At 41.8% G+C, this 113728-nt stretch carries 102 protein-coding genes; 36 read left to right on the forward strand and 66 right to left on the reverse strand.

Annotated features, from left to right (window positions below; genetic code table 11):
* The first annotated feature begins 285 nt into the window (after positions 1–285).
* Together C900_RS28745 and C900_RS20465 are read left to right on the forward strand one after the other, a co-directional pair.
* Positions 286–3540: a T9SS type A sorting domain-containing protein gene (locus C900_RS28745; RefSeq protein WP_051052929.1), complete on the forward strand. Its 3255-nt coding sequence runs from the start codon at positions 286–288 to the stop codon at positions 3538–3540.
* Between the two features lie 8 nt (positions 3541–3548).
* Positions 3549–4277, forward strand: coding sequence for a PKD domain-containing protein (locus C900_RS20465; RefSeq protein WP_009582102.1), 729 nt, complete (start codon positions 3549–3551; stop codon positions 4275–4277).
* Positions 4278–4628: 351 nt separating this feature from the next.
* Here the strand turns inward: C900_RS20465 and C900_RS20470 are convergent, their stop codons facing one another.
* The 13 genes from C900_RS20470 to lepA all read right to left on the reverse strand — a co-directional run bounded on the left by C900_RS20470 (position 4629) and on the right by lepA (position 27685).
* Positions 4629–5336, reverse strand: coding sequence for a hypothetical protein (locus C900_RS20470; RefSeq protein WP_040497198.1), 708 nt, complete (start codon positions 5334–5336; stop codon positions 4629–4631).
* Between the two features lie 12 nt (positions 5337–5348).
* Entirely contained in the window at positions 5349–6374 is a 1026-nt protein-coding gene (locus tag C900_RS20475) for a DUF4249 domain-containing protein (RefSeq protein WP_009582104.1), read from the reverse strand.
* The gene (locus C900_RS20480) at positions 6374–8767 is read right to left on the reverse strand and encodes a TonB-dependent receptor (RefSeq protein ID WP_009582105.1); all 2394 of its coding nucleotides are present in this window, start codon (positions 8765–8767) and stop codon (positions 6374–6376) included. The genes C900_RS20475 and C900_RS20480 overlap by 1 nt, the downstream gene beginning before the upstream one ends.
* 15 nt (positions 8768–8782) lie before the next feature.
* On the reverse strand, positions 8783–10288 hold the full coding sequence (locus C900_RS20485) for an IPT/TIG domain-containing protein (protein ID WP_009582106.1): 1506 nt from the start codon (positions 10286–10288) through the stop codon (positions 8783–8785).
* Between the two features lie 85 nt (positions 10289–10373).
* On the reverse strand, positions 10374–11324 hold the full coding sequence (locus C900_RS20490) for a hypothetical protein (RefSeq protein ID WP_009582107.1): 951 nt from the start codon (positions 11322–11324) through the stop codon (positions 10374–10376).
* 13 nt (positions 11325–11337) lie between these two features.
* A complete protein-coding gene (locus C900_RS20495; protein WP_040497199.1) occupies positions 11338–12939 on the reverse strand; it encodes a SusD/RagB family nutrient-binding outer membrane lipoprotein in 1602 nt (533 codons plus the stop codon).
* Between the two features lie 20 nt (positions 12940–12959).
* Complete coding sequence (locus tag C900_RS20500; RefSeq protein ID WP_009582109.1) at positions 12960–16190, reverse strand: SusC/RagA family TonB-linked outer membrane protein; 3231 nt, start codon at positions 16188–16190, stop codon at positions 12960–12962.
* Between the two features lie 518 nt (positions 16191–16708).
* Complete coding sequence (locus C900_RS20505; protein ID WP_040497200.1) at positions 16709–17431, reverse strand: hypothetical protein; 723 nt, start codon at positions 17429–17431, stop codon at positions 16709–16711.
* A 17-nt stretch (positions 17432–17448) separates the two neighbouring features.
* Complete coding sequence (locus C900_RS20510) at positions 17449–18936, reverse strand: RagB/SusD family nutrient uptake outer membrane protein (RefSeq protein WP_009582112.1); 1488 nt, start codon at positions 18934–18936, stop codon at positions 17449–17451.
* Positions 18937–18955: 19 nt separating this feature from the next.
* Positions 18956–22195, reverse strand: a complete 3240-nt coding sequence (locus C900_RS20515; protein WP_009582113.1) for a SusC/RagA family TonB-linked outer membrane protein — start codon at positions 22193–22195, stop codon at positions 18956–18958.
* 146 nt (positions 22196–22341) lie between these two features.
* Entirely contained in the window at positions 22342–24258 is a 1917-nt protein-coding gene (locus tag C900_RS20520) for an OmpA family protein (protein ID WP_009582114.1), read from the reverse strand.
* 169 nt (positions 24259–24427) lie between these two features.
* Entirely contained in the window at positions 24428–25321 is an 894-nt protein-coding gene (locus tag C900_RS20525; RefSeq protein WP_009582115.1) for a bifunctional 5,10-methylenetetrahydrofolate dehydrogenase/5,10-methenyltetrahydrofolate cyclohydrolase, read from the reverse strand.
* A gap of 579 nt (positions 25322–25900) precedes the next feature.
* On the reverse strand, positions 25901–27685 hold the full coding sequence (gene lepA, locus C900_RS20530; RefSeq protein ID WP_009582117.1) for a translation elongation factor 4: 1785 nt from the start codon (positions 27683–27685) through the stop codon (positions 25901–25903).
* A 274-nt stretch (positions 27686–27959) separates the two neighbouring features.
* On the opposite strand from lepA, the gene C900_RS20535 reads away from it, so the two are divergent.
* Positions 27960–28481 carry a DUF4924 family protein gene (locus tag C900_RS20535; RefSeq protein WP_009582118.1) on the forward strand — a complete coding sequence of 174 codons (522 nt, stop codon included), beginning with the start codon at positions 27960–27962 and terminating at the stop codon, positions 28479–28481.
* 733 nt (positions 28482–29214) lie between these two features.
* Here C900_RS20535 and C900_RS20540 read toward each other — a convergent pair.
* From C900_RS20540 to C900_RS20550, 3 genes are read right to left on the reverse strand one after another with little or no spacing between them, the layout of a single operon-like run.
* The gene (locus tag C900_RS20540; RefSeq protein WP_009582119.1) at positions 29215–30498 is read right to left on the reverse strand and encodes an amidohydrolase family protein; all 1284 of its coding nucleotides are present in this window, start codon (positions 30496–30498) and stop codon (positions 29215–29217) included.
* A gap of 29 nt (positions 30499–30527) precedes the next feature.
* Positions 30528–31226 carry a class I SAM-dependent methyltransferase gene (locus tag C900_RS20545; RefSeq protein ID WP_009582120.1) on the reverse strand — a complete coding sequence of 233 codons (699 nt, stop codon included), beginning with the start codon at positions 31224–31226 and terminating at the stop codon, positions 30528–30530.
* 6 nt (positions 31227–31232) lie between these two features.
* Positions 31233–31640 carry a tellurite resistance TerB family protein gene (locus C900_RS20550; protein ID WP_009582121.1) on the reverse strand — a complete coding sequence of 136 codons (408 nt, stop codon included), beginning with the start codon at positions 31638–31640 and terminating at the stop codon, positions 31233–31235.
* 91 nt (positions 31641–31731) lie between these two features.
* Between C900_RS20550 and C900_RS20555 the strand changes: the two genes are divergently transcribed.
* Entirely contained in the window at positions 31732–32316 is a 585-nt protein-coding gene (locus C900_RS20555) for an acyl carrier protein phosphodiesterase (RefSeq protein ID WP_009582122.1), read from the forward strand.
* Positions 32317–32636: 320 nt separating this feature from the next.
* Here the strand turns inward: C900_RS20555 and C900_RS20560 are convergent, their stop codons facing one another.
* On the reverse strand, positions 32637–35441 hold the full coding sequence (locus C900_RS20560) for a VPS10 domain-containing protein (protein ID WP_009582123.1): 2805 nt from the start codon (positions 35439–35441) through the stop codon (positions 32637–32639).
* A gap of 118 nt (positions 35442–35559) precedes the next feature.
* Here C900_RS20560 and C900_RS20565 point away from each other — a divergent pair, with 118 nt between their 5' ends.
* Both C900_RS20565 and C900_RS20570 read left to right on the forward strand, forming a co-directional pair.
* Positions 35560–35928 (forward strand): hypothetical protein, encoded by a 369-nt coding sequence (locus tag C900_RS20565; protein WP_009582124.1) that lies wholly within the window; start codon positions 35560–35562, stop codon positions 35926–35928.
* Between the two features lie 10 nt (positions 35929–35938).
* On the forward strand, positions 35939–39091 hold the full coding sequence (locus C900_RS20570) for a ligand-binding sensor domain-containing protein (protein WP_009582125.1): 3153 nt from the start codon (positions 35939–35941) through the stop codon (positions 39089–39091).
* Between the two features lie 6 nt (positions 39092–39097).
* On the opposite strand, the gene thiL is transcribed toward C900_RS20570, so the two are convergent.
* Complete coding sequence (gene thiL / locus C900_RS20575) at positions 39098–40135, reverse strand: thiamine-phosphate kinase (protein ID WP_009582128.1); 1038 nt, start codon at positions 40133–40135, stop codon at positions 39098–39100.
* A gap of 359 nt (positions 40136–40494) precedes the next feature.
* Entirely contained in the window at positions 40495–40896 is a 402-nt protein-coding gene (gene mce / locus C900_RS20580; RefSeq protein ID WP_009582131.1) for a methylmalonyl-CoA epimerase, read from the reverse strand.
* Positions 40897–41011: 115 nt separating this feature from the next.
* Between mce and C900_RS20585 the strand changes: the two genes are divergently transcribed.
* Both C900_RS20585 and C900_RS20590 read left to right on the forward strand, forming a co-directional pair.
* Positions 41012–41422, forward strand: a complete 411-nt coding sequence (locus C900_RS20585) for a hypothetical protein (RefSeq protein ID WP_040497202.1) — start codon at positions 41012–41014, stop codon at positions 41420–41422.
* 10 nt (positions 41423–41432) lie between these two features.
* Entirely contained in the window at positions 41433–41759 is a 327-nt protein-coding gene (locus tag C900_RS20590; protein WP_009582135.1) for a HesB/IscA family protein, read from the forward strand.
* A gap of 89 nt (positions 41760–41848) precedes the next feature.
* On the opposite strand, the gene C900_RS20595 is transcribed toward C900_RS20590, so the two are convergent.
* On the reverse strand, positions 41849–42277 hold the full coding sequence (locus tag C900_RS20595) for a RidA family protein (RefSeq protein WP_040497203.1): 429 nt from the start codon (positions 42275–42277) through the stop codon (positions 41849–41851).
* A gap of 55 nt (positions 42278–42332) precedes the next feature.
* Between C900_RS20595 and C900_RS20600 the strand changes: the two genes are divergently transcribed.
* The gene (locus tag C900_RS20600) at positions 42333–42545 is read left to right on the forward strand and encodes a hypothetical protein (protein ID WP_040497204.1); all 213 of its coding nucleotides are present in this window, start codon (positions 42333–42335) and stop codon (positions 42543–42545) included.
* 348 nt (positions 42546–42893) lie between these two features.
* Here the strand turns inward: C900_RS20600 and C900_RS20605 are convergent, their stop codons facing one another.
* On the reverse strand, positions 42894–44186 hold the full coding sequence (locus C900_RS20605) for an aminopeptidase P family protein (protein WP_009582138.1): 1293 nt from the start codon (positions 44184–44186) through the stop codon (positions 42894–42896).
* A 321-nt stretch (positions 44187–44507) separates the two neighbouring features.
* Here C900_RS20605 and C900_RS20610 point away from each other — a divergent pair, with 321 nt between their 5' ends.
* The gene (locus C900_RS20610; protein ID WP_009582139.1) at positions 44508–45977 is read left to right on the forward strand and encodes a S8 family serine peptidase; all 1470 of its coding nucleotides are present in this window, start codon (positions 44508–44510) and stop codon (positions 45975–45977) included.
* Between the two features lie 201 nt (positions 45978–46178).
* Here C900_RS20610 and C900_RS20615 read toward each other — a convergent pair whose 3' ends face one another.
* On the reverse strand, positions 46179–48053 hold the full coding sequence (locus tag C900_RS20615) for an ABC-F family ATP-binding cassette domain-containing protein (RefSeq protein WP_009582140.1): 1875 nt from the start codon (positions 48051–48053) through the stop codon (positions 46179–46181).
* A 77-nt stretch (positions 48054–48130) separates the two neighbouring features.
* Positions 48131–48595, reverse strand: coding sequence for a DUF4199 domain-containing protein (locus C900_RS20620; RefSeq protein WP_040497205.1), 465 nt, complete (start codon positions 48593–48595; stop codon positions 48131–48133).
* Between the two features lie 126 nt (positions 48596–48721).
* Between C900_RS20620 and C900_RS28750 the strand changes: the two genes are divergently transcribed.
* The gene (locus C900_RS28750; RefSeq protein WP_051052931.1) at positions 48722–49747 is read left to right on the forward strand and encodes an SRPBCC family protein; all 1026 of its coding nucleotides are present in this window, start codon (positions 48722–48724) and stop codon (positions 49745–49747) included.
* Between the two features lie 17 nt (positions 49748–49764).
* On the opposite strand, the gene C900_RS20630 is transcribed toward C900_RS28750, so the two are convergent.
* Positions 49765–50679 carry a zinc dependent phospholipase C family protein gene (locus C900_RS20630; RefSeq protein WP_009582143.1) on the reverse strand — a complete coding sequence of 305 codons (915 nt, stop codon included), beginning with the start codon at positions 50677–50679 and terminating at the stop codon, positions 49765–49767.
* A gap of 200 nt (positions 50680–50879) precedes the next feature.
* On the opposite strand from C900_RS20630, the gene rpsT reads away from it, so the two are divergent.
* From rpsT to nadB, 11 genes are all read left to right on the forward strand, one after another.
* Positions 50880–51131 carry a 30S ribosomal protein S20 gene (gene rpsT, locus C900_RS20635; protein WP_009582145.1) on the forward strand — a complete coding sequence of 84 codons (252 nt, stop codon included), beginning with the start codon at positions 50880–50882 and terminating at the stop codon, positions 51129–51131.
* Between the two features lie 416 nt (positions 51132–51547).
* Positions 51548–52246, forward strand: a complete 699-nt coding sequence (gene radC / locus C900_RS20640; protein WP_009582146.1) for a RadC family protein — start codon at positions 51548–51550, stop codon at positions 52244–52246.
* 3 nt (positions 52247–52249) lie between these two features.
* Complete coding sequence (locus tag C900_RS20645; protein WP_009582147.1) at positions 52250–52852, forward strand: DUF1684 domain-containing protein; 603 nt, start codon at positions 52250–52252, stop codon at positions 52850–52852.
* A 190-nt stretch (positions 52853–53042) separates the two neighbouring features.
* Positions 53043–53687 (forward strand): dioxygenase family protein, encoded by a 645-nt coding sequence (locus C900_RS20650; protein ID WP_009582148.1) that lies wholly within the window; start codon positions 53043–53045, stop codon positions 53685–53687.
* Positions 53688–53990: 303 nt separating this feature from the next.
* Entirely contained in the window at positions 53991–56408 is a 2418-nt protein-coding gene (pheT, locus tag C900_RS20655; RefSeq protein ID WP_009582149.1) for a phenylalanine--tRNA ligase subunit beta, read from the forward strand.
* A gap of 54 nt (positions 56409–56462) precedes the next feature.
* Positions 56463–56759: a hypothetical protein gene (locus C900_RS20660; RefSeq protein ID WP_009582150.1), complete on the forward strand. Its 297-nt coding sequence runs from the start codon at positions 56463–56465 to the stop codon at positions 56757–56759.
* A gap of 11 nt (positions 56760–56770) precedes the next feature.
* A complete protein-coding gene (locus C900_RS20665; protein WP_009582151.1) occupies positions 56771–57055 on the forward strand; it encodes a cell division protein ZapA in 285 nt (94 codons plus the stop codon).
* Between the two features lie 193 nt (positions 57056–57248).
* Positions 57249–58814, forward strand: coding sequence for a ribonuclease Y (gene rny, locus C900_RS20670; RefSeq protein WP_009582153.1), 1566 nt, complete (start codon positions 57249–57251; stop codon positions 58812–58814).
* 545 nt (positions 58815–59359) lie between these two features.
* The gene (locus C900_RS20675) at positions 59360–61120 is read left to right on the forward strand and encodes a SpoIIE family protein phosphatase (RefSeq protein WP_009582154.1); all 1761 of its coding nucleotides are present in this window, start codon (positions 59360–59362) and stop codon (positions 61118–61120) included.
* 166 nt (positions 61121–61286) lie between these two features.
* Positions 61287–62291: a quinolinate synthase NadA gene (gene nadA, locus C900_RS20680; RefSeq protein ID WP_009582155.1), complete on the forward strand. Its 1005-nt coding sequence runs from the start codon at positions 61287–61289 to the stop codon at positions 62289–62291.
* 7 nt (positions 62292–62298) lie between these two features.
* Complete coding sequence (gene nadB / locus C900_RS20685) at positions 62299–63873, forward strand: L-aspartate oxidase (protein ID WP_009582156.1); 1575 nt, start codon at positions 62299–62301, stop codon at positions 63871–63873.
* On the opposite strand, the gene C900_RS31070 is transcribed toward nadB, so the two are convergent.
* Together C900_RS31070 and C900_RS20695 are read right to left on the reverse strand one after the other, a co-directional pair.
* The gene (locus C900_RS31070; RefSeq protein ID WP_009582157.1) at positions 63843–64109 is read right to left on the reverse strand and encodes a DUF5615 family PIN-like protein; all 267 of its coding nucleotides are present in this window, start codon (positions 64107–64109) and stop codon (positions 63843–63845) included. The genes nadB and C900_RS31070 overlap by 31 nt on opposite strands.
* Positions 64110–64340, reverse strand: a complete 231-nt coding sequence (locus tag C900_RS20695) for a DUF433 domain-containing protein (RefSeq protein WP_009582158.1) — start codon at positions 64338–64340, stop codon at positions 64110–64112. It abuts the gene before it with no gap.
* Between the two features lie 95 nt (positions 64341–64435).
* Between C900_RS20695 and C900_RS20700 the strand changes: the two genes are divergently transcribed.
* Positions 64436–65260, forward strand: coding sequence for an alpha/beta hydrolase (locus C900_RS20700; RefSeq protein WP_009582159.1), 825 nt, complete (start codon positions 64436–64438; stop codon positions 65258–65260).
* A gap of 4 nt (positions 65261–65264) precedes the next feature.
* Here the strand turns inward: C900_RS20700 and C900_RS20705 are convergent, their stop codons facing one another.
* The 5 genes from C900_RS20705 to C900_RS20725 are packed head-to-tail and all read right to left on the reverse strand — an operon-like array spanning position 65265 to position 68979.
* Positions 65265–65894: an NAD(P)H-dependent oxidoreductase gene (locus C900_RS20705; RefSeq protein WP_009582160.1), complete on the reverse strand. Its 630-nt coding sequence runs from the start codon at positions 65892–65894 to the stop codon at positions 65265–65267.
* A gap of 39 nt (positions 65895–65933) precedes the next feature.
* On the reverse strand, positions 65934–66680 hold the full coding sequence (locus C900_RS20710) for a GNAT family N-acetyltransferase (protein ID WP_157494101.1): 747 nt from the start codon (positions 66678–66680) through the stop codon (positions 65934–65936).
* A gap of 14 nt (positions 66681–66694) precedes the next feature.
* A complete protein-coding gene (locus C900_RS20715) occupies positions 66695–67141 on the reverse strand; it encodes a DMT family transporter (RefSeq protein ID WP_040497207.1) in 447 nt (148 codons plus the stop codon).
* Between the two features lie 54 nt (positions 67142–67195).
* Positions 67196–67798, reverse strand: coding sequence for a Crp/Fnr family transcriptional regulator (locus C900_RS20720; RefSeq protein ID WP_221408154.1), 603 nt, complete (start codon positions 67796–67798; stop codon positions 67196–67198).
* Positions 67799–67800: 2 nt separating this feature from the next.
* The gene (locus C900_RS20725; RefSeq protein WP_009582164.1) at positions 67801–68979 is read right to left on the reverse strand and encodes a winged helix-turn-helix domain-containing protein; all 1179 of its coding nucleotides are present in this window, start codon (positions 68977–68979) and stop codon (positions 67801–67803) included.
* A 137-nt stretch (positions 68980–69116) separates the two neighbouring features.
* Here C900_RS20725 and C900_RS20730 point away from each other — a divergent pair, with 137 nt between their 5' ends.
* Positions 69117–69698 carry a hypothetical protein gene (locus C900_RS20730; protein ID WP_009582165.1) on the forward strand — a complete coding sequence of 194 codons (582 nt, stop codon included), beginning with the start codon at positions 69117–69119 and terminating at the stop codon, positions 69696–69698.
* Positions 69699–69998: 300 nt separating this feature from the next.
* Positions 69999–70577, forward strand: a complete 579-nt coding sequence (locus C900_RS30885; protein WP_009582166.1) for a collagen-like triple helix repeat-containing protein — start codon at positions 69999–70001, stop codon at positions 70575–70577.
* Positions 70578–70783: 206 nt separating this feature from the next.
* Here the strand turns inward: C900_RS30885 and C900_RS20740 are convergent, their stop codons facing one another.
* Both C900_RS20740 and C900_RS28755 read right to left on the reverse strand, forming a co-directional pair.
* Entirely contained in the window at positions 70784–72400 is a 1617-nt protein-coding gene (locus C900_RS20740) for a T9SS type A sorting domain-containing protein (RefSeq protein ID WP_040497208.1), read from the reverse strand.
* A 110-nt stretch (positions 72401–72510) separates the two neighbouring features.
* A complete protein-coding gene (locus C900_RS28755; protein ID WP_009582168.1) occupies positions 72511–75387 on the reverse strand; it encodes a hybrid sensor histidine kinase/response regulator transcription factor in 2877 nt (958 codons plus the stop codon).
* A gap of 227 nt (positions 75388–75614) precedes the next feature.
* Between C900_RS28755 and C900_RS20750 the strand changes: the two genes are divergently transcribed.
* Complete coding sequence (locus C900_RS20750; RefSeq protein ID WP_009582169.1) at positions 75615–75848, forward strand: pinensin family lanthipeptide; 234 nt, start codon at positions 75615–75617, stop codon at positions 75846–75848.
* Between the two features lie 212 nt (positions 75849–76060).
* On the opposite strand, the gene C900_RS20755 is transcribed toward C900_RS20750, so the two are convergent.
* The 5 genes from C900_RS20755 to C900_RS20775 form a co-directional block, all read right to left on the reverse strand.
* Positions 76061–76576: a DinB family protein gene (locus tag C900_RS20755; RefSeq protein WP_009582170.1), complete on the reverse strand. Its 516-nt coding sequence runs from the start codon at positions 76574–76576 to the stop codon at positions 76061–76063.
* A gap of 188 nt (positions 76577–76764) precedes the next feature.
* Positions 76765–77526, reverse strand: coding sequence for a type I methionyl aminopeptidase (map, locus tag C900_RS20760; RefSeq protein WP_009582171.1), 762 nt, complete (start codon positions 77524–77526; stop codon positions 76765–76767).
* A gap of 76 nt (positions 77527–77602) precedes the next feature.
* On the reverse strand, positions 77603–78427 hold the full coding sequence (locus C900_RS20765) for a carcinine hydrolase/isopenicillin-N N-acyltransferase family protein (RefSeq protein ID WP_009582172.1): 825 nt from the start codon (positions 78425–78427) through the stop codon (positions 77603–77605).
* Between the two features lie 89 nt (positions 78428–78516).
* Complete coding sequence (locus C900_RS28760; RefSeq protein WP_051052934.1) at positions 78517–79050, reverse strand: hypothetical protein; 534 nt, start codon at positions 79048–79050, stop codon at positions 78517–78519.
* Positions 79051–79291: 241 nt separating this feature from the next.
* A complete protein-coding gene (locus C900_RS20775; RefSeq protein ID WP_009582174.1) occupies positions 79292–79927 on the reverse strand; it encodes a peroxiredoxin in 636 nt (211 codons plus the stop codon).
* 239 nt (positions 79928–80166) lie between these two features.
* On the opposite strand from C900_RS20775, the gene C900_RS20780 reads away from it, so the two are divergent.
* Positions 80167–81675, forward strand: coding sequence for a serine aminopeptidase domain-containing protein (locus tag C900_RS20780; RefSeq protein ID WP_009582175.1), 1509 nt, complete (start codon positions 80167–80169; stop codon positions 81673–81675).
* 61 nt (positions 81676–81736) lie between these two features.
* Here the strand turns inward: C900_RS20780 and C900_RS20785 are convergent, their stop codons facing one another.
* From C900_RS20785 to C900_RS20795, 3 genes are all read right to left on the reverse strand, one after another.
* Positions 81737–82552, reverse strand: coding sequence for an AraC family transcriptional regulator (locus tag C900_RS20785; protein ID WP_009582176.1), 816 nt, complete (start codon positions 82550–82552; stop codon positions 81737–81739).
* 173 nt (positions 82553–82725) lie between these two features.
* Entirely contained in the window at positions 82726–83142 is a 417-nt protein-coding gene (locus C900_RS20790) for a cupin domain-containing protein (RefSeq protein ID WP_009582177.1), read from the reverse strand.
* Between the two features lie 11 nt (positions 83143–83153).
* Positions 83154–83597 (reverse strand): DUF3237 family protein, encoded by a 444-nt coding sequence (locus tag C900_RS20795; protein ID WP_040497209.1) that lies wholly within the window; start codon positions 83595–83597, stop codon positions 83154–83156.
* A gap of 782 nt (positions 83598–84379) precedes the next feature.
* Between C900_RS20795 and C900_RS20800 the strand changes: the two genes are divergently transcribed.
* From C900_RS20800 to C900_RS20825, 6 genes are all read left to right on the forward strand, one after another.
* Complete coding sequence (locus C900_RS20800) at positions 84380–84700, forward strand: ArsR/SmtB family transcription factor (protein ID WP_009582179.1); 321 nt, start codon at positions 84380–84382, stop codon at positions 84698–84700.
* Positions 84697–85668 (forward strand): SRPBCC domain-containing protein, encoded by a 972-nt coding sequence (locus tag C900_RS20805; protein WP_040497210.1) that lies wholly within the window; start codon positions 84697–84699, stop codon positions 85666–85668. The genes C900_RS20800 and C900_RS20805 overlap by 4 nt, the downstream gene beginning before the upstream one ends.
* Before the next feature lie 179 nt (positions 85669–85847).
* Positions 85848–86033 (forward strand): pinensin family lanthipeptide, encoded by a 186-nt coding sequence (locus C900_RS20810; protein WP_040497211.1) that lies wholly within the window; start codon positions 85848–85850, stop codon positions 86031–86033.
* Positions 86034–86558: 525 nt separating this feature from the next.
* The gene (locus tag C900_RS20815; protein WP_009582182.1) at positions 86559–88910 is read left to right on the forward strand and encodes a TonB-dependent receptor; all 2352 of its coding nucleotides are present in this window, start codon (positions 86559–86561) and stop codon (positions 88908–88910) included.
* Between the two features lie 3 nt (positions 88911–88913).
* A complete protein-coding gene (locus C900_RS20820; protein WP_009582183.1) occupies positions 88914–90110 on the forward strand; it encodes a PepSY-associated TM helix domain-containing protein in 1197 nt (398 codons plus the stop codon).
* Positions 90111–90207: 97 nt separating this feature from the next.
* A complete protein-coding gene (locus tag C900_RS20825) occupies positions 90208–90618 on the forward strand; it encodes a cupin domain-containing protein (protein ID WP_009582184.1) in 411 nt (136 codons plus the stop codon).
* Positions 90619–90648: 30 nt separating this feature from the next.
* On the opposite strand, the gene vapC is transcribed toward C900_RS20825, so the two are convergent.
* Positions 90649–91038: a type II toxin-antitoxin system VapC family toxin gene (gene vapC, locus C900_RS20830; protein WP_009582185.1), complete on the reverse strand. Its 390-nt coding sequence runs from the start codon at positions 91036–91038 to the stop codon at positions 90649–90651.
* Positions 91035–91232 carry a type II toxin-antitoxin system VapB family antitoxin gene (locus tag C900_RS20835; RefSeq protein ID WP_040497223.1) on the reverse strand — a complete coding sequence of 66 codons (198 nt, stop codon included), beginning with the start codon at positions 91230–91232 and terminating at the stop codon, positions 91035–91037. Before C900_RS20835 ends, vapC begins: the two co-directional genes overlap by 4 nt.
* A 180-nt stretch (positions 91233–91412) precedes the next feature.
* Between C900_RS20835 and C900_RS20840 the strand changes: the two genes are divergently transcribed.
* Together C900_RS20840 and C900_RS20845 are read left to right on the forward strand one after the other, a co-directional pair.
* Positions 91413–92063 carry a 4'-phosphopantetheinyl transferase family protein gene (locus C900_RS20840; protein ID WP_009582187.1) on the forward strand — a complete coding sequence of 217 codons (651 nt, stop codon included), beginning with the start codon at positions 91413–91415 and terminating at the stop codon, positions 92061–92063.
* Between the two features lie 144 nt (positions 92064–92207).
* The gene (locus C900_RS20845) at positions 92208–92921 is read left to right on the forward strand and encodes an adenylate/guanylate cyclase domain-containing protein (protein ID WP_009582188.1); all 714 of its coding nucleotides are present in this window, start codon (positions 92208–92210) and stop codon (positions 92919–92921) included.
* On the opposite strand, the gene C900_RS20850 is transcribed toward C900_RS20845, so the two are convergent.
* The 14 genes from C900_RS20850 to C900_RS20915 all read right to left on the reverse strand — a co-directional run bounded on the left by C900_RS20850 (position 92916) and on the right by C900_RS20915 (position 105746).
* The gene (locus C900_RS20850; protein WP_083867547.1) at positions 92916–93491 is read right to left on the reverse strand and encodes a DUF998 domain-containing protein; all 576 of its coding nucleotides are present in this window, start codon (positions 93489–93491) and stop codon (positions 92916–92918) included. The two genes, C900_RS20845 and C900_RS20850, sit on opposite strands and share 6 nt — an antisense overlap.
* A 4-nt stretch (positions 93492–93495) precedes the next feature.
* Entirely contained in the window at positions 93496–93900 is a 405-nt protein-coding gene (locus C900_RS20855) for an ACT domain-containing protein (protein ID WP_009582190.1), read from the reverse strand.
* 2 nt (positions 93901–93902) lie between these two features.
* On the reverse strand, positions 93903–94142 hold the full coding sequence (locus C900_RS20860) for a CBU_0592 family membrane protein (protein WP_009582191.1): 240 nt from the start codon (positions 94140–94142) through the stop codon (positions 93903–93905).
* Positions 94143–94321: 179 nt separating this feature from the next.
* Positions 94322–94831 carry a GNAT family N-acetyltransferase gene (locus C900_RS20865; RefSeq protein WP_009582192.1) on the reverse strand — a complete coding sequence of 170 codons (510 nt, stop codon included), beginning with the start codon at positions 94829–94831 and terminating at the stop codon, positions 94322–94324.
* 28 nt (positions 94832–94859) lie between these two features.
* Complete coding sequence (locus tag C900_RS20870) at positions 94860–95315, reverse strand: GNAT family N-acetyltransferase (protein WP_009582193.1); 456 nt, start codon at positions 95313–95315, stop codon at positions 94860–94862.
* 14 nt (positions 95316–95329) lie between these two features.
* Positions 95330–95911 (reverse strand): PhnA domain-containing protein, encoded by a 582-nt coding sequence (locus tag C900_RS20875; protein ID WP_009582194.1) that lies wholly within the window; start codon positions 95909–95911, stop codon positions 95330–95332.
* 90 nt (positions 95912–96001) lie between these two features.
* On the reverse strand, positions 96002–96610 hold the full coding sequence (locus C900_RS20880; RefSeq protein ID WP_009582195.1) for a Crp/Fnr family transcriptional regulator: 609 nt from the start codon (positions 96608–96610) through the stop codon (positions 96002–96004).
* A gap of 9 nt (positions 96611–96619) precedes the next feature.
* Positions 96620–97474 (reverse strand): RNA polymerase sigma factor, encoded by an 855-nt coding sequence (locus C900_RS20885; protein WP_009582196.1) that lies wholly within the window; start codon positions 97472–97474, stop codon positions 96620–96622.
* A gap of 8 nt (positions 97475–97482) precedes the next feature.
* Positions 97483–98124: a hypothetical protein gene (locus tag C900_RS20890; RefSeq protein ID WP_009582197.1), complete on the reverse strand. Its 642-nt coding sequence runs from the start codon at positions 98122–98124 to the stop codon at positions 97483–97485.
* A gap of 82 nt (positions 98125–98206) precedes the next feature.
* Complete coding sequence (locus C900_RS20895) at positions 98207–99133, reverse strand: hypothetical protein (RefSeq protein WP_040497226.1); 927 nt, start codon at positions 99131–99133, stop codon at positions 98207–98209.
* A gap of 590 nt (positions 99134–99723) precedes the next feature.
* The gene (locus tag C900_RS20900) at positions 99724–100809 is read right to left on the reverse strand and encodes a zinc metalloprotease (protein ID WP_040497227.1); all 1086 of its coding nucleotides are present in this window, start codon (positions 100807–100809) and stop codon (positions 99724–99726) included.
* A gap of 397 nt (positions 100810–101206) precedes the next feature.
* The gene (locus C900_RS20905; protein ID WP_157494102.1) at positions 101207–102394 is read right to left on the reverse strand and encodes a hypothetical protein; all 1188 of its coding nucleotides are present in this window, start codon (positions 102392–102394) and stop codon (positions 101207–101209) included.
* Positions 102395–102488: 94 nt separating this feature from the next.
* Positions 102489–103274 carry an outer membrane lipoprotein-sorting protein gene (locus C900_RS20910; protein ID WP_157494103.1) on the reverse strand — a complete coding sequence of 262 codons (786 nt, stop codon included), beginning with the start codon at positions 103272–103274 and terminating at the stop codon, positions 102489–102491.
* Between the two features lie 84 nt (positions 103275–103358).
* The gene (locus C900_RS20915; protein ID WP_009582202.1) at positions 103359–105746 is read right to left on the reverse strand and encodes an efflux RND transporter permease subunit; all 2388 of its coding nucleotides are present in this window, start codon (positions 105744–105746) and stop codon (positions 103359–103361) included.
* Between the two features lie 186 nt (positions 105747–105932).
* On the opposite strand from C900_RS20915, the gene C900_RS20920 reads away from it, so the two are divergent.
* Positions 105933–106421: a MarR family winged helix-turn-helix transcriptional regulator gene (locus C900_RS20920; RefSeq protein WP_009582203.1), complete on the forward strand. Its 489-nt coding sequence runs from the start codon at positions 105933–105935 to the stop codon at positions 106419–106421.
* 76 nt (positions 106422–106497) lie between these two features.
* On the opposite strand, the gene C900_RS20925 is transcribed toward C900_RS20920, so the two are convergent.
* The 9 genes from C900_RS20925 to C900_RS20965 form a co-directional block, all read right to left on the reverse strand.
* Positions 106498–107124, reverse strand: coding sequence for an NAD(P)-dependent oxidoreductase (locus C900_RS20925; RefSeq protein WP_040497214.1), 627 nt, complete (start codon positions 107122–107124; stop codon positions 106498–106500).
* A 114-nt stretch (positions 107125–107238) separates the two neighbouring features.
* Entirely contained in the window at positions 107239–108018 is a 780-nt protein-coding gene (locus tag C900_RS20930; RefSeq protein ID WP_040497215.1) for an AraC family transcriptional regulator, read from the reverse strand.
* Between the two features lie 74 nt (positions 108019–108092).
* The gene (locus C900_RS20935; protein ID WP_009582206.1) at positions 108093–109412 is read right to left on the reverse strand and encodes an ABC transporter substrate-binding protein; all 1320 of its coding nucleotides are present in this window, start codon (positions 109410–109412) and stop codon (positions 108093–108095) included.
* Between the two features lie 254 nt (positions 109413–109666).
* Positions 109667–110104: an Hsp20/alpha crystallin family protein gene (locus tag C900_RS20940; RefSeq protein ID WP_245558465.1), complete on the reverse strand. Its 438-nt coding sequence runs from the start codon at positions 110102–110104 to the stop codon at positions 109667–109669.
* A gap of 32 nt (positions 110105–110136) precedes the next feature.
* Positions 110137–110643, reverse strand: coding sequence for a YciE/YciF ferroxidase family protein (locus C900_RS20945; protein WP_009582208.1), 507 nt, complete (start codon positions 110641–110643; stop codon positions 110137–110139).
* A gap of 157 nt (positions 110644–110800) precedes the next feature.
* Positions 110801–111886 (reverse strand): NAD(P)H-dependent flavin oxidoreductase, encoded by a 1086-nt coding sequence (locus C900_RS20950; RefSeq protein WP_009582209.1) that lies wholly within the window; start codon positions 111884–111886, stop codon positions 110801–110803.
* Positions 111861–112244 (reverse strand): nuclear transport factor 2 family protein, encoded by a 384-nt coding sequence (locus C900_RS20955; RefSeq protein ID WP_009582210.1) that lies wholly within the window; start codon positions 112242–112244, stop codon positions 111861–111863. Before C900_RS20955 ends, C900_RS20950 begins: the two co-directional genes overlap by 26 nt.
* Before the next feature lie 158 nt (positions 112245–112402).
* Positions 112403–113146: an SDR family NAD(P)-dependent oxidoreductase gene (locus C900_RS20960; protein ID WP_009582211.1), complete on the reverse strand. Its 744-nt coding sequence runs from the start codon at positions 113144–113146 to the stop codon at positions 112403–112405.
* 12 nt (positions 113147–113158) lie between these two features.
* Positions 113159–113362, reverse strand: coding sequence for a tautomerase family protein (locus tag C900_RS20965; protein ID WP_009582212.1), 204 nt, complete (start codon positions 113360–113362; stop codon positions 113159–113161).
* Positions 113363–113728 lie beyond the last annotated feature (366 nt).

Raw genomic sequence — 113728 nt, forward strand, 5'->3', positions numbered from 1 at the left:
CAGCAAAACGGGTTTGGTTATGTAACAGCGTTAACTCAACTGATACTCTTATTAAGTAGTGTCTCTAAGAAAACGTCAATGTCTGCGTTATGCTCGCCCCAAAAATGCTCTTCCCGACAACTGTAACAACTGTACGGGACTCCGCTTTTTGGCACTTCATCCCGCCCTTTGGCGGGAACGTTTTCTTAAAGCCACTTAGAGTTTTCTTACAAACAAGCATTAAAAAACGTTATAATTAATTGTTTTTTCTATTATATTGCATATTTATTCCTGTTTCCATCAAAAATGAGAAATCAAATTTTCAAAAAGTTTCTTTTATCACCGTTTATTGCTTGTTTTTACTGTAGTGTGGTGGCGCAACCTACTGCTTCTTTATCGGCTGATTTCGGTGGTCATAACAACAGTACAATAACAGTGTCTGCAACATTTTCCGAAGTGGTAACCGGACTTGAAAGTTCCGACTTTCAGGTCAACAACGGATCCGCTGATCATTTGGATTCCATTATTGCATTCAACCACCTGACAACTATAGGGGTACATGGAAATGAACAGGGAAACTTCTCAAACCCCAGGGGTCTTGATGTAGATCAGGATGGAAAGATCTATGTATCTGATCAGGAAAACGACCGGATACAAGTTTTCGATAGTAACTATGATTTTCTATTTGATTTTGGTGGATCAGGCGCAGGTGAAGGGCAATTCAACAGACCACAAGGCATTGATATCAGAAATGACAGCATATTTATCGCAGACACTCAAAATCACAGGGTACAGGTTTTTAATACTGCGGGTGAATATATTTACTCATTTGGAGAAGGGGATTTGATCTATCCTAAAAGCATCAGTGTTAATGAGTATTATATTTACGTAGCGGACTCCGATCACCGATTGCGAATTTTTTCTAAAAGCGGAGACCTGGTCAGAGCAGTTAGGCCAACCCTTTCAAGCTGGTATCCGGTATCAAATACATCAGCAGAAGTTAGTACGTGGAATGACATGGTAGCAGTCGTTTACAACTATACAATTACAAAATATGGGTGGTTAGATGTAAACATGCACTCGGTATATCTATATGATCAGCATGCTGATCTTCTTGAAATATTATACTCGGATAACTACGTGCCGCCAAAGTCAGGCATAGACTTTGATGACAGCGGCAATATTTACCTTGTGTTTAGCAATAAATTTCTAAAGCTTGATCTACAAGGAAGTGTTTTAAATAACAGAAATTTTAATGTTATAAGTAACGCCAGAGATATATCTATTGACAAAAATGGAAATGCTTATATTGCCGATTACGATGGGCATAATGTTGAGGTATTAGGAAAGCAAATTATATACATTGCAGAGATATCTCCTGTTCCTGATGCCACTGTCTCGATACAGGTCCCGCAGGATGTAGTTTTTAATTCAAGTATGGAAGGTAATTTGGCTTCCAATGAACTAGTATTTGAGTATGACGGAATAGCTCCAACAGTTAACCTGACTACAAGCGCCACCAACCCAACTGATCAATACCCAATCATTATAGATGTTGTATTTAGTGAAACTGTTCATAATTTCACAATAGAAGATGTTTCCGTTGAACCGGCCAGTTACCTTTTAAATATCTCCGGAAGTGGAGATACTTATCAGTTGGAGGTCTGGCCCAATGGAAATAATAGTTACGCTATAAGCATCCCGGAAAACACTGTTACAGATGACGCAACCAACGGAAATAGTGCGTCAAATACTATATATACCACCTTTGAAGCATCAATTCCTGTTGCTGTCGTATCAAATTTAGGTTATACTCCCGGTGGCGACTCCCTATTGGTAGATATTCAATTTAGCGAACCGGTGACAAATGTAAATAAAGGGTCATTTGAAGGAGAAAATTATTTTCCAGTTAGCCTTGAGAACACTCCGGCAGATACACTGGAGCACCTGCAATTAAAGCTTCGTCCCACAAGTGGAGAAACGGTAGTTAATTTTTACCTGAGGCGTAATGCCGCATACAGCCTGGCTCGTAACCCTATGCCCGAATCCAATCATATTGAAGTGGTTTATGATATTATACCGCCTTCAGTTAATTTAATTACGCAATCAGCATTCTTCAATAATGATACTATAACTGTAACCGCTCAATGGAGAGAAGTTGTTAGCGATTTTACTGAAGAAGATATCCTGATCTCAGGCGGGGCAGAGCTTGTCGGTTTTGAAACCACGGATGGGCAAGAATATCACCTGAGCTTAAAAGCGCTTTATGAAGGAGAAATCATAGTGTCTGTTCCCGAAAATGCCGCTATGGATATGGCAGGAACCCGTAATCCTGAAGCTGATTCAATTGTATTAGTCTACGATGTTACGCCACCTACAGCCGAACTTGTTTTTACCGATAAGCTCTACACCTCTCCTAATGTTAATGTAGATATTTTGTTAAGCGAACCGGTTGTTTTGAATTCGGGCAACATCAATTTAAACCTGGAAGGAGCATCGCTGGCGTCTTTAACAGGGAGAGGTACAATGTATTCCGCCATACTTAATATAACATTGGATGAAGGCATAGCATATGCTTCATTTCCTCAAAATAGTTTTTACGATGCGGCCGGAAATGGAAATATATCTTCAAATAAATTGAAGATCCGATTTGACCCAACACCTCTGACTGTCGATATTTCCTCTGAGCAAGAGCAATATATATACCTTGAAGAGGTTACAGAAATAGTTGCGTTGTTTTCATTCAGTGAGCCTGTTCAGAGCTTTTCAGAAAAACATGTACAGGTTTATGGCGCAGCAGGTCATTCAGTGACAAAGCTAAGTGAAACATCTTATGAATTGACTGTAGTATTGCCCTCTTACCCCGAAACCCTGGTGGAGCTATACCTTCTCGAAAATTCAGTTCTCAATGAAAGTGGATTAGGCAATCCGTATGCTGAATACTTTTTTCTTGTTGACAAATCACCACCTACCGTAGAACTTGTTTCTTCATCAGGCTCCGAGATCAATGGAGTCACCTCTATAAATATTTATCTGGATGATCCTGTATTTAATTTTCAGACTGATCCTATATCTTGCCTGGCCTTAGATGCTTTATGTTTTACCGAAACGGATATCGATATTGCTGGTGGTAAGGTGAGCAATTTTACGGGAAATTATGATCACTTCACCTTCGACCTTATACCCATCGAAAAAGATATAGTCTTACAGGTTCCGGCTGATGTTGCTTTCAATATTATGGATGTGGGAAATATAGCATCTAATGTATTACGACTTAAATATGCAAGCGGGGTGGTCATAGTTGGGAATGAAAAATCCAAAAAGCAAGAAAATATTATCTATTGGATTGACCAATCTAATTTTTTAAATGTCAATCTACTGCAACAAAAAAGTAAGTCTGAAATACGCATATTGGAGGTCAGTGGAAAACAAATATTAAAAACTTTAAGTAATAAGCAGGTCTGGCAAGAAGATATCAGCTATTTGAGTGACGGAATTTATTTGTTATTGGTACAGACCGATGATCAATTATTTAAATCGAGATTTATAATTTCAAAATAAGGTTTATCGTGAGAACGTTCAAATTAAAAGTTTTATATTTTTTAGCTACAGTCTCTATTTTTTCATGTGGCGATAAAGATCCTGGCCCGGCGATGCCGGAAGCTTATTTTGGCATAGGAGCTATACGGAAAGTTGAAGGAGGATACCCGGTTTTTGATTTCACAGATATAATCCACATGCGTAATGACAGCAAAAACGCTGTGCGGTATGAATGGGACTTTGGAGATGGTTCAACAAGTACAATTATCAGTCCTAATCATAAATATGAAAAGAAAGGCTATTATACAATAACACTTGTAGCCTATAACGAGCTCGGAGATAAATCCACCTATTCCAGAGAAATAAAGGTAGGCTACAGATTTATGACCCAATTATTGATAACATCGAGCGCAATAACACTTCCGGCCCAGAAATTTTTGTTTATAGGCGAATCTGACAACTTACAAAATGCTTTTGTATTTCAATTGCCGTCCGGACATACATTGCCTATGGGAGGGCCGGTAAATTTAGGCGAGTTTAATGGGTCTAACTGGTTTCTAATGTTAATAGAAGACAAACATCCTTATGGAATTTTTGACACGAATGATACTTTAGTGTTTGGGGCAGTATTTAATCCCGCTACAATCAACCCTCCTGATTATACGGCTGATGAGGGGCGAATTATAATTTCAGAAACTAAAAATCACCTTGGGGAGACCACTAACGATTTTAGCTTTCAAATTGACTTTAAGTTGTAGACCAGAGCCACCTGTTTCAAAATGACTTAATTCACATTTTCGGAGAATTAAGCCCTTGCTCTGACAAACGGCGACACAAAAACGAGCTTTACACTGTTACCTTCTTAAAGCCACATAAGGTTTTCTATTGAAATACGAAAGGAGCGAAAGGGTTAGTAACTTTTTAAAATCGCTGTGCAGAAGTGTGTTGACCTCAAAAAGCAGAACACTCGCTATTCTTGCATTGATAACAAAAATAAGGAACCCCTATTGAATGCTATTAAATTAAGAAAAGCGTTCCCTAAGAAAGACAGTTATAAAATCGGAATAGGATGACGGTCTTAACTTAGTAGCATTGAATTCCCTATTGTACTATTTTTTCAACTGATTCATTTTATATACCAAGTCCTGTATTCCGTCAGCGTCTATCCCCCCAACTTTTATTTTATCCCGTAGCCCTACTACATCGAGAAAATCCTTCATAGAGCGTTTGTTCTTAATCAAGTAACCTTTCCCTTCATATAAAACGTAAAACTCTTCCTTATTGAGTATTTTATCGTTTCTATTGCCCACCATCAATGCCTGGTCATAGTTTGCAGGCTTAATGTTGATAAAAGGCTTTCTTACCAAACTTATAGTATTATCCACTAAAACCTCGCAAAACCCGGCCTTTGGTATATTCTCGGCATCAATTTCAGTACAAGCCAAAAAAATATGAGATTCTGACATATGATCTGTTAACTCAAACTTATTGATCAATACCGCATCTACTCCGCGTGGCTGTTTGTCAACAAATATCTCAATGTAGTTAGTAAACAAGTTGTATTTAATTTGGTTGGAAACCACAGAATCACCTCCTTGTTTGAAAAATATCTTCCCCCTGTACCAATCTTCATAGAGGTAGGGGTTTCCTTCCAGCTCTTTAGGCTCAGGAATAGAGGTGTATAAATTTTCACCAATTTTAACTCCATTGCCCAATGAAGCCTGATTTTGATGCATTCGATTGGTGGTTACCTGTGAATTCTGTGCATTGGCAACTCCTGAAAGCATAACCACAATTAAAATAAATGTAATTTTCATCTTTACTATCGATTAATACCAAAATTCCGGCCGTTCCACTGTTCCGTTTTTATAGTTTCGGCAGTCGTTTCTTAGTACTGCCTCTTTCCTCTCATCCAGCATGTCCGGACGGATGAATATAGAATCCTGCACTACGGCCGCTGCCCTGAACAAACCTATTACATTTTCATCAGGGTTGTCTAAATTTACAATATTTCCTCGAATTATCACAGGTGGTGGGTCAAAAAGGTCTCCGTTAATGCTTAAGAGCTGATCTAAAACCTTGTAAAAATCAAACGCTTCTCTGGAAATTGCCATTTGACTAATCTTTACATAGTAGCCACCGCTGAACCTAATACCATCATCTTCGATAAATGCCACCTTTACCTCCTGCAACTGACCATTAGAATTGACATCGTTTAGCAGGCGTAGCGAGTTATCAGTAACCTCTGTTACCCAGCATTTTTCGCAGCAGGGCAACGGATCGGGCTGACCGAACTCATCCAAATGCAAATCTGGTCTGGCATTGACTTCATATACTCCCCTGCTTTCCCATAAATAAAAGTTATTGTCCATTGGGTCATTAAACTCAACGATCACGTCCATGCCCGTTATAAACTTGTTCGGATCAGCAGTGGCTATCTTCACAAATTCAGTTCGTATCTCCTCCATAGCAGGCACAGGAACTATTTCCTGAGGTATGGAATTATACCGGACTCCATCGGCTGTCTCTATCAAAAGCGTATAGCTTCTGCCAACTTCTGCCATATAGTTTTCGGGGCTTTGATAAACACCGTTATCCAGATTTTCAAACAGGACGGTATTGCCCGAATCATCTCTGACGGAAACAAGCGCGTTGTCCACTCTTTTATTGACACCGTCAAAGACATCACCATACCTGGTAGTCATGGTAAGCTCTACTAAGTGCCTCCCGGGAATATTGGTAATACCCCCTTCAACAACCAGGATCTCCACCGCCTCTTCAGGTTTCAGGTTGATAGGCTCTACACAAGCGGTAAGTATCAAAAACAACAAGAAGCTTTGAACTGTTTTTCTCATCAATTGAAGTTTAATGTGTAGCTAAGTGAAGGAAAGGGAGCATTGAGCACTGATAACTTATATGCCTGGGGAGGACTGCCTGGCCTGTCATCAAAGAACACAGAATAAGCATTTTGTCTTCCATACACGTTGTAAACAGTAAAATTCCATTCTCCGTTAAATACCTTTTTTGTTGATCTGCTTTTAAAAGTGATAGAAAGGTCTAACCTGTGATAGTCAGGTATTCTGCTACCATTCCGGGAGTCAAAGTATGCCAGTTGTTGGTCCATATACTCAAACTTCGCCGAGGGCAACGTCACCGGTCGGCCGGTACTATATGTGAATATGGTCGAGAGGGTCAGGAAGGGGTTAGGCATATAGTTGCAAACCGCGGTAAAGTCGTGAGGCTTGTCGAAATTTGAGGGAAACCACTTCCCATTGTTTATTCTGGTTTGCTCATATGCTCCTTCTACCTTTCTTAAGCTTCTCGAGTACGTATAGCTTACCCACCCCCGAACCTTTCCCTTATTCCTTTTCAGGTAAAACTCTATTCCATACGCCTCACCCTCACCAATGAGCAGCTCTGTTTCCAGGTTGTCATTGAGCAAAAGATCCGCTCCATCTTTATAGTCGATCACATTGTCTATGTCTTTATAATAAGCTTCTATTGATGTTTCGATGCTGTTATCGAACAGGTTTTTGAATAATCCCACGGAATACTGGCTTACTTCCTGAACTCCGGTAAACCCATCACTCAACTTCCATATGTTAACCGGGCTGATAGAAGCGGTATTGGTGATCACCTGGATGAACTGATTCATCTCACTATAGCCAAGTTTCAGAGAGGTGGTCTCATTAAACGATATTCTCAGGCCGAGCCTGGGTAAAAAATCATCATAGTCATAGATCACATCGCCTTTGTTAAAATACTCATTAGAAATGATACTCTCTTCAGACCGGGGTAAAAGCGGATCATACTCATTGACTGCTCTCTCGCCCAAATATTTGTAGACATTGTACCTGACACCGTAAGTAAGCCCCAAAAACCTTCCTATCTGGATATCGTGAGAAAAATGCACTGCTGCTTCAATGGCCTGTTCATCCATGATCTTTTTATAATTAATATTGGACTCCCCAACAGGACGTATCTCACCAGGATCAATGCTTCTGTATGTAGTCTGCGCCCCAATGTTCAACAAATTTGTATCTTCAATTTTATAGTCGAAATTAAGCTTTACCGACCTGTCAATTATTTCAGAAGACAAATCAAATTTACTGGCTCCTGTGTTATTATTTATCGAAAAGTTGTACCTGCTATCGAATACTACCATCTCCGACATCAGTTTATCGCTAAAACTATGACTCCAACTCAGGCTCTGCCCCATATTTATCCATTGGTTGACCGTGTCGCTGGCCAGATTGAACTCATCAAAGCTGCGGTAAAAAGCATATTTGATAACATCACTATTACCCGGACTATAAGTGAGACCTGCGTTCACATCATAAAAAGAAGTCGAACTATTGCGAAAATCAGCATTTTTAACTGTGTTTAACAGCCAGTTTACATACGAGACCCGTCCAGCAACCGATATCGACAGTTTCTCCGGCACAACAGGCCCGTCAACTTTAAGCTTTGAAGAAATAATGCCTGCCGTTGCAGTTCCCCTCCACTTTGTAAAGCTTCCCGGACTTTGATCGATCTTTACCACTGCCGAAGACCTACCTCCAAACTTAGCCGGTATGGTACCTTTATAGATAGTAAGGTCACTGATCACATCTGAATTGATCCCGGAAAAGAAACCAAACATGTGAGATGGATTATATAAGGGTATTTCTGCAAACAACACAAGGTTTTGATCGAAATTACCCCCTCTAACGTTTAACCCCGATGAGGCTTCTCCTACGGAACTCACCCCGGGCAGCAGAGTTATCGTCTTAAAAATGTCTGTTTCCCCTCCTATTTTAGGCAGTTCCTTTATCGTCTCCAGTGTCAGCACACTCCTTCCCAGGTCCGTGCTTTTAACATTTACATCAGCAGCTTCTCCAGAAACTACCACCTCATTTAACTCCAGAGAGGAGGACCTTAATTCCACTTTAATAGAGCCGTTGCCCTTGATCAAAACAGGAACAACACTTTTCTCATACCCTATGTAACTGATATGCAGACTGTATATTCTACCGAAATCCAGTTCCAGTTCGAACGAACCATTTATATCTGTAATAACACCCTTCTTAGTTTCGTCAACCACAATATTGACCCCCACCAATAACTCCCTGCTATCGACATCTACCACCTTGCCTTTGAGCGTATGAGTATCGCCGGTTTTACGATTACCAATAGTAATAATGTCCTGTGCAAAGATCAGGTTGGCAAATAAAAGTTGTGCAATAAAAAAAATATATGTAAATCTCATGATTGCATCTATATTTTAAAAGTCGGAGGGATCGAAGCTCCAGAGTTCCATGGGAAGTATTTCCTCGGAGCTGGAAAACTTTCTTCGCAACACATATATCTTGCTGCCATAGGTAAAACTGGCTATAGTGAGATCACCACCAGATGCAGGATATCTATTGAAAGGCCTGAGTTCCAAAGTTTCCATGTCTAATCTCCACAAGTGGGATTTTAAAGGAAATAAACCGAAGAACAGTTTGTCACCTACTACATGATATATACCATTCTTATCAACAGGAACAGGCATTTTTATCAGCCTGGACCATTTTCTCAAGGTATAATCGTACTCCCAAAGATCACCCGTGAAGTGATCAACGACATATATATTTGATTTATAAACAAAGTGACCATATGATACATCAGCTTCAAAAGGAATATCGGTCAATTGCTGCCATATATTATTATTAATATCGTAACTATACATTTTCCGGCTGGCCCCGGAAATATCCTGACCACCAAAAACATATAACTGATCATTAATTTTCACACCTATAGCGTTTCTGAGCTGAAAGGGTAGTTCTCCTACTTTTTGAAGAGCATCGTTCTGATATTGCCAAAAACTATTTCTAAAAACAGGAGTCAACCCTAGCGAAAATCCGCCTCCACCAAAAAAGTTGCCAACTGAAAAGGGGGCTCGTGTTGTTTCACTATTATCAAAAACCGCCAGCTCACTCCATATACCCATATCCAGGTTGTAAGACCATATGAAGGGATTATTTTCTTCATTTGCATTCTTACCCAAACCAAAAATAAACTGATTTTGATGGGTAATAGAAACAGCCTCAGTAATCACATTGGTATCTACAAAAGAACTCTCGTGGCTCCATTTTCCGACAACATATTCATATGGGGTTGTAAAAGTCATCGTAGTATCTCCCACGACAACTTTAATGAAAGGAGTCGGATCATTTGTAATAGGAGGGACTTTTAATTTGATCTGCGATTCAAATTTTATGTCTTCAATTTCCGTTTCAACACCTCCGAAAAAAACTTTAGTCTCTTTGGTAAAATTTGATCCGTTAATGATCAATTCTCCTCCTCCTTCTCCGAACAGGGGTGAGAAATTGAGGATAGAAGAGGTCAATGTTTTAACAAAAACCGTATTCCCTTCAAATGTTTGCCCTTTAACCAAAGCAAAGGCACGTGCGAAATAACCAGTTCTTGGTTTGAGATCATTCACTTCCCCTATAAAACGTCCTACGCCTTCCTTATTCCCCAGCGAGACAATCTGCTTATTGTTAAAAGTTTCAGATTCGCTGATAAAAAAGCCGTGGTCATCAATACTTCCACCACTAGAAACTACCCTACCAGAAAGCCTGGCAACCTCTGCGCTGAGGTAAAGCTTCTGCTCAGTAAGCACTACTGTATCCGGATATTCCTCTTCCTCACAGGAAACTAAAAATAAGGAAGCTAAAGTAAAAAGAAATAAATAGGTGAGCTCTGGGGAAGACCAACAGGAAAGCCCAAAAATTCTGATATGCATAATTTAAATGTGCTGGATCTAAAACAAAAAGAAAAGAGCCACTTCAGTTGAATATGAAATGGCTCTTTTTTAAAAGGATACGTGCCTATAACTTAGTTAATATAAACTCAACCTCTACAGGACCACCTCCACAAGCAGACCCGGTATTTTCCATGATACGCAAAGTGAACTCACTATCATCTGAAAAATCGAAGTCTCCGTTTGTATTAGGTGGACCAATCAGCAGGCTGTTACCGCCACACCCCAAACCTGTTGCCTGGTTGGCAGGAACAAGAACACTGCCGCAGACCAGGCTAAACCGGAGCGTCATCGGACCATTTCCTATGGCAAACTGCTCAAGATAAACAGCGTCTAGAGTTCTTGTTGTATTACCTGTGGCTACTAATTCCACCTCTTGATCCGCAAATACCTGTCCAAACAGACCTGCATTTTGCTGTTCAATGTAATAAGCCCCGGTAGCAAAACCATTTACCAACTGGCAAACCACATTAACATTGTAGATAAAAGGAGAGCTAAAGAAAGTTTCACCTTCTACTGAGTTACTACTGTTATGCCTGTTATAAGATCGACCGTCAGTCATGTTGAGTGTCCACTCGAACTGGAAAACGTCCTGACCTTCAACATCCGCCGCTGTCAATCCCAAAAGATCCATCATATCAACCGCATTATACGACTTAAAGATTCTGGGCAGCCCGGTGTCTGGATCTTTGCTGAACTGTGATGCCGGTATAGTCTCTACGTCCTCAAAATCAGTAGACGAATTACCATTGGCTGGTGTATTATCAATAAATCTTACTGTCATATCAACTGACTGTAGTAATCCACCTTTTTGCACATCAAACGCCTCAAACTCTATCTCAAATTCGGAATCAGCCAAATTAAAGAAGTCGTAGGTTCCTGAAGGAATGTCAATGACCCTTAGAAATGCGCCATTCGTATTTTGTATTGTTTCTTCATCGTAAGGCAGATCGGGATCACCACATGAAGCAAATGACAACACAAATAGTCCTATCAAAAGTTTATTTATATGTTTCATCGTATTTTTCAATTTAGTCTAAAGAAATTGTACCTGGATCCCAAAATACCTGAACCTTATGATTAGGTTTCTGGCTTACCTGATTGTTTCTATCAACAAACGCTTGTGGATAGATCAAGCTTCTATAGAAATCACCGGGACTAGGCAACAAGGTAGGCTGAAGATCAGTAGGGTATCCTGTCCTCCTATAAGAATTGTAGGCTTCGTAACCATTTCCCCAGGCTGATATATAAAATTCCTTAATGATAATAGCCAATTTCCCATTGTTATCCGCGGCATCATAATCCGACAATACCTCGGCTACATAAGAATCGATAGTAGCCTGAGACGGAATATTTGTAGTGGCAATGGATGCACCAAAGTCCATTACGTAATCGATAGATGCCCGAATACCATTTTCTAAAAGGTCACGATGATTGCCGCCTACTCCGGGTATAGTAAGGGCAGCTTCTGCCAACATAAAATCTGTAAAGAAATGCATATAAATAGGTAAGATGCCGGCCCCGGCCAAACCACTCGAGGCCTGACCTAAAGTACCCTGGTCAGCATCATACTGTCCGCCAGCAGGATATACCCCAAAAATAGTCCTTAACTCCGTATCCGGGGGAATACCATCATCATCTAAGTGATCACGCCCCCAGTACCCATTGCCAACGGCACAAAATGTTGTACCGAAAGGATAATGCGGAGGTGCACTTCTATTAATACACGGTAATATCTGCGGGCTGGTCGGCGTAGTGGTTGACTGTCGATAAAAATAATACCTCATTCTTGGATCTTCCACTGCCTTCTCAGTATATAATACCCCCATAAAATAGTTAGACATATAGTCAGAAGCTCCCCCAACATAATTGCCGCTGAAATCGGGATGTCTGGAATCAGGATTTTGATCCGTAGTGCTGTATTGGAACAAAAACGCCTGGGAGGCATCAAATATCAAATCTCCATCATTGATCAGTGCCTGTATTTCACTTGCTACATCATCCACCAGGCGTGTCTGTAAATACATCTTCAATTTGAGTGTCTTCGCCAGAGATATCCAGTTATCCTCATCTCCACCAAAGTAGAGGTCAGTCTTTGGAACCGCCAAAGGGGTCTTTTTCAGGTTAGCAATACCACGATCCAACATGGCCAGCGCCTCAGCGTATATCTCCTCATCATCATCTACCTTTGGATTAAAGTTTGTAGCATCCAACGCCTCAGAATAGGGAACATCCCCAAAATTATCCACCAGTATTACTAAAGTATATGCCTGAAGTACCTGGGCTATCCCGGCATGATGATACAACTCCCTTTCCTCAGCAAGGGGAATTAACACCTTTGCGTCTACTAGTAAGTTAGCATATGCATTTGTCCATGGTCCGTTAAAAGTAGTAGGGAAATATGCATTGCCATAAGTAGAGCCAAACATATTCTGCATCCGTGTCAGCTCCTGACCTCTTGTTTGCAAATTATACACGACATCGCGAAAAGTGATCTGCAAACCATTCAGCATGAAATCAACATTCGCTTGTTCCGGTGAAAGCGCATTTGGGCTATCCTGCTTGTCTAACTCACAAGATGTTACCACGAATACACTCGCACACAATATAAATATTTTAAATAATTTCTTCATTTCTATATAATTTTATATGCCTAGAAAGTGACTTTCAAAGAAACTCCATACCTTTTAGCACTAGGACCGGTAAGGAAATCCAATCCCAAACCGTTGCCCACACCTGTCCCCATAACTTCAGGATCAAAATTCAAATCCTTAGGGAAATTATATGCTAAAAACCACAAGTTGTTACCACTAAAGGTCACATTAACACCATTTAGGGGAGTCTTATCAAGAATGGTTTTAGGCAGGTCATAACCTAACGATATCTCGCGTAAACGTATCGTTGACCCATCAAACACACGAAGTTCCCCAGGACCAAAACCTATATTATTGAAATAAGCATCTGTAGCTGTGATCTGGATATCATTAGGAACATAAACCGGGTTACCATCACCATCTACCCCATCCTGTCTGACACCTGGCAATATTACTGTTTGCTCTCTGTCAAATTCAGTCGACTTAGCCAAACCACGTCCAACAACGGCTCCCGCAGTAATGGAGAAGATATCTCCCCCTTTGCGATAATCCCACTGCATAGAGAAATTAATCCCCTTCCAGGACATATTACTGATCAAAGAGGCTGTCCAGTCTGGGTTAGGATCGCCTGTAATGGCTACATCATTAGCAACTTCATAGTCTCCATTAGCATTTACTATCATATTTCCATTAGGATCTCTTTCTGCTACTGTGGTTCTGATCACGTTATATGGTTCTCCCTTAATAGCAGAGTTGAGTGCAAATCCTGAAAAACCAGCTATATCAATCACATCCAGTCCATCCGCAAGTTCGGTCACTTCGCTTTTATAGGCAAAGAAATTACCTATTAAGTCCCATCGGAATGCCCCTATCTGAAGTGGTGTTCCGGTCAACGCAAGTTCAATACCTTTATTTTCGATAGACCCGATATTGGCCAGTGTAGTAGTATAGCCGGTTGCGGGGTCCAAAGGAACATCGGTGATCAAATCCTCGGTAGTTCTATTATATAGAGTAACATCAATACCCAGTCTGTTTCTCAAAAATTTAGCTTCAAGACCAAACTCTACCTCTTTAAGAAGTTCGGGACCCAACTTAGGATTACCCAGTCTGTTAGAAGTACCATTAGTAGCTACCGGACTACTACCAAGATCGACAAAAGCCCTGGAGTTAGCAGACAGCAAACTTCTGGTGTTATACGGATTGGGGAAACCAGCAGCAGTTGCAAAACTACCACGTACCTTAATAAAGTTAACCATATCAGATTGTAAGCCTGAAAACGCTGAGGTTGGGATGAACGACAGCGATGCACTGGGATAGAATTTAGATTGATTTTCCTCTTCAACAGTAGAAGACCAGTCATTTCTTCCCTGAAGGTTCAGGTAAAGGAAATTTCTGAAATCGAGTGTAACATCTGCATAAGCACCGTAAATATTCTCCTCAATCACGTATTGTAAATCCCCGCCTGTAAAGCTGTTTGTTGAGGAAGCGTTTACGAAATTTCCATGTTCAACAAACCCAAATGCATTTTGCTCAGTACTCTCAATACCATCTTGTGAATATCTATCAAGACGCGCTGTAACACCTGCCAAAGCCGATAGTCCGAGATCTTCAGTAATATCCTTTGAATAAGCCAGTAGGAAATCGTGGTTCCAGATAGTGTTGGTGACGCTTGTTGTTCGATAAAGACCAAGGTTCAGGTTTGAGTTGGCTGGGCCTGGGCCTATACCTTTGTTAATAAGGTATTCCTGAGCCTCATTGTAGTTATCAATACCTACTCTATAGGTAGCGCTAAGCTCATCCGTGATTTCATAGCTTAGTGCAGTTCGACCAAAAAAGCGCTGTACATCGGAGCTGGATCTTGTATATTTAACCAACCAATTGGGGTTAGGAATATCATTACCTCCTCTATAATAAACACTTCTATTATCAATAGGACTTTCAAAAGGCAGTCCCATCAAATCAACTGATCTTGGGGTATACAAAACATTCGCAAAAAGTGCAGATCCGTCACCCACCGCACTGCTACCTGTAGAAGCTCCAAGTGGTGGCGCAGAAGTCTCTGTTAATGCTACGTTCATTGTTGTATTCACATTGAACCGTTCGGTCAACTGAGTATTTACACCAAAACCAAAGTTAATACGCTCCAGGTCATTGTTTGGAACGAATCCCTCTTCTTTATTGTAACCGATAGTGGCATTATAGGTCGCCTTTTCAGTATTTGCTGAAAAATTCAGCGAAGTATTATAGATGGATCCTTTTCTGAAAAAGTCCTCAGGACCTGAGTAAGCTTTGTAGGCGTATCGCTTGCCCTGAAATTCAGGAAAAGCCGCCAATAAATCAGGGTTAGAAAATGCAGAATACGGGTGATTTACACTGTCGATATCATCGAAGTGTGCTCCCCAGTTACTGAAGAAAAATCCGGCACTCTGATGGAAACCGGCTCCATAACTGTTTTGGTACTCAGGTAAAGAAGCTATCTCATTTCTGAAGTAGCTCTGTGTTACGGATACTTCAAATGGTCGCTTATTAAATCCGGCCCTGCCTCCTTTTGTGGTAATAAGGATAACCCCGTTTCTACCCTGTTCTCCGTATTTAACAGTTGCACTTAACCCTTTTAATACCTCAACGCTGGCAATGTTATTAGGATCTATATCAAGAAATCTTGACGAAGCATTCAATGATCCTCCTGTAAAGCCTCCTTGTGTATTTGTGTTGGTATTAAAAGGAACACCGTCAACTACAAACAACGGTTGATTGTCAAGGTTTACTGATGAGTAACCGCGGATAATAATGTTTGTACCTGTACCTGAGACACCCGTTGCCGGTGTAATATTAACTCCGGGAATCTTTCCATTCAGGATCCTTCCTATATCAGGCTCTGATCTTCTCTCAACAGCTTGGGCATCTACCGATGTAATAGCATAACCCAACGAGCGTTTTTCTCTCTCTATACCCACCGCTGTTACAACAACTTCAGAAAGTTGTTGTACATCCGGAGACATCTGAACATCAATTACCGACCTTGTGCCCACAGCAACCTCTTCTGTGGCGAGGCCAATAAAAGAAAATACAATAGTTCCTCCTTCCGAAGGCACTGATAGCGAATAATTCCCGTCAACATCGGTGACGGTACCCATGGTAGTACCCTTAAGTACTACGTTCACACCCGGTAAGGCCGATCCATCCTCGATGGAGGTTACCTTACCGGATACGGTACGTTCTTGAGCCCATGTCTCCCCCAAAGAGAACACGAACGTCAACATGAAACTAAGCAGTAAAAACTTCTTCATATTGTTTTGTTTAGGTTAAAAGATATTTATTTAGGTTGCCGACAAGATAATACTTTGGTTATGACATAACCAAATTTTTCAGAATATTATAACGCAAAAAGAGGGATGGCGGAATTTTATTTGAAATAAAGCAATAAAACAGAATAATGTATTGAATTGATTATTTTAGATAAAAAAAATGAATAAAATAGATAAAAAATAACTTTATTTATATCAAGTATCAATAAAAAATAGGCAGGGCGTTCCCCAATTACATAGTCCCTCCAAAAAAAAAAAACGCATCAAAATTATCTTTTGAGGCGGTTTCATTCTTAAAAAAACAGGCTCTCTTTCCAGTCCAATCTTTGGTATAAATTAGGGTAAGGTAAAACTCTCCACCAGATGTAGCTTCAAAGGCACCGCCCCAGGGCACTAATACAGCATACATGGCGCACAAAGAAAAGCCGCCTCTGATTTAGAGGCGGCATTCTTCTTGAAATACACAGGACGTTAGCCGTCCCTATCAATTCAATATAACCTTAAGGCAAAGTAAATTCTCCACTAGTAGAAGTTCCGAATTCGCCTCCACCAGACGCCAATACAGATCCATCTGAAACATTCCTCAAGTTGAATGTGCCACCAGGTATACCATCACCATATGAATCATAAATTACCAAAGTGTACGAGCCATCTGGAAGACAAATACGCTCGCGAGTTTGAGTTAGTCCTGCATATTCTCCATAAGCAGCATTGCCTGCTACCCAATTACCTTCTGCATCAAAGATGCCATAAGCTGTTTCCTCTGGATAATCATCAAAAAGAAAATCAAGGAAAAGGAGGTTTTCATTGCATTCTTCGAATACATTAATGCGCATCACAGAGCCAACAATTGTCGATTCATTTGGTGCAAATTTCAGAACAATGCTTTTTCCAATATTTGTAGCGCCTGATTCAACACTAAAAGTTCCAACATTACTGCCACCAGGCACTGTTACTGTTGAAGGCACAGTATAGTCAGCAGCATCTGCTGTTGTAGCATCTTTGTCCACCTGAATAGAAAAAGTTCTATCAGAACCAGCAACTACAGTGGTATATACTTTATATTCAGTGGCCCCAGAACCATCCAAGGGGGTTTCCAATTCAACAGCTTTCCCTTCAAAGGCAATGTAATCAGCCCTCTCAACATCTTCCTCAGAACAAGCCATAATAACCGATGCGGCTACCATTGCTAATGATATATTTCTAATATAGTTAAGTCTCATAATAAACTTATTTAAGATCAATGATTATTGTCATTAAGAAGCGGATTATTTTGGATCTCACTTTGGGGTATCTCAAACATCAACCTTGTATCGTTATAGTCAATGATTACATTCGGAGAAAAAGCCCAGTTAGATCCACGAACAACATTATATTTATTACGCTTCATGGCTAAATAGGCCTTCCCTTCTCCCCAAAGTTCAATTCTGATCTGCTTGTAAATTTCATTCATTAAGGCGTCTCCTGAAAGGCCATCGATATAAGACACATCAGGCAACCGGTTCTCAAGCATCTCCTTCAGGCGTGTTCTTGCCATCGCTTCGTCACCACTTCTGGCAGCAGCCTCCGCACATAGCAGATATGCTTCTTCAATCCTCATATAAACGTAATCCGTAGTTATGTTACGTTGCCCACTCACCTTCCTGTCCGGGTCGTAAAATTTATTATACGGAGTTAAATAAAAAGTACCAGCATCAGGGTTAAATTGTGCTTTTCTTACATCATCGTTGGATATTAAACTATATAAAGCTGCGTCTATTGCTTTTACATCACCTGCAGCCGCGTAACTATAAGTATAAATATCGATCTGTCCCCACCAGGAAACCAGATCAAGGTCTTGATCTGATGTCAGATCGACTCCCCACATCCAGCTTGGCGTGTTTACATCGTTAAATCCTCCGGTGAGCGCTACTGTAGAAGTAAGCGGATATCCACCAGAATTAATTACCTCATTAGTCAGATCTTTTGCCCTGGTCATATCATTTCCTTCATTGCGATAAGCAAGGGCATATGCAAGTATAACTTTTGCAATATTGGCATCAACTTCGGTTTTAGTTGGTCGCATATAACCATCCAACAAACTTATACCTTCTTCCAAATCCTTCACGATCAAATCAAAAACATCACTAGTAATGCTTTTTGCCTGATTTTCCTGCGAAGTACTTGTATAGATAGGAAGTATGGCTTTTCCGGCATTGTATTCTCTTGTATAAAGTTGCGAAAGATAAAAATATGAGTGTGCTCTCATTACCCTTGCTTGTCCCATTGTCCATTGGTTTTCCTGAAGTTCAGGTACAATATCCTGACCTCCCAAACCATCAATAACAGTATTAGCAGAACGAATAATTCTATAGTAATAGCGCCACGGCATATAATGAAGATTACCTGTATAATCATCCATTAATGTAAGCTGGGTCAAGTCTCTGTACCAGCCATAGGTATTGACACTGAGTGACATGTTACCACTTAGCATATCGAGTTGAATATCCCATGATTTCTGACCAAAATCTCTGTGATCCAAATTTGTTCCACCTGTCCCAGTCTGATACATCAAACTATAAATGCCTGCCATACTGCCTGCTATCACCTCGGGATTTAATCGAGCGGCTTCAGTCACCTGCTCCTGAGTGAGGTACTGTGTAGGCCTTTCCTCCAGAAAATCATCCGAACAAGCTACCATCAACAAAGTTATGACAGATATTAGTGTATATTTTGCGATTTTTTTCATGATATTCTAATTTATACGATTAAAATGATGCTCTTACACCTACTGATAATGTGGTTAAAGGCGTGTACCTATAAGTGCTTGAACTACCCGTTTCGCTGGTAGATGGATTGAACCCATTTCTATGTGTTTTGAGCATCAGATTGTCTCCTGACAACCAAACATTTAGGCCTGTCATAAACAATTTATTGACAATTCTATCAGGAAGTTGATAGCCGATTTTAACATTATTTAATGCTAAATAATCTGATTTTGTAAGGAAACGGGTGGATCTTGACGCAACGTTAGTATCAAATCCTTCGGATAATCTTGGAACATCTGTAACATCACCGGGCTTTTGCCATCTTGAATAAATATCTTTGTGCCAGTTATTATTACCCGCTGTTGGGTTATTCATTAACTGCGCATACGCATTATCATAGGCGTATCCACCAATACTATATAAAAATTGCGCAGTTAAACTAATCCCCTTATAAGATGCAGCCAATCTAAATCCACCTCTTAGTTTAGGGATGGCAGATTTCCCAACAAATTTGTTTGTTGCATTAGCGTAGGTTTTAGTGGTGGTTCTTTTCAGATTTAACTCAGTATTTTCATCTAAGGAACCTACATATTGTTCCATATCTAAAATACCTTCATCACTATCTACCTCTCCATTATTGTTTATATCGTTATAATACTGATACCACATACCAACACCATCAGAAGGATCTACTCCTGCCCATTCGATCATGTAAAAATCGAAGATCGAGTGTCCCTCAGCCATTCCATATGGGCTATTTGATGTATCTATAAGCTTAGGCTCACCGGTAGCGGGTTCAATAGGCATTGTTTTTATTTCATTAGAAATAATTTCTCCGTTTATACCCAGATCTAATGTTAAACTTCCATTATTAATAATATGCCCTGTTAGGTCATACTCAAGTCCTTTGTTTAACAATACACCATCGTTTACCGTGACAATTGCTATGCCTTGAGATGGCCCCACCCTTCTGTCAAATAACAAATTGTCCGTGTTCTTTTGATAATAGTCAATACTACCTTCAATTTTTCCGGCTAACAATTCAAATTCCAAACCGGCCTGAAACATTTTAGAGGTTTCCCAAGTCAGATCAGGATTACCATTATCTCTGGGTGTAAGTGATATGTTATCATTGAGATTTCCTATATCGAAAGTGTTGTAGCCAGGATAATAACCCACTCCAGCTTGCTCACCCATAATACCATAGCTGGCTTTCAGTTTCAGAAAGTCAATTACACTCACCTGCTTCAAAAAAGACTCTTCGCTAAGAACCCAGGCAGCGCCAACAGAACCAAACGTACCCCATTTATCATTTACAAATCGGGAAGAACCATCTCTTCTTACTGATCCTGAAAGAAAGTAACGTCCATCATAATTATAGTTCAATTGTCCAAAGTAGCTTTCCAGAGCAACTCCCAATGTATATCCAACAGGCTGACCTGTTACTATAACATAATTATTAAAATCATCTATAGAAGGATGAACGGCTTTCCTTTTAGATGCTATGTTATACTTCCGTTCCCATCCGTTAGACTCATGCGCTACCAATGCATCAATGCTGCTAGCTCCAAAGGTCTTATTAAAACGAAGCATTTGTAGAAAATTCTGTGTAAGATCATCTCTAAGTTCTCTATATAAAGACCCGCCAGATGTTGCAGACGAACCGTAGAATGGACTACCCATGTTGGTATAATTACGGCTTTCTAACTGAACACCGTAACGGGTTTCAAACGACAGGTAATCCGTAAAATCAATGTTAAAAGCAATATTTCCAAGTAACTGATTGGTTTTATAGTTGATTTTGTCATAATGAGCATCGCCAATAGAATTGGTCAGTGCTCCAAATGCTCTACCAATTCCATAGTCGTATTCATAACCTCCATAATAAGGGTCTTCGATCTTATTACCTTCAGAGTCTCTTAAAAAGAGGGGATATATTGGAGGAAGGTTATCAACAAACCAAAAAATACTTCCTGAATCGTTAGACTGCCCATTTCTATTTTGATCGGATACTGTATAGCCTATATTAGCAGTAGCCGTCAGCCATTTAGTTATATTCTGATTTAGGTTAGACCTGACAGAATAACGCGTAAAATCAGAGTTAATGATGTACCCATTGTCGTTCAAGTACCCTAAGGATATATAGTGGGAGCTCTTATCACTTCCTCCTGAAAAACGAATGTTTCCTTCATGTCGCTGGGCTGATTGGAAGCCATGATCTTCCCAATCTTCGGGATTATACTTTCGCGTAACATCCGAACGAACTTTCCCCGTATTTGGATCAATCAATTCCGCTCCATTGGTCACATTCCACATGTTATATGACTGAGGTATACCGTTAGTAAACAAACGATCGTTGGCGTATGCAACGGGGTTTAGCTCGCCTAAAGAAGCACCTCTGTTTTTCATACCTTCCCATGTGAGGGCAATGTATTCCTCAGGCGATTCAATGACGTCATATCGCGGCAAATAACTCATATTAACACCTCTTTTATATTCCACATCAATAGCAGACCTATCTTTTCTACCTCCTTTAGTTGTGATCACAATAACGCCATTTGCCCCACGAGAACCGTAAATGGCTGTTGCAGTAGCATCTTTTAATACAGTATATGAAGCGATATCTGCAGGGTTAATTGCGTTCAACCCTGTTACACCATCATCATCGTTTGTTAATGGAACACCATCTACAACATAAAGTGGATTCCTATTTCCATTAACGGAACCAAAGCCTCGGATACGTACTGTTGAAACATTACCTGGCTGACCGGAGGTGTTGATTACGGATACACCTGCTACCTCTCCGGCCATAGCCTGGGCTACATTTGTAAAGGATTTTGTTTCTATTTTAGATGCATCAACACTTTTGGCGGTACCAACAAAAGATTGCTTTGTGGTTGTACCATAGCCAACAACAACTACTTCAGATAACTGAGTAACATCCTCAGACATTTGAATATCAATCACTGACTGAGAACCAATTGCGATCTCTTCACTGGCTAATCCAATGAAAGAAAAAACCAATGTTCCTCCCGTAGATGGAACTGATAATGTGTAGTTCCCTTCAATATCCGTAACGGTACCTGTAGTAGTACCCTTAAGGATCACATTAACACCCGGCAAAGCAGTTCCATCCTCGACAGAAGTAACTTTACCTGAAATCGTACGCTCTTGGGCCCACAGATCACCCGCAGTAATTATAAATCCCAAAATCGTGCTGAAAAGTAAAAACTTTCTCATATAGATTGTTTAGGTTAGAAAAAAATGAAAAAATGTTTAAACATTAAACATAAGGGAACAAATAATTATAAGAAAGTAAATGATTGGTCTTTTACCGTAAATTACGGGACCGGTGAAATATTAATTTCAGTGGCTAACTGACTGAATTAATCCAGAACCCTAAACTCAATCCTCCTATTAAATTTCTTATGGAGATCCGAATCATTAGGGTAAGCGGGGGTGGTTTGGCCATAGCCTTTGTAGGTGAGTTGTGATTTTGATATTCCCTCCGCTATCAGATAGTCATAAACGGCCTTGGCTCTTTTTAAAGAGAGGTCCATGTTATATGCTTCACTGCCGGTATTGTCTGTATGGCCGCCTATTTCCATTTTTACAGAAGTGTTCTGCTTTAGAAATCTAACCAACTTATTTAGCTCTGTCTTCGACTTTTGCTGAAGTTCAAAACTGTCAAACTCAAAGAAAATATTATTCAGAACAGCTCTTGCTCCTGATTTGATGGGTTTGAGGTAGATATCAATATTTACGGGCTCCAAATCAGCGTTGAGCTCATACTCAAAAGAAAGGCTCTCAAAAAGGTATCCTTCCTTGTTTACGTACAGTGCATACTCCGAGCCTTCTGTCAATACCATCAGGTAGCTGCCTGTAACAGAATCTGAACTTACCAGCCCCTCTCTTTGCGCTTCCTTCAGATCGAATAGCTCAATATCAGCTTTGAGCGGTTCTTTAGTTTCTGCATGGAATACTTTTCCACTAACATAGGAGGTACTATACTTTACCCGGACACTTTCCGGTACATTGAATTCGTATATTCTTCCTTTCTGTTTAGGGTTATTATTTACCTCATGGGAGTAATAGCCCTTTTTGCCGTCTGAGGTAATAAAAAGAGAAACCTGGTCCTCACTTGTATTAATGGGGTACCCCAGGTTTTTCGGAGTGCTCCATTCATCATTTTCCCTTTCCGAATAAAAAATATCAAAGCCTCCGAATCCGGTCAGTCCATTGGAAGCAAAGTAAAGTGTAACGTTATTTGGATGAATAAACGGAGATACTTCATCACCTTGTGTGTTGACGCCTCTGCCTAAATTTTCGGGGGTCGTCCACTGATTGTTTTCGTCTAACCTGCTCACATAAATATCACGGCCACCAATGCCCCCTCCCCTGTTGGAAATGAAATATAATGTTCTTCCATCCGAAGACAGGCTAGGTTGCGATTCCCAGGCCGATGAGTTTACCTTTGCCCCTAAATTGACGGGTTTTGACCATTCATCTCCGGTTTTTTTACTAATATACAGGTCACAGCTACCATAACCCGGTCTGCCATAGCATGAAGTGAATATAAGTGTACGTCCATCGGCAGAGATGGTGCAGGTGCCTTCATTGCCCTCAGAATTAATATTTTCGGACAATGATACGGGTTTTCCCCATCGTCCCTCTTCATTTTTACTGCTGATAACCAGGTCTTCATCATCCGCCATCGAGGTGCCCAAACGTCTTGTGAAGATCATGGACTGCTGGTCCACTGTAACCACAGGAAAATATTGCATTACAAATGCATTAACAGTATCACTTAGCGGCTGGGGGTTTAGCTCTGCAGCCAGATCCATATTCTCCAGGGCAAAGTTAGCGTCCGCTTTAATCTTCTTTGCCTCTTCTATTCTGCGTGAATTTTTGGGTCCGAATGACAAATACCGGTCTATATAAGTTATTGCTTTTTCATATTCACCCTTTAGCAAATACAATTCGCCCTGCTCAAAAGACACCCCTGCATTTTGCCCTTGGGTCAGCTCCTCGGCATGTAGTAATAGTTTCTCTGCTTCGTTCAGTTCTCCCTTTGCTTTATAGATCGTTGCCAATCGAAAATAGGCTTCATGAAATTTGTCGTCTTTCTCTATAGCCTTTTCCAGGAGTTCCGCAGCCATAGTATACTGCCCTCTAACCCTGAAGTTATCCGCCTGATAATAGTACTCGGCTGCTTTTTTTGACTTTGTGCTGAGCTGTGATTGTGCAAAGGATAAAACCGGCAGTAGTACAAACAATAGTATTATAACAGCAGAAACTCTCATGTATATTCTTACCCTTGTAGCAGAAGCAATTATCCGCTTTTATGGGAATTAAGTTGGTTTATTAATTCACTTTCAACCTCCGAACCAAATTCATGATATCGTAAGACGTATAAACATATGAATCTATAACGAAAAATGCCAGAAGGAAATTTCAGTGTCGCACCTGTTGTTAGGATTTCCTTTTCAAAGCTCTCTTTTTTGAGGCCTTAAGTGTATTTAGCAACAATGATGCAATGGTCATAGGACCAACTCCACCTGGCACCGGTGTAATATGGCTGGCTTTTGCCGCCACCTCATCAAATTCAACGTCCCCTTTCAGGTAGTATCCTCTTTCATTCTGATCAGTGTCAATTCTGGTGATACCCACATCAACCACCACAGCACCCTCTTTTACCATGTCTCCTTTGATGAGCCCCGGTTTTCCAGTGGCAACAATAAGTATGTCGGCCTGTTGGGTGTGTTTTTCAAGATGCTGAGTATGGATATGGCAGGTAGTAACAGTAGCATACTCGTGATACGACATAATGATGCTCATGGGCGCTCCTACAGTCCGGCTATTGCCCACCATAACGCAGTGCTTACCTTTAATTTCTATGTCATATCGCTTCAGCAGCTCAAGTATACCATAAGGAGTGGCAGGCATCAAACCCGGATTTTTCGAAGTGATCTTGCCGTAGTTAAGATTAGTGAAACCATCTACATCTTTATCAGGGCGGATTCTCTCAGTAACCTCTGCCGATGAAATATGCTGGGGCAGTGGAAGCTGTACAATCAGTCCATCTATGTCGTCATCGGCATTGATGCGCTCGATCTCTGCCATTAGTTTTGATTCGCTAATGGTTTCAGGAAAGTTGAGCAAAGTATACTCAAAGCCCACTCTTTTACACGCCTTGATCTTATTGCTCACATAAGTCTGACTTGCTCCATCATCACCTACTAAAATCGCTGCCAGATGCGGTGTTTTCCCTCCGCTGGCTACCAGCTTTTTTACTTCTTCTGATATTTCATCTTTTATTTGATCAGCTATTTTCTTTCCGTCAAGGATTGTAGGAGAGTGAGACATGTGCTTTGCTTTTTTATCTTCTGGGTTCATGGAATAATGGAAAACTGGAATGATGGAGTGATGGATAATTGGAGTGGTGGCTTCCTATGAGCTTTAATCCAAGAACGAATCATTCCATTCCCCTTTATTCATTTTAGCTTGTAAAGATTTTATTAATTGAATCAATTGATTTTCAACTTTATAGTGAAGTTCATCCAGTTGTTCATGGTTATCTTCTGTCAGTTGACCTGCTTTATAAAAGCTGAGTGATATTCACCACTCGACCCCAATGCCATGTTCAAAAAATTAAGATACTCTTTTATACTTTTCTTGAGTACCCCTAAGCTATATTCCTGCTTATGCTATTAGAACAATCAATGCAGTTTCCAGCGGTTTTCTTAAGTTCAAAAGGAAATACCAGTAACAGCTTACAAGTAAGCACGTACAGTTCTACTGCATCATTCCAAACTCTTAGCTGTCTAAATCCTCTGTTGATGTTCTTCCTTTCCCTCACTTAAGTTTTAATTCTCAATATTCCACCATTCCATTATTCCACTATTCCATCATTCCAATTTTCCCCTCTTCCACCATTCCTCTACATCAATCCAGCTTGAGTACTGCCATAAACGCTTCCTGAGGAATCTCCACATTTCCCACCTGCCTCATTCTCTTCTTTCCTTTCTTTTGCTTTTCGAGCAACTTTCTCTTTCTCGTAATATCACCTCCATAACACTTCGCCAACACGTTTTTACGCATGGCCTTTACCGTCTCTCTGGCTATGATCTTGGTACCTATAGAGGCCTGTATAGCTATTTCAAACATCTGACGCGGGATCAGCTCTCTCAATTTTTCGCACAACCTCTTACCCCACTCATATGCCTTATCTCTATGCACAATCGCCGACAAGGCATCCACCCTGTCACCATTAAGCATAATATCCAGTTTCACCATATTGGATTGTCTGAAGCCAATCAGCTCATAATCCAGTGAGGCATAGCCTCGTGACAATGTCTTAAGTTTATCAAAGAAATCGAATACTATTTCTGCCAGAGGGAGTTCAAAGCTTAGCTCCACCCTATCAGCAGTTAGGTAAACCTGATTTTTTATCACCCCCCGTTTCTCCATACAAAGGCCTATTACATTGCCTATAAATTCAGATTTAGTAATGATCTGTGCTCTTATATAGGGTTCTTCGATATGCGAAATGGTGTTGGGTTCCGGCATTTCTGAAGGAGCATTGATCTTTCTGACGGATCCATCAGTGCCTATGGCATGAAATTGCACAGAGGGGACTGTGGTGATCACGGTCATGTCAAATTCCCGTTCAAGCCGCTCCTGAACGATTTCCATATGCAACATACCCAGAAATCCACACCTAAAGCCAAAACCAAGAGCTGCCGATGTCTCAGGTTCCCATACTAATGATGCATCATTCAGTTGCAGCTTTTCCATGGAAGCCCGCAGCTCTTCAAATTCTGTGGTATCAACAGGATAAATACCGGCAAATACCATAGGTTTAACATTCTCAAAACCTTTAACTGCCTCACAAGGCCTGTTAAGGTGGGTAATAGTATCCCCTACTTTTACCTCTTTCGCTACCTTTATGCCAGATATGATGTACCCCACATTTCCTGCACTGATGGTTTCCTTAGGCTGTTGCTTAAGTTTCAAAACACCTATTTCATCAGCCTCATAAGTCTTGCCGGTATGAACAAATTTTACTTTATCTCCTTTTTTGATCGTACCGTCAAAAACCCGGAAGTAAACTTCAATTCCCCTAAAGGGATTGAAAACCGAGTCAAATATCATGGCTTTCAGCGGCTTGTTCACATCCCCTTCGGGAGCTGGTATTCTTTTAATAACTGCCTCTAAAATATCATCAATACCGATACCTTCTTTAGCGCTTGCGCGAATAACATCTGCAGGATCGCAGCCAATCAGGTTCACTATTTCATCCGTCACTTCCTCAGGCATGGCGCTGGGAAGGTCTATTTTATTCAAAACAGGTATGATCTCCAGGTCGTGTTCCAAAGCCAGGTACAGGTTAGAGATAGTTTGTGCTTCTATGCCTTGTGCGGCATCAACTATGAGCAGTGCTCCTTCACAGGCGGCTATTGACCTGGAAACCTCGTAAGAAAAATCCACATGACCCGGAGTGTCGATCAGGTTAAGGATATAATCCTTGCCCTCGTATTTGTAGTCCATCTGGATAGCATGGCTTTTGATGGTGATACCACGCTCCCGCTCCAAATCCATATCATCGAGCAGTTGCTCCTGCATCTCCCGATCTGTCACTGTACCCGTTGCCTGTAAAAGCCTGTCTGCCAGGGTACTCTTCCCGTGGTCGATATGGGCTATAATGCAAAAATTGCGAATATTCTCCATGTGGTTCTCCTTCAAAAAAACGATTCTGCGCGTAGAATTTAAAAGTGCAAAATTAGATAATTATTCGTACTTAAGTAACATTGCAGAAAAGTAATTATTTACAGCGATGCCAGCCGAAACTTATCATGAGGCTAGGCCATACCGATACTAATCGGACAAGCCAGATGAATAGTTGGCAATCGGCAAAAGCAATAGGCAAAAAGACAGTGAGTACTACGATGATCGCTAAGTCTCAATACTCACATCTCGTGTCCCAATACTAAATACATTATACATGAACATAGCTGAAAATAAAAAAAGAAATAACATTTCCGAATATATCATCCACATGTATCAGACTGAAGACCTTATCCGGGTCTATAATTTCAATATGGATGATGTCCGACAGTATGTCATCAGCCATATACCCGTTGAAAAAGAGGAGAAAGAGGAGCTGGCGAAATGGTATGAAATGGTGATGGAGAACATGAAGGAAGAAGGCATAGAAGAGCGAGGACACCTCAGCTATGTGCAAGCGTATGTTCAGGAGTTGTCAGCTCTCTCGGCAGCATTAAAAACCTCTGACGAGGAATTCAAAAAGATCTATAATACAGCAAAGCCTCATATTGAGGAGAGCCTCAAGTTCGCACAAGGCGCTGTTAAAGGTGAAGTGCAGGTGTGCCTGAATGGAGTATACGGTCTGCTTCTCGCTCGAATGAATGGCCGTGATGTGCCGCAGGAGCTGATGGAAGGGATCAATGCGTTTGGTTCGGTGCTTTCATATTTAAGTTATAAGTACAAAGAGGCGAGGAAATAGGAAGCTTAAGAGTGGCAGTTGGCAGTGGCGGCTTTTTATGTGGTTTGGTAGGGTATGGAATTTCATAGGAAGACCTGACACATTTTCAAAAACCTGTCAGGTCTCTTTAATCGAAAATTCATTTGAAGATAAAACAAACCCACAATAGCAAGGCTTCTCATCGGATGAATATCGCCCCAAAGCACGTTTCATCCGATGAATATTCAAGGTATATGCCACATTTCCAACTCTTCCCATCTGAAAAGCGGCTTTGCTAAACTTTCAAAGTTTGGTAAAGCTAGCTGTTCATACATTTTAGCTTAACATGAGTTCGATATAGTAGAACCGATTTAATTGTATTCGTATCCAAAAATAACCTAAAACCCTCTTTTAAGGTCCCCGAACTTGCTTAACTTGCTTCGGGGAGGCACGAAGAATCTTACTAAGTTCAATGATACTACCAACAACTTAGGAAGACCCTTCTCCCGAAAGCCTTAAAGCCTTCGGGATAGGATGACTGCCTTTTTTAAGCATTTTATATCGAACTCACGTTAGCTTTACCATCTGTGATTGGATAAGGTCTTCAAAACCAGGATAATCTTCGATGCTAGAAGTCTGAAGACTTCAATATAACTGAGGTCCAAGTCACCGCTTTGCTCAAGACTTGAACCAGTATGAGTGGTTTGGTAGGGTATGGAATTTCATAGGAAGACCTGACAGGTTTTGGAAACCTGTCAGGCCTGAGCTTGTACTATTATTCAGATTTATAAACCACCCCGTCTTTCATCACAAAGGTTACATTCTCCATAGTAGAAATATTTGTCAGCGGATTATCATTTACAGCCACAATATCTGCTTTCTTTCCTACTTCAATCGAGCCGAGTACATCATCAGCTTTAAGCATTTGAGCTGTCACGATGGTAGCTGATCTGATAGCCTCCATTGGTGACATTCCCGCCTCCACCATATAACCAAACTCCTTACCGTTCTGACCGTGAGGGAATACACCTGCATCCGTTCCGAAGGCTATTTTTACACCTTTTTTATATGCCTCGGCAAATGTATTCTGGATCTGCGGGCCTATGGCCAAGGCTTTGGGCACCACTACTGCCGGGTAGTAACCCTCTATTTTTGCCTGATCAGCAACAAATCGTCCAGCAGAAATAGTGGGGACATAATACGTTCCTTTCTGTTTCATCAGGTCCATGATCTCGGGAGTCATCATTGTACCGTGTTCTATTGAGGTAATCCCGGCCATAACCGCTCTTTTCATACCTTCGGGGCCATGGGCATGTGCCGCTGTGATCATACCGTACTCATTAGCAGTTTCTATTATAGCCTCCAGTTCATCCAACTTAAATTGAGGCCCCGAACCATCTTTGGCTAAGCTTAACACTCCCCCGGTGGCAGTGATCTTGATCACATCAGCGCCATTCTTATATTGCTGCCTTACGGCCTTTCTGGCTTCATGGGCACCATTGATCACGCCTTCCTTTGGTCCAGGGTCACCCATTAAATCGTGCCTGAAACCATTAGTAGGGTCTGCATGTCCACCGGTAGTAGCAATAGACTTACCCGCAGAGAAGATTCTTGGCCCCTTTACCTTCCCGGCATTGATAGCATTCCGCAAGGCAGTATTCACGCCACTGCCTCCCAGGTCGCGCACTGTGGTAAACCCTGCCATCAGTGTGCGTTCGGCATATACAGTTGAATTGAACGCCACATCGGCCTCATTCAGGGTAAATCGCTTGATATAGTTGTCTTTACTGGTTTCTCCTTCAATATGTACATGCATATCCATCAGTCCGGGTAAGACTGTCTTGCTTTTCAGGTCAATTATCTTATCTCCCTCGCCAGGCTGGCTATAGCCCTTTTCTACTTTAATGATCTTATCACCCTCTACAACTATGGTCACCTCCTTTTGAAGTTTGTCGCTTTTAGCGTCTATCAACTGACCACAATGGAGCAAGCTGCGTTGAGCCTGTACTTGTACAAAATAAAGAAGCAGTACAGCAATTAATACGGTTATTTTCTTCATGATATTAGGTTAGATTTTATCGTAAACATCTATAGTTGAGGTTTTAATACAGCCAGATACTGATCATTTTCGTCTTCAAAAACTATATTTGAACTAAATCCGGCTTCTTCAGCCAACTTTTGCAATTCTACTTTATCAACATACAGCCAGGGAAACCAATCGCTATACTGTCCTTTGTATTCATACTGGTAAGCCACCTCTCCCTTTTGGGCTGCTATCTCATCATCTTCATATAAATACGAAATATCACTTGAGTCAATAATAATCTGCCCATCAGGTTTCAAAAGGTTCCTTAAATGCTGAAGAGACAAAATAAAATTACTAAAAGCACCGAAAACACCGGTACCGTTCATCAAAATCAACAGGTTATCAAATTTACCCTGAGGGTTATACTTAAAAACGCTTCGATTAACAACATTCAGCACTCCTCTTTCACGCATTACTTTGCAAGCTCCCTCTGACGTTTCAATTGCTATCACTTCTTCTACCCTGTCTTGCAAAATAAGGCTATGCGCCCCTGCGCCTGCGCCAACATCCAGCACCCTGCCATAGCAAAGGTGCAAGGCTGACTCCTCGAGGGTAGTTAAATCCTTTTCCGATCGAAAGAAAACCTCCACTGGCATATCTTCAATACCTCCATAGGAAGTATGAAGAAGTAAGGGTGGCTGAAAAACCGCTCTGTGGTAATCATACAGCGCCTGACCATAGGTGTCTTTACTCTGAGGCACCTTCTATTACTTTTTAAGATATTTTTTTGCCCGCTCTTTTATGTCTTCCTTGCTTATCTCCTGTTGTGGGTCGATAAAGGTGGTAGAAACGAGGTCGAACAATGCATCTTCATCATAGCCCAGTTTCTTGAGTACTTTCATGCAAAATTTCATCTCTTCTTTATGAATTCGCCCATCGATCTTCATTACTAGTACGAGATTGCTCATCAGTTCCACTTTCTCTCCTGCAGATAAATGTTCAAGAGAGGGAATACTGTCTTCAGCCGCTGTGGTAGCTATAATCTCATCGATGTCTTCAGGACTCACATTGGAAGATGCACCAATTTGCCTGATAAGTTCCAGCTCTGCGCTGTCGGTTTCACCGTCAATTTTAGCCAGTTGAACCAAAATATTAAGATGTGGATTATCCTTCATAAGAGATAAATTTGAAGAAAAACAAAGTTAAATATATTCTATTTTTTGGTAATGTAGGTGAAGTAAACTTTAGTTTTAGGAAAAAATTGTTATGAATTTTCTCGCTCATGTATATCTGTCCGGCAGCAACGAGCAAGTGCTTGTAGGTAACTTTATGGGTGATTTTGTGAAAGGAAAGCAGTTTAAAGAGTATCCTGATGATATAAAACGTGGCATTCTTTTGCACAGACACATAGATGAGTTTACCGACCAACACAATGCTGTGCACCAAAGTAAGAAAAGGCTATGGGATAAATACCACCACTATGCCGGTGTAATCGTTGACATGTTCTATGATCACTTTTTGGCTGCAAATTGGTCTGCCCACCACCACATACCACTGGAACATTTTAGCCAATACGTCTACGATACCGTTTTACTACATGAAAACATCTTGCCTAAAGGAGTAAAGTATATGATGCCCTTTATGATCGAGTATGACTGGTTGAAAAATTATGCTCATTACGAAGGAATTCAAAGAGCGCTTAGTGGAATGGCCAAAAGAACGACTTTTCAATCGAACATGGAACTGGCTGTGGCAGACCTTAAGCTTCAGTATAATGATTTTAAGAACGACTTCGAGGCCTTTTTCCCCGATATAAAGGCTTTTGCCGAAGAGTGGCTTAAAAGGAATTGATGACCCATAGTTCTCAGTTCTCAGTTCTCAGTTCTCAGTTCTCAGTTCTCAGTTCTTAGTTCTCAGTTTTCCAGTTTTCCAGTTTTCCAGTTGTCAGTTTACCGCTAATTGTTGTTTTGTAGACTTGTTTGACGATTGACTATTTGCTTACAGTTTGAAGCCCAAAGCTTGCGGCTATACTTGCCTACTGCTTCTGCCTACTGCCGACTATTAAAACTTTCGAGATAAGATGACCGAGCGTTTTATATCGAACTCAACTTAATATAAAGAGCTCGCCAGTCCGAACCAGCGAGCTTTCTACAATTCAATATGACTGCATTCTACTTTATCTCCAGCGAAGTCTGATCACTGCTGGCCGCATTAATCACTTTAATACTATACTTGCCCTTGGCCGCATATTGCATTTCAGGCTCTTCTTTCTTCTTCTTTTTCTTGTCTGCTTGCTGAACCTTTACATCCCATTTGACTGTGTGAAAACCTTTTGCACCCTTTCCCTCGAGCCTTCTCACCAGTTCACCACCAGCATTATAGATCTCTATTACCGCAGCGGGTGTTGCCTGACCAATATAGTATCCAATAGCAATCTCCGGTTCGAATGCTTTCAGGTATGGATAACGCTTCTCACCCCAACGCTCGGAATGCCGAATGTTACCAGGTTCGAAAACTTTTACTGCTACATCCACATGGCCTGCAATAGCTTGAAATGGCTTTACATCCACAATGTAGATACTACGGCCATGCGTACCTACTACCAGCTCATTATCACGAGGGTGTACCATCAGGTCATATGATGCTACATTGGGTATTTGATCGAGTATTTCCCATGTCGTGCCTTTGTTAAAGCTAACATAGGTTCCATGATCCGTTCCTACATATAATAAATCAGGATTAACAGGGTCCTGTAGCAGGTCATTTACTACTACCTCAGGCAAGTTACCTTTCAATGATCTCCATGTCTTCCCATAGTTATCACTCATGAATACATAAGTCTTAAATTCATCTTCACGGTAGCCATTGAGAGATACGTAAACCTCAGCTTCCTCATGTGGCGAAGCAAAAACACTGCTCACCCACTTGTCACGGGGCAAACCTTCTGTAATTAATGCCCATTCATCTCCCCTGGTTACGTGCACATTACCATCATCAGTACCCACATAGATCAGCCCAAACCTAAGGGGCGATTCAGAAATAGCGGAAATAGTAGAAAAGGGCACGTTATTCTGGGGTTTGTCTTTGGTGAGATCAGGGCTAATTGCTTGCCAATCGTCACCGCGATTTAAGCTTCTGTAAACTCTTTGCGCCCCAATATAAACGATGTCAGGGTTATGGCTACTTAGAATTAAAGGCGTGCGCCAGTTAAACCGAAGGACCGGCTCGCCTATATCATGCTGCGGAGTTACTTTCGTAAAGTCATTTTTACTTCTGTCAACACGGTAGTAGTTGCCGAATTGAAATCCTGTGTACACAATATCCTTATTTCTGGGGTCAGGAGAAACAAACATACCATCCCCACCAAAAAGTTGTTCCCAATGTTTGGTTCTGTTGGGTACCGACTTGGATGACCCAATCAGTGTACCGTTATCCTGCAAGCCACCATAGACGTTGTATGGCTTTTCCATATCAACATTCACCGTATAAAACTGCCCCACAGGCATATTGTTAATGTGCCTCCAGTTGGCGCCTTCATCGTAGCTTTCGTATAGTCCCCCATCGTTACCCAACAGCAAATGTTTCGAGTCATTGGGGTTGATCCAAAGCGCCTGATGATCAACATGTACGTCTCCTATCGAGTCAATACGAGCATAGGTAACGCCACCATCTGTTGATTTTAAGAGGGGAACACCAAAAACATAAACGAGATCCGGATTATCAGGGGCCACGCGAACTTCACCAAAATAATAACCATAGGTGAAGTAAACACCTTCCAGGTCGTAGCTATTCATCCTCTTCCAGGTTTCCCCTGAATCATCAGAGCGATATAGTTCTGCTCCTACTACAGAAGTATTAAATAAGGCCGCATTGGCATCACCAAAGTATTCCGAGATGGCTATTGGCTGGTATTTTCCTTGTCGTATTTCCTTTTTTATTCGTTGAGCATTATATTTTTCAGGAAATGAGTTGTCTTTTAAAAAGCCGTTCAGCTTTTCGTCATCCAGGTTTAGTAAATGCTGAGGTGTCATATCCCGAAAATCTGTAAGCTTCAGCTTATCCTTATCTTCATCAGCTTTCTTCTCCTTTTTAGCTTCTGCCTGATTATCAAGAAATGCATAAACAATATTTGGGGAAGAGGCACTGATATTCAGTCCTATCCGGCCTACCATTTCGCCATCCGGGAAACCGTCCATTATCCTTGTCCAGGAGTCACCACCATCGTTGGAACGATATATACCCGATCCAGGACCACTTCCTTTGAAGCTCCATGCCTTTCTGGTTCTCTCCCAGGCGCTGGCAAAAAGTTGGTTAGGATTTTGCGGGTTTATTACCAAATCTATTATGCCAGTACTGTCATTAATAAAAAGTGTTTTTTTCCAGGTTTGACCTCCATCAGTACTTTTATACACACCACGATCAACATTATGCGTATATAAAGCGCCTATTGAAGCCACCCATACCTGATCCGGGTCGTTAGGGTGCACTACAATTTTCCCAATGTGCTGTGTGCTGGCGAATCCGAGGTGGCGCCATGTTTGTCCGCCATCAACTGATTTATAAACGCCCGAACCTGCATAACTTGATCTGCTACTGTTATTTTCCCCGGTACCCACATATATTGTTTTATTATCGGATGGCGCCAGGGCCATCGCTCCAATGCCCATAGCACCCTGGTCATCAAATACAGGCTCAAAAGTGATCCCGTTGTTCCGGGTTTTAAAAATACCCCCGGAAGCATAGGCCACATAATATTCTTTGGTGTTAGAAGTATTAACAGCAATATCAACAATACGCCCGCCTTGTACTACCGGGCCTATATTCCGGGCTTTATATCCCGCAACCAATGAATTCCCGGCAAGCTTTTTGCGCTCGGCAAATGACGTTGCAATATCCGGTTGACCTGCCGTTTCAGTTTGCCCGTAGCATAAAACCGATAAGGTAAAAGCAGCCAATGCAATTAGTATTTTTTTCATTATTTATGCGTTAATATTTAATATAAGAAATAATATCAGTTGTTTTTTAATGCTTGAAAGCAGCAGAAAAAAGTTTGTATTTTTGTATAAAGTGTTAAATTAAAAAAAAGATTTTTCTATGAACAACGATCCTGAATTGAACGGTAAATATTTGGGACAGATCTCCGAGGATTTTGTTGTAGTGGCAGACACGCTCAAAGAGGCATCCTATCAGATAAGAAAAAGAAAGTTTTCTGATTATCCGATATTTCCCATTTCAAAAATAGAGCTACCCATCGGCCAACTACTTATAGGAAAGGAAGAGCTGGCTGTTAACTGGAACTACAATGCTTCCTTTCTTGATGAGTTTATTCAGCGCGAAATCGTTAGTGAAGATAATATGGAGGACTTTAAAGCGTCATACAAAGACCCTGACGAATTCTGTTGTTTGTTTGTAGTGGATGATAACTTTACCAGATTTGTTTTTATTCCTTATCCAGAAGATTAGATTTTTTAATTTGGCCTTACGAATTGTTTTATTAGCCCTTTTGCACGTCATTTCCGTTGGACCAACCGGTGCACAATACAATAATGATGTATTTTTCGACTACATCAAAGCCCCTGGAACACTCCTTAACAATTCTGTGAATGATATCGTACAGGACCAAACCGGACTGATATGGTTCTGTAGCAATGACGGACTACACAGGTATGATGGATATGAAATAATCACCTATCACTATAAGAGAAAAGAAAAAGACTACGCCCTTAATAATCAGATCAATGGCCTTTATATCACCAATGACAGCACTATATTTCTTGCTACTGAGCATTCAGGGCTACTCAAATTCAACCCGCTAACGCAGGAGTTTGTAAGTATACCGTTTGAAGGTGAGCCCATATCCAGGATCAGGGAAGTAATATCTGATGGCAAAGATGTGTTATGGTTGAATTGCGGCTTTAAAGGGTTATATTTTTTAGACAAGAAGCAAAACAAGGTCGTAAAAAAAACAGACTTACCAGTCAACAAACTTACCCTTGACGATGCCAAAAAGCTCTATATAAGTACCAACTACCTCATCGGACAAGTGACCGGCAACACCTTTCTTCCTCATACGGAGCTGCCACGAACAGCCGGCAACATCATCACGGCTTTGGAATATATTGATGGTGAGGTTTGGATCGGCACTAGCAATAACGGGGTGTATGTACGAAAGAACCAGCAGCTTGTAAATTTGGACTTCGATCGCCCCAACACAGCAGCCATAACAGGATTTCTGAAAGATAAGTCCGGAAATATCTGGATAACAACACGTGGGGGACTATACCTCAAATCAGGCAACCAGATCAGGGGCTTCTATAAAGAATATTATGTAGAGAAAACATTGTCCAATGATCATTGTCTCACCTCAATGATGGATAAGTCGGGCATGATTTGGATAGGCACAGCAACCGGGATCAGCACCTATGATAAATATAAAAGTCAGTTTAAGCATTTTATACACAAACCCTACGATGGAAATTCCCTCTCCGATAATATGATCAGGGGGTTGTATGAAGATTCTGATCAAAATATCTGGATATGCACTAATGACGAATATCTTAATCTGCTTGACAGCTCCAGAACTAAGATCAAACACATCAAGGTGAAAATAGATCAACAGCAACCGGTAATACCTTATAGTGTTTACCAGATCAACAAGCACCGCTTCCTCATTGGTACAAGCGCTGGCCTTTTAAACTATAATGCTGCAACGAATGAATTTTCAATGAACAGACACCTGACCCCGGAGATATTGGAAGGTGGGGCGGTAAGGCAGATAGTTCCTTTAAACAAGGAGAATCAGGTGCTGTGTATGGCGGGAGATAAGGTATTTGTACTTGACTTTAGAAGCGGGTATGTCGCCAGTATCACCAATTTAATTTTGGATAAGCGAACACCTATTGAAGGGTATATGCATAATAAGTTTAAGTCCATATATGTTTCAGAAGATGGAGAGGCATGGTTAGGGACCTATGGTGTTGTAGCGAGGTTATCCGACAATTTTGAAAAGATAGAATACTTTCCTTTTGAGAAATGGCAGGGCCACATGATCCTTTCTATGATCAAGCACAACGAATACCTATGGATCGGCACATACGATGGAGGACTGGTAAGGCTGGATCCGAAGACCGGTAATGTTAAGAAGTATATGACTGACGATGGGCTTGAAAATAATGTTGTCTATGCCACGATACCTGATGAACTGGGCAATTTATGGATCAGCTCCAACAATGGTGTATCGCAGTTTAACATTGCCAATGAGACCTTTATCAATTTCACCAAAGAAGATGGTTTACAAAACCAGGAGTTTAACAGATTGGCATTTTTAAAAACCGCCCGGGGAGAAATTGTATTCGGAGGGATCAATGGAGTTAATATCATTGATCCTGAAAGGATCAGTCAACATCCGTCAGTCGCAGATGCTAACCTCCTGGAGCTTGCGATCCTTAATGAACTGAATGCCGAAACAAAGATGCACCCAACGGTCAGCTTATTGGGTAAGGAAGAAATTACCCTGCCGTATGACCATAATTTCCTGCAGTTCAGGTATTTTGCTACTCACTTTGCCACTCCATCGAAAAACCAGTTTTATTATCAACTGGAAAACTATGACAAGAACTGGATCAATTCCGGCTACCAAAATACCGCAACGTATACCGGTTTAAAACCTGGCCGGTACGTATTTAAAGTAAAGGGGATAAATCCTGACGGCCTTGAAAGCCCAGAACATGCGTCTATCATTGTAAATATACGGGCTCCGTTTTGGATGACCTGGTGGTTTTATGTTACCATCATTCTCTTAGGCCTGGGGACTACGTTTGCGTTGATAAAGCGCAAAATGGAAAAAGATGCTAAACTCCAAAAGCACCTTGAAGGAGAAATCGCCAGACGAACGGACGAGCTGAAGAAATCAAAAGAAGAACTCAGCCAGCTCAACTCCAAAAAGGATTTTATTTTTAGTATTCTTTCGCACGACCTGCGCTCCCCGTTAACAACACTGGAAGGTTTTCTCGGGGTATTGATCAACAACTATGATTTTATGAATAGCGAGGAGATCAAGAAGCATGCTATCACTATCAAGAGTTCAGTGGCCAACTCCCTCGATCTCATTGATAACACGCTCTATTGGTCGCTGTCTCAGATGGGCAATATCACGCATGATCCTGTCAGTCTCAATCTCTCGGGCCTTTCCAAAACGGTTTTCAATCTGTACCAACTCACTGCCGAACGCAAAGGGATCTGTTTTCAACTAGAGGTGGAAAATGATATTTATATCGAAGCTGACGAAAACATGATCTACATAGTCATCAGGAACCTTGTTTCGAATGCCATCAAATTTACCGCCCCTTCAAAAAAGGTAGTGCTAAAGGTTTGGAAAAATACAGAACATGCCTTGGTATCAGTAATTGATGAAGGGGAAGGCATCCGTTCGGAAGATATGGAAAAGCTATTTGATCAAAGCCATACCCATCGGTCGAAGGGGACCTCGAACGAAAAGGGTACGGGATTGGGGTTAGTCCTATGTAAGAGATTTACAGAAATTAACGGAGGAAAACTCACTTTGAAAAGTAAGCACCGCAAAGGATCTACATTTACAGTGCAATTCCCACTTCAAGCCTCACTTTAGCAGCTACTACTTTCGGGCAAAGTGATTCCATCCCTGAGCGGTTATCTGAACTTCATTTTCACCCTTTGTAACCATTATATTTCCCTTTGACAGCTCCTGAACATAGCCGATAAAGTGAATATCCGGATGCTTTTTAAGTTTCTCCATATCATCCATTGATACTGTAAAAAGCAACTCATAATCTTCTCCACCATTCAGAGCGGCTGTGGTAGCATCTATGTGCAGTTCAAATGCTGTATCATACGTCTGCTTATCGATAGGCAGTTTATCTTCATATATCTTCATACCAACCCCTGAGTTGCTGCTTAGGTGCAACAGCTCAGATGCCAGGCCATCGGAAATATCGATCATTGAGGTAGGTACCACCTTCATTTCCGCCAGTTCATAAACCATTTCGGTCCTGGCCTCCGGCTTCAACTGTCGCTGAACGATATAGTCATATTTGTCGAGTTGTGGCTGCATATCCGGGTTGGCCAGGTATACCTGCTTCTCCCTCTCTAAAACCTGAAGGCCGATATAGGCCGCACCTAAGTCACCGGTAACACAAATTACATCCTTTACTTTGGCTCCCGAGCGCTTCACTACACGATCCTCACTGACCACACCTATGGCCGTTACTGAAATAACAAAGCCGCTGGCAGAGGACGTAGTATCTCCACCGATCAGGTCTATTTTATAATTATCACATGCAGCTTTCACTCCTTTATAAAACTCATCTATTGCCTCCACAGAAAATCTATTGCTCAGCCCAATGTTGACAGTGATTTGTTTGGGAATGGCATTCATGGCCGCCAGGTCAGAGATATTTACTGCTACAGCCTTATAGCCAAGGTGCTGTAGAGGCATGAAAGCCAGGTCAAAATGGATGCCTTCAAGAAGCATATCGGAGGTAATTACTGTTTGAAGGCCTCCATTGTCAATCACAGCAGCATCATCACCAATCCCCAGTTTTGTTTCTGTATTGAGAGGCACAAAATCCTTAGCAATCCTGTTTATCAGTCCAAACTCTCCAAGGGTACTGATCTCTGTTCTTTTCTTTTCCATAGTTAATTTTATGCAATTCATCGGTCATAAATGCAACTCACCTTACAAAGATGCACCTAAACCTATTGTTAGTGATACAGCAGGTTACAAAGATAGGTAAACCATGTATGAATATATGTATACAACATAACCAAGAGGCATGAAGGTAATTTTGAAATTTGTGAGTTTGTTGATTGTTGGCGTTTTACTTTTAACGGCATGTGGCCCAAGACCACAATATAAAACCAGGGTAGGCAAAAAGAAACTTAAGCACTATAACTCGATCCAGTACGGACAAACAGAGCCTAAAACATTTAAAAGTTTCAAGCGCCAGAAGTAATACCATCAAGGCTTAAATAGTGCATAGCGAATTGAAGTTCCTACCGTATCTCCTGGCACAATTCGATCAACACTCCGTTGGTTGTTTTAGGATGCAGAAAACAAATCAGTTTGTTATCAGCGCCTTTTTTAGGCTCTTTGTTTAACAAGGTAAAGCCCTCTTCCTCCAAGCGTCTCATTTCTGCATGAATATCCGCCACTTCATAGGCTATGTGATGTAGGCCCTCACCTTTCTTCTCAATAAATTTAGCAATAGGCGAATCAGGATGGGTGGCCTGTAGCAGTTCTATTTTAGTTTCCCCGATAGAGAAAAAAGAGGTATTGACATGCTCAGATGCCACTTCTTCTATTTTATAATGAACTCGTCCAAACAACTTTTCAAAAAGACCGTTAGACTGTTCTAAGTCCTTTACGGCAATACCAATATGTTCAACTTTAAGCATGGGTTCATATTTTAGTTATTGTCGGTCAATTGACTAACTTTGCTCCAAAAATTGAAACTTTTTAATTTTGGAGAAAGTTTTAAGTTAAATTTATTCTCAGACTGAATTGTTTTTAATGGATACTTCGAGCGACATTCATGTGACTGCAGCACGGGTTCAGGAAGAAATCAAAGATCATCTAGGCTTAAGGAGTAATGATCTCGTGTTTGAATATAGAAATATAGAAGGAAAAATAAAGTTGGACCTGATCACCATTAATCCAAGGCACAACCAATCTTTTCTTTTTCACTCTGTAATTGGCTCCGATAAGGTGGATGCGCTCAATAAAATGCTGGATTATGTTGAGCATTATAAAGAAAAAGAAAGCTCATATACCATCCAATGGATAGCTAAGGGCAATAATAAGGAGCTGCACACTTCTTATTTTCGGGCCAGCAGCATATATGATGCTTTAGATAAATTATATTATGGTCGTGATTCGAACACGATCACCGTATTTAGTGTAGTATTAAATCCGGTAGCTTAAATTTGCAACTATGATCAGTGTAACAGAAAAAGCAAAAAACAGAATAGTAGAGTTACGTTCGAAAGAAGGTAAAGCAGACGATCACAATATCAGAGTACTTGTTCAGGGCGGAGGTTGCTCAGGATTGATGTATGATCTTAAGTTTGATTCTACAATTGAAGATTCTGATGAGATCTTTGAAGATAAAGGCATAAAAATATTAGTTGATAAAAAGAGCCTCCTTTATTTATTAGGCACTACGCTTGATTTTTCAGACGGGCTCAACGGAAAAGGCTTTCAATTTATCAACCCTAATGCCACAAGAACATGTGGATGTGGGGAGAGCTTTGCTGTTTAAAAAAGACTGGATCAATTCAAGAAACAGAGACCACAGGGAGATAATCTCTGTGGTCTTTGTATTAACTAAGAAGGGAGAATGGAAAACAGCTAACCATCTACCACTGCTATACATTTCAACTCAATGGCGATAGGGGTGGGCAGGGCATTTACTTCCACTGTTGTTCTACATGGCTGGTTATCTTTAAAATACCGGGCATATACCTCATTATAAGTCTTGAAATCGTCCTGCATATTCGTCAGGAATACGGTAACGTCCACCAACTTATCCCAGCTTGACCCCGAAGCCTCCAGCACATGTCTTACATTTTCGAATACCGAATGGCACTGAGCTTCAATATCATAGGCGGCAATATTACCCAGATGGTCCAGCGTGACACCCGGTATTTCCTTGCTTCCCCGCTTCCTGGGACCTACACCGGATAAAAACAAAAGGTTGCCAACCCTGCGGGCATGTGGATATAAGCCTACCGGTTCAGGCGCTTTATCAGAATTAAGTATCTCTTTTTTATCACTCATTTTCACTTGGTACTTTGTTTGAATATTTGATAATACGACTAAATTAAGAAAAACAATGTTTGTAACTATTTTAACTATTATATATTCAGCAATAGCCTTATTTATCATGGTAAGGTTCGCCAGAGAAAAGGCCCCAAAACTGGCAAAATGGATAAATACAAAAATATTCAGACCCTGTCAGAGCGTATATTTATCGAGCCGCAACTGGAAAAAAGATGATACGGAAGAAGAGCAGATAGCTGAGCTCCGAACAGAGATCAAAGCGTAAAACTTCTCCGTGACCGGGGAAAATTATCCTCAAATTTCTGGTTGCTGGTTGTGGGCTTCGGTCAGCTTGAAGCTTGCTGCTCAAAGCTTGATGTTTGATGTTTGATGTTTTTCTAGTTTCTCAGTTCACAGTTTCTGGTTCCTTGTTTCTTGAGGCTGGAGGCTTGTTGCTGCTTTGACTTGATGATTGATATTTTGCTTGAAGCTCAAAGCTTGCGGCTATCCGTGCTTCTTACTTCCGGCTTCTTTTTGCCTACTAATATGTGTTTGACGTTTAGAGTTTCAGCTTTGACTTAAGGTTCCACTTGTCTACTGCCGACTTCGATATTTTTCCACCGTCCCAACGGGTTTAACCCCGGGCCATCAGGTCCTCTATCTCATCAGCCTCAATAGGGATGTTTTGCATCAGGTCAAATAAGCCATCATCAGTGATCACAACATTATTTTCAAGTCGAATACCCAGGTTTTCTTCCCGAATATAAATACCGGGCTCAACAGTAAACACCATACCCGGCTGCATTTTTTCGTAAATATTTCCCACATCATGCACATCCAACCCCAGATGGTGGGAAGTGCCATGCATAAAATACTTACGATAGGCCGGATTATCGGAATTTTGATTCTTGATGTCTGTTTTATCAAGTAACTTGAGTCCCAGCAGTTCACTCTCCATCACCTTGCCTACTTCTTTATGATATTCGGGAATGGTGTTTCCCGGGGTCAGCATCTTCATAGCCTCACGCTGCACGCGTAAGACTGCGTTATACACATCTTTCTGCCTTTTGGCAAACTTACCACCGACAGGGATGGAGCGGGTCATGTCTGCATTGTAGTTGGCGTATTCGGCTCCTACGTCCATCAATAATATTTCTCCGTCTTTGCATGCACGGCTATTTTCTATATAGTGAAGCACACAAGCGTTAAACCCTGAAGCTACAATTGGGGTATAGGCAAAGCCCCTGGATCGGTTTCTGATAAACTCATGGATGTACTCGGCTTCAACTTCATATTCCATTACGCCCGGTTTCACAAACTCGAGCACCCTTCGAAAGCCCTTTTCAGTAATATCACAAGCTATTTGCAATGCCTCCACTTCCTGAGCCGACTTTATAGCCCGTAAACCATGCATCACGGGAGCAATACGTTCATATTTATGTAACGGATACTTCTCCCTGCACCATTTAATGAATCGCATATCTCTTGTCTCTACCTCTGCGTCCGCCCTGATATGTTCATTTGTATTCAGGTAAACATGCTCGGCCTCGGCCATCAGTATATTAAAAGTGCTGTTAAACTGAGACAACCAGTAAATACTACCGATCCCTGAGATTTGGAAAGCTTCCTCTTTAGTATACTTATGCCCCTCCCAAATGGCTATATTTTCATTGGTTCCTTTGAGAAAGAGTACTTCACGGAGCTTTTTATCATGAAAATCAGGATAGACCACCAATATGCTCTCCTCCTGATCAATACCGGAAAGATAATACAAGTCGTTGTTCTGCCTGAAAGGCATGGTACCATCAGCATTTGTAGGAAGTATATCATTGGAATTAAATAATACCAACGAATTAGGTTTCAACTCCTTGACTAATCGCCTTCTGTTTTCAATATAGAGTTCCTTTCCTAATGGACTGTATTTCATGTGCATGCAATTTAATTTCAACGATCACATGGAATAGTCAAAGTTCAGGCGTTTGGTCCTGTTCAACCGTACTTTCTTTGTTTATTCATTTATGTCGGTTGGTTCCTCATGACTATTTCATCTGTATATATTTAGTATTGAGATATTAGTATTGAGTATTGAGATAATCTGAAGACCAAAGTACATCACTGAAGACTCTCGACTATTACTCACCCCGTTTTTGCTACTTCTTATCATTCATCCCGACCTGCTATGACTTTGCTTTATGGTCATTTCATAGCAGGTAAAACTTTTGACGTTTAAAATGTGTAGTTTTAATAGATGAAGAAATTCTTACTCAATATAGCGCTTATTCTGCTTTTTTGCACCACTTCCGTTGCGCAACAAAAATACTGGATATATTTTAACGACAAAACAAAAACAGATTACACGGCTGAAGGAGATTATTATGACCGGGCGATAAATCAGGTTTTCCTGGATAGCCTGCAGCAATTAAACCTGCATGTAATACAGAAGTCAAAATGGCTTAATGCTGTAACGGCATTGCTAACCGAAGAGCAACAACTTGCACTCAATCATCTGGGGTTTGTCAAAAAAATATCTCCGGTCAGGCGAGAGATCAGGGTTCTTTCTGTTTATAAGAAGACGTATGATACTAATCTGGCTCTAAAGCAGATCAATGCGGATACACTTATTAACCTTGGACTCTCTGGAAAAGGTATTAAGATAGGTCTGATAGATGGTGGCTTTTTAAGGGCCGATGAGGATGACCGGCTAAAGCCAATTATTGATAGCGGCAGGTTACTGGCCTATAGAAACTTCATAGAAAAAGACATTCAGGATCCTTTTACGGGCACAAAGAAACACGATGATGATCACGGCACTGCTGTGTGGGCATTAACAGGCGGGTACGACAGGAGTTCCAATAAATACCATGGTCTAGCGTCTCAATCCGATTATTACCTGGCGCGAACGGACCAGGGAGACAAAGAATACCGAGGAGAAGAAGACCATTGGATAGCAGCACTGGAATGGATGCATGATCAGGGAGTAAAGCTGGTAAACTCTTCACTTGGCTACTCCAATGGTTATGATGATCCCCTGGAAAACTATACCCCACAGGATGTCGATGGTCAGACTTCGGCAATAACACAAGCTGCTACCATTGCTGCCCTGAAGAAGGACATGATCCTGGTTATTTCAGCAGGAAATGACGGGATTAATGATTTTGAGATCATCTCGATACCGGCTGATGCGGAAGGTATTCTTTCTGTGGGAGCTACCGGTTTTTCAACGTGGAGGAAACAGCATTATAGCTCCACAGGCCCGGAAGGCCTTCCTTATATTAAACCAGAGATTTCCTGTTATTCGTCATATGGTACTTCTTTTTCCGCCCCGATCATCACCGGGCTTATAGCCGGCATCTTACAAGCTGCGCCTGATCTTTCAGGCCGGGAAGTTGTGGATCTGATCAAACAATCGGGACATTTATACAGATACCCCAACAACTATGTTGGTTATGGCGTACCTGATGCCAGGCGAGTGCTTGGGTTATTAGGAGGGCACAAAAGCCATGTGCCAACCGAACAAGTTCTCGCCATATCTCACAAAGTAACGCTACCTCTAACGGGTAATAATATTGTCGCTTTTCACAAAAAAGACCAGCACCACGTTATTGCTCAGCAAACCATTAAGACAGGCAAAAACAATATTGAGGTCACTCGCCCGGCAAATGCTGTGTATACCACAGTAGCCAGCCCGGAAAAAGTGTATGAGATAATATGGCCGTGAGTTTTCAGTTCTGAGTTTTCAGTTCTGAGTTCCCAGTTCCCAGTTTACAGTTTCTGGTTTCTGGTTTCCTGTTTCTGGTTTCTGGTTTGTCGTTTAGTTTTCGGTGCTCAGTTTCTCAGTTATTCGTACCTCCACTCTTGCCATTGAGGTGATTGTGGTGACACCAATCCATAAGGATGATCTGAAGAACTGAGAACTAAACTAGCCTAGTTCAGACAATTCAAGCCACCTCATTTCCCTTTCATCAATTGCTTCTTCTGTCTTTTTTAGAGCTCCGGCCCATTCACTCAGCTTCGTATGGTCCTGTTCACCGGAATTGAGATGTTCAAGCAATTCCGCTTTTTTCTTTGCCAGCTCGTCCAGTTCTACTTCCAGAGACTCAAATTCCCGCTTTTCCTTATATGACATCTTGCGCTGACCTTCTACCTTCACCTTCTCTACCTTTGGCTGAACAGTTTTTGATTGCTCAACTTTTTGTGCATCCTGTGCCCGTATATGCTCACGATATACAGAGTAGTTACCCGTGAAGTCCTGCACTGCTTTTCCTTCGTCAAATACAAAAAGGTGATCGACCAGGCGGTCCATAAAGTACCTGTCGTGAGATACTATGATCAGACACCCCTGAAATTGGCTTAAGAAATCTTCCAGTGTTCTTAAAGTGATCAGGTCAAGATCATTAGTAGGCTCATCCAGAATGAGGAAATTCGGATTCTGCACCAGCACACACAGCAGTTGAAGCCTCCTTTTTTCACCCCCACTCAGGTTATCGACATAATCGTACTGAGCCGGAGGGGAAAAATTGAACATGCTAAGAAATTTTGATGCTGTTATAGTCTTACCATCCGACAGGGTGATTACTTCAGCTATACTTTGAACTACATCTATTACTTTCTGCCCCGCTTTAAACTCCGGCTCTCTTTGGCGGTAGTATCCCATCACTATGGTATCGCCTTTTACCACCTCACCGGTATCAGGTTTTATCTGACCTGTCAGTACGTTTAGAAAGGTAGATTTCCCTGTCCCGTTTTTCCCTACTATCCCCAGCCGCTCCCCTTTTTTGAAAGTGTATGAAAAATTCTCGAACAGCACCTTGTCACCATATGATTTGGAGATAGCCTCCACCTCAAGTATCTTGCCTCCCTGCCGCCTGGTTTTGATGTCTAATTCAAGTGACTGCTTCTCAAAATTCTGGTGTGCCTTTTCTTTTACTTCCTGAAACGCATCAATACGGTATTTTGCTTTAGTACCGCGAGCTTTGGGCTGCCTGCGGATCCATTCAAGCTCTTTATTGTAAAGGTTTTTGGCTTTCTCTTTTTCAGCAAGTTGTTGCTGTTCCCGTTCCGCTTTCTTTTCCAAAAAATAAGAGTAATTACCTGAGTATTTGAAGATCTGAAACTGATCCAGCTCGATGATCTCGTTGGTGACACTTTCTAAAAAAAAGCGGTCGTGCGTTACCATTATTATTGCCATCTGGCTTTGAGACAGGTAATCTTCCAGCCACTCAATAGCATCCAGGTCCAGGTGGTTGGTAGGTTCATCAAGTATGACAAGATCTGGTTTTTCTATCAGCGTCTTTGCCAGGCCAACTCGTTTTTTTTGCCCCCCTGAAAGCTCTGCTATCGGTTGTTGGTGATCATCAATCCCAAGCTTCCCGAGTATCTCCTTTACCTGCCCTTCGTAATTCCAGGCATCTAACTCATCCATTCGGGAGATCAGGGTGGTCATCTTTTCAGCCACCTTTGCATCCTTTTGTGCTTCCGCAAGGCATTTTTCGTATGCTTTAACCAATACCGGCACCTCATCATCACTGTCAAGCACGGCTTCCAATACACTTTGGCCAGGGGCGAAATCAGGTTGCTGCCCGAGGTATGTCAGCTTGATATCATTCGCCACCACCACTTCTCCGGAATCCGGGGTGTCTAGTCCGGCCAGTATTTTCAGCAATGTAGATTTACCACTGCCATTTACACCTACCAACGCTATCTTTTGTCCCTGATCAATACCAAAGGAAATGTCTTTAAAAAGCACCCGTGCCCCATATGCCTTAGACACTCTGTCTACCGATAAATAGTTCATAGCACAAAGCTAATGAAATTGCTTTGCCTTTAGATGAGGTCCTCAAAAGTTTTGATCTCGCTCGGGCTTGCCGGATATCAATGCATCTTAGTGGGGTCCAGATAGTTCATGAGCACAAAAGTAACGAGCAGAGCCGAGGCTATTCCTTCCACAACAATAATGACAGATACAATATAGGGGTTCATAAATCGCCCCATAGGCTCGTTTTCAATAATACTCTGCATAAGACCTGTATCGAGAAAAGATACATAAAAGAAGATGAACAAGCCAAAGAGGACAGAACCGACTATACCGGTAAGTATGCCTGTACCCATTCCTTTGAAATAAGTGAATTCTTCCGGGCTCATCCTGCGCAAAGCTTTTATGGCTGTAAGTATCCCTGCTATCATAATAAAAATATTCATCACCCTGAGCTCCACAACATATAACAACCCGGATATTCTCATAATAAAGAAAAACGCGATCAGCCCCAACGCAATAAAAAGACCATACCTCTCTGAGATGTAGGTCTTTGTCTCAATTTTAGATGCATTTGTAACCATAGTATGGGTGAGTAGATGGTGTATTTCAATTTAGCAAAAATCCGGCTCATTTGAAAGGTAATGGCCCATTGTTTCAGTTTGCGATTTTTCATAAATTGGACACGATCAACCCAAACAAATAAAACCATGAGGATTCTAAAAATTATTATTTATGTGATATTGACCATTGTTTTATTGGCAGTGGTAATATCTCTTTTCCTACCTGCCAAGACTGAGTTAGAGCGATCTATAGTGATAAATGCTCCTGTGGAGAGCATTTTCGCTGAGGTCAATGACCTTAAAAAATGGCCGAACTGGTCACCCTGGAATGAGATGGACCCTACCATGGCAATGACCTATGCAGATAAAACAGCAGGAGAGGGCGCATCGTACTCCTGGGAAGGAGACCCTAACATCACCGGCACAGGGAAGCTAACTATAACCGAAAGCAGAGAGAATGAATATATCGCAACTGACTTAGACTTCGGACAGCAGGACACAGCCATTGGATACTACACTTTTGAAAATACTGGTGAAGGCACAAAAGTTACGTGGGGCTTTGAGACTGACCATGGGTGGAACCCTTTGAGCCGCTGGATAGGCGCTGTGTTTATTGAACCTATGCTGGGGCCAACCTTTGAAGACGGTTTGGAAAACCTAAAGACCCATGTAGAGTCCCTGCCATCCTTACCGAGCGATGATGAAGTGTCTATTGTGGAGGTGCAACCCATCACATACATTGGCCTGGGGGCTAAGTTGGATGCATCTAATTCTGAGGTAATATCATCCACCATGGCCGACTTGTATGGCCGGCTTATGCAGTACAGCGAGGAGTCAGGCGCTGAAATAACAGGGGCTCCTATTGCGGTTTATAAATCACTTGGCGAAGAAGATATAGAGGTAGTGTGTGGGCTACCTGTTAGCAGCGGAACAACCATTATGCATCAGGATATTAAAGTTGACTCGACTTTGGGAGGAGAAGCTGTGAAAGCAGTACATAAAGGAAGCTATGAAAAACTTCCTGCTACATACGATAAAATGAATATATTCATAGACAAAAACAGACGACAGGCAATAGGCCAACCATATGAGCTATATATTACTGATCCGGAAGAAGTGACGGACACTACGCAATGGATCACAGAGGTATATTTTCCCATTGGAAGGGAATAGCGAATTACCATCTGCTGCTAATCAGACTCATGCCTACGAGAGTGGTGGTTTTTTTCCTTCCATTCTCGTAGTTCCAGCCTACGTTGTTGCAGCTCCTCTTCAGTGAACTCAAAATCAATTAGCTTATCCAGGTCCGGCTGGCCTGCATCTATCCAGCAGGTGTACCAGAAATCGCCAACCATCTTTACAGACCTCAGCATTTGTCGCTCCACCATTCCACCCAAAGCTTCGTGGTACTTCTGCGAAAACTCGCGGGAATAGACCTTTACAGTTACGTTCCCCCTTGTTTCGAAGGAATATTTTTTATCTATGCCTAACTTCTCTGTTATGGCAACCTCAAATGCCAACACAGAATCCAATGCCTCATGAGCATGCACCACTGCATCCCATATTGCCAATTGAGGGTTTTCAATGTAGCTGGCCCGGCCAATGAAAAAATCATAATCTTCTGAAAATAATTCCGGAAGGCGAGATTCCCACAACCCGTGAATGCCTCGCTGCCCCGTCAACTGCCCGTCATAATTTTCAGTGGTGTGCAACGGTACGTTGGCATCGGCAATGTAATGCCCAAGGTCAGCAGACAAACGGAGGATATTTCTAACATCGCCTACTCTCATGGCATCGGTGAGCTGATATTTAACCCTGTTTACGTGCCAGGGCACAATACCGTACGCGAGCAACGTATCTTCCGAATATTGCTCGACTGCATCGTTCCAATACCTGGGGAGTTTATATGCAGCGCTGTCTCCATATACATCCAGATCTATGTAATGGCACGGGGCCTCTCCTTCTACAGCATATCTGCGCCTGTCAGGATTCACAGCGTTTTCTGTCAGGTACTGTATATTATGCTTATAAAACCCGATCATCTCTACCGGCAGTGTAAAAACCGCCATTCTGTTGATCTTCTGATGTCCGAAAAAGCCCCACATGGTAGCTGAGGCTGATGAGGTTAAAATAAGAAAAAGGGAAACTAATAATTTCTTCAAAACAAGTAAAACCAGCTATTCGGGTAAAGTTAACCATATTTATTATAAAAAATATTCGCAACATACTTTTTGCAAATAACAGAATTAGCATTACCTTTGCACACTCAAAATTTTATAGAAGAGAAGTCGAATAAATATCAGATATGGCAAATCACAAATCAGCATTAAAGAGAATCAGATCTAATAATGCCAAAAGATTAAGAAACAAGTACCAGCATAAAACAACCAGAACATTTGTTAAAAGGTTGAGAACGACTACTGATAAATCGGAAGCCCAGGAACTATTGAAGACGGTAATTTCGATGTTGGATAAATTAGCCAAGAAGAACATTATTCATAGAAATAAGGCTGCCAACAACAAGTCTAAACTTACTAAGCTGGTAAACAGCCTGTAATAATTCTTTATAGATAGATATAGATGAAAAGCTGTCTCAAGGGACAGTTTTTTTTGTTTCCACCAGTTTCTGCACCACTTTCTTTGGATCAGGCAGAAAAATTGGGGACCCAAGAGAAAGTTTAGCCTGCCTGACACCTCACCTCACCCATTACAGGCTGAAATACTTGCTCAGCAATCAGCCCTCACCTCAAAAGCAGAACTACAGGATTTTGGTGGGTGAGGTGTTGCAAGCATTAAAATATTGAGAGTCTGCAATATGCTTGTTGATCACGTCAAATCTGCATGAAATTTCAAAGAAACTTGTGTTATCAGTAATACTTACGCACCTCCCCAGAAATATTACTCGATCCATTTCTTTCCTGTCTTTTTTCTCAACTTTAAAACAAACTTCACAAATTTTATTAATTTGCCGAGATGAAAGAGGTAAAAGAATATTTAACCATTAAAAGTTGGGCTGAGGAGGACCGTCCAAGAGAAAAGTTACTCCTTAAAGGCAAGTCCGCCCTATCCGATGCAGAACTCATTGGCATTCTGATCAGCTCAGGCACAGCCTCGATGAGCGCCATTGATGTTGCAAAACAGATCCTCAATCACACACATAATGACCTCAACCAGTTGGCAAAACTGTCGGTAAAGGACCTGATAAAATTCAGGGGTATTGGTGAAGCCAAGGCCATCGCCATAGTCAGCGCTATGGAGCTAGGCAGGAGAAGAAAAGAGACTGCATCGGCTAAAAAACCCAAGATCACCTGCTCGGAAGACGCCTATCAGGCCATAAAACCGGAGCTCTTAGATATTGGGCATGAGGAATTTTGGGCTCTTCTTCTTAACAGAAGTAACACTGTAATGAAAAAACAACTCGTAAGCAGTGGTGGTGTTAGTGGCACTGTTGCCGACCCAAAGATCATCTTCAAATCCGCTCTGGAAGAGTTGGCATGCGGTATTATTCTCGTACACAACCACCCGTCCGGCAATCTAAGACCCAGTGAGGCAGACATCAACCTCACCCGGAAAATGAAAGAAGCAGGCAGGCTACTCGAAATCCCTGTGCTTGACCATATTATTTTCACTGACAATAGCTATTTTAGCTTTGCAGACGAAAATATGTTATAGATTATGACCAGAAACAGGATTATCTACACCAGCGTTTTTTTGATTATTGTTGTTATAATTATTTATTCGCTCAATGGCGAGTCGCCCGAGGCATATCAAAAGACCATCATCAAAGCTCGTGAAAAGCAGGATTCCTTTATGAGAAATTCGGAGGAATCTCCTTTTGTACAACACAATGTGCAATATCACGGCCTGCACTATTTTGAGCCGGACCTAAAGTATAAGATCAACGCCCGCTTTGAGTCCATTGCTGACAAAAAGATCCGTAAACTCCCTACCAGTGATAACCTGGAGAAGGAATACCTGGAATATGGTTACGCCCATTTCGAGCTAGGCGGACGCAAGGAAAAGCTACTTATACTGGAAAATGTAAAAGAGAAGTTACTTTTTCTGGCATTTGGAGATGCAACCAGCGCTAATGAAACATATGGAGGAGGCAGGTACCTGGAAGTGACCCATGATGGAAGCAATAGTATTCTTCTGGACTTCAATAAGGCATATAATCCCTACTGTGCATACACTGAAGGGTATAGCTGTCCTTTGCCCCCCAGAGAAAACCTGTTGGAGGTAGCCATAAAAGCCGGAGAAAAGAACTATGATCATTAACAAATCCCGTATCATCCACCTGCACAACCTGCAGAGCCTGAAGTATTATTGAAGCTTTAGGGTTTCAGAACACTCCACGACAACCGGCGCTATCATACTTCCGTACGGAACAATCCGTTGTATGGCGATAACGCAGCAGTAGCGTGCAAATATTCGTTAATTTTATATTCAAGGTCAAAAGCTCAAAATAATGGATAGATTGGTCACTATATTTTTATTCCTTTTCGGCATGGCATGCCAGTCACAGGGGTATCAACAGGAGGAGATAGCTTCAACACCCGCTTCGAAACATGTGGGTGGCCGTTGCGAAGGTTGTGAGGCGGTCTATGAGTATGGAAACAAAATATTGACCTCTACTGACACCTTACCTGGTTTTCATGAAGAAGGCCCAAAACTTAAAGTCACCGGAACCATATTTGAGAAGGATGGTCAGACACCTGCCGAAAATGTAATCTTGTACATCTACCACACCGATCAGCAAGGCATCTACGCCACCAGGGGGGACGAAAAAGGGTGGGCCAAACGGCATGGCTATATTCGCGGATGGATCAAAACCGGCAAAGATGGAAAGTATACATTTTACACGCTCAGACCTGGCGCTTACCCAAGCAGGGCTCAGGCCGCTCACATTCACCCGGTAGTGAAGGAGCCTGGCATCAACGAATACTATATTAGCAGCTATTTTTTCAATGATGATCCGCTTTTATCTAAAAATGAGCGAAATGATCCTTCACCACGAGGTGGGTCCGGGATCCTCTCCTTAACTAAGGAAGATGATCTTTGGGTCGCCAAAAGAGATATTATTCTCGGGCTGAATATTCCTGGTTACCAATAGCAAAAGCCCCTTAAAAGCCGGATCAGTCCGTACTTCCGGGTTTGCGGGCGTCTTTACGCTGACTGCCGCACAGTGCTCAGTGTCTTACACCACACATTTTCCTCCCCATTAAACCAACCCTGGAAGACCTGGTTGGTCTATAATTTTGCAGGTATTCCTTCGGGATATTATACTACGCATAGCCCTTTGCACCTTGCATTTTCCTTGTTTACTTAAAAAGTTGTGTTTCACCATCCTTAAAAGCCGGAAATGTTTAATTTTGCCACCGCATAACAATTACCATTTTTATACCGTAGTGCTATTATGAAGATATCTTTAAACTGGCTTAAGGATTATATAAATATCAACCAATCACCTGAAGAAATCGGGAAATTACTAACTGATACAGGACTTGAGGTGGAAGGGTTGGAAAATTTTGAGCAGGTTCCCGGAGGGCTGAAAGGTCTTGTGATCGGGGAAGTGCTCACCTGCGAGAAACATCCTAATGCAGATAAACTATCCGTCACTACGGTAGATATTGGAACGGACGCACCCTCTCCCATCGTTTGTGGGGCTCCCAACGTAGCCAAAGGACAAAAGGTGGTGGTAGCCACTGTTGGCGCTACCTTATATCCTGCCGGGCACGAACCATTTCAGATCAAAAAAGCCAAGATCAGGGGCGAAGTATCAGAGGGAATGATCTGTGCGGAAGATGAAATTGGACTGGGAACAAGTCATGAAGGGATTATGGTGCTGGATACTGATTTACCAAACGGCACCCCTGCCGCTGAATATTTTAACCTGAAAGATGATGTAATTATCGAGATCGGTCTTACCCCTAACAGGGCTGATGCGGCTTCTCATATAGGCGTAGCCAGGGACCTGAAGGCCGTATTAAAGCAGGATGTACAATGGCCTGATGTAGACAATTTTGAAGTTAACTCTACAGATCACCCTATAGAGGTAGTGGTTGAAAACCTCGAAGCGTGCCCACGATTTTCCGGTGTCACCATCACAGATGTAAGTGTTGGGGAATCTCCTGATTGGCTAAAACAGCGGCTATCCGCGATAGGGTTGACTCCGATTAACAATGTTGTTGACGCTACTAATTACGTACTTCATGAACTAGGACAACCCCTGCACGCCTACGATGCCAGTGCCGTGACCGGCAACAAAGTGATCGTAAAAACGCTGCCGAAAGGAACCAAATTCGTCACCCTGGATGAAAAAGAAAGGACCCTTACTGACCATGACCTGATGATCTGCAATGGCAATGAGGAAGGCATGTGTATTGGGGGTGTATTTGGAGGAATAGGATCGGGAGTAAATGAATCTACAAAAACCATCTTCCTGGAGTCTGCGTATTTTTCACCTGATTATATCCGCAAAACCGCTCAGCACCATCAACTAAAAACAGATGCCTCGTTTCGTTATGAACGGGGTACTGATCCGCATATTACTATTTATGCTCTCAAAAGAGCCGCATTATTAATCCAGTCGCTCACAGGGGGCAAAATCAGTTCTGGTATTGTTGATATCTATCCTGAGAAAATTGTAAGTTCTGAGGTGAAGGTTAAATTCAAAAACATAGATCGCCTGATCGGCAAGCAAATTGACAAGGAACAGATCTTCGAAATACTCAATCTGCTGGACATTGAAGTGAGCCATGAAACAGAAGAAGGCTTTACAGCTTCAGTTCCCCCATATCGTGTCGATGTACAGCGGGAAGCGGACGTTATAGAAGAAATATTACGGATCTACGGTTTTAATAATGTAGAGCTTCCTGAGCATGTACAAAGCGACTTCCTTGCGGAATTTCCCACAAGAGATAAGGACAAAATCCAGAAAACCGCTACAGAGCTGCTGGTCAGCAACGGATATTATGAGATCTTAACCAACTCGCTCACCAAACCAGGGTACGCGGAGCTGGCTGAAGATCTTGACGCCAAACATAGTGTAGAGATACTAAACAAGTTAAGCGAAGATCTGGGTGTACTCCGGCAAAGTATGCTGTACTCCGGCCTGGAAGTAGCCTTGCACAATATCAACAGGAGGCAGGTCAACCTCAGGTTTTTTGAATTTGGTAAAATATATCACCAGAAAGAAGGAGATTATCAGGAACACACAAGACTGGCCATTTTCATAACAGGTGATATTGAAGGGGAAAACTGGATCAATAAGAGTAGAAAAGTACGTTTCCATAACCTTTCTCACATGGTAAATCTTATATTATCTCGCCTCCTCAATAAAACATTTGCCAATGAAGTGATCCACGAATACCCGTTTGATTATGGCTTGCATACGCTTTTAAATGAAAAAATCCTTGTGCGAATGGGTAAGATAAAGCCTGCTATAACCAAAAAAATGGGGCTAAAGCAAGAAATATTTTACGCAGACATTGACTGGGACTTGCTTTTAAAGAAGACAAATAATAATATAGTATTCGAAGAAGTGCCTAAATTTCCCGAAGTCAGGCGAGACCTTTCTTTGGTTATCGACAGAAGCGTTAGTTTCGAAGACATCAAAAAAATAGCGCTCAACAACGAACAAAGGCTATTGAGGTCTATGAATGTTTTTGACGTATATGAGGGTGAAAACATTGGCAGTGATAAGAAGGCTTATGCCATCAGTTTTATCCTCCAGGATAAAGAAAAAACGCTGACTGACAAGGTTATCGACAAAACTATGACTAAATTGATGACTTCTTTTGAAAGTAACCTGGGTGCCCTCATCCGAAAATAACCCTAAAAGCAAAGGATTATTGGCGGACTTGCAATTGAAAACAACATTATAAAAATGAATAAAGACCAGCTTAAAGCTAACTTGTCATCGTTGGAAAGAAAAATTAACTTGCTTATTGGCGATTATAAGAACCTAAAGCTGGAGCTTAACCAGCTCAAAAACGAAAATGACGAGCTTAAATCTTTGGTAAGAGATAAAGAGCAGCAAATAAGTAGCTTTCAAAATAAGATTAAAATTAGTAAGATTGTAAACGAAATAGATACAGGAGAAGGGAATACTTCTGAACTGAAGAGGAAAATTGACGATTATATAAAGGAGATTGATAAGTGTATTGCACACTTAAGTAAATAACACGGCTCCATATGGACGAACTTTCAATAAAAATTAAAATTGCCGACAGAGAATACCCGATGAAGGTAAAAGCTGAAGATGAGGCAAGGGTAAGGAATGCCGGCAAGCAGATTAATGAAAGAATAAGATCTTACAGGGAACGCTTTGGGATAGACGACAAACAGGATCTTTTAGCTATGGTTGCATTTGACTGTCTGGTTGACAAACTGGAGACGGATGAAAAACAATACGACATGGATGAAGGTGTGCTGGAAAAAGTCAATCATTTAAATAATATTATCAATCAAGCTTTATAAGTAACAATTACTCTTCCGGTTCTGATGAACCTTTTGCTGCATCTTTAAATTGTGAGTATTTGCTCAGAAATTAAGGAATGAGAGGCTTTAAGCCCGGTGTATATATTGGCAAAAGGAGATTTCGTCCATACCGTATGCCCTCAACCCCCGCATTTCTGCCTGATCCTCACTTCATATTTTTAAATATAAAACAATGGCAGATTCAATCTTTTTAATACTAGCAGGTGTTGTTGGCCTCGGTATTGGTATTGTCATAGGAAGGGCCTTAATGAAAAAGGTCAATGAGGGTAAGGAAAAGGAGCTCGAGGAAAAAGCCAAGAGCATCATAAGGGAAGCTGAACTTTCGGCAGAGAATATTAAGAAGGACAAGATACTTGAGGCAAAAGAGAAATTTTTAAAGCTCAAATCGGAATTCGAAGAGGATGCTTCCAGAAAGAAGAACCAGATCATTTCTAACGAAAATAAGCTAAAGCAAAAGGAGCAGCACCTGTCCAAAGAATTTGAACAGGTAAAGCGAAAAGAAGCCGAGATCAATGAACTAAGGGAAAACCTGACCACTCAATTGGAGGTGGTGAACAAGAAAAAATCAGAGTTGGACAAGTTCAATCAGCAGAAGGTTAGTATACTGGAGAAAATAAGTAATCTTACTGCAGATGAGGCTAAAGAACAGTTGATCGAATCGCTGAAAGACGAAGCTCAAACCAAGGCCTCTTCCTTTGTGAAGGATATTCTTGAAGAAGCAAAACTGTCGGCTACCAAGCAAGCCAAGAAAATAGTACTGGAAACAATTCAAAGGACTGCTACCGAGCATGCTATTGAAAACTGTGTCTCTATATTTAACATAGAGAGTGATGACATTAAAGGAAAGATCATCGGACGCGAGGGGCGCAATATCCGTGCCCTTGAAGCCGCTACAGGCGTAGAGATCATTGTAGACGATACTCCCGAGGCCATCATTATTTCAGGCTTTGACCCCGTTAGAAGAGAGATCGCCAGGTTATCGCTACACAGGCTGGTAGTAGATGGCCGGATACACCCCGCCCGTATTGAAGAGATCGTATCCAAAACAAAGAAAAACATCGAAGAAGAGATCATTGAGATCGGCGAACGTACGGTAATAGATCTGGGCATCCATGGCCTGCACCCTGAGCTCATCAAAATGGTGGGCAGGATGCGTTTCAGGTCATCATATGGACAAAATCTACTGCAACACTCTCGGGAAGTGGCCAATCTTTGTGCTACTATGGCATCTGAGCTGGGGCTGAACCCCAAACATGCAAAGAGGGCCGGACTGTTGCACGATATTGGTAAGGTATGGCCCGATGAGCCGGAAAAACCCCATGCAATAATAGGTATGGAGCTGGCTCAAAAGTACAAGGAACACCCTGTGGTATGCAATGCCATTGGCGCTCACCATGATGAAATAGAAATGACCTCCATGATCTCTCCTATTATTCAGGCATGTGATGCCGTATCAGGAGCCAGACCAGGCGCGAGGCGAGAGGTAATGGAAAGCTACATCAAGAGACTGAAAGAGCTGGAGCAACTTGCCCTGAGTTTTGAAGGTGTGCATAAATGCTATGCCATACAAGCCGGCCGTGAGCTACGTGTGATGGTAGATGCCGAAAATGTATCTGACGAACGCGCCAGCCAGTTGTCATTTGATATCTCACAGAAAATAGAAAAGGATATGCAGTACCCCGGGCAAATAAAGATAACGGTGATTCGGGAGATGAGATCTGTGGCTTACGCTAAGTAGTGTCTTTAAGAAAACGTTCCCGCAAAAGGGCGGGACAAGTCCCAAAAAGTGATAGTCCCGTACAGTTGTTACAGTTGTCGGGAAGAGCGTTTTTGGAACAAGCATAACGTAGACATTGGCGTTTTCTTAGAGACACAAAGTAACCTTCGGTTCTCTGTTCTCTGTTGGTTTTCGGTTCACTTTTATTTAAAGAGTGAACTAAAAACTGACCAAACAGCATAATCCATCCGGCAGTAATCAAAAGCAGTTGGCTTTCAATAACTCAACCAATTGACCAATAACAACACATCAGCCTTAGGACTTACGCCCGTCTTTCACCGGATGTGACGTGCTTTACGGAAACACTCATCCAATCCGGCATATTGTTCCAAATTCCAAAGTGCCCTCCGGTATTTCGGCCTTACCTGTCTCCATTGCCCGCAATATATTGTCTTCAGATACTGGTATTTGGAAAATTTTATATAACTTTTCAGCTTATTTTTAAGCTATTTGTTTTTGAGTTACAGGTTTTTAGATCTATTTTTTACTTGTTCATATAGCATTTGATGAAGCTCATTTATTCCATTCTATTTTTTCTCACCACGCTTTCCCTTTCCTTTTATTCGACCGCTCAAAATAGTACACAGGAAGGCATAGAGAGCTATAAAGAAAAGCTTCACGAGGCGATTCAGACAAATGATCTGCAAAAGGCTGCCGCTTACTCTTACGAGATCGCTCGCTTATATTTTAAATCCGGAGAATTAAAGGAGGCTGCTAAAGAACTGATGGTTACATTATCCTATAGCGAAAAAATAAATAACTCCGGTATTAGCCAATCGGCTTATTATACATTAGGATTGATCCATCATGATCTGAGGGAGTACAACGATGCCATAAAGCAATTCAGAAAGAGTTATAAACTTGCTGAAAAGCAAAAAGACGAACTGGCAATGGCCGATAACTCAATAGGTATTGCCCAATGCTATGCCGCCCTGCAGCGCCATAAGCGTGCGATAGAGCCACTTGAAGAAGCTTTAAGCATTTATATCCGGCATAGCCAAAGGGAATCACGGCAATATTGCTATAACCTGCTTGCCGAGTATCATAAACAACTGGGTAACGGTGCTAAATCAAATGAATATTTCAGCCACTATTCCTTAATGGAAAGTGAGAGCAATCGTGAAAGACAACTCAGCAAAATGGAGGAGCGTATCGGTGTTGTGGAAGCCGAAAAAATAGCAACCGAGCGTGCCCTCGGTATCAAAGAGTCTGAATTGCTGGAACAGTCACAAGAACTTCAAAAGGTAGAGGACTCTCTCAAGGAAGCGCAAGAGCTAAGTGAAAAGCAGCAACTACAGATCAACCTGCTTAACACGGAAAAAGAATTGAGCGACATGACGGTGAAAGAGCAAAATGCCAGGATCCAAAATGAGAGGTTGTTGAGAAATTCGCTTATCGGAGGCGTTGCACTCGCGGGTGCTTTGATTTTTGTGATATTTATTGATTATAGAAGGAAAATAAAGACGAATAAAAAGATCCATCAGCAAAATCTGAATATCACCAGCAGTATTAACTATGCCCAGCGTATACAACAAGCTATGCTGCCTCACCTTGAAAATATCGGAGAATTATTGCCGGATCATTTCGTGCTGTTCAAACCCCGTGATATTGTAAGTGGCGACTTCTACTGGTTTTCCGAGCTCCCGGGTGACCAGCCCGGTGAAGTCAGTAACTTTGGTATTGCCGCGGTTGACTGTACGGGCCATGGCGTGCCAGGAGCATTTATGTCGATGATAGGAATGAATGCCCTAAATGGTATAGTAAACAGGGGGATCAATAAAACTGATCAGATATTGGAAAACCTTCATCATGATATTACCTCAGCGCTCAGACAGGAAGAAACCGGCAATAGAGATGGTATGGATATGGCCCTTTGCCTGATAAAACGTAACGAAAAAATACTGGAATTTTCGGGAGCAAAAAACCCCTTGGTGTACATACAAAATAACGAACTGCATCACATTAAAGGCGATGTTCATAGCATCGGTGGCGGCAAAAAGGGAAAAGAAACTCGCTTTACTCAACATAAAATAAAAATTGATCAGCCCACAACAGTATATATTTTTTCTGATGGTTATGTGGATCAGTTCGGAGGTCTAGATAATATGAAATTTATGTCTAAGCGCTTCAAACAACTCCTATATGATATCCATCAGTTGCCACTGGAAGAGCAAAAAGCTCGCCTGGATAAATCATTTTATGAATGGAAAGGAGATGGCAGGCAAATTGACGATATATTGGTAATCGGCTTTAGGATCGATATTTAGAGCTGTCTACCTTTTATTTATTCTTGTTAGTGGCCGGTTGATAATGAACTAAAAAGATCAAATCCGCATTTTTCACCAGAAACAGGCATGTTATAGCTATTAGTTTATAGAAAAATAACAAAAGATTAATAACTTTCCACCGCAAATTCACTAACAGCCAATAAGAATGGTCACTACTGAGGAGAAAGAGAAAGCAAGACGACAATTAGGCAGCAAGGGATTCCTGGATTTACCGGTGAGTCCTGGTACTGATCTGATAGCAGAGATCAATAAGTTACGAAAGGAAAAAAATGCCGTAATTCTGGCCCACTATTATCAGTTTCCTGAGATACAGGATATTGCCGACTATGTAGGCGACAGCCTTGGTCTTGCACAACAAGCTGCCGATACAAATGCTGATATTATAGTATTCGCGGGTGTTCATTTCATGGGGGAAACAGCCAAAGTATTGAGCCCTGATAAGAAGGTGATCCTACCTGACCTTAATGCAGGTTGTTCTTTAGCAGACTCTTGTCCTCCGGATAAATTTGGAGAATTTATTAAACAACATCCTGACCATGTGGTGGTGACCTATGTCAACTGTTCCGCCGAGATAAAAACAATGAGTGATATAGTCTGCACCAGTTCCAATGCAGTGAAGATCATCAACTCCATACCGGCTGATAAACCCATCATATTTGCTCCGGATGCTAACCTGGGAAAATACCTGATGAAAGTTACCGGCAGAGATATGCTGCTATGGGATGGCGCGTGCATGGTACATGAAGCATTCAGTATTGACAAGCTATTGGCCGCTCACAAAGAGCATCCTACAGCAAAAATAATTGCTCATCCTGAATCAGAAAGTCATATTTTAAAGGTAGCCAGTTTTATTGGCTCTACCTCTAAGCTCATCGATTTTGTAAAGAACGATCCTGCAGAAGAGTTCATAGTAGCCACAGAAGCGGGGATACTGCACCAGATGAGCAGAGAGGTACCTCATAAAAAGATCATTGCCGCTCCAGCCTATGCAGAAAATAAATGCTCTTGCAGTGAATGCGGTTACATGAAGATGAACACCTTGCAAAAGCTATATCTGTGTATGAAATACGAAGAGCCGGAGATCACTCTCCCTGAAGATATTATCAAAAATGCATTAAAACCAATCCAGAGAATGCTGGAGCTATCATAGGTCAGCTATGCAAAAAACTGACTTTCTGGTTATAGGTTCAGGCCTGGCGGGCCTGAGCTTTGCAGTGAAGATGGCCCGTCATTTCCCGGATCAGCAGATCACTGTTATCACCAAAGATAGTGTAAATGAAAGCAATACCCGTTATGCCCAAGGTGGCATAGCTGTGGTTACTGATCTGCTCAATGACGATTTTGATAAGCACAAAAAGGACACGCTCATAGCCGGTGATGGATTGTGTGATGAATATATCGTTGACCTGGTAGTGAAGGAAGGCCCGTTCCGGCTACAGGAAATCATAGATCTTGGTGCTGAATTTGACAGAAGCCCCGATGGCAGCTACCATTTGGGTATGGAGGGCGCCCACTCCGCCCGCAGGATACTCCACTATAAAGATGTGACCGGATTTAAGATACAAAGCACGCTGCTGGATGAAGCGCATAGGTTGTCCAACGTACATATTCTGGAGCACCATTTTGCTGTAGATCTGATCACACAACACCACCTGGGTGAAGTTGTGACTAAGAAAAGCACAGATATCAAATGTTTTGGGGCTTATTCCCTGGACCTGAAAACTCACAAAATTGAAACATACATTGCCAAAACCACTATTTTGGCATCGGGAGGTATCGGGCAGGTGTACCAACTCACCACCAACCCAGCCGTGGCTACCGGTGACGGTATAGCAATGGCCTATCGTGCTAAAGCGCTGCTTGAAAATATGCAATTTGTGCAGTTTCACCCCACAGCGCTATACGGCAATCCCGGGGAAACAGCCTTTCTCATTTCAGAAGCCGTTCGTGGGTTTGGCGCCATCTTAAAAACAAGAAATGGCAAAACCTTCATGGAAAAGTATGACGAACGGGGGTCGCTGGCATCGCGCGACATTGTGGCCCGTGCCATCGACTCTGAAATGAAGGCCAGTGGCGACCCGTGTGTCTTTTTGGATTGCAGGCATCTGGATATCGAGGAGTTTAAAGAGCATTTCCCAAATATTTATCAAAAATGCCTGTCGTTGGATATTGACGTAGCAAAAGATATGATACCTGTAGCTCCGGCTGCACACTACGTTTGTGGTGGAGTGAAAACAGATGAATGGGGTCGTACTAATATCGATAACCTATATTGCTGTGGCGAAATAGCCTGCACCGGATTACATGGTGCGAACCGCCTGGCGTCTAATTCACTGCTGGAGGCATTGATATTTGCACATCGTTGTTATCTTGATGTGATTCAAAAGGCTTCTACATTATCTCACATGGAGAACATCCCGGAGTGGCAGGCTGCGGGTACCACACAGCCCCGCGAGTGGGTGCTGATCAATCACAACCGTACAGAGGTGAAAAATATTATGAGCGACTATGTGAGCATTGTTCGCTCCAATGAACGGCTGCAGCGTGCACTAAACCGGCTAGAGATCATACATCAGGAAACAGAAAGGCTATACAAAACCACTACCCTGTCTCCTCAACTTTGTGAATTGCGCAATCTCATTAATGTTGCTTACCTGATCGTGAAGCAGTCAATTGAACAGAAAGAGAACAGAGGGACTTTTTATAATGTTGATATAGGGGCTGAGAGGTGAGGGCTGAGGGGTGAGAGCTGAGGTTTTCTGGGCTTATGATTGAGTAAAAAACTATTTCTAAAATCCTGATCTTTAGTGATCAAAATTAAATCATTAGCATCTGCATATTCAGAAATCCGTGAATCTTTGGTGTACCACTTATCCAAAATATCATTAACATGCTGCGATAAAAAACCTAGTTCATTGAGTCGTTTGGAAAGCTTCTTGGGGATATGAACATCACACAGAAAATTCATTTACTGTGCAATATTATATGTTTGCCCAGACACTGAAAGTCGGGCATAATTTAAACATGCCATTATATCATCTTTTTCCAACTCCGGATGATCCTCTAGGATTTCTTCAATAGCCATACCTGAACTCAGCATATCCGGAATAACCTCAACAGGCCATCTCATACCTCTAACCACAGGCTTTCCATGGCAAACAGAGGGGTCAATCGTGATTCTGCTGATATTTGAATTCATACTGTAAATATACAAATTAATTAAAAGAAGCGATATAGCACTAACTGTTAATAACCTTCATTTCAAACAACAATTCTGTTACCTTTATCACTAATATGTCTGAACTATTTGAATTATATACAACCGATGGCCTCCGGCTTAAAGGGACAATATGGCTACCTGACAATCAACCAGAGTCGATCACCTGCCTGGTGCATGGCTTTGGTGAGCATATTGGCCGGTATGAGCATGTAGCTGTGGCTTTCAACAAGGTAAATATGGCATTGACAGCCATTGACTTGAGAGGGCATGGCAAGTCGCAGGGAAAACGGGGACACACCCCTTCGTACGATCACTTGCTACAAGATCTGCGGTTGTTTATTAAGTACATCAGTGGCAGGTTTCCCAACATACCGATCCACTTGTACGGACACAGCATGGGCGGCAACATTGTCAGCAATTATCTGCTAATCGATCGCCCTACCGCAGTACGTTCTGCAGTAGTTACTTCTGCATGGTTCAAACTTCGTTTCGATCCTCCACAGTTGAAAGTGGCTGTGGGAAAGGCAATGCGGAAAATATACCCGAAATATTCGGAATCCAACGGACTGAACCCTGATCATCTGTCTACCGATAAATCAGTAGGCAAGGCTTATAATAATGATCCTTTGGTGAATGACAAAATAACAACGGAGATGTACTTTGCCATTACCGAAGCGGGCCAATGGGCGTTAGATCATGCCACAACTGTAGAAATACCGCTGCTTGTCATGCACGGCTCTGCAGACTCCATTACCTCCCCGGAAGCCTCCGCGCGGTTTGCTGACAGGGCAAGTGCTCAGTATAAGCCCTGGGATGGCATGTATCATGAAACACACAACGAGATTGATAAAGAAAAAGTGATACACACCATTATAGACTGGCTAAAGCAGCATAGTTGAACTATCACTTTACTTCAAATAATAATTCACTAGGCTTTCTGACTTTTCTCTCTCGCTGCGCATGATCATCTTCAGAACGATACCCTATGGCAGCCGCGACCACTGCATTCAGGTTCCTTTCAGAAAGCTGCAGAATTTTATTATACTCATTAGCATCAAACCCTTCCATAGGACATGCATCTATTTTTAATTCAGCACAAATTGCCAGCAGATTGCCCAGCGCCAAATAAGTTTGCTTTGCAGCCCATTCCTGCCTCTCTTCATCTGTTTTTTCAGCCAGCTTTCCTTTTATGAAGTCTCCATACCTACGAATATTGTCAGGGGACTGGCCGCGTACCTGTGCTGTTATTCGTATGAAGTCTTCGATGATTTCATTGGTGATATCACTATAACCGCAAAAAACGATCAAATGAGACGCATCTGTCACCTGTGCCTGACCCCATGAGGCGTTTTTAAGTATTTTCCGTGTCTCATGATCCTCCACTATCAGTACCTTATAAGGCTGAAGGCCATAGGAAGAGGCAGAAAGGCGTATCGCCTCCTTGATTTTCTCAAGTTGTTCCTGCTCCACTTTCTTATGAGGATCGAATTTCTTTGTGGCATATCGCCATCTCAAGTTTTTGATGAGTTCCATTTTATTAAACCTTATGAATATAAAAATCTACAATAAAAATTACCGATGAGCATGCAATACATAGTTCTTCATCATGAACTGTTCCTCAAAGCCCAACTTCAAATATAGATCCTTGCCCATATTTGATGCCTGAAGCGTTGCCAACTCAAAGCCACTGTCAATGGATAGGTTAAGGACCCTTCTCATCATTTGCTCTGCAAATCCTTTTCTTCTCATTTCAGGAATAACACCCATAGCATGTATGCCCATCACATTTTCCATATGATGTAGAATGACGGTGCCCACAGCCGCACTTTTATAAAAAGCCACATAAAAGTCAGTACTTTCGTATGCAGGTAGCAATAGCCGGTGACTTATGGTGTACCCAAAAGCCTCCAAAAAAAGTTGCTCCCATTGGATAGCTTCTTCTTCAGTTTGCACTTTCTTGATCGTCAACGCCCCGGTTTCATCATGGCGTTTTCCTAATTGCAAAGACATTCCCACCTGTTCAAACTGCTTTTCAAATCCATGGGCCTCTAACCACTTGTAGGATTGACTTTGGCAGATATCCCAGTAAGGAACCACAAGCCGGAACGGTGTGGTCAGTAGCCTGTCCTTTGCTGCTATTGCGGTCTTTTCATCAGCATTGTGGTGAAACCACAAGCGATTTGGCCACTCGGAATAATCAACGGCACAAAACTCAAAACTTTCTTCCCGGGTGTGCGCCTGCGCCCGTTTTCCTACCACTCGCCATAAGGACGTAAGGTTTTCTATATTTTTACTAACACGATCTGATACTGTTCTCATTGTTTTCATTGTTTTCATCTGTTAATTAAAATGATGCCCGTGATCATCGCCACGATGCCAAGTATTCCTTTATGATCAATTGGTTCTGCGGGTAGTCCAAACCATCCAAAATGACCTGCTACTACCGAGAATACCAGTTGGCCACAAAGCCCCAGAGAGATCATTGTAGACACACCCAGTCTGGGAATGGTGTAATAATATAAACTCACACCAATCACACTAAATAATGCACCTGTAAACCACAGATAATAAGGTACTTCCTTTAATTGCTGTACAGTTGGGATATTTTTTACACTCAAGCCCACCAAGAGCATGGCAAAGAAGGCGCTACAAAAGAAGGCTACCAACGATGCCAGCAACGGATTTTTTAACAAGACCCCGAGTTGTGCATTCAGGCCTCCCTGAATGGCCAGAAATACGCCTCCTATAAAGGCTAAAATAGTTACCATTAGCTGATTCATATGGCGAAAGTAAAGGAGGCATTTCACTATCGCATTTACATATGTTGATGCAGCTTATTTTTTTAAATCTTTTCTGATGCGACTGAGTTGCGTGGGCGTAATACCCAGGTATGAAGCGATATGCCGCTGCGGTACGCGACTTTCAAGATCCGTATAGTTTTTAAGAAAGGTCAAATATCTTTCCATAGCAGTTTGAGTGGCAAATGAGATCTGTCTTTTCTCATTTTCAATCACCCATTTTTGTTCCAGATAACCTGTATAGAAGTTTTTCAGGTCATCATTCTCATTGATGAGTTGTTTATACTTTTTAAAATTCAAGCTGAGGATTATGCCATCTTCCAGGCATTCAAGAGCAAAAGATGAAGGACAAGACAGCAAAAGAGAAACCGTAGAGGCAGCAAAATTTCCTTCCAAAAAGAAATTTTTAATATGCGTATTTCCATCTTGTGTAACAAACAGTGAGGTGATTATTCCTTCGCAGACGAAGTATAAACTCTTTGCCACCTGGTTGAGTTGTAAGAGGTAATGGCCCTTTTCAATCGAGGTGAATTTGGCTATGGAAAGCAATTTTGAAAGGGACTCCTCGCTGACCGGGGCGTACCTGTTCAATGCTTCCCGAAATTGACCGATGCATTTCTCCTGATCAATAATCATCATGTTTATTGAAGATCGTTCACAAATTGTTGAACCGTTTGTGGTACGGGTGAGGTTATTGATGTATCAACTTCCAACTTGTAGCACCCACAAAAGGCCATAAAATTTTTAAGACTGATCGCCAGCTCATTCAGAAAAATATCGTCAGGAGTAAAATCCGGCTCGAGCCAAAATGTTCTTATGGTAAATATCCCAGTTGCCCGATCTGCTTTAGGATCGAATTTACCTATAAGTCGGTCTTTATACAACAAAGGCAGGCAATAGTAGCCGAATTTTCGTTTTTTCTCCGGAAGGTAGCACTCGAGCTGGTAGTCAAAATCAAATAATTCCAAAGTTCGCTTTCGCTGAATAACAAGGTTATCAAATGGCGAGAGTATATGAACCTTCTTATTGCATTTTGGTTCGGGTGTATTGGTTAAAGTATAATACATTTGATCCTGTCCCTCCACCTTCACCGGCAGCACCTCTCCCTCTCTGACAAGTTTTTTGATAGCTTTTTGCAAACCTTCTCTTATACCCTTCCTCAGGTAAGAGATTTCAGCAAGTGAAGCCAGCCCATGCGCTGACAATGCTTTTCTAATAAGATACTCATAAAACTCACGGGCGGTTGGCATGGAAGTATTAATTCCGGGAGGAAGTACTCGCTCGGTAAGGTCGTATACTTTCTGAAAATTCACCCGTTCTGCTACCATCAGCTTGCCTTCCATAAACAGTTGCTCCAAGGCTATTTTTGCTGGTTTCCAGTCATACCATGCTCCCGAAACATTGCGCGGATCCTTAAAGTCTTTTGACTGAAGCGGTCCCTCCTCTTTTATCCTCTTCACCACATACCGGGTCATCTTTTTGTCGTGCTTAAACCAATGGGATTTTCCCTTTGCATATTCCCTTTTTCGGATTAAGCTGTACCTGTAGTCATCCATCGGAAGATATGAAGCCGCATGGCTCCAATATTCAAAAACCTGTCTGTTCTTAAGCATTGTTGCTAACTCATCTTTTGAATAGTCAGTGTTGCGAGCATGGAATACGTGATGATGAGCCCGTTCAGCAACCGCCAGTGTGTCGATCTGCACATAACCCAACTGGCGAATGATGTCCCGTGACTGCTGCTTTTCGTCAGACAGCAATTGGGAATGAATAATAATATTTCTAGCTTCAGCTTTGGAGAAAGTCCTTTTAGGTTTCATATCCTAAAATACGAGAAATAGATTGACGTGTTGTCTCAGCGACCACCAAACCTATGAAACATCCGCTAAACAATAAATATTTGCCCACATCATTTTAGAATTATAATTTATTCTATGATAGAATAAATTGACTACTCATGATCCGCCAACTATTCCTGATCTCTGTTATTTGTACCCTGGGTGTCGCTGTAAAGGCACAGAACACCAATAAGTCCCTTCCCTATGCTGAAATTCCTGCATACCCCGAAGTCTATAATGCAGGCACCGTAGCCGCCCGCATGGTGGATGGCCTTGGATTTCGTTTCTATTGGGCCACTGAAGGACTGCGTGATGAAGATCTAAAGTACCGGCCGAATACTGAGGCCAGAAGTTCCGAAGAAACGATTGACCATATTTATGAAATGTCGATCATGATTGCCAATGCAGTGAAAAAGGAAGCCAATGGCCGCACAGAAGGGCTAACCTTTCAGCAAAAAAGAGCTGCTACACTAAACAACCTTAAAGTGGTGGCCGACATACTCAGAAACAGCTCTGATCAGGACATGGAAAATTATCAAATAAAATTTGGTAACGGAACTTCATTTCCATTTTGGAATCTCATTAACGGTCCCATAGCGGATTGTTTATGGCATTGCGGGCAGATTGTTTCGTTCAGAAGGGCTTCAGGTAATCCTTTCAATTCAAATGTTAGTGTTTTTAATGGCAAATTAAGGGAGTAAAGAACAGCATAGCAGCCGTTATTCAATACTTTCTTTAGTAAGTTAATGTCAAAGATCCCTACCAAGCGTCTGGACCCCCGGGTAACTGCACAAAAGTATATGCCGTCTATGAAATCATACATATTATCGTATTGATCCTTAATACCGGATTTAATGAAGGCGAACTGTGAATAGCCAGAATTACCATATCAATCCAAACCTGAGATTGATCAATTGGAATTCCACATCAATAAATTCATCATAATTTAATTATCTGTTAGTTATAATTTGGCAACAGTTAAACAAAATTAATAACCAATTATGAAACAGTATTTAATGAAGTTTGGTGTTGTCATGTTTGTTGCTTCCACGATGTTATTTGCCTGTGCTGAAGATGGTGATCCGGGGCCTCAAGGGCCCCAGGGTGAACAAGGTCTTCAGGGTGCACAGGGTGAACAGGGTGCGCAGGGTGAAAAAGGTGAACAAGGTGAAAAAGGAGACACAGGTGTGGCCAACGCTACACTCTATATTTTTGATGGAAATGACTTTTCTGTGTCACCCAATATCTACAGAGATGTGGCTCTTGCCAGTCAGGACGAAATGACACAGAGTGCATGGCTTGTATACCTTAAACTGGGAGGAACCACCTATCACATTCCAGGACTGGGAACAAACGGGGCCAGTAATTATAGGGTGTATCGCAGTTGGATTACTGATAAAGCTCGAGTCCGCATTTTGTTAGAAAGCGGTCCGGGAGAAACTTATGATGAGATTCATATCTTCAGGATACAGGCCAGCAATACGGAAGACAACACCAGCAGAACCAGTCAATCACTTCTGCCAGAGGACTTAAATGTTTATGACTACGAAGCGGTAAAGGCTTATTTCAATATTCTGTAGCTGTTTATTTGAGATTTCTTTCAAAGGGAAGTTATGGGTAAGAATTAACTGCAGGAGCACCGGACTTCTAATGGAATTGTCAAAAGCAAATCGCCATTGCGAACCCGGTGAAGCATCCCTTTGATTGAGATCCCAAGGTAAAATAGGGAATCGCTTCGTGCCCTCGCGATGCGATTCCCTATTATTTTGACAGCTCCTGCTTGTTGTTATTCTTTCACTAACACCAATCTCTCAGATCCGTTTCTACTCTTACGAATAATAACGATATACATACCCTTTCCAAGACTTGAAATATCATAGCTTTTATTCCTGGAAGGCTGAAACATTTTCTGCAGTTCTCCCGACATATCTCTGACCTCGACACTAACTACATCGTCCTGAGTGTCTATGGTTATCTGATCCTGTGCGGGTACAGGATAAAGCTTTAAAGACTGACTTTCCAAATTCATATTTGCAGCAGACGCATCACATCTCGACTCATCAAGTATGATGTCTGTCTGTATTGGCACCACACTTAGCTGGCGCATATGCGTGATATTGGTTAGTGCCAGTTTTTCTTCACAAAAAGAAGCTTCTACCTTTTCAAGTTTAAATTCATACTGACAGCTTTTGACCGAGCTGCCGTTTTCATCCATCTCAACAATATCTATGTCATAGCTACCCGAGAAAGTTCTACCCGTGAATGCATACCCGGGGGACACCCGGTTATGGGTCATGCGCTCAGCCTTTGAGGTTTCGGGGTCATATAACCCGGACCAGATGATATCTCCCTTTGAGTCTACTTTAAAAACACCTGCTTTCAAAGGGGTGCTTACCCACCCTGATATGGTATTTTCTATTGTTCCATCAGGAGCTGTTCTGTTCAGCAGAGTACGTACTTCCATTGCCTGGTATTGGTGCTCATAAACATATAAGTATTTAACGTCTCCATATTTGTTCAACTGCGCTACAAACGCATGGCGGGGATACGGAGAAATGGTGCCTTTTACAACTCCTGTAAGATAATATTCACCATGATCGCCTTCCTTAATGGCATATCCAATATCATTGGATGATGAGTTTCCATACTTAATGTCAATTACCTTATTCCACTCAACGTTCAGCTTGCTCCCCAGCTTTATTATAAACACATTTTCAACCGTACCATCACATGACTTATTTAACTCTGTGGTCCCGGTAATAATAAATCCACCGTCACTAGTGCTTTCTACAGCGTATGGCGTCTGATCCCCCGGGTAGTGTAGCACAATGCCTTTCTGTAGATTGCCCTGGTCATCCGTTATACTCACATTGATATCCAGATCATTATCCGACAGACTGTGAACAGTCCTGCCCACTACCACGAAGCCAGAGCCCACGCTGTTGCTATACTCCTCTACGTACATCCCGAATTCTCCTTCCGGGGTACCTATCCTGGATGCTTTTACTGCATTTCCTACGTCATCAATAAGCACAAAGTAAATATCAAAGCTGCCCATAGACCCCTGGTGTCCATCTGCCTGGCCCGTAGCTACAAACAATGCTCCGGCATTTTTCGATGATTTCAGATGATTAAAAGTTTCGTCTATCCCCGGTGCGAGATGATACGTCCTGGACCACATGATTTGCCCCTTTTCATCCATTCGTAACATAAACGGATGCCAGGTTGTATTTAGTTGACTGCCGCCAATTACATATCCCCCACTGTTCACACCGTCAATAGCAGTAGGCCAATCATATAAGGGTGAAGAAAATGTTTTTTGATATTGCCCAAAAGCTACATCAAAGCTGCCTGACAAGATTAAGCAAACAAGCAGGCACAAGTAGTAGTATTTATTATTCATAGTCATAATATTTGAAATTAAGCAAAGATCGGCAAGGCGGCAGGGCAATGATATAACAGGGGTAACATTTGCTATTTGAAATGTAACGCCACTGCTATTTCTGTGAGCGATCAGCCTGCAACAGACACTTTCTTTTCTGCATATTCTTTGGGAGTGACGCCATATACTTCTTTAAAGCATTTTGTAAAATATGAGGGACTACTAAAGCCTGTTTCATAGGCAATTTGTGAAACCTGGTCATAATCTTTTTGAAGCAAGAGGGCTGCCTTTTTAAGACGGACCAGTCTGATAAACTCTGTAGCTGACTGTCCCGTGATGGCTTTTATTTTACGGTGAAGTTGCATCCGGCTATAACCCATTTCTTTATTAAAAGCCTCCACATTAAAATCAGTGTTGGAAATATTTACATGAATAACCTCCATTGCCTTTTTAATAAACTTATCATTGGCATTAAGCTTCGGAGCAGGAAAGAAGAGTTGCCCTTTTACATATTCACGCATACGATCTCTTTGTATGAGTGTATTGCGGACCTTGACCTTTAGTTCCTTCACGTCAAAAGGTTTTGCCAGGTAATCGTCAGCGCCCGTTTCCAGTCCCCGGAGCTTGCTTTCATGATCAGCCCTGGCTGTAAGCATTATGACGGGTATGTGGCTCGTCTTTTCATGGTGTTTAATTTTTTCGCACATCCCTAATCCATCCAGTTTTGGCATCATCAGGTCACTTATGATCAAATCGGGAATATGCTCCATGGCCAGCTCATACCCACGCTGTCCGTCACTAGCCTGAATAATTGTATAGTGATCTTCAAGGCTTTCAGAAAGAAATTTCAGGAGATCCGTATTATCTTCAGCAAGTAAAATAACACTGTTTTTGTCATCAGTGACCCGATCTTCATAGCTTGAAGGCTGTTGAGCAGTAGGCACCGTTACCCATCGATCCTCTTCCAAAGGTGTTCCGTCATCGTCAGAAATAGCCATGCGATCGTAGCCTTGCAATGGAATAGCAACTAAAAACGAACAGCCCTGCTCTGGCTGGCTGGCAACAGTAATTGAGCCTCGATGAAGCTCCGCCAGCTCTTTTGTTAGCGCCAGGCCAATACCTGATCCTTCAAACTCACGACTATCAGCCGAGTCTACCTGGTAAAATCTGTCAAAGATACGGTCCAGTTTCTCTGCGGATATTCCTATGCCATCATCAGAAACGCTGATGATAAGTTTTTTGGCATTTATAGAACACTCAAATCTAACTGTTCCTCCTGTGGAAGTAAATTTAAAAGCATTGGAGAGTAGGTTGTATACAATTTTTTCAATTTTATCCGGATCCAGATATCCCTTTTCTTCTGATTGGGGAATGTCTACCAGGTATTGAATGGACCTGCTCTCAGCCAGAGAGGTAAAAGAAGCTGTAATCTTTTTAAGGAAATCTGCTACCGGCATAGGTCTTACAGCCAGTCTTACATTGCCTGCTTCAAGTTTAGACAAGTCGAGCAGTTGATTGATCAGTTGAAGCAATCGCCGGGCATTTCTATGCATTATTTCAAAATCCTTTTGATCCGCATCTGATCCCTGCATTTTCTTGTCTAACAAAGCCAGGATCAGCGCAAGGGGAGTTCTGAATTCGTGTGAAATATTAGCAAAAAAACCAGACTGCAGCTTATTGAGCTCCTGTAGTTTTTTATTCGATCTTTGTTTGGTCTTATACCTGTTATAAGCCAACAGCCCCAAAGCAAATGCTACCACAGAAAGCGCCATGAGATAGTTTCGTTCATTTTCCCTCTTGGCAATCTGCAATGAACTCAAGTCATTTTGTGCGCTTAGCAGTGCTATTTCCTTTTGTTTCTTTTCATTTTGATATTTCGCCTCCACCTCCTCTGCGATCCTTAGTTTTTCCACTCCCTGCAAGCTGTCTTTAATCGAAATATAGCGATCAAAGCTTAGCAACGCCTGCTCATATTCCCCTAATGCTACAAACGCTGACTTCAATTGCTCCTCGGCATTCATCAGAACAAGCGGGTTGTTCACAAGTTGGGCTATCTCCCTGGCCTGCAAAAAGTGTTCTTTCGCCTGCCGGTGATCTCCCTGAATAGCATAGCTCTGCCCTATGGCGTTATGAACTCGTCCCAGACCAGTGGAGTCTCCAATAGATTCAATTAATTGAAGTGATCTGAAATAAGACAGCCTTGCCGAATCATATTCCTGCTTTTCCCAGTAAATATTTCCAATATTTTGGTACAGTCCGGACATTTCAAATTTATGGCCCGTGGCTTCATAATTAGATAATGCCTGACGGTAAACACTCATGGCTTCCTGTAGGCTGCCGGTATTTTTATACGAAACGCCCAATTGGTTTAGCACAAAATTGATACCTCCTTGATGACCTTTGCCTGTAAATATTTTATTTGCCTGCTTAAAATAACTTATTGCTTCATGATAATTTCCAAGTCGATTTTGGATCATTCCCATATTTGCAATGGTAATGGCTGCGGACAGTTCGTCTCCCAATACCTCATAGGCATTTGACGACTTTGTATAGTATTCAATGGCCATGGCATAGTCCCCCATCTCATTAGAAAGATTACCTATATTGTTGTAGGAGCTGGCAATGCCATCCGGAATATCATTTTCCTTACAAAACTTAATGTTTTCAAAATGCAAATCCCGGGCTTTATCATAGTTACCCTTTCTCTGCCAGGCATTTCCCAGGCCGATCAATGCTTCTGATATATCATCGTTCAATTTCAGCTTTCGCGCCAAGGTTAGTCCTCGATTGTAAAAATTAAGACAACTATCGAATTCTCCCACCCCAAAATAATGTCCTGCCTGCTCCAGGAGTATTCTGGTACGTGCGCTACCATCATCTGTTCGCTCAAAAACAGCCTGTAAGCTATCAACATACCGCTGATCCTGGGCATAGGCAGGATTTATAATAATTACATACAAAGAAGATAGAAAGGCCAGCAAATAAAGTGAGGGTTTTGAAACAGCCATTGGGAATAGGTCTTAATTTGAAGCTGGACCTTCACTAACTGCTCAGGCCCAGGCCATTTAAAATACCAATATAGTAAAATTAGAAGCACCTGAACAGGGGAAAATCCCGCATTTGTCAATCCTATTTCAAATGTTACAAACGTGTTAGCTTTTGATACATTCGTTTCATCCGGTCCGCATCTATTCCGCAACCTTTGTGTATGTCTAAACCAAAAAACTATAACATTATGAAAAACAAAAAAATGAAACTGGATGAGCTTAAAGTGAATAGCTTTGTGACCGGAGACCTTGATAAAAAAGCAGAAACGTTAAAGGGCGGGGTATTGATCCAATATACTGTTTTGTGTAATGATGGCAATACCAGAAAATGTACAGCGCCATCCAATTGCGCATGCCCATCGGCTGACTTTCCTTGTGATACCGGTACTATATTTGATTTTACTATTGATTGGGGGCAGTAAGTAAGTAGTGTCTCTAAGAAAACACCAATACCTGCATTACGCTAGTCCCAAAAATGCTCTCGTACCTCAGTACGCTCCGCTTTTTGGGACTTCTCAAGCCTTGACCTTGTCGTTTTCTTAAAGACACTTGGAGTTTTCTTAAAGACACTAAGTAAGTAAGTAAGTGTTAGAGGCTGCCATGGGCTTTGGCAGCCTCTTTATTAAATGATAAGCTACCTCTCCCAAAAATAAGGTGGCTCAATACCCAAAGCGCGCAAGTAAACATATCCCTGCCCTCTGTGGTGGATCTCATTATCAATCAAGTAAAAGATCGTAGAGATCATTGTACCTTCATATTGGCCAAAAGCTGCCTCAACCTCGTGAAACCTCTGTACTGGTATTTGAGGCCAAACTTCATCAATTTCCCTTGTAGTAATGTCCCAGAGTTCCAGTATCTCTGTTTTTGTCTTAGGTTCTGACTTCTCATAATCGCTATCAACTTCTCCAAATTGCTTCCATTTACCGGTAAGCACACCCCTAATACCCGGACCTGCCATCTTGATCATTTCCATAGCCAGCTCAGAAAAAGGACGCATCCCACCGACAGAGAATGAAAACAATTCTTTCTCAGGAAACGCCTCTATCACCCTGCGGGTAAGTTTACGATGCCCCTGCCAGTGCTCTAGTAGTTCTGATTGTGTGATCACTGACTCCATAGTAAGTTCTTTGTTTTGCAATGTATTTTCCATGTGATTTATCTTTTTAAGTTATCGATACACAAAGAAAAACACGGTTGGTGACAGCCTTATGTCAGTAGGTTTTGAGGATTCAAAAAAAATTTTGATCCTCAAATAACGAGGGTGTATAAAGGAAAATAGGTTGTGAAAATAGTTGAGGTAATTTAGCGATCTCTACACCAAGTGATCAGTACCCTCGCCTACCAGATGTTATTGGAAGCGGTAAGTACGATCGGTCGGTCATCAGTCACCACAATAGTGTGTTCGTGTTGTGCCACATACCCACCACGGTTGCCTATCAGTGTCCATCCATCATTTTTGGTATCGGCAAATGTAGACCTGGTTGATATAAAAGTCTCGATAGCTACTACAGAATTCTTTCTGAATCTCGACTTATTGAATTTATCATAATAATTGGTAATTTCAGCGGGGTCCTCATGCAGGCTTCGGCCTATTCCATGTCCTGTAAGGTTTCTGATGACCTTGTATCCCGCCTTCTTAGCGCCTGTCTCAATAAGGCGTCCAATCTCAGAAATTAGAACTCCTCCCCTAATATTATCAATAGCCCGATGCAGGATCTGTTTGGAAGCATCCACCAGTGGTTGATGGTTGCTAATATCCTCTCCCAGCACAAAAGAACCTCCGTTGTCGGCCCAAAAACCATTGAATTCGGCAGAAACATCAATATTCACCAGATCGCCTTCCTGCAATATTTTATTGTTGGAAGGTATACCATGTGCTATCTCGTTATTTACACTGATGCAGGTCCATCCGGGAAAATTGTATGTTAGCCTGGGGGCTGATCGAGCTCCAAAGGCTTTTAAAATCTTTCCTCCAAAATCATCCAATTGTTTGGTGGTCATTCCTGGTCTGGCAAATTCACGCATCCGTCTCAAAGTTTCCCCGACTACCTCTCCGGACTTTTTCATTCCTATTAATTCAAGCTCACTGGTTATAGACATTGAATTGTACTCCTTATATTAAAAAGTTAACTTCATTTTTATGGCAGAAACACTAAAAGTGTTAATATCACTATAACTACTCCAATTTGATTTTCTGCTTCTTACCTTTGGCAAACTCAGCATTCAAATCAAGAGCCACAGTATTGGTATTTGCCTGCTTATACACCAATGCAAACTTCATATCTGTAATATTAATAAAGGTGGTATATAATGTACCACCCTCCTTTCCATTTTCATTTTTCTGACGAGGCTGTATAGCTTTTGAGATAGCATTACTGATGTCTTGAATATTAATACTTTTTCCCTCATCAGACAACTGCCTGACACTACTTTCTATGGCGTTGTACCTGGGGCACTGGTGCTCCTCCGAACTGTCGGATAATAAAAAATTCGTCATTATTAACCGGTTATCTTCTATCGGTACTATTTTTTTTATACCATTTACCCATTCCACAACAGCAGCATTGCCGGTACTATCTCCAAACATCATATGAGCATTGGTCAGTGCTACTTTCTTTTTTTCCAAAAAAGCGATCGCTTCGTCTACAGTTTTGCATTTGGCAAGCAGCTCATCCCCAAGGTTGCCTTTCGGTTTACCATAGCCCTCAGGAACCTCCTGTTCAGGAGTAACAGCTCCATCGAAAAACAACCCGGCCTGGTTTACTCCACCCTGAGCAAAATTATCCCAGCCGTACCACAACCGGGCCAGCTCTTTTTTAGAATGAGGTATAATCATAATGTAAGGCTTTACATCATACCAATAATCCTCATTGTTGGCCACATATATTTTACCACTTTCCTCATCCACATAGTACAGCACCGAGCATGGATAAACCTGACCGGTGATAAATATACTGGCAACAAAAAATGTCAATAGTTTTTTTAGATTCAATTTCAGCATTTCATTTACCTATTACATTACAACGCATCTATCCACCATTAGTTTTTTCAACAAACATTTTCCAGTTGCGGAGATCAAATAGCAAGCCTTTAAGCGCATTTACCTTCTTCTGCACGCTTCCTTATACAATGAAGTATTTCCCGGCGTACCCACGAGCTGAAAGGCTGGATCAACATCCAGTAGATCCTGAATTTCCTTCTTGTTTCTTCCTTCATACATAATACTCTGGTTTCGGTGGAGAGCAGGGTCACTTTTTCATTTACAGGAGTCAGTTCAAAACTCCATGTAGCTTTGGCATAGTCCACATTATTAAAACCTGTAAATTCTTCGGCCTTAAATACTCGCAAGTCACCTGCAGGAGTCCAGAACTGCCCTATCAGTCCCAATATAATTTCTTTATTGGGTACAGCTTCTAATTTCACGAACCGTATTTTCTCTAATCCTTTTAAAGATAAACTTTCAGGCACCGGGATACCACGCAGCTTAAAAAGCCAGTATATAATCTTTGATTCGCTAAAATCCAAAGTTTCCACCAAAGGGTAAATAACCTCTACCGGAGCCTGTACTACCACAGTCTCGGTTTTAGAAACATTCGCTTCAGGGAGGTATTTTTCTTTCAACATTATACCCATTAAACTTTTGATGATGAACCCGGGGTAGAATTAATCGTTCATAATATTGTGCCAAAAAAGAAAAGCGTAATTATTAAAAAAGAAGGCTTCTCAAAAGCATTCCTCTGATATCATTCTGCCCGATAGCTAATAAACTATCGGGGTCAGAATCTCTTTTTTTGCTTCTGCATACCTACAGGGAGATTTTAATGACGGGTAGCTTTTGAGACAACCCCATTGTTCCGTGGTAATCCTACAGATTGGGCTGAGGAGTGGTTCTCAGATAAGGCTTTATCTTTTTGTACCCTTTAGGAAATTTAGCAGGTATCTCCTCATCGGTAATAGCCGGTGCTATCACTACATCCTCCCCATGCTGCCAGTTGGCCGGGGTGGCTACGCTGTAATTAGCGGTCAGTTGTAGCGAATCTATCACCCGTAGTATTTCGTGGAAATTCCGGCCTGTTGATGCGGGATAAGTAATTATTAGCTTTATCTTTTTATCGGGGTCAATGATAAATAATGACCTCACTGTAAGGCTGTTGTCAGCATTCGGGTGGATCATGTCATACATAGTAGACACTTCCCGCTTAGGATCTGCAATAATGGGGAAGTTTACATGAGTGCCCTGGGTTTCATTGATGTCCTTTATCCATCCTTGATGTGACTCTACATCATCAACGCTCAATGCCAATACTTTAACATTGCGCTTGTCAAACTCATCTTTAAGCTTAGCTGTCATGCCTAGCTCAGTGGTGCATACCGGTGTATAGTCTGCCGGGTGTGAGAATAATACTCCCCAGCTAGTGCCTAACCATTCGTGAAATGTGATTTTTCCTTCAGATGTTTCTGCGGTGAAATCAGGTGCTGTATCTCCTAATCGAAGTCCCATAGTAGTAGTTGATTTTTAGTTTGAATTACCAATAGATATACGAATTAGGAGTTCAATTGTTGACGAATTTACCGAATATGTTGAAGTGCGGATTTTATAATACTAAAAAGAGCCTTTCACCTTAGCATCAATTGAAATCTCACATCAGTCAATCCAGCCCATGCCTCTGTCAATCTGTGAGAATAATCACATGTTGCTTCAACAGATTTGGAAGATTATTTACTAAACCTTAAAAAACAATGGGCATAAAAAAGATCATAGCACTGTTAGCAGTGGCCACATTTTTTTACGCATGTAATGACCCTCTGGACCTTGACGAAGTGAAAAGGTCTACAACGGATGAGATCATCACCAATTCTACAGTCATATTCGACCCATCCGGCTTTGTTCCTGACCCCGGAAAAACCGGCCCTTATAAAGTGTGCACGCAAGAGTATAGTTTATACCGGCCCAGCGACCCTGGCGATGATGGTGGAAAAGGCATCATCTACTATCCATCAGAAACTGAAAGTAGCTGTGCTGTAAAAAGCGGAGGCCTTCCCCTGGTGGTATTTGTTCACGCTACCGGCCCTGGCTATAACTACACCAAATACAAAAATTTACTTAGCCACCTGGCCAGTTGGGGGTTTGCTGTAATGGCTTACAACAGAAACAACGTTGCCGGCCAGACAGGAGTTGAGCGGTTCACAAAACATTTGCTATACACCTATACTCAATCGGTGGTGAAAAATCACCTGACTGCAGACATTGCCCTGGTAGGCCATAGTTCTGGCGGAGGAACAGTCAGGGCGGTATTGCCAACAGCAGAGATCCAACAACTCAACCTTAAATCAGTAGTACTGTTATCTCCCGCATTCAATGATTATGTAGAGGGACTTGATATTTCAGAACATACCAATCATTTGCTGACAATTAATGTTTCTGATGATCAGGACCCATCCGCTAACGGAGGCAATAAAGTAGTGAATAAACCCATGAAAACAGGGGTATTGGATTATGATCTGTTCTCGATTAAGAATTCAACTTTTTCCAAAGATGCATTGTTTGTCAGTAAATACGGACATTATTACCAGGATTACAAGTTTTGTCTGGCCTATGTAAATGCTTTCTTACTCCAACATTTGAAAGGACAGTGGCAGTATAATAAATATTTTAAAAACCAGGAGAAGCCCGCTGACTGGAACTACCTCGGTTTTGAGGGCGCAGAGATCATTCAACTACACCGGGAAGGTAGTTCATTAATCATCAATGATTTCGAAAATGGCGCCCCGAACATATCCAGTGCAAATATTAAGCGGTACGTGCGCACCAGCTATCTATTCGATCAACATAGCCCTCATAATACTGGCTTTCTTGAAGTGGAATGGAATACTGCCGCACTGGGAGTAAATCCTTACCTGCAACTTTCTATACACCCTGATTACCAGTGGACGGCCAATTATAAGTACCTCGCCTTTGACGTTAGTCAGATGTACGAGGATCCTGTCAATAATGGTATTAACTTTTATGTGGGCATAAGAAATACCGATAATAAAGCCTACTATCAGCAGATTGAGCATCATAAAGAGCCACTCAACTATCCGTTTCAATTTTTGGCTACTACAAAAACTCACATGCGAACATACCTGATACCGTTGACTGCGTTTCAGATCGACACCGATAAGTTGGAAGCTGTGATTTTTCGTTTTTTAGATCCTGATCATAAAAGCGGCCATGTGGTGATCGATAACATCAGGTTTATGAAGTAAACAACCATTCTTAAACCTCAGACAATATTCCTGCCCCGGTTTTTCGGGGCAGACTTCGTATTTAATGAGCCGGGTTTACTATAAAGCGATCTCTGATCCTGGAGAACTTCCCGGGTGTAATACCTACATAGGTTTTAAACTCGCGAATAAAATGCGACTGGTCAAAGAAGTTCAGGTCATAAGATAACTGAGTCAGGTTAGCACTTCCTGAGGAGTCCATATACTTTTGGATAGCATTCATTCGTGACAGCCGCATGTAATCACTTATGGTAATGCCATACCTGTTTTTGAATTCTCTCTGTAGTTGCCTGTCGCTGATAGGTATCTGATACTTTAGTAGTTGATAGTCGGGTTCACCCGCCACCTTTCTTATCAGACTCATCGCCTGATGGGTGTAGTCATGGGCCAGAAAATGGCGGCCTAACTGGTCTGTCAAGAATTCGTTGGCAAACTGAAGCTGTGCATTGACACTCTGCAACTCCCGAATGCGCGTGCAAAAGCGTTGCACACTCTTGCCCAATACATCCACACTATCTTCATATGTAGCAAAAAATACTGAGGGGGGTACACCAAAAACATTTTGGATCCCATCGGGATAGAACCGGATCCCAAACACCTGTACATTTTCAGAGAATTTCACTTCGTATGGTTTGGTAAATACACCAAGAAGGGTAAAATCCGGTGACTTACACCATACCCGCTTGTTTAAGGAACAGTGAAAATCAGACAGGTGAATGATCAGCTCAACACAACCGTTCGGAACCACCGACTGTGAAAAAGATGCTTCCCTGTTGATATTAAAGTCACCGGTCCAATAGGACTGGATAAAGAGGCGCAACTTTTCCGCTGGTGGATACTCTGAAAATAATGTATTCAAATAACTTAGTTTTCTATATATTCAACGGTTCCCGATACAAAATGAAGAGGAGATGCTTTAACATACGCAAAACCAACGCTCATGTTACTTTTTAGAAAGGGACAGAGAAGCTGGTGACTTCTGCTGCCCTCTCAAGGTTCTTAAATTTAAAACCACAGGAGAACTGGCAGGTCCTACAGTTGTGAAGTATCCACAACATTGGAATGTGTAGGGAGCCACTCTTTGTCAAAGGTTGCTAAAATGTTATTGGCGCCACCGAATACTCCTAATACCTTTGCTGTGGTATTTCCGATGTTCTTCAGGTCGTGTGGCACCATTTTGGGCACAAGCGCTATACCTCCTTTGACCACTTTTGAAATGCTTTTACCGATTGTGGCTTCAAATTCTCCCTCAAGGATAACCAGAAGCTCCTCAGCCGAATCCGTATGCATCCCCAGATTATCGCCCGGTTCTATTTCGAAATAAACCGTTGCCAGCTCTATGGAGCCGTGTGCTCCAATAAGTGGGAAGGTGGCTTTGCAGTGCTGCTTCTGATCATTTTTCCCTATGAACTCCGTAAGTTCTATTTGATTTAAATTTACTGTTGTCATGTTTCCTGGTTTTAACGGTGATAACCTTTGATTTTTACTTCTCCTGTTTCAAAATTAACCGTACCTAAGCCCCACACATGCTTATGGTTGAGCCACCTGTAGCGGTCATCATTAGCATGGAAGTCCATGTTTAACCTCAGGTGGCCATTGTCGTTAATACCACTTTCGGTGACGCTTATCACGGCACCGTCATTGGTGGTAATAGCTGCGTAAAGTTGAAGGAAAAGGCGGCCATCCGCCCTTACGGTGAGGTAATCCACCCCTTTGATCGTTCCCGCTACCAGATCTCCGCTTACATCTCCTTCAAAGTGAATATCAAACCGAAGTCCTTCAGCGGGAATTGGTTCTTTACCTGAGGCAAAGCGCTCCCAGCTAAACCCATACTCTTTTACATTTGTCAACCGTACCTCCTCTTCAAAAAGAAGGGCGCTTTCATTCATGATTTCTTGTGTCATTGTGTTTTATTTTTAGTTAAATGATGAGACAAATCTCGGGGTATGACCATCCTAAAAATTGTAACAGAACGACATTGTGGGCAGGCAGGAGGTAAAGAAAGTAGGCAGTGGGCAAGTGGAAGTTGCAGTAAAGGACTGACTTCAATAAAAAAATTATCATGCCGACCTTGAAGGCATCATACTCAGAGATTTTAGCTGTCTAAGCAAGTTCCTTCATTCATACCCATGACAAGTTTTACACATAGTGATAGTCAGGCGATTATTCAATTCCCACTACCGTCATCCGGGACGTAACGCAGTGAAGATCCGGGATCTCCTCGCTACTGGCAGTGACTGAATTTCAGCCTCTGCCACCGGGTCAAGGGGATCCTGAATATTTTCTCCGTTGCTCTACGAAAATTCCAGGATGACGTGGGGGTTTGTGATTTCTGTTGCTCCTCTGTGGTTAATGATGGAATGTCATTATCCATAAAATCAACTGAAAGTTGTTGTTTTCCTCGGGACGACCTTAACCAGTGTTTGTAAGAAAACTCTATGTGGCTTTAAGAAATGAAGTACCAAAAAGCGGAGCGTTACTGAGGTAAATGAGCATTTTGCAACAAGCATAACGCAGACATTGGCGTTTTCTTAGAGACACTAACTAAGTAAGTAGCATGGCCCCTCCCGGCAGGAAAGTACTAACTTCTTTTGGTCGTGTAAATAAAAAGATTTTGAATCAACTATTGCGCAACTGATCAGTTGCCTTTATATTTGCTACCAATTAGTTGCATATTATTACCATTATGAGAAGAGATGTATTTCAGGCTATCGCAGATCCTACCAGACGTGCGATCCTATGCCTGATTGCCGTACAGGCCATGACTCCCAATGCCGTTGCTGAGCATTTTGATAGTAGCCGCCAGGCGGTTTCTAAACATATACGCATTCTTACCGAGTGTGAATTGCTTGAGCAGGAGCAGCAGGGCCGGGAAATTTATTATCATATCAATGCTGATAAGATGCAAGAGGTTGAACAATGGGTCCGTCAATTCAAAGGTCTCCTGGAGAAGCGCTTTAACCAACTTGATGATGTATTACATAAACTAAAAATGCAGAAAAAATGAATAAGACACTTCTAATGAACTTTGTTGTCGACAAAGAGAACAATACCATAAAAGTAGAAAGGGAATTTGACGCACCACTTGATATGGTGTGGGCGGCATGGACGGAAAGTGACCTGCTGGACCAGTGGTGGGCGCCTAAACCGTGGCAAACAAGAACAAAAACCATGGATTTTAGAGAGGGCGGCCACTGGCTGTATGCTATGGTAGGACCCGAAGGAGAGGAACATTGGTGTAAAGCGGATTACAAAAGCATAAAACCATTGAACAGTTTCTCGGCTCTTGATGCCTTCTGTGATGAAAATGGCAATGTTGATAATAGCCATCCCAGGTCTCTGTGGAAAAATAGATTCACCAAAACAGATGATACAACGACTGTTAACATTACCATCAGTTACGACAAGCTCTCTGATCTGGAAAAGATCATTGAGATGGGCTTTAAAGAAGGATTCACAGCAGGGCTGGAGAACCTTGATCATTATTTGAGTACACAATTCAGGCTTCGCAAGGAAAATAAAATCAACAATAAGCCAAGGGTGACCTCCTACCTCAACTTCCCTGGCAAGACGGAAGAGGCATTCCTATTCTATAAAGAGGTATTTAACGGAGAATTCACGGGCGTTGGCCTACGAAGGTTTGGCGATATTGAAATGCCAGCAGACATGCCCCCAATGAGCAATGAAGATAAAAAACTTATCATTCATGCTGAACTAACCATCATGGGTGGGCATGTGCTAATGGCTACCGACTCTCCTGAAAGCATGGGCTTTAAAATGATACACGGCAACAATATGCACATCAATGTGGAACCCGAATCCAGAGAGGAAACCGAGCGGCTCTTTAAAGCACTCTCAGAGGGTGGTAAAATTGAAATGCCTTTGGCAGATATGTTCTGGGGAGCTTATTTCGCTGCTTTTAGGGACAAGTATGGTATTAACTGGATGCTACACTATCAAAAGGCTGAGAGCTGAGAGCGAAGGGCGGAGAGCGGGGAGCAGAGGGCGAAGGGCGAGGAGCAAAAAGCTAAGTTTGGAGGCACACAATGCAACAATAACGGAATTCAACCATTTTGTGATCTCCCGTTTTGCAGTAATACCATTAAAAACTTAGCTCCACTACCTTTGGAACAGTACCAACTAAAAAATGGAATATGAAAAAGAAAAAAATGGATTTGGAAAATCTTCGCTTGGAGAGCTTTGTAACTTCATTTGACACTGGAAACGAAGAGACTGTAAAAGGTGGTGGACGCGGATCTTTTATTATATGTGAAAGTGTAAATATCTGCTCTGCTGGTTGCTCAAACATTTCATACTGTCTTTGTCCAATGGAGCCTTAATTTGTTGGAGGATTTAAAACCTTAAAGGCTGTTGAATACTTATTCAGCGGCCTTTTTTGTTTCATGACAAGTTCAGGCCGACAGCCAGAGCTCACAAAACTTACTCCGGTTTGCTTCTTAAAAGCTTTGCTGAACATAAAACATGTGCAAACCCCGTGTCTTGCTGCTATTTCGGAAACGCAACTTATTTTCGACAGCAGCACAGGCATCAGCCCCAAAAACAACCATGACTATCTTCCGCTACGATTTCGGTAAATTGGGAGACACTTGAACGTCCGCTCCTTATCGGCTGACCCCTGATAAATAAGGGATTCCCCTTTTGATAAAATGTATGTTTTTACAAGACCCGGGTACATCACAGAGGACTGACGACTCCCATAGCTTTATCACGCCTCCCAAATATAAAAGTTCCCCCTTTTATAAAATTATTTAAAATCATTCTAAATAATGCTTGCGGAAACCGGGTTCCAATTCTATGTTTGCCAACTATTTATAATTAGTCTAAATAAATACAATTACTAACCAATGAAAAAATATCTACTGTTACTGCTGACGTTTATTTTCTGCCACTATGCATACACCCAAACAGGTAATATAATTGGCTCAGTCAAAACTTCAGACGGCAAGCCCGCAGCTTATGTGAATATAGGGCTGAAGGGAACCACCAAAGGCGCTTCTACAAACAATGAAGGGTATTATGAGATCAAAAATGTAAAGGAAGGCACGTATACCTTAATCGCTTCATTCGTAGGACTTAAAACCCAGGAACTACAAATAACTGTTACAGCCGGGCAAACCACCTCTGTATCACAAGTGGTATTGGAAGAAAATTATGAGAGGCTGCGGGAAGTAATCGTATATGGTGCTCAGAGCAATAGTTATACAACAGATATACCTTCAAAAACCCTGCGTATTAACACTCCACTTGTTGAAATACCTCAAAACATCCAGGTGATACCTCAGGAGGTAATTGAAGACCAGCAGTCGATAGATATGCTGGAGACCGTATCCCGAAATGTGAGTGGGGTACAGATGATAGAGCACTGGGGTAATTTCGCCAGGATCAATATGCGCGGCTTTAAGATACCAGCCTTTCGTAATGGCATGAATGTAGAAATGCCGTGGGGACCACTTACCGAAGATATGGCTATTGTTGAACGCATTGAATTTGTAAAGGGCCCTGCCGGATTTATGTTATCATCAGGTGAGCCGGGTGGACTTTACAACGTGGTCACCAAAAAACCTTCCAGATATCAGCAAAAGGAGGTGACTTTAATGATGGGCAGCTTTAACACCCTGCGCAGCACTGTTGACGTTGGTGGAGCTTTTGAGGAAGATGGTAAACTGCTGTACCGTTTGAACCTGATGGGTTCTACAAAAGGGAGTCACAGAGGTTATGAATTTAATCATCGATACACCGTTGCTCCTTCCCTTCGCTATGAAGTGAGCGATAAGACGTCAGTGAGTGCGGAATACATCTATCAATATTCAAAAATGTCGGTGGTGGGCGCGGCTTATGTATTTTCTCCTACTGGTTTCGGAGACCTGCCCAGAGATTTTACTTTAGCTGAACCAAACATAGATCCTACAGACATCAATGAGCATAATATATTTGTTACTTTAAATCATCAGCTCAGCAGCCAGTGGGCTGTAACTGCGCAGTTGGGATACCTCAACTACAATCAGGTTGGCAGCTCTCTGTGGCCGGAAAGTGTGGAACCAAACGGTGATATCATCCGCGGCATTGGCGTATGGGATGCATTAAATGAATCAAAGCTGGGACAGGTATTTGTAAACGGAGAGGTTAAAACCGGTTCGATAGCTCACGAAATCCTTGCCGGCGTTGATATTGGCCATAAAGATTACTTCGCAGACTGGTTCCAGGGGGGACCTCTCGCCGGCAGCGTACCTTTCAATGTTTATAACCCGCAGCACGGTGTACCCTCCGATTCGATTCCTGTTTTTGACAGATCGCGAAGTATCAGAAAAAGGGCCTATGGCAGCTATCCTGCTATATCAGGTCAAAGATATTCATCGCTTTATGCACAGGATGAACTCTCTCTTTTTGATAATAAAGTGCGTTTGAGCCTTGCTTTAAGATATACCGCCTACAGTGGATGGACCTATGGGCAATCAACCGATGATGACGTATTGACACCAAGGGTTGGTTTAAGTATCTCCGTTGCAAAAAACACTTCTGTATATGGTTTATATGACCAATCTTTCATTCCTCAAGCCGGTGCCAGCTTCGATGGCGAAGCATTTGAACCTGTAAAAGCCAAAAATTTAGAAGCAGGAATAAAGAGGAGCTGGTTTGATGGCAGATGGAACTCCACTTTGGCAGTATATCAGATCACTAAGGACAATGTGCTGACGGGAGATCCAGAAAATCCGAACTTTTCGATACAACTGGGCCAGGTTCAGTCAAAAGGCTTTGAATTTGATGTTCAGGGTGAAGTTGTAAAAGGCCTTCAGGTAGTACTTAACTACGCCAATACCAATGTGGAAGTAACTGAAGATACCAATGAAGCGCTGATTGGCACGCGTGTAGCCGGCCACTCCCGACATATAACTAACGGTTGGCTGCACTACAGGCTTCCCGACAATATTTTTAATGGTTTGGGTGTTTCCCTTGGCTATCAATACCAGGTAGACAGGTCATCATGGAACTGGGGGGCAGACAACGAATCGGTACTACCTGACTATTTTCGACTGGACGGAGCTGTTTCGTGGCAAAACGATGATTTTAATATAGCGATAAACGTCAACAATCTACTTAACGAATACCTGTACTCAGGCAGCGCTTATGCTACCTACTACTACTGGCAAACAGAGCCCGGAACCAATTTTCGAGTGAACCTGGCTTATAAATTTTAGTCTATGACAGTTAAAAAAGCTATTGGCAAACTACACCTCTGGCTCGGACTTACCTCCGGGCCGGTGGTGTTTATCGTTGCTGTAACCGGATGTATTTATGCATTTCAGGAAGAGATACAGGACCTGACACAGTCATATCGTTTTGTAGAAGCACAGAATCAACCTTTCCTTCCTCCTTCAAAAATTCGTGAGATTGCCGATGCTGTGCTTCCCGGCAAGTATGTCCACGGTGTACTATATGAAGGTCCCGAAAGAGCAGCTAAAGTCATTTACTTTAAAGCCAATGAGTATTATGACTTTGTGTATGTCAACCAATATACCGGAGAAGTACTGAAGGTTAAAGACGAGTTGAGTGGTTTTTTCAGGATTATCCTGGATGGTCATTTTTATCTATGGCTACCTCATAAAGTGGGCCAAATCGTAGTGGCTTCATCTACATTAATTTTTGTGGTTATGTTGATCACCGGTATCTTTCTATGGTGGCCCAGAAATAAAAAAAGCACGAAAAAGAGTTTTAAGATCAAATGGAACGCTCGCTGGAGGCGGAAAAACTTCGATCTCCACAATGTTTTGGGATTTTACGTGTCCTGGATAGCCGTCATTTTGGCGCTGACGGGTCTTGTCTGGGGTTTTGAATGGTTCAAAAATAGTATATATGCTGTCACCGGTGGAGAAAGATCATTGGTATACCAGGAACCTGCTTCAAAAAGTAGCCCTCGCTCTACAGCGGTTGACAATCCGGTAGATATGGTTTGGGAAAGGGTAAAACAGGAGTATTCTCATGCCGAGTCTATAGAAATGCATTTCCCAGTAACTGATCAGTCGCCCGTGCTCGCTGAAGTGAATACGGACGCTTCTACCTACTGGAAAATGGACTATATCTATTATGATCAGTATACTTTTGAAGAAATCCCTGTGCACCATATATGGAGCAGACTCCATGAGGCGGACTTCGCTGATAAACTCATGCGTATGAATTACGATATACATGTAGGCGCTATTCTCGGCCTCCCGGGAAAGATACTGGCTTTTTTTGCCAGTTTGCTGGTTGCCAGCTTGCCTGTAACAGGAACTATCATCTGGCTGGGCCGCAGAAATAAAAAGAAGAAGGAAAAAGGAACCAACCGGACTAAAAAAGGAAGGAAAAAACAGGCTATGCCAAGGGTGAAAGTACGCGTTGAAGAACCTGTCGGCATCTGAAAATTCAGATGCCGACAGGCAAATGTCGAATTTGTACAATTCACACAGTGCCAGCCGTACTAACTTCAAGTACAAATTTCTACTAAACAAGTTAGTCATGGAAAATAAAAGTACTAAGGCCAGGGTATTCCTCCCTCCGGGTAGTGGACGCAAATATACCATGGGAAGTATGCAAGCTATCTTTAAGGCCGATGAAGAAGAAACCCAGGCCCAATATTCGGTCTCAGAATGGTGGCTTGACCCTCACACAACTGGTCCCGGAGCCCATCTGCATGAAAGCAATGATGAGATATTTTACGTACTGGAAGGTACAGCATCAATGCTCATGGGAGACGAATGGATTGAGGCACAAAAAGGATCCTTTTTCCTCATTCCCGCCAATACCATGCATGACTTTGCCAATAACACAGACCAAAGAACGGGGCTCCTGAACGTCTTCATTCCCGGTGGATTTGAAAGGCAAATGCCAGCTATTGTTAAATGGTTTGCAAAGAATGAAACCGAATAATTAGCTACTGTACCGAATGGAGTCTGATCTCTACTTATGATTATTAATAATAAGGTCAAAATCTCTATCCTTATGCAATATTGCAAGCGAGTGTTTTATGGCATATTGCGCTATAAGACAATCATTACTTTTACGAATGGTAACCCCTTTTTTCCTTAATGCCCTGTATAGATTAGCGGCAGAAATGGCCATCTCCAATCCATCATCATTAAGAATATTGAAGGCAAGTAGATAGTTTTTAATTTCCCGGTATTGCTTGTCATTTCGAATACCTTGCAATACTTCCTGAACAATGGCAGGACACAAATAAATATCCTTATCATTTTCGATATAATCAACAAGTACGGTTACCGCTTCACTTTCAATCCCTTTAAAAAAACCTATCCATACACTGGTATCAGCAATAATTGGCCCGGTCATATAGATCGCATTTCATCCAGATCACCTTCCCAATCAACCTTTCCTTTAAACTTGAGCAGTTTTTTCCTTTTACTCGTTCTTATTAATTCCTTCAATGAAAAATTGACAACGTCTTTAATCGTACTGAGGTTTGTCAATTCCATGGCCTTTTTTATTAGATCAATGTCTAGTTCTATATTTGTCCTTTTGTACATTTTCATAATTATTTATACACAAAAATATTAAAAATCATACACATATCGTAACTTAAATAGTGTTAAATTGGTCGCATAAATATTTTGAAATGACCAGATAGCACCGCATAGGGGGGGACATTAACTAAACCAGAAATATCTACTGCAAATTTCTTTATTTTTAGTCAGGACACGCTAACTATGACATTTATCACCTATACAACATTAGATCAACCTCTATCTATTGATGTCTTTAATCACCACCTGATCAAGCTGTCATTACCGGAACAAGAAAAGATCCTCCGATACCTGAGATGGCAGGATGCCCATGCCAGCCTTGCCGGTAAAATACTACTTCTTGAGGCATTTAAACAGGCCGGCTTTCCTGATATTTCATTAAAAGAAATGTACCGTGACGACTATGGGAAACCCTGTTTAGCCAATACTCCTGCATTTAATATCTCCCACTCCGGAAAGCATGTGGTATGCGCTGTGTCGAATGAAGATGTGCCGGGGGTTGATATTGAAGAAGTGAGGCCAATAGGATTCGAAGATTTTTCATCATACTTTACAACACTTGAATGGAATGCTATTAACCACTCAAGCGACCCTCTGGAGGCATTCTACCAGCATTGGTGTGCCAAAGAGGCTTTTATAAAAAGAGACGGCAGAGGATTGAGCAACGATCTGAGAACAATTGAAGTGACAAATAATCTGGTAAAAATGGATAATCAAATCAGTTATGTCCGTTACTTCGATATTTTCCCCGGATACAAGATGGCACTGGCGACAGAAAAAGACATGGATGTCCAACTGATTCCGCTGCGGCTTAACTCCTCCGAACTACATTGATCTTCCCGGCATGTCTTATATAAAAGCCTTAACATTTTCCTTCGCATGACACTTGAATAAAATTTTTCTATCCACAATTTCTTACTGACATAGGGTTGTCACAAGTCGGTTGTTACTTTGTAAAAAGACTTAAAATTACGCGTTATGAAGCAGCTACCACTTTTCAACAACAGCCTGTCACAGTCACTGCAAATGGACTTAAAGAGAAAATTAAGAAGAAGCAGAAAGACTCGGCCGGTAGATACCCTCCAGAGAAACCTGTGGAAACAGGAAACTGAAGAAGAAAAGGAGATGGCTTTGTTTTTCCTTGATCTCAGAAATTTCACGCCTTTCGTGGAAAGTCATGTAGCGGCTGATGTTATTTATGTTGTCAGGAAGCTATTTTCTACCTTTCAAAATATCATCCGTATTAACCATGGGCAGATCATTGAAACATCCGGTGATGGCTTTTATGCTGCCTTTGGGTTTGACCGCAGAATAGAAGAGGCAGTTAATTCCGCTGTGAAGGCTGGTAATTCCATTTTAGATACACTTGAGTTGTTAAACGAGAGATCGTTTGAAAAGAAGCTTAATCACAAAATTGAAGCAGGTATTGGCTTACATGCCGGAAAGGTAGCCACAGGCACTATTCTGCTAAATGGCAAAGATCATCTGATTGTGATGGGTTATCCTGTTAATATTGCAGCCCGATTGGAAGCCGCAACAAAAGAACTCAACAACAATTTTATTGTTTCTTCTACTGTCTTTGATCTTTTGAAATCTCCTCCTGAAGAGAGTGCTATGGCTGAGGTGAAATTAAAAGGGGTTGCAAATCCTTTCAAATTACATTTAATCGGCAAGTCATACGATCAGTCATAAGGGATTTTGTATTTTGTTTTTGTTAAAGAGGTATATTAACCAGGCAAATGATATAACGAATATCATTCTCTGCCATATACCCATCAAATCTTCAACATAGAATATTAGAAGAGATAGAGAAGGGGCGACAATGGCAATGACAATAGCTGCAACCCTGTCTTTCGCATGTACAATAAAAGCTATTGAAATAGCGAGTGTGGTAAAAGCAAAACCGGTCAGTGAGGCAAAAATGGAATGTAATTCGTCTTCTCTGATATTATAAACCTCGTTCTGATCAATCGGGGCATGTCTAAAAAATCCTGTCATAGTTAATGACGCCCCAAAAACAACCAATACAACCTGGTGAAAGCCATATCCCCTAAAAAAATTCCAGCCAGCAAGCATACTGCTCGCGCCAAGCATGACAAAGGTGGCGTTCATTATCCCGGCATTTGGGGCATATTGTGCTCCAAGATGGCTGGTAGTGTTTCTCCAAATGGAATAATTTTCAGTACTGAAAAAAGGAAGTATAAAAATAACGCCCAGCATCAGGCAGTATACCATTAGCAGTAATTTAACGCTATTTCTCATGGCTCTAACCTTCAAATTTCTTCGTTAGCTCCACTAAGACTTCGATGGCCTGCTGTTCTTGTTTTTTATCAACAAAAATATGATCGTGATAATATCCCGCCACCACATTACAACTGATATGATGTTTTGCCAATTCGGAAGAAAAAACTGCTGTGAGACCTACTGCCTCAAGAGAAGAATGCACCATTAATGTAATCCATGAAGCGACATAATCGTACTTTAAGTTTAATAGATCAGCCTCTTCTCGTTCGAGAATAACGGTTATACCCTCTTTTTCTCTGAATAAACAGAGTACATCATCCGGTGGAATATTTTTCATGGTATCCACCAGTGAAAATACATATTCACCTGCGTTCAATTGAGGTTTCATACCCTTAACAAGTTTTACCAAATCGGTTTCTCCAGCCATTTTCAGCTACGTTTTAAGTAAGTTAACAGTGAATGAGTTGATACCAATACCCAGGCTCCTTCTAAAATAATAAATGGTATATATTCCAACAATGCAGAGGCCAGGCACGCCAGGGCAGCGCCACATAAGTTGAGCAGAATATAAGCCAATGCTCTATTCGAGAGTCTGCCACTGACATTTAAAAAATACGCCATTAATATAAGAAAAACACCAAGGGATCCTACCCAATCAATTGCTGTCATGTTCGTTGTTTTTTGAAAACAGAAAAAATGTATTCAATACAAAAGAAGGCATATGGCCACTACCAGCATGTGTCTCAAATTAATAATATGTTTCATGCCGGAATCACAAAAGTGACTAAACTACTATTATTTGAATGTTCGAACTACGAATCCAAAACTGTCGTTGCAGTGTTAAAATATCAACCATGATCGTCAATACGATAAAAGGTGGTCATCTTACCATTTACCTCTCTTTCCTCCACCAGCTTCATCTGTAGTCTTTCGCACACTTTTCTGGAGGTGTAATGAGGAGCATCGCATGCCGCAATCAAATAGTTGAATTCTAACCTATTGAAAGCATAATCAATAACGGAGGAGGAGGCTTCTGTTGCATAGCCCTTTCCTGTCATTTCAGGCCTAAGACCATACAACAATTGAGGTTGGTCTTCCCCGAAGAATACCCATAATCCCGCAAAACCCGCAAATGTATTATTCTCTTTTACTATTATTTTCCACAGCCCCCAATGATTGCTTTCAAACAGTTCTTCATTCGTTGTTAGGATTTCACGGGTCTGTTCGATACCAATTATCTCATTATCCCAAAGGTATCTTCGCACAAAACTGTCTGTAAAAGTTTCATGGAGCATCTCCAGGTCATTTAATTCAAAGGGGATTAATTTTAATCTTTTTGTTTCTAATGTTGGTTTCATAGAAGTTATATGGTTGTAAGAGAAAGGATCACTCACTTATTAACTTCTCAAAACAAACACTGTTTTCCACACCTTCATATTGACCATAATTGGGAATTTCTCTGTATCTATTCCTTAGATATAATGCTATTGCTTCAGGCTGTTTTTTGCCTGTTTCGAGCACGCACTTATTGTATCCCAACTCGGCTGCCCAAGCCTCTAATTCTCCTAAAATTGCAGAGGCTATTTTTTTTCCACGCTGCTCAGGCAGTACGTACATCCTTTTCACTTCCATGGCTGTATTGTCAAGAGGCTTGATAGCCCCACACCCTACTGCCCGGTCACCATCGTATGCTAACACTACATACCGTAGTTTATCAATCTTGTTAAATTGAGCATAAAAAGCATGTTCGTCACCGTCTCTTTCAGCGAGATCCTTATCGAGAAGCCCTACCAGCTTAATAAAATCTACATTATGAGAATCACATTTTTCGAGATGTACCATTCGCCATTCGTTTTTTAGCTTGACTTCTTAACGAATTTTGTAAGGATCACAATCTGTTGCCCGTTTACCTTCCCCTCTATTTGCTCAGGATTATCCACAACTAAGGAAATGCCACGCACCGCTGTACCTCGCTTGGCAGTAAAATTTGCACCCTTTACGTTCAGGTCTTTGATCAGCACCACAGTATCTCCGGCTTGCAACAGAGCTCCGTTACTATCAATATGTCTGAGAGCTTCATCCTGATTAGTTCCTTCTCCGGTAGCTTTGGCCCAGGCAAGGGTTTCCTCATCCAGGTACAGCATATCCAGCAGTTCTACCGGCCAACCCTCACCGCGCAACCTGTTAAGCATCCTCCATGCCACCACCTGCACTGCGGGCACCTGACTCCACATGCTGTCATTAAGGCATCGCCAATGGTTGGCATCAACTGCATCCGGATCTTCTATTTGCTCCAGGCAGGTTTTGCATACCAATATGTGCTGGTCGGCACCACCATCCTTAGCAGGAGCCACTTCATATATAGTCAGGTTTTCTGTGACTTCACAAAGCTCACATTTTGCTCCGCTCCTATCGTATAATTCTTTCTCTATATTCATTGTATTATCGTTTACACAACAGGTTAAGCTGGCCTTTGGACCACCACGCCTGCCGTGGCGCAAGATATAAAAATCTACTGAGTCATTTCTCTATTTTTTTGAATGGTCAGGGTAAACTTGTGTCGGTATTCTTTTTCTGCGCAGCATGCTCAAAAATTCAGGTGTGATACCCAGGTATGAAGCTATGTCCTTCTGTGCAACGCGGGTTTCCAGGCCGGGGTATTTCTCTGTAAATCGCCTGTATTTTTCTTCTGCATCCAGGTATAGATTCTGGGTGAGGCGGTGTTGGAGCATAATATACGAGTCTTGTAGCATGGTGCGATAATACTTTTCAAACTTAGGAACCCTGACCAACAGCTTGTCATAATTTTCCTTGTTGAGTTGCATTGTCATTGTATCCTCAACAGCCTGGATGTCATAAAATGCTGGTTTTCCCAGCAAGAAACTTTCAATATCAAAGGCCCACCAGCCTTCGAGGGCAAATTTAACCAGGTGCTCAAGTCCATCTTTATCTGCATAAAACACCTTTAGGCAGCCTCCCAAAACGAAAGTTTGACTCTTGCAGATGTCACCAGATCTAAGAACAAATGTCTTTTTCTTAAACTGCTGTGGTTTTAGCAGGGAGGTAAAATAGTGCTTTTCCTCAGAGTTCAGATCAATAACTTTCTGCACATGGGCGATTAAATATGAAGTATTCATAATCTTCCGTTAGTCCAGCTTGAGTATATTCTTTATCTCCGGCCTTATTAATATTTCCTCAAGTAAGTTCTTATGAGCAGTCTCCTCAAAAGGATGCTGCCGAAATAACTGTGTATGATAATCCTCTTTGATACGATCCAGTTCATCCGACTGATGCACCAACTGGTGGTGATAAATTTTTTCCTTAAAACTTCTATTGAATATCAATTTATCCGGATTAACATATCCCCGTTTTATAAACCCCTTTGTTTTCTTGCTACAGGTACAAGGGTTTTCCCTGTTCACCAGGCTGCATTGATTGTTCATAAAGTTAAAAAGCTCCTTTCTGGCTCTTGAAAGTTTTTGTCGATAGTTAACGGGACTCATGGCAAAAATTTCACTACCCAGCTTATGATCTATTTTAAAAATATCACCCAGCACGTAGATCAATCGTTGTTCCCTGTCAAGGCACATCAACATTCCAGACATGCAGCTAATTTTGGCTTCCTCCAACGCTTCTTTTAGTATGGCCTCTTCTTCAACTGTCAAAGTTTCATTGGCAATTCCTTCCAAATTATCCTTATAACCCGCAAAACCTTTTGAAATAGCTTGTTCAACACTCTTTTTTGACATATCCAGCATGTGATTAACAGCTATCTTATACAACCAGGTGCTAAATGCACTTTTAAACTGGAAGGTGTCTAATCTTGTGATGATCTTTATCCATATCTCCTGACTTACATCCTGTGCATCTTTATGACTGTACAAGGTTTTAAGACAGATATTAAACACGTACCCATTGTATTTCTCCACAAGAGTATTTAAGGCATCCTTATCACCTGATAAGGATGCTTTTACAAGTTCAAAATCAATATTGTTTTTCACGTTCGCTATCAGGCTATTAAATACCAGAAATCCAGTATGGCAGTATCAGGAATCATTATATCCATTAATTCAAGACCAATTGGCTCTTGCAGGTAACCAAAGCACACCTCTCTGGTCTTTCCCAATGTTTTTCCAAATACTATTTCTGAATAAGTATCTTCGTCCAGCATACCTATAAAATGCTCCAGCGTATTATCCTGAAGGTCCAGGTATTGATCTTCAAGTTTTTGGGAGATATCCAAAATATACCTTTGGGAATATTTTTCCTCTTTTTTCACCTTAAATATACCGTGCTCAAAGCAACTGAAATGTTCCGGAACCAAAAAATTCTTTTTCAATATGCTATGATAATACACAGTCACTGAACTACCGCTTATCTGCTGCATATAGTGTCGGGCATAAGGGTCATTTTTAAATCCCTGCTCCACAGCTTTCAGTGCTTCCCGATCCTTTGCAAATAATAAATTTGCATATTCACCCTTTAGATTTCTTAGCAAAAAGTGACTTACCACACCCACCTGCTTTTTGAGGTAATTTTCTTCAAACTGCATGGCCGTTGCAATAAAATCTTCATCCGTTACATCAGCAACTTTTGAAAAGGAAGTAAATTCCATCGCGGTGGGGCATTCTCTGTTCAAATACATCATCATGTCGTCTTTTAATTATGAATAATTATGTTGTTAGCCCTTTAGACGACTAATAATTTATGATGTGACAAAAATCGAATTTGCTTTATTTTTCCATGCCGAAATGCCTGAGTACTTTCAATGCTCTTAATGTATTCCAGCGACTCGACTTGCCGGCAGTTTCCATTTGGAAATGCACTTGTCCGGGATGCCTGGCTTGCTGGTTCCAGGTACCATCTTCATTTCGTTTAGATACTATAACCTCAATAGCATCCTGCATTCTCTTGTCATAAGGTTCCCCCGCCATTTGAAAGTAATCCAGAGCCCTCAAAATGTCGTACCTCCATCTTGGCGGATAGGTTATTGCGAGCATCTTTTTATCAATGATTTCGCCGGTTTTGTCTGATTTATAAAGCTTATGCAGAAGTATAAACTCTTTTGAAACCTTTGCTGCATGCCTCAGGTCTTGCAAACGGTAGGTGTAACCATTCTGTTCGTATTCCCAAATTCCCTCCAGCACCGATAGTGTGGTATGGAGGGAACTGTGTCTGGCTCCACTCCTGTTGGATCGACAGTTAAAGCCTCCGTCCGCCATCCATTGAGACAAAACAAAATCCACTATAGATTGGAGGTCAGCCTCATCAGCACCAAAATAGCAACAGTAATTCAATGCCATACCATTGATGCAAACATCACTATTCCCGATAGTCCTGCTAGGGTTTATTCCTCCGTCCGCTCCCTTCTCTTCATTAAGGATCATTTTTATTGTTTGCCGGATTGGCTTGCAATTGGCTATGCAAAGATTTTTTAGGTCGAGCAGGGTGTAATGAGTGGATGTCCACTTCGGCTGATAGAAACTCTGCCCCCAATGACCATTGCTGCCCCGGCAGGAAAGAAACTGCTTACCCCAGCCTTCATGAGCAATCCGTTCCTTCAGCTCTTTTCTTTCCTCATTTAACAGGTCTCTGTAAGTCTGATATTGAATCGAGACGTCTCCTTTCAGCAGCCATTCTATTATTTCATCGATGTTCATGGTCCCTTTGATTTTATACCTCCGTCTTGTTCTTTCAGAGAACAATCCCTTTGTCATATTTAGTGTCTGTAAGAAAACTCTAAGTGGCTTTAATGTTCCCACCAAAGGGCGGGACGAAGTCCCAAAAAGCGGTAGTCCCGTACAGTTGTTTACAGTTGTTTGGAAGAGCATTTTTGGGACAAGCGTAACGCAGACATTGATGTTTTCTTAGAGACACTATTTAGGATATTCGGAAGGGAATTTCTATGATAAAAGTCATTGATTAGCCTGTTTTTTCCGGTGAATAAAAAGAGACTATCCCGATTGGAATAGTCTCTTTAATTGTCAATTTGCAAAGTTTATATCAGTTTTAATTTACCTTTTCAAACACCAGTGTCTCAGAGCAGTCTGATGATTTCACCTGCTGAAGTTTCATTTGGGTTCAACCTATCCACTTTCTTTCTTTGAGTATATCAACCGCATAATTGTTGAGTAATTTCACGTTAGCACTGTAACTTTTAAATGTAGCATGGGGAACTTTTTTAATAATTACACAAAAAGAGCTGCCTTCATAATTGAAAACAGCTCCTTTTAAGAGAAAGACTAATAGTTTATAGAATAATACTTTCTCTGGCTCCACCAGAAGCAAACAATGCTCTCATCCGGGCTTTCTGGCCTTCGGAGAACATGTACATGCAAGCATCGTCAGTATAATCCATATAATTCATGGTCATATCTGTCGATTTGCAGTTAACCGTAGGGTATGCCGGGCAACCATAATTAGGTCCATCCGATGAAGGTGTATCCGCTACAAAATCATCCTGACGGCATCTTCCGTCACCCCAGATGTGACGCAGGTTCAGGTAGTGACCTACTTCGTGTGTAGCAGTCCTTCCTTTGTCGAAGGGAGCTGATACATATCCGGTAGTTCCGAAATATTGCGGTGAAATAACCACGCCATCGGTTGATGCACTTCCACCGGGAAATTGAGCATAGCCCAAGATACCTCCGCCAATATTACATACCCAGATGTTAAGAGCACTTTCAGGCGTCACCACATCAACACCACCGTTTGATGCAAATTTCATTTCATCACGAGTGCCCCATGACGTACGGGAAGATGCTTTACGGGTAACACCGGCCAGTGTGAAGTTTACCTGCGCATTACCAACTACTCCTGCAAATTCAGCAGGGATATTGTTGAGGTCGTTGTTGCTTGCATTGTAATCAGCATTCAAAACGTTGATTTGTGAATTAATCTGAGCATCGCTGATGTTTTCATTAGCATTGCTATAGATAACATGCACATAAACAGGGATGTTGATCACACCCAACCCATCATCAACGGGGTCGCTACCACCTCCGCCATCATCTCCACCGCCACCGTTGCCATTTCCGCCTCCCACGCCATCGGGCTTCTTAGAAGCGATAAACTTTCGAACATTGCGCTCAATGTTGTACATTTTTTGGTGCAAACCAGGATTTTCATCCAGTTGGCGATTGAGCACTCTCATGGAATAACATTGCTTTCCATCCGCAGCTACTCTGCCTACTTCGTTCTCATAAGTGTAAGTGTAGAAATCGCTCATATCAACTTCAATTTCTTGATTGGGGGTGTTCACGATTTCCTTGTGCTCGTCATCACAGGCTGTAAAAAGCGCTGCTCCTACGGCAAGAGATAATAAATACTTCTTCATAGTTATAGGTTGAAAATTAAACATTCGCGCAATTTAAGGATTTTCTTTTAGGGGGCCATGGTAAAATCTAATTTTCCCAAGAATACAATAAACCAAATTAGATTCCACTTATTGACACTTTTACGAGATAAAGTTATATAAGCAACTGGATTATGATTTGGAGATAGCGAAATAAAAAATCACGAATATATTTTTTATGAGAAAAATCAACCCTACAGAGAGTCAGAACCACCGCACCCCACCACTCCACGAGAAACTGAAACATAAATCACATCTATACTCATGCTAATGGCAATGAGAACTTATCCATACAAGATGAAAACTATTATTATTTCTAAAGAAGCATGCTATGCCCTCCCCTCCAAGGGTTCGAAACCCTTGGAGAGTTAACCTAACATTAAAAATACTTGCTCACCACCAACCTCAAAAAGCTATCCCTCCTCATAAAATGAACAAATTCTTTATCGCTCACATTTTTAAAGAACCTTCCCTCAAGCTCCACAGTCCAGGTTTCACCAAATCGCCTGCTGCCTTCAACACTGATCAGTCGTGATCCTTCGTGAAGATCAAAAATGGCTCCGGCAAGCAATTGGCTGTCACTCATATCGTTAAAGGCAAGTCTTACACCGGTAAAAACATCATTCTGGAGACTGTTAAAGGCCAGCTCATCGCGGCTGTCGTACAGATACTCGCCCAGCAACCCTATGTCGAGCCCCTTGCCGCTCACATTTCCAAAAGTATACTCAAAACCTGCTGCCAGGGCAGTGTAATCTTTGATGCCGTTGCTATTGTAAATGGCTTCGAGCTTCCACAATACCGGACCAGTAGTTGCCTGCAGATCAAGACCTGTCTGGTTTACTAAGGCAAATTCAAGCTCAAAAGCCTCACCCTCTTTGATCAGTGGCTGCCGGCTGGTGCCATAAAAATGCGAAATGCCAATATCAAACACTCCAAAGAAGTGTGACCATCGAAAAGCCAGGTCCGGATGAAACTCCTCCATATCACTTTCGAACTCAATGTCATCAGCATCAATAAGAAATGGTGTCCTTAGTCTGCCATTCTCACCCGGAAAAGTAGGTGTACGGAAGTAGGGCATCACAAAGGCATCAAACGTTCCATAGGGCTTCACTACGGAGTAATGTACCATCGGCTGCCCCAGCTTGGCTTCTCCGTCAAAGCTTTCTACTATATCCGTTTGGTTGATAACGTTAACAATATGGGCAGACTCTGTTACTCCCCAGAAAACCTCCTTTAGCCCCACGGATAGTTCCTTGTTGTCTCGGACCATCCGCCAGTACAGCTCCCTAATGTCAGCATGCGTTCTGTTTTCATCATGTTGGTCGTACCTGCCAAAGAGCGACATCTTAAATGAGGATCGGCCATTGTTCCACTCCACAAAGTATTCTGGCCTTAGTGCAATAGAAAGATAATTTTGCTTCTGACCTTCATATAACCCCTCATTAAAAAAGAACCGCTCTTCCAGTTCCACATCAGCGCTGAAATCCTGATAAGGTTTCTCCTGCGCCCAGGCATAAGCCGGCCATATGGATATCAGACAAAGGAGTTTTAAACTATTACTATTCATAAATACCATTTATTCAAAGTTTACTACAGAGAAAGCAGAGAGGGTTTCTCTGCTTTCTCTACAAATTGTCAGTTTTCTTAGGCAATTTCCTATACTACCTACCGGCTCTCACCAGGCTATTTTGTGTAAAGTCCTGATCGCTGATGCCGGTTTTAAAAGCATAATTTTCAAAGATCAGTCTCGTTTTCTTACCCGTTTGATGGTTCTCCATTACCATTTGTGAAGCTCTCCAGTGTTTGCCCAGGTATTGTTCATAGCCATTATAATCCAGGGTTTTAAGTAATGCATTCTTACGGTCATAGAAATCAATTTTTTCAATTCTGTAGTTGTCCTTGTTATACCAAACCACCTGCCTGGTATAGCCCGATTTAGGATCTACAGGGTATCGTTCCACTACCAAAGCCGAGACTCCATTAAGGTTATCCTCCTTAATAAACTTATAGGTATACTTTTCCACCTCCTGAGAAGAAAGGTCTTCATAGGCAAACTCGCTACCCATAAATGGTCCCGATTTATTATCGGATGATATTCTCTTTACCCTTTTTATCGATGGAAGATAAAGCCACTGATCATCAGAAGTTGTTTTATGGGTAAAGGTGAGGGTGGCTGTACCCTCTACATCCCTGGGGCTGTTGAAAACGATAAGCGATTTGTCACCATCTTCGTGCAACTCCAGTGTTTTATTTTCCAGCAATCGCTCACTCTCCTGACCATTTTTGTTGGTCAGGATCATTTTTAACGATACTTGTGAACTTTCAAACCCCCGATCGACCTCGTCAGCCTTTTCGGCAATAGCCAGGCCTTTTTGCTCGGGAGTTTGTCCCTGTGAAATGAATGGTACAGAGCATAATACTGTTATAATTAATGCTATTTTTTTCATTTTTATAGTTTTATAGTTTGACATATTTTTAACTCGCCAGGCTCCCGGAGAATAGACGCACAATACAAGGGTTCTTTATCATCGCTAGGCTGCCTGCATCTCCAGTTCTGCTTTTTTATCTGCTTCCTCTACCTCGTTGGTATTATTAGCGAACATGATCAACATGGCCGGCAACAGGAGAAAATCAAGGATCAGTGCAAGAGAAATAATAAGCATTGTGATCTTAGCCATACCGGAATTCATACCAAAATCTGATTGAGCGATGACTAAAAAGCCCATCACCAGCACGAAAGTAGTGACTAACAAAGCCTGACCAACCGTAGAGAAAGCATATCGCACTGCATCTTCAGCGCCCATGTTCATTTCTCTTCTTGCTCTGAGATACTTGGTCAGAAAATGGACGGTATCATCAACGATAATACCGAGCGTCATGCCGAAAACTATGCTAATACCGGTATTGATGTACCCCACGAACAGTCCCCATAAACCAAGTCCCACAATCAGTGGAGTCAGGTTGGGGATCAGACTGATCAATCCGAAACGGAAGCTTTTTATAGCAATGGCCAGTACAAAACTGATCAGCAATAGTGCAAGTACGGTACCGGTGATCATACTGTTGATCTGCCGTTGGGTCAGGTGAGCAAACATCATCGTACTGCTAACACCCTCCGATTGCATATATGAAGGTGCGTTTCCCTTCAGCCAGTCACTCACCTGTTGCTCCAGGGCAAGCATTCTATTAGTCGAAATGTTTTTCAGTGTTACAATTACCCGGGTTTCAGACTTATCTACATTAACCTGGTTATTGAGGTCAAGCCCAAAAGGAAGTGACATCTCATAGAGCAACAGAAACTGCGCAGCCTGTTCCCTGTTGTCCGGAAGTGTATAATAGTCGAGATTATCACCATGCATGGATTTGTTCACCTGACGGGAAACTTCGGTAAATGAGTTCACATGGATTACCTCGTCATGCGTGTAAAGCCAACTCTCAAACTCCTGTAGCTTTTCGAGGTATGCCGGGTTATTAATACCTCCAGGCTCACCGGATCCCATAGAAAATTCCATGGTATAGATCCCGGTCAGGTGTTCACTGATATAGTCGGTGTCGGTTCTGAATTGAACATCCTTAGAAAAGTACTTGATAAACTCATCGTTCAGCTCATTGCTGAATATGAATACCGAAGAAATGACAATCACAGCCACACTTCCTATAGCTACTCTCCCTTTTTTGGCAATGACAAATTCAGCGAGCCTTTCCATAAAAGTAAGTGGTCTTTTTTCCATATTAGCCCTGGCTTTTATTCTTACAGGAAGAACTGCCAACAAAGCGGGTAAAGTGATCACTGAAAATATAAAAGCCGCGGTCATCCCTAATGAGGTCAGGTTTCCAAGATCGCGAAAAGGAGGCGAATCGCTAAAATTCATGGAAAGAAAACCTATGACAGTGGTAAGACTGGTAAGGAACACCGGCAGATAATTGACCCTCAAACTTTCGATAATAGCCTCTCTCTTTTCAAGGCCATTTCTAAGCCCCTGCGTAAAAGTGATGAGAATGTGGATACTGTCAGCCACCGCCAAGGTCATGATAATGTTCATGAAAGCTGATGAAGGCGGTGTAAGGAAGATACCGAGCCAACCGCCAAGCCCCATAGCAGTGACAATCGAAAAAATGATCACTACCAAAGTGGCAAACGTACCGCTGATGGTTCTGGTAAATAACAGAATGGTAACGAGGACGATTAAAAACATCAGTGGCGTTAAGGTAGACATATCGTTAAATGCTGCTTCCTGAAAAGCATTGTTCAGCATCACCATTCCAGAAGTGTAAATATTCAGATTAGGATATTTTTCCTGAAATGCCGCTATTTGCTCTCTGGCATATACCACCACTTTTTCATTGTCTTTTGGGTCGCCATGGTCCGGTAGCTTCACTGTAATGTTCACTGCAGTAATACTCCCATCTTCATCCACCAGGCGATTTTTAATTCTTGGGTCAGTAGTAGCTATACTTTTAATGTCAGCTAACTGCCCGGCAGTCAGGGTCTCTGCATTACTTACAAGGTCATCTACATAAAGATCATCTCCTTCTGAACGGGTGTATTGAAAATTCGTAATGGCATCCACCCTTGTTGAAAAGGATGTTTGCCAGCCCAGAGCTACAAATTCCTCAATAGCGCTCAAAGTAGAAGGTGAAAAAACATTACCATCTTTTGGTTCAAATACTACGAAGACATTATCATCTTTGGTGTATTTGTTTTGAAGCGCGTCATAGGCCAGCAATTGCGGGTTGTCTTCACTGAAGAAAACATGATAATCGCTATTGAAGGTTATATTCTTTGCCCCATAGCCGGCTGCCAGCACAGATAGCACTGACGCCAAAATAAGCATCCATCGGTAGCGGATCACGAATCTGGCCAATCCAGCGCCAAATTTTCCACTTTTGGATTTCAATGATTGAAGGCGGTTGTTCATTTTACAGGATTTTTACGGTTTTAAAATATTTTGTATTTCGTAATATTTAATAACCGAAACGAATACCAAAAACTTTGGTTTCAAAATATTTCAATTTTCGAAATATTTTTTAACTGAACATTTTTGGCTCCAGTTTTGTATTAATAGAAGTATTTTCATAAAATGCTAAAAATTTGACGAGGGCACATGAAGAACAGGGAAGAGCTTATCAATGAATTTATGGATGTATTTGAGCTGCTAATTGCAAAAACGCAGGAAACAGATCAATCATGTATAACTATTATTGGCGCAAATGATATTACCAAGCAGGATTTAGCCATTATAGCATTTGTTGGCAAACGAGGAGAAGTGATCATGCGAGAGATTGCTGAATACCTGGACATCCCCTACTCCACAGCTACAGGCATTATAGATAAGCTGGTGAATAAAAAAGTACTAAAAAGAGTCAATTGCCCTGACGACCGCAGAAAAGTAGCAGTAGGCCTCACCCCAAAAAAAGGCCAGGAAGTATTTCAGCAATTCACTGCCTTCCGACATGGCCTGGGAGCCAAAGTACTGGCGCCCATGGATGAACGTGACTTTGAAGATATGGACAGGATCATGAAGAAAATGGTGAAGCAGATCTCTGTAAATATGCAAAAGGAGGCCGATCAAAATATCGCAAAAGCACAATAGATCGCTTCCAAAACCCTCCATCACGGCTGCAAGTGACAGGCCATAACGAGAGGGTAAAAGCATTGCAGTAGTTCACTCAATAAGAAAGCCCGGGTGTTTTTTGAATATATTGGTCCGTATGCAACTGCTGCAGCATAAACTTTGCCACATCAGCACGGGATATTTTCAACTTTATGGCTTTTTCCGTTGCTGAGAATCCATGCCTGAATTTACCGGTAACTTCTCCATCGGTAAACGCCCCCGGACGAACAATTGTCCAGTTAACAGAGGAATCCTTAATGTACCTTTCCTGCAACTCATGATCTAAAAAGGCTTTTTTCAGAAACCAGCCGAACATAATGTACTTCCAGAAAAAATTCAGGTTTGCTTTGCTATCACCAGCCCCCAAAGTAGTCTGACATATCAACCGCTCCGCGCCTGATTTTTCCATTCCATGAATGATATTTCGTGTGCCTACAGCACGGATCTTCCCTGCTCTTCCGTCACCCAGCGTGCAAAAAACTGCATCATGTCCTTTAACAGCTTTCTCTACTGAAACAGGATCCAGTACATCACCTTTTAAAATGTTGAGGTTATCATGCTTGATATCTTGCAGTTTTTCAATACTTCTGACAAAAGCAGTCACATCGTGTCCTAATGAAAGCGCCTGTAGCACAATTTGCTTGCCTATGCTCCCCGTTGCTCCGAAAATAATTAGTCTCATGTTTTTCTTTTTTTCAGCAAAACTATAGACAGAAAAACAGGTGAGATAGAATGCAACCGACAGCCAAAGAAAATCAAAAGATGGACCTGTGAAGGGAAGAAAAAAAGCTGCACCTTAGCTAGCTAGATATTCTCTGGGAGTAAGACCGGTAAATTCCTTAAATGTCCTAATAAAATGAGACTGGTCGGCAAAGCCGTTGTCAAAGGCGATGTCTGTTAGCTTGGTTTGTTGGTTTGACTTCAACTGCTCAATAGTCGCATTGAACCTACATATTCTTGCATATAGCCGGGGTGTAATGCCTACATGTCGCAGAAACATGCGCTCAAAGGTTCGCTCTGACACACGCAGGTCTTTTTGAAGTGATTTCAAGGTCACACTTCCCGCTGATGCTGTCATTTTATTAGTAACATACTGCAGCTCACTTTCAACTGAAAGGTTATTTCTTGTGATCAATTTGATCAAAAAATCCGACAATAAATATACTTGTCGCTCAATAGAAGCCTCCTGACATAATTCCATGGTTTTGGCTACTTCACCAAACGGCAGCAGGTCAAAATCCAGACAAGTATCTGTAAACTCATGAGCTTCAACACCAAATAATGACCTGATAACATGGGGGTAAAGATAGATTACAATGATCCTGCAGTCTCCTCCGGTAGTTATTTCGATAGGCTTCACTGTCTGGCCATATAGAAACAGTGAAGGAAGTCTTTTCTTTCCCTCATGGATCAGCAGGTCCTGACTTGACTCCTGGTACATTATACCCGGCAATCCATCAGCAAAGAATTTGAAGCTTTGCAAAGAGCCATTCAAGGTGTCAGATTGCAGTGTCCGTATGTCTTTGACAAAAGGACTCAAGACAGTATATACATCAGGTAACAGATTCTTTATCACAGAAACACTTTATTTCAATAAGAACAACAAATTTCGTTCAGATTGTTTTCTTTGAATTGAACGAATCCGACAGTTTATTTGTCGATGTATATTATTTCGCCATCTACAAGTTGCCACCTGGAAAAACTTCTTTCATTAACATCCCCGTTTCTATCAAAATCCAGCTTTCCCGTTATGCCTTCATAGTTCACATCTTTGCCACTATTTATGAACTCCCGCGCTTGTGAAAAATTTTCGCTCGTCACAGGCAGCCCTTTTGTTGCTACCATCTGTAAATGCAGCGATACCAGAAGTGGGTCTGTACTGTTAGCATTCATAACCGCCAATGCCATTAAATACACTATGTCATACGTATATTCAGCCGCAAGAGAGAGTGGCTTTTGTGCATATTTTTGTTCGTATTTGGCCGCAAACTTTTCATTTCCGGTAAAAGGCAGGTAAAAACCATACATGCCATTCAACACTTCTAGATTTCCCATCTGTGCCAGATCCTCTCCCGTAGCACCGTCACTCATAACAATTACAGGTCTATAGCCGTCCGAAAATACCTTTTTCCGAGCCATCTGATGGGATATAGCTGAAAAACTTTTAGCCAGACTAATAACATAGATAACATCGGGTTTACCCATTAGAAGGCTATCCAGCTTGTCACCCATATCATAATCATCAATATTAATATGTGGGTTGATTCTTACAGCGTTTAATATCATTCCTCCGGCTTCCTCAAACTCTCTGGCAAATGTTTCCTGCAATGTACGTCCATAAAAATTATCATGATACAGCACCGCAGCCTTTTGACTTCCAAGGTCACTATAGCAAAAAGCGGCAGCCTGTTTTCCCTGAACAGCATCGGAAGGACACGTTCTGAAAATAAGACCCCGGTCTTGCAATGCACTTACCGCAGGTGATGTGGCTGTAGGAGAAACAATCATGAAATCTTTTTTAGGTAGCAGTTGGTCCGACAGGTTTATAAGACCATCGGAGCTGGTCGGCCCCAAAAATAAGTGGGTGTTGTAGTTATCAATAAGGCGGTTTGCTCTTTTTACAATAAACTCTTCCGTTGCACCAATATCTGCCGGAACTAAAAAAAGCTTTTTACCTGATACCCCGCCCTGCTTATTAATCTCTTCAATAGCCAACTGGGCGGAGTTGATTAGCTCCTTTGTAAAATCAGGATAACCGGCCATCGGAAGCAGGTATCCGAGATTTACAGTATTACCGGAAATAATGGCTGATGAATCCACGTCCAGTGGTAATAATGGCTTCACTACATCCACAGCCGAAAGCTCCTCCAAAGAAAACTCAAGGTACCGCTCCTGTTGTTGAGCAAAGGCATTCGCTGTGAGTGAAATAGAAGCCGTAATTGTCATTAACCATTTTCCAACATATGTCATACTACTGTTTTAGTTTATTGCGTTAAAAAATTTGAATATCAGAAAAATATACCAATATGAGAAGTGCATAATGTATGGATTTCTGACATGGGGAAATACGTCCACAACACCTTAGAAAGCAGCCGGATGTTTCATTTCTACTAACTGCTCTTCGCGATGAGGATAAAATCAGGGATATCGAAAAACAAAAAAGTCTACAGGTCTCCGGCAAAATACTAAGTCGGAATCTGTAGACTGGAATATATCAAGTGGGATCAGGCTATCTCAATTGCCTTAACCGGTTTTCTCTTGGCTTCAGCAGTTTTTGGAAGATGTATCCTGAGGATGCCATCTTCATATGCTGCCTTTATATTATCAGCCTGCACGGTTTGAGGCAGATCAAAAGATCGAAAGAACGATGTATAGTCATACTCCCTGCGTGTATAAGTACCTTTTTGCTCTTCAGATTCTTCCTCTTTTTCTGCCTTTATTTCCAGTATGTTATTATCAACGTCTACGTGAAAATCTTTTTTGGCCATACCGGGTGCTGCCAGTTCTACCAAAAACTCATCATCGGTTTCTCTGATATTCGTTGCAGGTACTCTGGCATAACGAGTCGGTTGGTTGAAAAATCGGTCCATATCAAGTATATCCATTAGGTTGCTACGCATTCCGGGTAGCACATCCATTGCTCTTCTTGTTAGTAGTGACATAGTTTTAATAGAAGGTTTAAATGATGATTTTTTTATAGCGCCATGGAAACAGCCTTTCTATTGATCTCCTTCTCAGCGAGATTAGAAAGATCCTGATCAATGCCTTTTTCCTGCTCTAGCGCCTTATGCAGGCTATCGGCTATTTCTTTATGACCGATTTCCTTCGCATAAGAAGTCAGTGATCCAAAGCCGGTGATCTTGTTGTGGTTCAATCGCTGAATAGAATTCACAATCACTGCATCACGTACCTCCGCATCCTTGCTTCGATCAATCAGGCTTTTAGTTTGTTTTATAATCGATTCACAACAGTGGTTTTTTTCACCCTGGGCGCTTGCATTCAGCTTCTTGAACGCTTCATCCAAATACCTGATCTCCGTATTTGCTACATCCAGTTGCCTGTCTATGATCTTCCTTAGCTGTTGATTTGTTACCTGCTTTTGAATACCTGGCAATTCCTTCTGCTCCTGCTTAGCAGCGTCATAAAGCTCCCTTCCCTGTTCTAAAAAAAGGTCTTTGAGGTTTTCCAATTTCGTTGTCATATTTAATGTGTTTTTAGTTGGACAATGGTTAAATAATTCCGTCCAAAATTACTCTGCGAACAGGGAGTAGGCCAATGACTTTTGTTATTGGAATAGAAGATTTGCATCCTGATGTTTAATAGCTGGCAACCCCGTTAAAAAACGGTTAAGCTGACGGCTACACTGTTTTACAATTAAACGATTCGGCAGTATCCTCAACCAGCCAATTGAACAGTGCCTTGGCTGACCGGTAAGTAAGCACTGTTGAAGGCTGTCCGGACCACATCGGAAGTAAATCATATCTGCGTAGAGCAAGTGCAGCTTTTCTCAGCGGTGCAAGGTATGTGCTTTGTGCCGGGTATGGCGCAAAGCTCTCCTGTGAGTTGTTCTTAAAATCCAGTATAATTTTATTTGACAATGCTCGTGCCAAACGACCGGTATACACCTTTGTAAGTTCAGTTTTTAGTTGTGTGTCCAGCAGCTTTTGTTTGTGGTAATCGGGTGCGTTGGATTCATCAGTAGCCAGAAAAGCTGTACCTATTTGCACCGCAGATGCTCCTGCCTGCAACATAGCACATATACTCTTCCCATCAGCTATCCCACCAGCGGCTATCACAGGAATAGCCACATTTCTCACTACCTGAGCGACCAGGGGAATAGTTTTAGTTAATGACAGATCTGCAGGCTTAAGGAAAGAAGCCCTGTGCCCGCCTGCTTCTGTACCTGATGCCACTACCAGATCCACCCCGGCTTGTTCGGCTAGAACAGCCTCGTCTACAGTTGTAGCCGTGGCAATGATAACAATGCCGGTTTTCTTCAGCTCCAGAATGTAGTTTTGCGGTGGTATTCCAAAAATAAAACTCACTACCGGAGGCCTTGCCTTTAAGACAGCCTTGATCTGATCATCAAAATTTGGGCTATCCGGTATTGAAAATTCGGGCTGCGGAATGCGTAGCTCATCAAAATATGGTTGAAAACGTTGTTTTAAAGCTTCAAAATCTTCAGATCGATAGTGAAGCAGAGGATCATGTTTTAAGGGCACCCACAGGTTGAGGGCATAAGTTTTATTTGTCAACGACCTGATCTCGGCATTGATTCTTGTTATTTCTTTTGGAGTACAGGCATTTAATCCAAAAGACCCCAATCCACCTGAATTGGAAACAGTAGCGACCAGTTTGGCGGAAGAAAACCTTCCGCCAAATGGCCCTTGAATAATAGGATATTTAATCCTTAGCAGGTCAGTTACCCTTGTTTTGTTCCACATGAGTAAATATCTTGTTTACGATTTTCCAGGCGCCCTCCACAACACTCAACGAAAGGTAGTCGTAGTAGTTGTAGCCAAGCATTGGTAAATGTAATTTAGCAATAGCAACGTTACCCATAATTTCTATAGCAACGATCTCCATTTCAAATTGCTCTCCCAAAGCATTTGGGGACTGCCTGTTCTCTACACCTTCGATATACTCGTCCAGCGTTTTGATGTACCCTGCTCCTTTAATATCTCCATATAAACAAGCGCTGTTCACAAAGACCTGCCGCAATTTTTGCACATCACCATAAAAAATCCCTTCAAAGTAGATCTTTATTACTTCCTGTATCTGAATAACTTTTTGTTCATACATACTTTCCGTGATTTTAAATAGTGTCTCTAAGAACGCCAATGTCTGCGTTACGCTCGTCCCAAAAATGCTCACGTACCTCAGTGCGTTCCGCTTTTTGGGACTTCACAAGCCTTGACCTTGACGTTTTCTTAAAGCCACTTGGAGTTTTCTTACAAACACTAAATAGCATGGCCTACAGTATGACCTCCGGCTACATTTAAGATCTCTCCGGTAATAAATTCCGAATTCGCCAGGTACCAGGCCGCCTGAGCTACCTCTTCGGGCTCGCCAATTCTGCCAAGCAGATGGAGACCTGCCAGACTATCCGCGTCCTCCACTCCAACTTTGCCCTGCAAGGGCGTTCGGATGATACCAGGAGCAATGGTATTTATTTTGATGTTGTTTTTCCCGAATTCGGCAGCTAACTGTCGTGTGAGGGCATGAATAGCGCCTTTGCTGGAAATAGGGGCAGTAGCCGGCAGGTTTGCAATAGCATGATCCACCAACACTGTTCCGATATTGATGATCGATCCCTCCCCCTGCTTCAGCATTTGGCGCACTGCCGCTTGTGACGCAAAATAGGTGCCTTTTAGGTTGGTGCTTAAAAATTGATCCAGATCATGCTCCTGTACTTCCAAAAATGGCTTCGGCTGGAACACTCCTGCATTATTGATTAGCACGTCAAGCCGCTTGAAATGACTGATGGCGGTGTCTATGAGCTGCTGTCCTACCTCTTTTTTGCCGATATCACCAGCCACCATAACCACATTTTCCGGTGATCCAAACTCTTCATACGCATCCTGAAGCCTTTCCTTACTAAAGGAATTAATAACAACGTTGCTCCCTTTTTCCATAAATAGTTGCGCAATGGCCTTGCCTATTCCTGTCGATGCCCCGGTTACAATTACTGTTTTTGCTTTCATAATCATCAGTTTTTATTTTTTATACTTTTTTATTTCTGAATATTGTCTTCCGCTGAGTCCCCAGTTGTCGATAGGTACTTCATCAATCACCACATGAGTGGTATCAGGATTTTTGTTGAGCACTTCCACCATCAGGCGTGTTATCCCTTCTATGAGCTTTTGCTTCTGTTCCCTGGTCACCAGCTCGTCAGTGACCTTGATATTGATGTATGGCATATTTTTAAATGTTTTAAAATATTTCGGATACAAAGATGAGCCAGAAATAGCGCTGGTGACGAGGAGTTAAATCACTAATAAAGTGTGAGGTAGATCACCTTCCGATGAATGATAAATTACAATACCCAATCAAAATCAGGGGAAGGAAAAGGTCAATGTTATTAAGAATGTCATCCCCTCCCGATTTCATATATTTCATATCGGGAGAGGGATCTATTCACAAATAACTGCTTCAAAGGTGTATAGATCTCTCCCTCTGGTCCCTCGAGGCCATGCTCGGAACAGGTGAGATGACTGTGCTTCTTAGGAACGATTTTCTTAGCTTAACGTGAGTTCGATATAGTAGAACCGATTAAATTGTATTCG

The organism is Fulvivirga imtechensis AK7 (assembly GCF_000331535.1).
In the GTDB taxonomy this organism is placed as follows: Bacteria; Bacteroidota; Bacteroidia; order Cytophagales; family Cyclobacteriaceae; genus Fulvivirga; species Fulvivirga imtechensis.

What these genes read in the sequence shown, in the direction of transcription:
- C900_RS28745 (WP_051052929.1), top strand. Translation starts at nt 286, where the DNA reads ATGAGAAATCAAATTTTCAAAAAGTTTCTTTTATCACCGTTTATTGCT.
- C900_RS20470 (WP_040497198.1), bottom strand. Translation starts at nt 5,336, where the DNA reads ATGAAAATTACATTTATTTTAATTGTGGTTATGCTTTCAGGAGTTGCC.
- C900_RS20475 (WP_009582104.1), bottom strand. Translation starts at nt 6,374, where the DNA reads ATGAGAAAAACAGTTCAAAGCTTCTTGTTGTTTTTGATACTTACCGCT.
- C900_RS20480 (WP_009582105.1), bottom strand. Translation starts at nt 8,767, where the DNA reads ATGAGATTTACATATATTTTTTTTATTGCACAACTTTTATTTGCCAAC.
- C900_RS20485 (WP_009582106.1), bottom strand. Translation starts at nt 10,288, where the DNA reads ATGCATATCAGAATTTTTGGGCTTTCCTGTTGGTCTTCCCCAGAGCTC.
- C900_RS20490 (WP_009582107.1), bottom strand. Translation starts at nt 11,324, where the DNA reads ATGAAACATATAAATAAACTTTTGATAGGACTATTTGTGTTGTCATTT.
- C900_RS20495 (WP_040497199.1), bottom strand. Translation starts at nt 12,939, where the DNA reads ATGAAGAAATTATTTAAAATATTTATATTGTGTGCGAGTGTATTCGTG.
- C900_RS20500 (WP_009582109.1), bottom strand. Translation starts at nt 16,190, where the DNA reads ATGAAGAAGTTTTTACTGCTTAGTTTCATGTTGACGTTCGTGTTCTCT.
- C900_RS20505 (WP_040497200.1), bottom strand. Translation starts at nt 17,431, where the DNA reads ATGAGACTTAACTATATTAGAAATATATCATTAGCAATGGTAGCCGCA.
- C900_RS20510 (WP_009582112.1), bottom strand. Translation starts at nt 18,936, where the DNA reads ATGAAAAAAATCGCAAAATATACACTAATATCTGTCATAACTTTGTTG.
- C900_RS20515 (WP_009582113.1), bottom strand. Translation starts at nt 22,195, where the DNA reads ATGAGAAAGTTTTTACTTTTCAGCACGATTTTGGGATTTATAATTACT.
- C900_RS20520 (WP_009582114.1), bottom strand. Translation starts at nt 24,258, where the DNA reads ATGAGAGTTTCTGCTGTTATAATACTATTGTTTGTACTACTGCCGGTT.
- C900_RS20525 (WP_009582115.1), bottom strand. Translation starts at nt 25,321, where the DNA reads ATGTCTCACTCTCCTACAATCCTTGACGGAAAGAAAATAGCTGATCAA.
- lepA (WP_009582117.1), bottom strand. Translation starts at nt 27,685, where the DNA reads ATGGAGAATATTCGCAATTTTTGCATTATAGCCCATATCGACCACGGG.
- C900_RS20535 (WP_009582118.1), top strand. Translation starts at nt 27,960, where the DNA reads ATGAACATAGCTGAAAATAAAAAAAGAAATAACATTTCCGAATATATC.
- C900_RS20540 (WP_009582119.1), bottom strand. Translation starts at nt 30,498, where the DNA reads ATGAAGAAAATAACCGTATTAATTGCTGTACTGCTTCTTTATTTTGTA.
- C900_RS20550 (WP_009582121.1), bottom strand. Translation starts at nt 31,640, where the DNA reads ATGAAGGATAATCCACATCTTAATATTTTGGTTCAACTGGCTAAAATT.
- C900_RS20555 (WP_009582122.1), top strand. Translation starts at nt 31,732, where the DNA reads ATGAATTTTCTCGCTCATGTATATCTGTCCGGCAGCAACGAGCAAGTG.
- C900_RS20560 (WP_009582123.1), bottom strand. Translation starts at nt 35,441, where the DNA reads ATGAAAAAAATACTAATTGCATTGGCTGCTTTTACCTTATCGGTTTTA.
- C900_RS20565 (WP_009582124.1), top strand. Translation starts at nt 35,560, where the DNA reads ATGAACAACGATCCTGAATTGAACGGTAAATATTTGGGACAGATCTCC.
- thiL (WP_009582128.1), bottom strand. Translation starts at nt 40,135, where the DNA reads ATGGAAAAGAAAAGAACAGAGATCAGTACCCTTGGAGAGTTTGGACTG.
- mce (WP_009582131.1), bottom strand. Translation starts at nt 40,896, where the DNA reads ATGCTTAAAGTTGAACATATTGGTATTGCCGTAAAGGACTTAGAACAG.
- C900_RS20585 (WP_040497202.1), top strand. Translation starts at nt 41,012, where the DNA reads ATGGATACTTCGAGCGACATTCATGTGACTGCAGCACGGGTTCAGGAA.
- C900_RS20590 (WP_009582135.1), top strand. Translation starts at nt 41,433, where the DNA reads ATGATCAGTGTAACAGAAAAAGCAAAAAACAGAATAGTAGAGTTACGT.
- C900_RS20595 (WP_040497203.1), bottom strand. Translation starts at nt 42,277, where the DNA reads ATGAGTGATAAAAAAGAGATACTTAATTCTGATAAAGCGCCTGAACCG.
- C900_RS20600 (WP_040497204.1), top strand. Translation starts at nt 42,333, where the DNA reads ATGTTTGTAACTATTTTAACTATTATATATTCAGCAATAGCCTTATTT.
- C900_RS20605 (WP_009582138.1), bottom strand. Translation starts at nt 44,186, where the DNA reads ATGAAATACAGTCCATTAGGAAAGGAACTCTATATTGAAAACAGAAGG.
- C900_RS20610 (WP_009582139.1), top strand. Translation starts at nt 44,508, where the DNA reads ATGAAGAAATTCTTACTCAATATAGCGCTTATTCTGCTTTTTTGCACC.
- C900_RS20615 (WP_009582140.1), bottom strand. Translation starts at nt 48,053, where the DNA reads ATGAACTATTTATCGGTAGACAGAGTGTCTAAGGCATATGGGGCACGG.
- C900_RS20620 (WP_040497205.1), bottom strand. Translation starts at nt 48,595, where the DNA reads ATGGTTACAAATGCATCTAAAATTGAGACAAAGACCTACATCTCAGAG.
- C900_RS28750 (WP_051052931.1), top strand. Translation starts at nt 48,722, where the DNA reads ATGAGGATTCTAAAAATTATTATTTATGTGATATTGACCATTGTTTTA.
- C900_RS20630 (WP_009582143.1), bottom strand. Translation starts at nt 50,679, where the DNA reads ATGTGGGGCTTTTTCGGACATCAGAAGATCAACAGAATGGCGGTTTTT.
- rpsT (WP_009582145.1), top strand. Translation starts at nt 50,880, where the DNA reads ATGGCAAATCACAAATCAGCATTAAAGAGAATCAGATCTAATAATGCC.
- radC (WP_009582146.1), top strand. Translation starts at nt 51,548, where the DNA reads ATGAAAGAGGTAAAAGAATATTTAACCATTAAAAGTTGGGCTGAGGAG.
- C900_RS20645 (WP_009582147.1), top strand. Translation starts at nt 52,250, where the DNA reads ATGACCAGAAACAGGATTATCTACACCAGCGTTTTTTTGATTATTGTT.
- C900_RS20650 (WP_009582148.1), top strand. Translation starts at nt 53,043, where the DNA reads ATGGATAGATTGGTCACTATATTTTTATTCCTTTTCGGCATGGCATGC.
- pheT (WP_009582149.1), top strand. Translation starts at nt 53,991, where the DNA reads ATGAAGATATCTTTAAACTGGCTTAAGGATTATATAAATATCAACCAA.
- C900_RS20660 (WP_009582150.1), top strand. Translation starts at nt 56,463, where the DNA reads ATGAATAAAGACCAGCTTAAAGCTAACTTGTCATCGTTGGAAAGAAAA.
- C900_RS20665 (WP_009582151.1), top strand. Translation starts at nt 56,771, where the DNA reads ATGGACGAACTTTCAATAAAAATTAAAATTGCCGACAGAGAATACCCG.
- rny (WP_009582153.1), top strand. Translation starts at nt 57,249, where the DNA reads ATGGCAGATTCAATCTTTTTAATACTAGCAGGTGTTGTTGGCCTCGGT.
- C900_RS20675 (WP_009582154.1), top strand. Translation starts at nt 59,360, where the DNA reads ATGAAGCTCATTTATTCCATTCTATTTTTTCTCACCACGCTTTCCCTT.
- nadA (WP_009582155.1), top strand. Translation starts at nt 61,287, where the DNA reads ATGGTCACTACTGAGGAGAAAGAGAAAGCAAGACGACAATTAGGCAGC.
- nadB (WP_009582156.1), top strand. Translation starts at nt 62,299, where the DNA reads ATGCAAAAAACTGACTTTCTGGTTATAGGTTCAGGCCTGGCGGGCCTG.
- C900_RS31070 (WP_009582157.1), bottom strand. Translation starts at nt 64,109, where the DNA reads ATGAATTTTCTGTGTGATGTTCATATCCCCAAGAAGCTTTCCAAACGA.
- C900_RS20695 (WP_009582158.1), bottom strand. Translation starts at nt 64,340, where the DNA reads ATGAATTCAAATATCAGCAGAATCACGATTGACCCCTCTGTTTGCCAT.
- C900_RS20700 (WP_009582159.1), top strand. Translation starts at nt 64,436, where the DNA reads ATGTCTGAACTATTTGAATTATATACAACCGATGGCCTCCGGCTTAAA.
- C900_RS20705 (WP_009582160.1), bottom strand. Translation starts at nt 65,894, where the DNA reads ATGGAACTCATCAAAAACTTGAGATGGCGATATGCCACAAAGAAATTC.
- C900_RS20710 (WP_157494101.1), bottom strand. Translation starts at nt 66,680, where the DNA reads ATGAGAACAGTATCAGATCGTGTTAGTAAAAATATAGAAAACCTTACG.
- C900_RS20715 (WP_040497207.1), bottom strand. Translation starts at nt 67,141, where the DNA reads ATGAATCAGCTAATGGTAACTATTTTAGCCTTTATAGGAGGCGTATTT.
- C900_RS20720 (WP_221408154.1), bottom strand. Translation starts at nt 67,798, where the DNA reads ATGATGATTATTGATCAGGAGAAATGCATCGGTCAATTTCGGGAAGCA.
- C900_RS20725 (WP_009582164.1), bottom strand. Translation starts at nt 68,979, where the DNA reads ATGAAACCTAAAAGGACTTTCTCCAAAGCTGAAGCTAGAAATATTATT.
- C900_RS20730 (WP_009582165.1), top strand. Translation starts at nt 69,117, where the DNA reads ATGATCCGCCAACTATTCCTGATCTCTGTTATTTGTACCCTGGGTGTC.
- C900_RS30885 (WP_009582166.1), top strand. Translation starts at nt 69,999, where the DNA reads ATGAAACAGTATTTAATGAAGTTTGGTGTTGTCATGTTTGTTGCTTCC.
- C900_RS20740 (WP_040497208.1), bottom strand. Translation starts at nt 72,400, where the DNA reads ATGAATAATAAATACTACTACTTGTGCCTGCTTGTTTGCTTAATCTTG.
- C900_RS28755 (WP_009582168.1), bottom strand. Translation starts at nt 75,387, where the DNA reads ATGGCTGTTTCAAAACCCTCACTTTATTTGCTGGCCTTTCTATCTTCT.
- C900_RS20750 (WP_009582169.1), top strand. Translation starts at nt 75,615, where the DNA reads ATGAAAAACAAAAAAATGAAACTGGATGAGCTTAAAGTGAATAGCTTT.
- C900_RS20755 (WP_009582170.1), bottom strand. Translation starts at nt 76,576, where the DNA reads ATGGAAAATACATTGCAAAACAAAGAACTTACTATGGAGTCAGTGATC.
- map (WP_009582171.1), bottom strand. Translation starts at nt 77,526, where the DNA reads ATGTCTATAACCAGTGAGCTTGAATTAATAGGAATGAAAAAGTCCGGA.
- C900_RS20765 (WP_009582172.1), bottom strand. Translation starts at nt 78,427, where the DNA reads ATGCTGAAATTGAATCTAAAAAAACTATTGACATTTTTTGTTGCCAGT.
- C900_RS28760 (WP_051052934.1), bottom strand. Translation starts at nt 79,050, where the DNA reads ATGTTGAAAGAAAAATACCTCCCTGAAGCGAATGTTTCTAAAACCGAG.
- C900_RS20775 (WP_009582174.1), bottom strand. Translation starts at nt 79,927, where the DNA reads ATGGGACTTCGATTAGGAGATACAGCACCTGATTTCACCGCAGAAACA.
- C900_RS20780 (WP_009582175.1), top strand. Translation starts at nt 80,167, where the DNA reads ATGGGCATAAAAAAGATCATAGCACTGTTAGCAGTGGCCACATTTTTT.
- C900_RS20790 (WP_009582177.1), bottom strand. Translation starts at nt 83,142, where the DNA reads ATGACAACAGTAAATTTAAATCAAATAGAACTTACGGAGTTCATAGGG.
- C900_RS20795 (WP_040497209.1), bottom strand. Translation starts at nt 83,597, where the DNA reads ATGACACAAGAAATCATGAATGAAAGCGCCCTTCTTTTTGAAGAGGAG.
- C900_RS20800 (WP_009582179.1), top strand. Translation starts at nt 84,380, where the DNA reads ATGAGAAGAGATGTATTTCAGGCTATCGCAGATCCTACCAGACGTGCG.
- C900_RS20805 (WP_040497210.1), top strand. Translation starts at nt 84,697, where the DNA reads ATGAATAAGACACTTCTAATGAACTTTGTTGTCGACAAAGAGAACAAT.
- C900_RS20810 (WP_040497211.1), top strand. Translation starts at nt 85,848, where the DNA reads ATGAAAAAGAAAAAAATGGATTTGGAAAATCTTCGCTTGGAGAGCTTT.
- C900_RS20815 (WP_009582182.1), top strand. Translation starts at nt 86,559, where the DNA reads ATGAAAAAATATCTACTGTTACTGCTGACGTTTATTTTCTGCCACTAT.
- C900_RS20820 (WP_009582183.1), top strand. Translation starts at nt 88,914, where the DNA reads ATGACAGTTAAAAAAGCTATTGGCAAACTACACCTCTGGCTCGGACTT.
- C900_RS20825 (WP_009582184.1), top strand. Translation starts at nt 90,208, where the DNA reads ATGGAAAATAAAAGTACTAAGGCCAGGGTATTCCTCCCTCCGGGTAGT.
- vapC (WP_009582185.1), bottom strand. Translation starts at nt 91,038, where the DNA reads ATGACCGGGCCAATTATTGCTGATACCAGTGTATGGATAGGTTTTTTT.
- C900_RS20835 (WP_040497223.1), bottom strand. Translation starts at nt 91,232, where the DNA reads ATGTACAAAAGGACAAATATAGAACTAGACATTGATCTAATAAAAAAG.
- C900_RS20840 (WP_009582187.1), top strand. Translation starts at nt 91,413, where the DNA reads ATGACATTTATCACCTATACAACATTAGATCAACCTCTATCTATTGAT.
- C900_RS20845 (WP_009582188.1), top strand. Translation starts at nt 92,208, where the DNA reads ATGAAGCAGCTACCACTTTTCAACAACAGCCTGTCACAGTCACTGCAA.
- C900_RS20850 (WP_083867547.1), bottom strand. Translation starts at nt 93,491, where the DNA reads ATGAGAAATAGCGTTAAATTACTGCTAATGGTATACTGCCTGATGCTG.
- C900_RS20855 (WP_009582190.1), bottom strand. Translation starts at nt 93,900, where the DNA reads ATGGCTGGAGAAACCGATTTGGTAAAACTTGTTAAGGGTATGAAACCT.
- C900_RS20860 (WP_009582191.1), bottom strand. Translation starts at nt 94,142, where the DNA reads ATGACAGCAATTGATTGGGTAGGATCCCTTGGTGTTTTTCTTATATTA.
- C900_RS20865 (WP_009582192.1), bottom strand. Translation starts at nt 94,831, where the DNA reads ATGAAACCAACATTAGAAACAAAAAGATTAAAATTAATCCCCTTTGAA.
- C900_RS20870 (WP_009582193.1), bottom strand. Translation starts at nt 95,315, where the DNA reads ATGGTACATCTCGAAAAATGTGATTCTCATAATGTAGATTTTATTAAG.
- C900_RS20875 (WP_009582194.1), bottom strand. Translation starts at nt 95,911, where the DNA reads ATGAATATAGAGAAAGAATTATACGATAGGAGCGGAGCAAAATGTGAG.
- C900_RS20880 (WP_009582195.1), bottom strand. Translation starts at nt 96,610, where the DNA reads ATGAATACTTCATATTTAATCGCCCATGTGCAGAAAGTTATTGATCTG.
- C900_RS20890 (WP_009582197.1), bottom strand. Translation starts at nt 98,124, where the DNA reads ATGATGATGTATTTGAACAGAGAATGCCCCACCGCGATGGAATTTACT.
- C900_RS20895 (WP_040497226.1), bottom strand. Translation starts at nt 99,133, where the DNA reads ATGAACATCGATGAAATAATAGAATGGCTGCTGAAAGGAGACGTCTCG.
- C900_RS20900 (WP_040497227.1), bottom strand. Translation starts at nt 100,809, where the DNA reads ATGAAGAAGTATTTATTATCTCTTGCCGTAGGAGCAGCGCTTTTTACA.
- C900_RS20905 (WP_157494102.1), bottom strand. Translation starts at nt 102,394, where the DNA reads ATGAATAGTAATAGTTTAAAACTCCTTTGTCTGATATCCATATGGCCG.
- C900_RS20910 (WP_157494103.1), bottom strand. Translation starts at nt 103,274, where the DNA reads ATGAAAAAAATAGCATTAATTATAACAGTATTATGCTCTGTACCATTC.
- C900_RS20915 (WP_009582202.1), bottom strand. Translation starts at nt 105,746, where the DNA reads ATGAACAACCGCCTTCAATCATTGAAATCCAAAAGTGGAAAATTTGGC.
- C900_RS20920 (WP_009582203.1), top strand. Translation starts at nt 105,933, where the DNA reads ATGAAGAACAGGGAAGAGCTTATCAATGAATTTATGGATGTATTTGAG.
- C900_RS20925 (WP_040497214.1), bottom strand. Translation starts at nt 107,124, where the DNA reads ATGAGACTAATTATTTTCGGAGCAACGGGGAGCATAGGCAAGCAAATT.
- C900_RS20935 (WP_009582206.1), bottom strand. Translation starts at nt 109,412, where the DNA reads ATGACATATGTTGGAAAATGGTTAATGACAATTACGGCTTCTATTTCA.
- C900_RS20940 (WP_245558465.1), bottom strand. Translation starts at nt 110,104, where the DNA reads ATGTCACTACTAACAAGAAGAGCAATGGATGTGCTACCCGGAATGCGT.
- C900_RS20945 (WP_009582208.1), bottom strand. Translation starts at nt 110,643, where the DNA reads ATGACAACGAAATTGGAAAACCTCAAAGACCTTTTTTTAGAACAGGGA.
- C900_RS20950 (WP_009582209.1), bottom strand. Translation starts at nt 111,886, where the DNA reads ATGTGGAACAAAACAAGGGTAACTGACCTGCTAAGGATTAAATATCCT.
- C900_RS20955 (WP_009582210.1), bottom strand. Translation starts at nt 112,244, where the DNA reads ATGTATGAACAAAAAGTTATTCAGATACAGGAAGTAATAAAGATCTAC.
- C900_RS20960 (WP_009582211.1), bottom strand. Translation starts at nt 113,146, where the DNA reads ATGAAAGCAAAAACAGTAATTGTAACCGGGGCATCGACAGGAATAGGC.
- C900_RS20965 (WP_009582212.1), bottom strand. Translation starts at nt 113,362, where the DNA reads ATGCCATACATCAATATCAAGGTCACTGACGAGCTGGTGACCAGGGAA.